Origin of the sequence: Enterobacter sp. JBIWA005 (assembly GCF_019968805.1) — a bacterium.
GTDB classification, from domain to species: Bacteria; Pseudomonadota; Gammaproteobacteria; order Enterobacterales; family Enterobacteriaceae; genus Enterobacter; species Enterobacter vonholyi.
The window spans coordinates 3,281,058-3,396,400 of sequence record NZ_CP074159.1 but is presented as its reverse complement, the minus strand read 5'-3'; the positions used below and the strand labels follow the sequence as shown (position 1 = coordinate 3,396,400).

The following is a 115,343-nucleotide window of genomic DNA, read 5'->3' as shown; positions in this document are numbered from 1 at the left end:
GCTGCGCGGGGGGGTAGAAGATGTTGAAACCATAGCCAGGCTGTACTCCTTTTTACACAACCAGTGGAATTGCACGCCTATATTATCCACTTACGGAGCAATGACCAGTTCGGAAATGTTCGAAAAACCAGCAAAAAGCACGATTTCCTTCATCTTTATGCTGTGAATGCTCTGCACACACTTGCACTTGACGTAAACGGCAAATACTCTTAGTGAGTAAATGTTTGCCGTGGTGGCAAGGTGTTAGAACAACAGAGAATATAATGATGCAGGATTTGCGTCTGATATTAATCATTGTTGGCGCGATCGCCATAATCGCTTTACTGGTACATGGTTTCTGGACCAGCCGTAAAGAGCGTTCATCGATGTTTCGCGATCGCCCACTGAAGCGCATGAAGTCCAGTCGTGACGACGATGACAGTGAAGATGACATCGACGGCAGCGATGACGACGGCGTGGGTGAAGTTCGTGTTCATCGGGTCAATACTGCGCCCGGCGCAGGCCATGGGGAGCATGAAGCGCCTCGTCCTTCGCAGCACCAGTATCAACCGCCGTATGCTTCTGCACAGCCGCGCCAGCCAGCGCCGCAGCCTGTGGAAGAGCCGGTGCGCCAGCCGCCGCAACAGCCTGTTTATCAGCAGCCTGCTGCGCCACAGCCGGTTCAACATCAACCGGTACAGCAACCGGTTCAGCAGCCCGTGCAGCAACAACCTGTTCAGCCGGTACAACAACCGCAGCAGCCTGTTCACGTACAGCCTGCGCCTCAGCCTGCTCCGGCCCCGCACGTTGAGCCTGAGCCCGTTGCAGAGCCAGAGCCGGTTGTTGAAAAACCGCAGCGTAAAGAAGCGGTGATCATCATGAACGTGGCCGCGCATCACGGTAGCCATCTCAATGGCGATGTGCTGCTTAACAGTATTCAACAGGCAGGCTTCAAGTTTGGCGATATGAATATTTTCCATCGCCACCTGAGCCCTGACGGTAGCGGTCCGGCGCTGTTCAGCCTGGCCAACATGGTTAACCCTGGCACCTTCGATCCGGAAATGACCGGTGATTTCGTGACCCCAGGCGTCACTATCTTTATGCAGGTGCCGTCATACGGTGATGAACTGCAAAACTTTAAGCTGATGCTGCAGTCCGCTCAGCACATCGCTGACGAAGTCGGTGGCGTGGTGCTCGACGATCAGCGTCGAATGATGACCCCGCAGAAATTGCGCGAGTATCAGGACCGCATCCGCGAAGTTAAGGAAGCTAACGCGTAATCGCCGCGTTGACTTCAACTCCTCCTCAACCCCCGCATGTCGGGGGTTTTTTCTCATTGATGGTGCGATATGGACTCAATCGAACAACAACTCACTGAACTGCGAACCACGCTTCGCCATCATGAATACCTCTATCATGTTATGGACGCGCCGGAAGTGCCGGATGCGGAGTATGACCGCCTTATGCGCGAGCTGCGCGAACTAGAGGCGCAGCATCCTGAACTCATCACGCCGGATTCCCCCACCCAGCGTGTCGGCGCTGAGCCGCTGGGCGCTTTCAGCCAGGTGCGTCATGAAGTGCCGATGCTGTCGCTGGATAACGTCTTCGATGAAGAGAGCTTCCTCGCGTTTAACAAGCGCGTGCAGGATCGCCTGAAAAGCAGCGACTCTCTCACCTGGTGCTGCGAGCTCAAGCTGGATGGCCTGGCGGTCAGTCTTCTCTATGAAAACGGCGTGCTGGTGCGTGCCGCGACGCGTGGCGACGGCACGACGGGCGAAGACATCACCACCAACGTGCGTACCATCCGCGCGATCCCTCTGAGGCTGCAGGGTGACAACATTCCTGCTCGTCTGGAAGTGCGCGGCGAAGTGTTCCTGCCGCAGGCGGGCTTCGAGAAAATTAACGAAGAGGCTCGTCGCACCGGCGGGAAAGTGTTTGCTAACCCGCGTAATGCGGCGGCGGGCTCGCTGCGCCAGCTTGACCCACGTATTACCGCGAAGCGACCGCTTACTTTCTTCTGCTACGGTGTGGGTATTCTGGAGGGCGGCGAGTTGCCGGATACGCACCTCGGACGCCTGCTGCAGTTTAAAGCGTGGGGCCTGCCGGTAAGCAATCGCGTCCAGCTCTGCGACTCGCCGGAAGCGGTACTGGCGTTCTACCACAAGGTGGAAGAGGACCGTCCGACGCTCGGTTTTGATATTGATGGCGTCGTCATCAAGGTGAATTCACTGGCGCTGCAGGAGCAGCTGGGCTTTGTGGCGCGCGCGCCGCGCTGGGCGGTGGCGTTTAAGTTCCCTGCCCAGGAGCAGATGACCTTCGTTCGCGACGTGGAGTTCCAGGTCGGTCGAACGGGGGCTATTACACCGGTCGCCCGTCTGGAGCCGGTGCAGGTGGCGGGCGTGCTGGTGAGTAACGCCACGCTGCACAACGCCGATGAAATCGAACGCCTGGGCCTGCGCATTGGTGACAAAGTGGTGATTCGCCGCGCAGGGGACGTGATCCCGCAGGTGGTTAACGTTGTGGAGTCAGAACGTCCTGATGATACGCGCGAGGTTGTCTTCCCAACCCATTGCCCGGTGTGTGGTTCGGACGTTGAGCGTGTGGAAGGTGAAGCGGTGGCTCGCTGTACGGGTGGCTTAATCTGTGGCGCGCAGCGTAAAGAGTCACTGAAGCACTTCGTTTCCCGTCGCGCAATGGACGTTGACGGAATGGGCGATAAGATTATCGATCAGCTGGTTGAGAAAGAGTATGTCCACACGCCAGCGGATCTCTTCAGGTTGACCGCTGGTAAACTGACCGGTCTGGACCGCATGGGACCAAAGTCTGCCCAGAATGTGGTTAACGCGCTGGAAGCCGCAAAAGAGACGACTTTCGCGCGTTTCCTCTACGCGCTGGGCATTCGTGAAGTGGGTGAAGCAACCGCAGCAGGTCTGGCAGCATACTTTGGTACGCTGGAGGCGCTGGAAAAGGCGAGCATCGAGGAGCTGCAGAAAGTCCCGGACGTAGGTATTGTCGTCGCCACGCACGTCTTTAACTTCTTCGCCGAAGAGAGCAACCGTAACGTCATCGGCGAACTGCTGGAAGAGGGCATTAAATGGCCCGCGCCGGTGGTGGTTAATGCTGAAGAGATCGACAGCCCGTTCGCCGGTAAAACGGTGGTGCTGACCGGCAGCCTGAGCCAGCTTTCACGCGACGATGCCAAAGCACGTCTGGTGGCGCTGGGGGCAAAAGTTGCGGGCAGCGTGTCGAAGAAAACCGACCTGGTGATCGCCGGTGAAGCGGCGGGTTCGAAGCTGGCGAAAGCCCAGGAGCTCGGCATTGCGGTTATCGACGAAGCGGAAATGATGCGTCTGTTAGGAGAGTAACGTGGAGAAAGAGCAGCTCGTTGAGATCGCCAATACCGAGATGCCGTTTGGTAAATACAAGGGCCGCAGGCTGATTGATTTGCCGGAGGAGTATCTGCTGTGGTTTGCCCGTAAGGATGAATTTCCGGCAGGGCGACTGGGCGAGCTGATGGCTATCACGTTACTGATCAAAACCGAGGGGCTGACCCAGCTGGTGCAGCCCCTGAAACGTCCTTAAGCCTTGGCGGCGCGGGTCTCTTCCTGCGCCAGCTTTTCGGTCTGGCGCTTGTAGCGACGCGCCAGCACCGCGCAGACCATCAGCTGGATCTGGTGGAAAATCATCAGCGGCAGCACCATCATCCCAATCACCGAGGTCGGGAACAGAATGTTGGCCATCGGGATGCCGTTCGCCAGGCTCTTCTTCGAACCGCAGAACACAATCGTGATTTCATCCGCTTTGTTGAAGCCGCACTTGCGTGCCACAAAGACGTTTACCGCAATCACAATCGCCAGCAGGACGATGCTGACCACCACGATAAACAGCAGCGAGCCTGCCCCCACCTTGTGCCAGATCCCGTTCACGACCGCTTCGCTAAAGGCGGAGTAAACCACCAGCAGAATCGAGGTCTGGTCGGTTTTTGAAATCCATTTTTTATGCTTCGCCACAAACGCGCCGGTCCACGGTCGGGAGAGATGGCCCAGGACAAACGGCAGCAGCAGCTGCAGACAGATTTTGCCCACCTGCTCAAGGTTACCTTCCGCACCGTGCATGTTCATCAGCAGGCCTACCAGCAGCGGGGAGACGAAAATCCCCAGCAGGCTGGATGCCGATGCCGAGCAGACCGCGGCCGCCACGTTCCCTCCCGCGAGAGAGGTAAAGGCAATGGCGGACTGCACCGTGGCCGGAAGAATACAGAGATACAGGAAACCGGTGTAAAGCGCCGGGTCGACGTTAACCGGCGCCCACCAGGCAAACAGCACCCCGAGGATCGGGAACAGAATGAACGTGCTGCACATCACCCACAGGTGTAGTCGCCAGTGGCTACCGCCCGCGATAATGGCTTCGCGGGAGAGCTTTGCGCCGTGCATAAAGAACAGTAGCGCGATGGCGGCCGTCGTCAGCCCTTCAAAAAACGGGACGAAACCGCCGCGAGCGGGGAAGAAAGAGGCCAGTAAAACGGTAACTACCAGGGTGAGCGTAAACGGATCAACAATACGAAATAGTTTCATAATGACTCCTGAAAACAGATGTCGCTATTGTGCTTTTTTCCATTTGAGAAATAAAATTGATTTATTGCATCCATTCATGAATTAAAAAGATGAATTATTCACTACGTCAGCTTCGTGTTTTTGTCACCGTGGCGCAGGCTCGTAGCTTTAGCCGGGCAGGAGAGATGATTGGCCTGAGCCAGTCGGCGGTTAGCCACAGCGTGAAAGAACTGGAAAATCAGACTGGCGTCCGGTTACTTGACCGAACCACGCGCGAAGTGGTGCTGACCGAAGCGGGGCAGCAGCTCGCTCTGCGCCTTGAACGGTTGCTGGATGAGCTCAACAGCACGCTCAGAGACGTGGGGAGGCTGGGCCAGCAGCTTTCGGGTACCGTGCGGGTCGCGGCCAGCCAGACGATATCCGCACACCTTATACCTCAGTGTATTGCCGAGGGAAGCCATCGCTACCCGGACATTGATTTTGTGCTGCATGACAGGCCGCAACAGTGGGTGCTGGAGAGCATCCGCCAGGGGGATGTCGATTTTGGTATTGTTATCGATCCCGGTCAGGCAAGCGATCTGGCGTGCGAAAGCGTACTCTCTGAGCCTTTTTTGCTGCTCTGCCGTGACGACGATCCGCTGGCCTCGTTGCCGGAGGTCAGCTGGCAGTCCCTGCAGGGCGCGAATTTGGTATTACAGGATTATGCCTCGGGCAGCCGTCCGTTGATTGATTCCGCGCTGATGAATCAGGGCGTAAAGGCAACAATCGTGCAGGAGATTGGTCACCCGGCAACGCTGTTTCCCATGGTGGAAGCCGGCATTGGCATCAGCGTATTGCCCGCCCTGGCGCTCCCCCTGCCGCAGGGAAGCAGACTGGCCGTCAGGCGATTAACGCCCGTTGTCGAGCGAAAGCTGATGCTGGTGCGGCGAAAAAATCGTTCACTCTCGGGGGCGGCGCAGGCTATCTGGGAAGTGGTGCGTATCCAGGCACAACGATTAACCGAAGCCCGCATACGCGACCCACTGTTTAACGCATCAGAAGATCAGATGTAGATATCAATCTGATTATTGTCTGACGGGCTATTCACGCCTTCCACTTTGCCCAGTTTTTGTTCCTGCTTCTTCTGGGCCTCTTCGGCCTGCTGGCGCTGCAGCGCCGCGAGCTGAGCCTGCAGCACTTTGAGCTGGGTCTGAATAAGTTCCTGCTGCTTTTTCTTCTCGTCGGTGCTGATGGGGCTGTTCGACAGCTCTTTTAACTGCTGGGTCAGTTTTTTGATCTTGTCGAGAATGCGGGTGATTTGCGCAGAGATATCGTTACTGCTCGAAGTTCCACTCGCGCCGCTGGTTTGAATCTGTTGGGTTGAAGCCTGAATGGTCGTCATACTTTTTCCTCGCGTTATAAAACAGAGGTATCGGCACCAATGGGATTAGCTTGAGCAAAACTGCCATATCTGGCAGGGAGTTGCATCGATACACAATCAGTATTGATTGCGACGTTGAAGGCAGGGAAGTAGACAAACTGCGGATAGCAAAAAGGCGCCTTTAGGGCGCCTTTTTACATTGGTGGGTCGTGCAGGATTCGAACCTGCGACCAATTGATTAAAAGTCAACTGCTCTACCAACTGAGCTAACGACCCGAAATGGTGGGCGATGACGGGCTCGAACCGCCGACCCCCTCCGTGTAAAGGAGATGCTCTACCAACTGAGCTAATCGCCCATTTCGGAACTGCTGCGATAAGGTGAGAATGGTGGGCGATGACGGGCTCGAACCGCCGACCCCCTCCGTGTAAAGGAGATGCTCTACCAACTGAGCTAATCGCCCAATCTCAATTCTTATCTACACTGCGGGTCTACCGAAGTAGATGGTGGGTGATGACGGGCTCGAACCGCCGACCCCCTCCGTGTAAAGGAGATGCTCTACCAACTGAGCTAATCACCCCCGCTGTGTGGAGTCGCATTATAGGGAGAGTTGAAAATGAGTCAACGCATTTTCTAAAGTTTTTATTCGTTCGTCGTAAAATTAAGCAAAACGATCGCGAAACGGGCTGTGGCGCATGATTTCTAAACAAAAATCGCAAACTCGGTCATGATAAAGGGATCAACATTGAGGAATCCCCCCACAGTGATAGAATATTGCCCATCGTTTTTTCCCCAGGATTTGCCGATTGCCGGCATCTTTATAACGTAAGGCCATTTCATGAAAATCAAAACTCGCTTCGCGCCGAGCCCGACAGGCTATCTGCACGTCGGTGGTGCACGTACCGCTCTCTATTCCTGGCTTTTCGCACGCCACAACAAAGGTGAGTTCGTGCTGCGTATTGAAGACACCGATCTTGAGCGCTCCACGCCGGAAGCAATTGAAGCCATTATGGATGGGATGAACTGGCTGAATCTGGAATGGGACGAAGGCCCTTATTTTCAGACCAAACGCTTTGACCGCTATAACGCGGTCATTGACGAAATGCTGGTCGCGGGCACGGCGTATAAGTGCTATTGCTCCAAAGAGCGTCTGGATGCGCTGCGCGAAGAGCAGATGGCGAATGGTGAAAAGCCGCGTTATGACGGCCGCTGCCGCCATGACCACAGCGAGCACGCTGCTGATGAGCCTTGCGTTGTGCGTTTTGCTAACCCGCAAGAGGGATCTGTGATCTTTGACGACCAGATCCGTGGCCCGATCGAATTCAGCAACCAGGAGCTGGACGATCTGATCATCCGCCGCACCGATGGTTCCCCAACTTACAACTTCTGCGTGGTGGTTGACGACTGGGATATGGAAATTACTCACGTTGTCCGTGGTGAAGACCACATCAACAACACGCCACGTCAGATCAACATCCTGAAGGCGCTGAACGCCCCTGTGCCTGTTTATGCGCACGTCTCCATGATCAACGGCGACGACGGGAAAAAGCTGTCTAAACGTCACGGCGCGGTCAGCGTCATGCAGTATCGCGACGACGGTTATCTGCCAGAAGCGCTGCTGAACTATCTGGTGCGTCTGGGCTGGGCTCACGGTGACCAGGAGATCTTCAGCCGTGAAGAGATGATCGAACTGTTCTCTCTGAGCTCTGTCAGCAAATCAGCGAGCGCGTTTAATACCGACAAGCTCCAGTGGCTGAACCATCACTACATCAATACCATGCCGCCAGAATATGTGGCGACGTACCTGCAGTGGCACATTGAGCAGGCAAATATTGATACCCGCACTGGCCCTGAGCTGGCGGATCTGGTGAAACTGCTCGGCGAGCGCTGCAAAACTCTGAAAGAGATTGCTGAAAGCTGCCGCTACTTCTATGAAGAGTTTGCTGAGTTCGACGCGGACGCCGCGAAGAAACATCTCCGTCCGGTTGCGCGTCAGCCGCTGGAAGTGGTGCGTGACAAGCTGGCTGCGCTCACCGAATGGACCGCTGAGAATGTGCATCACGCCATTCAGGCGACGGCAGACGAGCTGGAAATCGGCATGGGTAAAGTCGGTATGCCACTGCGCGTTGCGGTGACCGGTGCGGGTCAGTCTCCGGCGCTGGACGTAACGGTTCATGCCATCGGCAAATCACGCAGCGTGGCGCGCATTAACAAGGCGCTGGACTTTATCGCTGAACGAGAAAATCAGCAGTAATAGCGTCTCAGATAAAACAAACGGCAGGGGAACCTGCCGTTTTTTTATGCTTCTTCTTCTGCAATACCCAGACGCTTAAGAAATCCGTGTATGCCTTCGCGCTTCAATAACGCATCCAGACGCTTCTGCTCCGGCTTAGTCATACTCTCCAGCGTCTCAATAATGCCCGGATACAGGTTTGAAGAGGGGGTATTGTAGGAAGACGTGGCCTCCGCGAGATGGTAAACCTCGTGAGGGGTGCGAATTGCCGGAAGGCTCATAATATGTTCCTTCACGCGCGCATCGACATGAATGAGTCGCGCGCGACCGCCTTTCACGCCGTTGAGCCCTTCGGTTTTCCATCCCTGCTGGCGTATCCAACGATTAACCGTTTGCCTGGCAACGCCCAAACTCTTCGCGAGCTCTTCCGTGGTCATTTTGCTCCGTAATCTTTTCATATCAATCCCGATCGCGAATCCCTAAACGTTGCAACAATCCGGTGATCCCTTCCCGCAGTAATAGCGATGTCATCTGCTTCTGCTCTTCCGGCGTCATTTCATTGGCTAGCGTCAGGAGCAGGGTGTGAAGTGAACTATCATGACTGACGCCTTCTGGCAGTTCGGATGTTTCGCTTGCCCGACGTGCACTGCGGATAAATTCACGGACTTTTTCGTTCACATGTACCAGACGCGCTTTCCCGCCCTGGACGCCTGGCTTTGGTGACGTAATCCAACCCTCTTTGCGTACCCATTTATTGATGGTCTGTCGGCTATAGCCAGTGAGGAGGGCTAACTCTTCTGGCGTCATTCGTTCCTTGATCATGCAATTTCCTGAATATCTTTGGGGTTAATTAGCGGCTCATTTTATAGCACCGTTTAACGTGAAAACGTGACAGGCTTAACTCCTGACTGCGAGCAGGCTCGCAAAGTGATTCATTTGCATGATTTTTCGGCGATTGAATAGCTGGAATTGATTTTGCCGTTGACACTCCGCAGCGGAATTCATATTATGCCGCCCGTCAACATGACAGCTTTACGATGGGGCTATAGCTCAGCTGGGAGAGCGCTTGCATGGCATGCAAGAGGTCAGCGGTTCGATCCCGCTTAGCTCCACCAAACTCTGAACCCAACAGAGTGCGGTCAGTAAAGTCATATGTGGGGCTATAGCTCAGCTGGGAGAGCGCTTGCATGGCATGCAAGAGGTCAGCGGTTCGATCCCGCTTAGCTCCACCAAAATTGTAAACCCCCGTCGAATGACGGGGGTTTTTTTTATCTGTTTGTAACGCCCTTTACCGCATTTTGTTATCAAAAAGAAGGTATTTCTGTACCTCACCTCAATCGTAATCAATAAACCGGTCTATAAATAGACTTGAACTTGATTCGCGCAATTAATAAACCTATTATCCATCCGGTCAATGATTCTCCTGGAAAATAACGTCCCTGATTAATGAATAAAAAAACGTATTATAATGTAAAGATATTTATGATTGCCCTGGCACTTTGCCTGATTGCGGTACCTGTCTCCCGTTATCTTTCTCCACGCGCAATTGTTAATGGTCACGACGTTTATTTAGCATGGTTGCCACTCAGCGTTATGCTGGCGGTAATTCTGATATTTGGGCGCAGAGCAATTCTTCCCATTCTGTTAGGTTTTACTGTCACTAATTTATTCTATATTAATTTAGCGCCGCTACAATATCCAGTTTTACTGTTCTGTCAGACCTTTGCGTTATTCGCGGGGTGCGGCCTGCTACGCCTTATGCTGGGCAAGCGCTGGCGCTACAGTATCCCTAACAAACACATCGGGCTTCGTATATTCTGGCTCGGTTTTGTCGTGCCATTAGGTATTAAGCTGTCGATGTATATGGCAGGCTATTTCTTTGATTTTCCGGTGACAATTTCGACCTATTTCGGCGAAGGCACGGTAATTTATAACGTTGTGGATATTCAAAGCCTGATATGCGCGGCGCTGATTTTTACCATGATGTTCTATTACCCGCTAAGAATGATAATTAATCCTCGTTATGCCGTCACCTTCTGGCGGCGAAGCGTGAAGCCCGTGTTTTATCACAAGAATCCATTATATATTTTTGTCTGGTTAGCGCTTTTAAGCTTCATTCTTGTCATTTTATGTGGTCCTTTTGAGTCACCGGTCATTGCGGGCTATTTGATGCCGCTGATATTTATTCTTTTTACCTTAGCGATAAGCCGCCTGACCTATGCGTTGATTTCTCTGCTGTGGGCCACCTCAGCGCTCCTGCTGCTGACATACAACTATAATTTCCTTAACGGGGTGGAATCGGGACATTCGCTCTCCTTTATCCTCTCCGTGCTGATCTCTTTCGCCATCTGTTTGCTTTACATGTCTCGCATTTACCAGCGCAGCGAGTGGCTGAAGCGGGGCTGGCAGGACAGGGCGCTGACCGATCCTCTTACCGGTCTGCCTAATATTCGTGCGCTGGAGGATTACCTTGAAATTCATCCGGATGCCAAAGTGTGCATTTTGCGCATGGATAATCTGGAGTTTTTGAGCCGCCACTACGGGATTATCATGCGGGTCCATTGCAAACGAACGATCGCCACGTCGCTCCAGCCGCTCCTGCAAAAAGATGAGATGCTCTTCCAGCTGCCCGGAAGCGAGCTGGTGCTGGTATTGCTTGGGCCAGAAATTGCTGAACGACTCCAGCATATGGTCGATCGGCTCAACAGCAATAAGATTTTCTGGAACAGCACCGGGCTGGATATTGAGTTTGGTGCGTCATGGGGAATGGTCGAAGACGGCGAGAAACTGCATCACACGCTGGGGCAGCTAAGCTGGCTGGCAGAACAGGCCTGCGGAGAGCAAAACGTTCTCGCGCTGACGAATAGCCTTGAGGTGGCATCAGGGCAAACGACAGAGCGTGTCCTGATGCTGGCCCGGATTAAGCATGCGCTTGAGGCGGGGCAGTTCCATTTATATGCGCAGCCGATCCAGAAGGCGGACGGGAGCGGGTACTATGAAATCCTGACGCGAATGGAAAGTGAGGGGGAGATTATTACTCCTGACCGCTTTATTCCGCTGATTGCGCAGTTCAACCTCAGCCATCGGTTTGATATGTGCGTCATGGAAAAATTACTGGTATGGCTGCGAGATAACCCTGCAACGCACGCTGGCACCCGTTTTTCCATCAACCTGATGCCGCTGACGCTGATGCAAAAAGAGGTGGCGACCGAGATTTGCGCGCTGTTTGAACGGTACGGCGTTGCGCCTCAGGCCGTCGTGATTGAGATTACTGAAGAGCAGGCTTTCTCAAATTCAGGCACGAGTATCAATAATATTCAGCAATTGCGGGAGTATGGTTTCCGGATCGCCATCGATGATTTTGGTACTGGCTACGCTAACTATGAGCGTCTCAGACGCCTGCAGGCGGACATCATTAAAATCGACGGCTGCTTTGTGAAAGACATTTGTACAGACGACATGGATGCAATGATTGTGCAGTCGATGTGTAATCTGGCAAAGACAAAATCGCTCTGCGTCGTCGCGGAATATGTGGAAACACCGGCGCAGCGGGAGATGCTGCTCCGCTTCGGTGTGGATTACCTGCAGGGCTACCTGATAGGCAAACCCAAACCGCTGGAAGAATTACGGACATAAAAAAACCGGGAGCCAGGCTCCCGGTTTTTGTTTCACGATAAACGTTACAGGACCAGTGCCGCAATGGACGCTGACAGGACGCTCACCAGCGTAGAGCCATAAACCAGCTTCAGGCCGAAGCGAGATACCACGTTACCCTGCTCTTCGTTCAGGCCTTTAATCGCACCCGCGATAATCCCGATGGACGAGAAGTTCGCGAAGGAGACCAGGAACACGGAGAGAATGCCTTCCGCACGCGGAGAAAGCGTACTGGCAATTTTCTGCAGATCCATCATTGCAACGAATTCGTTAGAAACCAGCTTGGTTGCCATGATACTGCCCACCTGCAGCGCTTCGTGAGCCGGAACACCCATCACCCATGCAACCGGATAGAAGATGTAGCCCAGAATCCCCTGGAAGGAGATACCCAGCACCGCAGCGAACAGGGCATTCAGCGCAGAAATCAGCGCAATGAAGCCGATCAGCATGGCGGCAACGATAATCGCGACTTTGAAACCGGCCAGAATATACTCACCCAGCATTTCGAAGAAGCTCTGGCCTTCGTGCAGGTTTGACATCTGAATGTTCTCTTCGCTTGCGTCAACGCGGTACGGGTTGATCAGCGACAGAACGATAAAGGTGCTGAACATGTTCAGAACCAGCGCAGCAACCACGTATTTTGGTTCCAGCATGGTCATATACGCGCCCACGATAGACATGGAAACGGTAGACATTGCGGTTGCCGCCATGGTGTACATGCGGTTGCGGGACATCTTGCCGAGAATATCTTTATACGCGATGAAGTTCTCAGACTGACCGAGGATCAGGGAACTAACGGCGTTGAAGGATTCCAGCTTGCCCATACCGTTCACTTTGGATAACAGGAAGCCAATTCCACGAATCACGAACGGCAGAACACGGATGTGCTGCAGAATACCGATCAGCGCGGAGATGAAGACGATAGGGCAGAGAACCTTCAGGAAGAAGAACGCCAGACCTTCGTCGTTCATTTTACCGAAGACAAAGTTGGTCCCTTCGTTGGCGAATCCGAGCAGTTTTTCGAACATTTCGGAGAAGCCTTTCACGAAGCCGAGGCCTACGTTGGAGTTCAGGAAGAACCACGCAAGTAAAACTTCAATGACCAGCAGTTGAACAACATAACGGATACGAATTTTTTTGCGGTCTGTGCTGACCAGCAATGCAAGTGCAGTAACGACAACAAGTGCCAGGACAAAATGAAGGACGCGGTCCATATTTGCTCCAAATATGAGGCAGGTTTAATTTTCGTGCATATTCTATGTAACAAGAGAAAAGAAAACGAGATCGAGGACACACTATAGTTACATCCTGTGACGAGTCTCAAAAATAGTGATCCACAATACATTTTTGTTATGTTAGGTAAATGAGTGAAAAGTTAAGTTTGTGTGCTAGTCTTCACAAAAGCATGCGCGATTTCAGTTTCGGTTAGATCGCCCCACCTACCCGCCCGTCTATCGTTCAAAGCTATCAGAGAAATCACTGCAAACTTCATAAATGATCTTGATAATCATTCTCATTTTGATAGCATTAAACATAGCAAAGGCTATATTTCAGAGGCAGACATGACAAACAGTCGCGTAGAGGGTAGCAGTGGCAGAGCCGCGCGCAAGTTGCGGTTCGCATTAATGGGACCTGCGTTCATCGCTGCCATTGGCTATATCGATCCAGGAAACTTTGCGACCAATATTCAGGCCGGGGCCAGCTTCGGCTATAAGCTGCTGTGGGTGGTCGTCTGGGCTAACCTGATGGCGATGCTGATTCAGATGCTCTCCGCAAAGCTGGGGATTGCGACGGGTAAAAACCTGGCGGAGCAAATTCGCGACCATTACCCGCGTCCCGCAGTCTGGCTCTACTGGGTTCAGGCTGAAATCATCGCCATGGCCACTGACCTCGCTGAGTTTATCGGTGCAGCGATCGGCTTTAAGCTGATTCTGGGCGTGTCGCTGTTGCAAGGGGCGGTGCTGACCGGGATTGCCACTTTCCTCATCCTTATGCTGCAGCGTCGGGGCCAAAAGCCGCTGGAAAAGGTCATTGGTGGTCTGCTGCTGTTTGTGGCGGCGGCCTACATTGTCGAGCTGATTTTCTCACAGCCGAATCTGGCACAGCTCGGTAAAGGGATGGCGATCCCAAGCCTGCCAACCTCGGAAGCGGTGTTCCTGGCCGCCGGGGTGCTAGGGGCGACCATCATGCCGCACGTGATTTATTTGCACTCCTCGCTGACGCAGCATCTCCACGGTGGGACGCGTAAAGAACGTTACTCCGCCACCAAGTGGGACGTCGCGATCGCTATGACTATCGCGGGGTTTGTAAACCTGGCGATGATGGCGACTGCAGCCGCGGCTTTCCACTTTAACGGTCATACCGGTATTGCCGATCTCGACCAGGCGTATCTCACGCTGGAGCCGTTGCTGAGCCATGCTGCCGCCACGATATTTGGTCTCAGCCTGGTAGCTGCCGGCCTCTCTTCTACGGTGGTGGGCACGCTGGCAGGCCAGGTTGTGATGCAGGGGTTTGTCCGCTTCCACATTCCGCTGTGGGTTCGTCGCTCCGTCACCATGCTGCCGTCATTTGTGGTGATTCTGATGGGTCTCGACCCAACGCGAATTCTGGTCATGAGCCAGGTTCTGCTGAGTTTTGGTATCGCGCTGGCGCTGGTGCCGCTGCTGATCTTTACCAGCAACAAAACTCTGATGGGCGAGCTGGTTAACTCAACGCTGGTAAAACGAACAGGATGGGCCATCGTGGTGGTGGTCGTTGCGCTGAACCTGTGGTTGTTGGTGGGAACCGCACTGGGTCTTTAACAAAAAAAGGAGCCTCCATGGCTCCTTTTTTTGTTAGTGGTGATGGCCGTGACCATGACCTTTCCCGCGACCCCAGCCGCCGCGACGGTCGTCACGATCGTTCCAGCCTTCACGGTAGCCGCGCTCATACGCGTTGTCTTTATACCAGCCGCGGTGTCTGCCGTTATCATGTTTCCACCAGCGATCGCCGCGCCATTCATAATGACGGTGCCAGTAGTCACGGTCGCGCCAGTAGCCGCCGTCCCAGTATCTGCCGTAGTCGTCACGATCGCCAATTTGTAATTTTACTGATGGCAACAGGGTGATTTCGCCCGCAGTGGCGATCAGCGGCGCCGAAGCCAGTAATACCGCTGCAAGAATCAGTGACCTGAACATACTCTTTCTCCTTCACGATCGGGGCCTTTGGTGGGCCTGTTAACGCAATTTTACGAGTTGGTAAAGCTTCGTATCATCGCCTCAACTCCGAATTCCTGGGGGGAGAGCACTTTTTGCTAAAAACGGTTTTATATTGAACTGCTCAGGATCGCGTCTATACGGGCCAACTCATCCACAGAGAAATGGCGGTTTGCCAGCATCCCCACGGCGTCATCAATTTGAGCCGCTTTACTCGCCCCAATCAGCACTGAGGTCACATTCTCATGACGTAATACCCAGGCCTGCGCCATCTGGGACAGCTTCTGGCCGCGCTCTTCCGCCATGGCGTTCAGCTTTCTAATCTTCTCCAGCTTCTCTTCGGTGAGCTGGTCGGGGTTAAGGAACTGACTGCCGCTTGCCGCGCGTGAGTCTGCGGGAATGCCGTTCAGATAGCGGTTGGTCAGTTGCCCACCGGCCAGCGGCGAGAAGGGAATACAGCCGACTCCTTTTTCCTGCAGCACGTCCAGCAATCCCTCTTCCGGCGCACGCTCAAACAGGGAATATTTCGGCTGGTGGATCAGGCAGGGCGTACCGAGATCGTCAAGGATATCAATCGCCTTGCGGGCCAGTTCAGCGGGGTAGTTGGATAATCCAACATACAGAGCCTTCCCCTGACGCACCGCATGGTCAAGCGCTTTCATGGTTTCCAGCAGCGGCGTCTGCGGGTCAGGACGGTGATGATAGAAGATATCCACATACTCCAGCCCCATCCTCTTCAGGCTTTGATCGAGGCTTGCCAGCAGGTATTTGCGTGACCCCCAGTCGCCGTAAGGACCCTCCCACATGGTATAGCCCGCTTTGGTTGAGATGATTAGCTCGTCGCGCCAGGGCAGGAAGTCCTCCTGTAAAATACGGCCGAAATTACGTTCGGCCGATCCCGGTGGCGGGCCATAGTTGTTGGCAAGGTCGAAATGCGTAATGCCCAGATCGAACGCACGCTGTAAAAGTTGACGGCTGTTTTCGATAAGGGTGGTATCACCGAAGTTATGCCACAGCCCGAGCGAGATGGCGGGCAACCTGAGCCCACTTTGCCCACAGCGGCGATACTCCATTGTCCCGTAACGATTTTTGTCCGGCTGATAACCCATTTTCGTAACCTCTGGCGCTGAAGTGTAAAATCAGTGTATGCGTTTACATTTTTAGGAAATAAAGCAGCATAGCGCAGCCTTTTTTGTAAAGCATTCTTTCCATGCCCTTCTTATCGCCAATTCTGGACAGCCATCACGCTTATTTAATACTCAAGGTGAGGTCAACATTAGAAGGATACCTGTTCATGCGTACCCCATACTGCGTCGCCGATTACCTGCTGGACCGTCTTACAGATTGTGGAGCCGATCATCTGTTTGGCGTGCCGGGCGACTATAACCTGCAGTTTCTCGACCACGTGATAGACAGCCCCGATATCTGCTGGGTGGGCTGTGCCAACGAGTTAAACGCCTCTTATGCCGCGGACGGATATGCCCGATGTAAGGGCTTCGCCGCGCTGCTGACGACATTTGGCGTAGGAGAGTTAAGCGCCATGAACGGCATTGCGGGCAGCTATGCCGAACATGTTCCGGTACTGCATATTGTGGGAGCGCCGGGGATGGCATCACAGCAAAGAGGTGAGCTGCTGCACCACACGCTGGGCGACGGTGAGTTTCGTCATTTTTATCATATGAGCGAGCCGATTACTGCTGCACAGGCGATCCTGACCGAACAAAACGCCTGCTATGAAATCGACCGGGTGTTAACCACTATGCTCCGGGAGCGCCGCCCCGGCTATCTGATGCTGCCTGCCGACGTGGCAAAAAAGGCCGCCACGCCTCCTGTAAGCGCTCTCACGCTCCGCCATGCGCATGCCGATAGCGCCTGCCTGAAAGCGTTCCGGGAAGCCGCTGAGAACAAGCTTGCCAGAAGCAAGCGTACTGCGCTGCTGGCCGATTTCCTTGTCCTGCGCCATGGCCTGAAGCATGCGCTACAGAAATGGGTCAAAGACGTGCCGATGGCACACGCCACCATGCTGATGGGTAAAGGAATATTTGACGAACGTCACGCTGGTTTTTACGGCACCTACAGCGGTTCGGCGAGCGCCGGCGCGGTAAAAGAGGCGATTGAAGGGGCGGATACCGTGCTGTGCATCGGGACGCGATTTACCGATACCCTTACCGCCGGCTTCACGCATCAGCTCACCCCGGCACAAACGATAGAAGTTCAGCCTCATGCTTCACGCGTTGGTGATATCTGGTTTACCGGCATCCCCATGCTTCAGGCAATCGAAACGCTGGTGGAGCTGTGTAAACAGCACGTGCACGGTACGCCGGTACCGTCCTCTCAAAGCTCGATGGCCTACCCGCAGCCGGATGGCTCGCTGACGCAGGCGAATTTCTGGCAAACGTTGCAAACGTTTATTCGTCCGGGAGACATCATTCTTGCGGATCAGGGCACATCGGCCTTCGGTGCGATCGACCTTCGTCTGCCGGCGGACGTGAATTTTATCGTCCAGCCGCTGTGGGGATCGATCGGTTACACGCTGGCGGCGGCATTTGGCGCACAGACGGCCTGCCCGAACCGGCGCGTGATTGTTCTGACGGGGGATGGCGCGGCGCAGCTCACCATCCAGGAGCTCGGCTCGATGCTGCGGGATAAACAACACCCTATCATTCTGGTTCTTAACAACGAAGGATATACGGTGGAAAGAGCGATCCATGGGCCTGAGCAGCGGTATAACGACATTGCGCTATGGAACTGGACGCAAATCCCGCAGGCTCTGAGCCTTGATCCTCAGGCCCAGTGCTGGCGGGTCAGTGAAGCGGAGCAGCTGGCGGACGTCCTTGAAAAAGTAGCGCACCACGAGCGGCTCTCGCTGATTGAGGTGATGCTGCCGAAAGCGGATATCCCGCCGCTGCTAGGGGCGATTACCAAAGCGCTGGAGGCGCGCAATAGCGCCTGATTATTTGTCGTTTCGCCAGGCCATCATCATCGGTTTGCCCGCCAGCAGGAGCCAGGCGGGCAACATCACGATACAAAGCAGAGGGAAAAGCGTCGAATCCGGTACGACTACCGCCGCCATAAACAGGCTTAGCCAGGCGTCGCGCGTGACCACCAGAACCAGCCCCAGAATAGAACAAGAGACGGTAATCGCCGCAGGGACCGCATCGACATGCTCGTGCAGCATCAGCCCCAGCGCGACGCCGACAAAGACCGCCGGGAAGATGCGTCCACCGCGGAAACCGCAGGCGGCCGCCACCACCAGCGCTGCCAGCTTGATTACGGCAAACAGCAGATAGTCGGAGACGCTAAATACCTGGCTGAAGGCCAGCTGCTGCATCTCGTCCAGACCTTTGAACAGCGTCACCGGCCCACCGATTGCCCCTAAGATACCGAGGATCAAACCGCCGGATCCCAGAATCAACACCGGGTGTTTGAGTCTGTGCATTAGCCGGTGCAGACGTGGAAGACACCATACCGCCACCATGCCCAGCGCAATGGCGATGGCGACGACGATGGCGCCGCTGAAAATATCAGCGATTTGCATCTGGCCGTAGTGGGGCAGGGAGAGTGAAAAATGGGGATGGAAAAACAGGCTGGTGGTCAACGCCCCGGCTGCTGCGGCCATCAGCGGCGCAAACAGCTTATCCCACAGCGGGACGTCGTTATTGCTACTGAGCGTCTGCGAAAAGATCAGTGCTGCCGCAACGGGGGTGCCGAAAAGCGCCCCGATGGTGCCTGCGGAGGCGAGAATGGTCCAGTCCAGCGCGCCGACGCGAGGCAAAATGCGTGAACCGAGAAAAACCGCCAGGCCAATATTCACGGCCATAATCGGGTGCTCAGGACCCAGACTGACGCCGCCGGCAAGGCCCAGAATCAACGCAATGATTAGCCCTGGCAACGCCGAGGGCGCAACCGGGGCACCAATCAACGGTTCCTGTGCCGGATCGGGGCCGGCATGGCCGGGACTGAAACGGATCACCAGACCCACCGCTATACCGGTTAACGTCAGCATTCCAACGATCCAGGCAGGAGAATCAGCGGGGACGCCCAGTCCTGCAGGAAGCGCGTTCCATAATAGTGTTTGCAGCACCGACGCGACTTTCATCACGACAATGAGCACCAGACTTGAAACCACGCCAATGATGAGCGCCGGAATGGCCAGCAATAGCATGGTTCTGGCTCGCGGGTGGAGCATGATGATTTCCTTGTACAAAACGGTATTACTTTACTTTGCACATTAAGCCTTATGGCAATAGTGCAAAAGGTGCTGAAACGGTAAAGTTATTCTGTGACGAAGATCGATAATCCACGGGCATTCACCTTCCGGTCGTTGTTGTTATCACGCCTTGAATTTACAGTGTCCCAAAGATTTATTTTGACTTTAGCGGAGCAGTTGAAGAATGACAAAGTATGCGTTGGTAGGTGATGTGGGCGGCACGAACGCGCGCCTCGCATTATGCGATGTAAGTAGTGGTGAAATTTCCCGGGCGAAAACCTATTCCGGGCTGGATTATCCAAGCCTTGAGGCCGTTGTCCGCGTCTATCTGGAAGAACATCAGGTGAGCGTTGAAGATGGCTGCATCGCAATTGCCTGCCCGATAACCGGCGACTGGGTCGCCATGACCAACCATACCTGGGCATTCTCCATCGCCGAAATGAGAAAAAACCTCGGCTTTGCGCATCTTGAAATCATCAATGACTTCACCGCGGTGTCCATGGCGATCCCGATGCTGAAGCCGGAGCATCTGATCCAGTTTGGCGGCGCTGAACCGGTCGAGGGTAAGCCGATTGCGGTCTACGGGGCCGGTACCGGCCTGGGCGTTTCACATCTGGTGCATGTCGCTCAGCGCTGGGTGAGCCTGCCGGGTGAAGGTGGTCACGTGGACTTTGCGCCTAACAGCGAAGAAGAGGGCATTATCCTCGAAGAATTGCGCGCTGAGATCGGCCACGTCTCCGCCGAGCGTGTCCTTTCAGGTCCGGGACTGGTGAACCTGTACCGGGCGATTGTGAAATCAGACGGTCGTCTGCCGGAAAATCTGCAGCCAAAAGACGTTACCGAACGCGCGCTGGCGGACAGCTGCATTGACTGCCGTCGTGCCCTGTCGCTGTTCTGCGTGATTATGGGACGCTTCGGCGGCAACCTGGCGCTGACGCTGGGCACCTTCGGGGGCGTTTATATCGCGGGCGGCATTGTGCCGCGCTTCCTGGAGTTCTTCAAAGCCTCCGGCTTCCGCGGCGGGTTCGAGGATAAAGGGCGCTTCAGAAGCTACGTGCAGGACATTCCGGTTTATCTGATCGTGCATGATAACCCAGGCCTGCTGGGGTCGGGTGCCCACCTGCGTCAGGTTCTCGGTCAGATTCTCTGATGCTTGGCCCTCTCCCGCGGGAGAGGGCTTTTTCGTTACAGGTGCATGAGCTGGCGGAACTCTTTCACCTTGCTGCGGCTCACCGGCACCTGAAAATCCAGATCCTTCAGGCGCAAGATATAGGTGTTGTTAAACCACGGTTCGATCTCGCGGATCTTGTTTAAATTCACGCAGAACGAGCGGTGGCAGCGGAAAAAGTGGGCAGCCGGCAGCTTGCTGCAAAACTCGGTGATGTTCATCGCCATCACGTAAGATTCCCGCCGCGTATAGACAAAGGTCATCTTTTCATGGGCTTCGGCATAGTAGATATCATTGACCGGCGTCACGATGATGCGCTCATCTTTGACCAGATTGATGGTGTCGTTGTCCCTTACCGTTGGGCTGGCGTTAGCAGGGGCTGTCTGCTGCTGCCATGCGGCCTCCAGCTTTTGCAGCATGCTGACAATCCGCGATTCCTGGTAAGGCTTAAGGATATAGTCAAACGCCTCCAGCTCGAAGGCCTCTACGGCGTGCTCTTTCCAGGCTGTAACGAAAACAATAAACGGCTTATGGGCAAACTGATTGATGTTTTGCGCCAGCAATACGCCATCCAGCGACGGAATATTGATATCCAGAAAAATGGCGTCGACCCGGTTATGCTGCAAAAACTTCAACACGTCCAGGCCGTCATCAAACGTACCCACAATGTCCATCTGGCTGTGGGTGTTGATAAGCCAGGTTAGCTCCTGTTGAGCCAGAATTTCATCTTCGACAATAATAACTTTCATGGGTTACTCCACCTGGGGCAACAGTGATGTTGTCGAATGGACCGGAGAGCGCTCATTCGGGACGTAAAAAGCAATTTCGGTGCCCGGTTCAAGACGCTGAATGTGCAGTCCATCGCCGTAAAGCAGCTTGACCCGGTGGTGCACGTTCAGCAGGCCGATTTTATTTCCGGGCATCTCGTTAGACTCGACGCGCTCAATGACTTTAGGATCAATTCCGTGGCCGGTATCGCGCACGGCAATCCTCACCCGGTTTCCGCTTTCGGTGATGCTGATAGTGACCACCCCTTTGCCTTTACAGGGTTGAATGCCGTGAACAATCGCGTTTTCGACCAGCGGCTGGATAAGCAGGCTCGGGATCACGCAGTTGACCTCTTCATCAATATCGTAAATGACCGTGAGCTTGTCGCCAAAGCGCGCCTGCTCAATCGCGATGTAGTCTTTTATCTGATACAGCTCTTTTTTGATGTCGATCTGCTCGTCATCTTTCAGCTCGATGTTGTAGCGCAGATAGCGCGACAGATTAAAAATCAGCTGGCGCGCGGTGTCCGGATTAAGACGAATGGACGAGGAGATCGCGTTCAGCGCGTTAAACAGGAAATGGGGATTGATTTTGCTCTGCAGCGCGCGAAGCTCTGCCTTATTTGCCATCTCACGCAGCTGTTCTGCCCGCGAAACCTCCAGCTGAGTCGAGATAATCTGCGACAGGCCGATGGCCATCTCCTGCAGCGTGGAGGTGATCTGATGCGCGTGGCAGTAATAAATTTTCAGCGTACCCGTCACGACGCCTTTCTCCCACAGCGGGATCACCAGCATGGAGTGGATTTCCGGCGTTCGGTGGGCTTCATCATTGTTTTTGATAATGATTTTACCGTAGTTAATCGCCTGTCTGGTGGTCGGGCTAATGGTGTCATCGTTGTCGCGATAGTTGTGTTCCCCCACGCCGACGTAGGCCAGCACGTGGTCAATATTGGTGATGGCGACAGCGTCAGCATGAATGTCGTGGCGAATGATCTCGCAGACCTGACGCAATGATTCCGCGTTAACGTGACGGAAGAGCGGTAGCGTTTTGTTGGCGATATCCAGCGCCAGCTTGGCCTGACGTGCGGCGCTTGCTTCTTTTTCGCCTTCAACGCTTTGCACCAGCAGCACGATAAAGCCGATGCACACGCTGCCCAGAATCATCGGAATACCGATTTTCGAGACGATATCCAGCCCCAGCGCGGTGGTGGGGGCCCAGATAACGACCAGGATCATGGTCAGCGTTTCGCACACCATGCCCGCCACGATCCCGGCGCGCCAGCGCTGTTTTTTCGGGATTTTGCGGCTGATCCAGCCGGATAGCACCCCGGCGATAATGCTGGTGATAAAGCAGGGCACCGCCGTCACGCCGCCGATATCAATCAGATAGCGATGGGTTCCGGCAATCACGCCGGTGATGACGCCCACCCACGGGCCAAACAAAATTCCGCCGGACATCACGGCGATAATACGCACGTTAACCAGCGAACCCTCTACCGGCACGCCTGACCAGGTGCTGAACAGGGCGAACAGGGAAAAGATAGCGGTAACGGCCAGCAGCTCTTTTGGCGAGTGTGCGGATTTGTGCAACAGCTCGCGAAACAGGCGAATGCGAATGAGGAAGAACAGGCAAATCAGCATTAATGCCGCACGGTCAAAAACCGCCAGCAGCATAGTAAATATTTCGTGCACGAGTAGACCTGGGAAAACGGGAAAGAGCCATGATAAAAAACCTGACGCGTATTGACCAGCTATCCGACAGGTTTATCAAATGAGGAAAAACCATAATTTCTAAAGGGGATTGTCTGTCGGTAACGGACACGTCCTGATTTTTTATAGCCTGCGTATCGTCAGGTAACTGTTTTGATATCATCCGGTTAAATAACGGCTATCAAAAAGCCAACCCTGAAACAGGGGCTTCCGCTTTTCGGCACAGCAGGGTTCCGGTTTTCAGGCGTTCGCTTTTTTTTCACTTCCCTCTCGACAGCATGATTTTTTTCAGGTTATTTTCTAAACATGCCACATCGGTGGCAGCGTCGCTCGGACGGTCCGGGCGCTAACGTTAATCTGAGGAATCTATGGCTGAATTCAGTCCTGAACGCCGTTTTACGCGTATCGATCGTCTCCCCCCTTATGTTTTCAATATCACAGCTGAACTGAAAATGGCTGCGCGTCGGCGCGGCGAAGATATTATTGATTTCAGCATGGGTAACCCTGACGGCCCAACGCCACCGCATATCGTTGAGAAGCTCTGCACGGTTGCCCAGCGTCCGGATACGCACGGCTACTCAACCTCTCGCGGTATTCCCAGGTTACGTCGCGCGATCTCGCGCTGGTATCAGGATCGCTATCAGGTTGATATCGATCCGGAAAGTGAAGCGATTGTCACCATCGGCTCGAAAGAGGGGCTGGCACATCTGATGCTGGCTACGCTGGATCATGGCGATACGGTACTGGTGCCTAATCCAAGCTATCCGATCCATATCTACGGCGCGGTGATTGCCGGCGCCCAGGTCCGCTCTGTGCCGCTGGTGGAAGGTGTCGATTTCTTTAACGAACTGGAACGTGCGATTCGCGAAAGTTATCCAAAACCGAAGATGATGATCCTCGGCTTCCCGTCGAACCCAACGGCGCAGTGCGTGGAGCTTGATTTCTTCGAGAAAGTTGTTGCGCTGGCTAAGCGTTATGACGTGCTGGTGGTTCACGATTTAGCCTATGCTGACATCGTCTATGACGGCTGGAAAGCCCCGTCGATTATGCAGGTCCCGGGCGCGCGTGACGTGGCGGTAGAGTTCTTTACCCTGTCGAAAAGCTACAACATGGCGGGCTGGCGTATTGGCTTTATGGTGGGTAACAAAACGCTGGTGAGCGCACTGGCGCGCATTAAGAGTTACCACGATTACGGCACCTTCACGCCGCTGCAGGTCGCGGCTATCGCTGCCCTGGAGGGCGACCAGCAGTGCGTTCACGAGATTGCCGCCCAGTATAAGCGCCGCCGTGACGTGCTGGTAAAAGGCTTGCATGAAGCGGGCTGGATGGTGGAAATGCCGAAGGCGTCTATGTACGTCTGGGCAAAAATTCCGGAACCGTACGCGGCGATGGGATCGCTGGAGTTTGCCAAAAAACTGCTCCAGGATGCAAAAGTGTGTGTCTCGCCTGGCATTGGATTCGGTGATTATGGCGACACCCATGTGCGATTTGCCCTGATTGAAAACAGCGACCGTATTCGTCAGGCGGTGAGGGGCATCAAGAGTATGTTCCGTGCCGATGGTCTTCTCACCTCAAAGAGCGTCGCAGAACATCCCGCATCGTCATGACATAAAAAAACAGGAGCCGATGGCTCCTGTTTTTTTGACTGCATGTTCTTCACTAAATCATCAGGGCAAAGGTTCCGGCCCAGACTAAAACAATCACCGAAATGCCCATAAAGAAATATTTCACGTTTCATCGCTCCGCGTATCTTGTGGTACGCATTTAAAAACAGAGTCCACCTGATTATAGAGAGCTGAAATCCGGTCAAAACGAAAATGAGAATTTTCCCGTTACGCCGCCGACTCCAGCTCAGAATTCTGTGCTTTCCTGTTGCCAGACGGCGCTAATGTACGCCTAAAAATGAAGGGTGACAAGAGGGATTTTTTTAAATAATTTCCGCTACTTACGAGTGTCGTGGAACGGCGACAGTTTGATTTCACAACGCAATAAATTCACTTTGAGCGACGCAATGAGTGACGGGTTTTCAGCGGGAAGACAGGTGATTGAAAAGGTTAGTTTCTTAGCGAAACTAACCTTCATGAAGAGCTTAAATATAGAGCGAGGCTTCGCCAAGAGGGCGTGTTTTGAAACGACGATGCATCCACAGATACTGCTCTGGAGCACGCATGATTTCAGTTTCGATGACTTTATTGATAAACGCTGCGGCTTCGCACTCGTTTTCCGGATAGTTAGCCATTTCAGGGGAGATGTGCAGACGGTAGCCTGATTTATCTGCTTTTCTCACCATCGTCACGGTCAGCATGGAGGCGCCCGATAATCGAGAAATGACAAAGGTACCGTTAGTCGTCGCAACGTCTTTCACCGCAAAGAAGGGGGCAAAGCTGCTGCCTTTACGTCCATAATCCTGATCGGGTGCAAACCAGACGGCCTCTCCTTTCTTGAGAGCGCCGACCATACCGCGCAGGTTATTACGACTGATCATCGCCTTATTGGAACGCATGCGGCCACGCGTTTGCACCCACTCCATCAGAGCGCTGTTGTGCGGTCTGTAAGTTGCCATCATTGGCTGACAAAGCCCCATCACGCGGCCACCCAACTCCAGCGACATAAAGTGAACGCCGACGACCATCACGCCGCGTTTTTGCATCTGCGCGCGTTTCAGATTATCCAGTCCTTCCACGTCAAACCACTTGCGGACACGCTCATCCGGCCAGAACCAGGCCATGCCCGTTTCAAGCAGCGCCATGCCGATAGACTTGAAGTTTTCAGCAATGAGTTTCTCGCGCTCTTCGGCATTGTACTGCGGAAAACAAAGCTCAATATTTTTACGCGCGATGGATTCGCGTCGTTTCAGGAAAACGCGGGAAGCGCTGCCCAGTTTCGACCCCAGCAAGCGCAGGACAGGGTATGGAAGTTGAACCAGCAGCCAGAGTACGCCAAGACCAAACCATGTAAACCAGTAACGCGGGTGTAAAAACGCGCGTTGAAATTTGGATTGAGACAAAATAGTAGAACCTATGTGAAGCCTGTAAAGGTAGCGCAGAGTTTGCGATACGACGTGCCGATAAGACCGTTCTTCAAGGTGATGGTTGCAGGCTTTACCGAACTTTACGGCGTTGCCTGGCCACTGCTGATTTGGGCGGGCGGCGTAATGTAGCACCGTTATACGATATGTACTATTACTCGTTTTTGATTAAAAAAGCGGCAGCTCAGGAGGTGCTTGATTTTACAGATTTTATCGACTTTCACATAGAAAGCGCCTTTCCTCCCCCAGCGGAACGCAGTAGCGTTAGCGTTCAGAAAGAAAGCGTAACGAAAAAAATGCGTCGTTGATTTTCGCCTAATTAAATATTTACGCGCTTATTTATCCCTTCATATAATACTTAAGAATTTTCTTTATGAAAATTCTTAAGTATTATTCATGCTGTCAATGGAGTGGTCGCCTTCTTTCCTCGTTTACGTTCCCCTTTTAATCGTGCCGCAATAAGATATTGCAGTTCTTTAGCGTTTTTTTTGCGTGGTGCTGTGATGCAAATCAAAACAAGATGTTTTTATTAACATCTCTCTGGCTGCAATCCCTTCTGCGATACAAATATTCGATTTGTGCGAAAAGAGCAGTTTCTTTTTCTAAGTTAATTAGGCAATTTGCGATAATGTATTAGAGGAAAATTCTTAAGAAAATTCTTGTTGTGGATAAATGATCTGTGTATTTGATTTTGTTTCGATCATTATTCTATTATTGCGCATCAAGAACGATACCGTGAAGTTGGCATAGCTAAACAAAGAGGGATGATTAAATGGCTGACAGTTTTCAGAATGAGGTGCCTAAGGCACGTATTAACCTGAAGCTTGACCTGCATACTGGCGGAGCAAGCAAGAAAATGGAATTACCCTTGAAATTGCTTGTTACAGGTGATTTCAGTAATGGACAGGAATCTGCACCAATATCAGAGCGTGAAAAAGTTAATATCAACAAAAATAATTTTGATAGCGTTCTTTCCGAATATTCCCCAAAAGTTAATCTGGCCGTTAAAAATACGCTGTCTGAAGATGGCGGTGAGGACAACATTCAGCTGACTTTCCAGAGCATGAAAGATTTCACGCCAGAGCAGGTGGCGGCCCAAATTCCACAGCTGAAGGCGATGCTGGCAATGCGCAACTTGCTCCGCGATCTGAAGGCCAACCTGCTGGATAACCAGACTTTCCGAAAAGAGCTGGAGAAAATCGTTCTTGACCAGACGCTTAGTGCTGAGTTGCGAAATGAGTTATCCGCGCTGGCTTCAAAAAAACCTTAATCATCATGCTGTTTTAACGGATTAATCAAGGAATGCTCATGTCTGTACAAAATAATACTGCTGGCGGGGAAAGCGTGGTGCTGGAACGCCCTGCTGTGGGTGGGGTATACGCTTCACTGTTTGAGAAAATCAATCTGAATCCAGTCTCCGAACTGAGTGCGCTGGATATCTGGCAAGATGCGCAGGCGATGTCGGATGCGACCGCTGACGAGCGTCTCACCGCAGGTATGCAGGTCTTTCTGGAATGCCTGACCAAGGCAGGCTCGAAGGTCGAAAAACTGGATAAAAGCCTGATCGATCACCATATCGCTGAGCTCGACTACCAGATAAGCCGCCAGCTGGACGCCGTTATGCACCATGAAGAGTTTCAGTCGGTTGAGAGCCTATGGCGCGGAGTGAAGTCGCTGATTGATAAAACAGATTTTCGCCAGAACGTAAAAATCGAGCTTCTGAGCATGTCTAAAGAAGAGCTGCGCCAGGACTTTGAAGACAGCCCGGAAGTCATCCAGAGTGGTTTGTATAAACACACCTACATTGATGAATATGATACCCCAGGCGGTGAGCCGATTGCGGCGTTGATTTCCGCTTATGAGTTCGATGCTTCAGCGCAGGATGTCGCTCTGCTGCGCAACATCTCAAAAGTATCTGCGGCTGCACATATGCCATTTATCGGCTCGGCAGGCCCGAAATTCTTCCTCAAGGAGTCAATGGAAGACGTCGCGGCGATTAAAGATATAGGTAACTATTTTGACCGCGCCGAGTATATCAAGTGGAAATCGTTCCGCGATACGGACGACGCTCGCTACATCGGTCTGGTGATGCCGCGCGTACTGGGACGTTTACCGTATGGCCCGGATACCGTTCCGGTTCGCAGTTTCAACTATGTAGAAGAAGTCAAAGGTCCGGATCACGACAAATACCTGTGGACGAATGCGTCGTTTGCCTTCGCTTCCAACATGGTGCGTAGCTTCATCAATAATGGCTGGTGTGTTCAAATTCGTGGCCCGCAGGCTGGCGGTGCGGTTCAGGATCTGCCTATCCATCTGTATGACTTGGGTACCGGCAATCAGGTAAAAATACCGAGCGAAGTGATGATCCCTGAAACGCGTGAATTCGAATTCGCGAATCTGGGCTTTATTCCGTTGTCCTACTACAAAAACCGCGACTACGCCTGCTTCTTCTCAGCAAACTCCACTCAGAAACCGGCGCTGTATGACACCGCTGATGCAACGGCCAACAGCCGTATCAATGCGCGTCTGCCGTACATCTTCCTGCTGTCGCGTATTGCCCACTACCTGAAGCTAATTCAGCGCGAGAACATCGGTACCACCAAGGATCGTCGACTACTGGAGCTGGAACTGAACACCTGGGTCCGCAGTCTGGTGACCGAAATGACCGACCCGGGCGACGAACTCCAGGCGTCTCATCCACTGCGTGATGCAAAAGTGGTGGTGGAAGATATTGAAGATAACCCAGGCTTCTTCCGCGTGAAATTGTATGCGATTCCACACTTCTAGGTGGAAGGGATGGACGTCAACCTGTCGCTGGTTTCCCAGATGCCGAAAGCGAAATCGTAATAACAGGCAGGAAGCCGATGAAAACGGAACAACCGTTATGGGGTAGGGGCATTATGGTCGCTCCCCAGCATTTTCAGCAACAGGTCGCTTATGCGGCCTGGTCTGCCGAGTGTATTGCCCGGCTGGGCCTCTCCTGCCCGTGGGGGGTTATAAATGCTACCTTCGAGCCGGAAGCTCTCAGGCTTGGACGTCTGCAGGCCCGTCATCTGCATGTCCGTTTTCAGGACGGTACGCTGATTGATACAAACAATGCTGATTCGCTGCCTCCGGTACTGTCGCTTGAAAGCGAATCGCAGGAGGTGACGGTGGTGCTGGCGCTCCCGCTACTGCGGGCGAACGGCGGCAACTGCCTGAAACCCGATGAGGTGGCCGAGCGTCCGGTGCGATATCGTCAGCGCTGGCGGGATGTACGCAATACCTTTGGGGAAGACACTCGTCAGATTGCCGTGATGCAGCCGGAACTGACGCTGCGTTTTGCGCATCAGAACAACAGCGATTATCTGACTTGTCCGGTCGCCCGCCTGCAGCAGGACTCACAGGGGATGTGGTTACTGGATGAGACGTTTCTCCCTCCGTTGTTGACCCTCCAGGGCAGCCGTTGGCTGGTAACTCAGCTGGAACAGCTGATGACCCAACTGCGGGCCCGACTGTGCCGTCTGATGGCAATGCGGCGTGAAAGCAATGAGCGTATGGCAGACTTCGCCGTGGCTGATGTATCACTGTTCTGGCTGCTAAATGCGCTGAACAGCGCCGAGCCCGTGCTCGGACAGTTTCAGCGATACCCGCAAAGCCCACCGGAGCGTCTATATCCGGAACTTTCTCGCCTGGCGGGGAGCCTGCTGACCTTCTCCCTGGAGCATCAGGTGAGCGCCATTCCGGCCTGGCATCATGAGCAACTCAATGCAGTGTTTCCACCGCTGTTTGACTTGCTTGGCGATCTGCTTGAAGCCAGCCTGCCGTCACGGGTGGTGGCCCTGGCACTCGACTATGACCCACGGCTGCACTTCTGGCAGGCTCGCCTGCATGACCCGCGTCTGCGCGAAGGGGCGGATTATTACCTCTCAGTGCGTTCACCGATGCCGGTGGCACAGCTGCAGGAACAGTTCCCACGTCAGTGTAAGGTCGGCAGCCCTGACCATGTCAGGAGTATCGTCAATTCATCACGGGTGGGGGTGCCCCTGGTGCCACTGCGCCATGTGCCGGCTGCCATTCCGCTTCGCCTGGAAAATCAGTATTTCAGTCTCGATCTCTCCCATCCTCTGGCGACTGAAATGCTCCAGAGTGGGACATGTATGTTTTACGTCCCGGGCATGCTCGGCGAGCCTGAACTTGAACTCTTTGCGGTATTGAGAACATGAGTGAACGTAAACACGGCGCGGTCGTGTCTGTTGATATTGACGCACTGCTGCAGGATACCTGGCTTCAGGTCATCAGCCTTCGCTATGGCCCGCAGTTTCAGGAAGGCGAAGGTCGGGTCTTGTGGGAACGCTGTATCGCTGATGTGGAACGCGTTCAGCGTGAACTGAAAGCGAGTGAACTCGATGAAGCCAGCTGTAAGCATATCCTCACTGCACAATGTGCATTGCTTGATGAGGCGGTCAAAGGGCGCGGTGTAGAGGATGATGCCTGTGTGCAGTGGTATGACATTCCTCTGCAGGGACACTTCCTCGGCACAATGGACGCGGGTGACACTTTGTGTGACAGGATGCGCGATATGCTTCGTGAACCTGCACCAGACAATGCCGTACTGACCTGTTTCCAGCGTGTAATGATGCTCGGATTTCTGGGAAACTTTCGCTCGCTGAACGATCCAGAACGCCAGAAGCTGGTCAGCGCCCTCAATGAACGTGTTATGCCGTTCAGCTATCCGCAGACTCACCCTGTTCTGGCAGAAAGCCGCACGGGGCGCGGGGCGGGTGGCTGGCTGGCGTCATGGCCCGCGCGCATAGGCCTGAGCGTGATTGTTCTTGCTGCACTCTGGTGGGGACTGGATCGCTGGCTCGATCAGATGCTGCTGACCCTGTTGCCGGGAGTCGCAAAATGAGTCCTGTACAACAGCGCGTTCTTGCGCTGTGGGCCGCCCTGCTGAGTGCCGTGGTCTGTCTGGCTTTTCTGCCTGTATCCCGGCTGGCTTCAGTGCTCGTTTTGCTGGCGATGTTCGGGGTTATCGTCGCGTTCTGGTATATCGCCAGATTTCGTAGGGAGCATGACGTCACCCTGCATCTGGATGACCTTCCTGAAACCACTTACCGTCAACCCGTGGTGCTGGTTTGTGGCGATATGCCTCTGACCTGGCCGCAACAGTCACCGGTACTGATGGTCACGCAGGGATGCTGGATCCGCGTTGAGGACCATCAGGATCTGGAACATGTAGCCCGTCAGATTCTGTGGCAGCGTCCGGACTGGGGGCGTCAGCTGTCGGTGATGGTCAGTGTCTGCCCGCAGAAACACGTCGACAGCGAAGCCCTGACAAGTCGTCTGCTGGCTCTGCGCTGGCAAATCAGCCAGTTGCGTAAAGAAACGGGACATTCTGTGCCATTGATTCTGAATGGTCAGATCGGCAGTGGGATGACGGATGACATGCTCTGGCAGGCCGCTATTCCGGATGAAGGGTGCACTGTCTGGCGTGAGTCGAATGCGCCTTGTTCGATCGCCGCGTGGGTCACCACTGGTGGTGCGCCTGTGATGCAGCAGCAGGTGCTGATGAATAGTCTGATGAGTTGGTTCCATCAGCATGTCCAGGCGGTATTCATCGATGAGAATCCTGATGTTCCGGCCATTGCACCTGCAGCGTTGCTGTGGGGAATGGGGCCGATTCTTGCCGGAAGCCTTGCGTCCTCTGCCTGGACGGCGTGGTTATCGCGTCATACTGCCATGCAGCAGGTAGCCGGCTGGCAACCGGTAGGGACGGACAGTACGGTGATATCACCCTTCCCGGATTTCATCCTCCCGCTGTTACCGGAAGGAAGTGGACTTACTCCCCGGACCCGCATCTGGCGCTGCGCCCTTGGTCTTTTCACCCTGGCGGCCATCGCCGCGCTGCTCAGCAGTGGCTGGAACAATCGCCAGCTACTGCATCGCGTGAGCTTCGATATAGCCCGTTACGATAGCCTCTCCATCGATGATTATGGCCCGAAGGCTACCGCCGTTGCGGTCCTTCGCGAGAATGCGGCGCTGCTGGACGACTATGCACGTAACGGTGTAACGGCCCGGTTGGGTCTGGGGCTTTATCAGGGAGAACGTTTACGGATGCCCCTTCTGGACGCGATCCGCTCGTATGTGCCGCCGCCTCCTAAACCGCAGCCAGCACCAAAACCGGTTCCGAAAATAGTAAGGCTGGACAGTATGTCGCTGTTCGATACCGGCAAGTTCGTGCTGAAAGCCGGCTCTACCAAAATGCTGGTGAATTCACTGGTTGGCATTAAAGCGAAGCCGGGCTGGCTGATTGTCGTGTCAGGGCATACCGATAACACCGGCAATCCGCAACTGAACCAGGCGCTGTCTCTGAAGCGTGCCGAAGCGGTGCGCGGCTGGATGCGTGACACCGGCGACGTACCCGAAAGCTGTTTTGCGGTGCAGGGCTATGGCGAAAGTCGCCCTGTCGCAACCAACGACACCCCGGAAGGGCGTGCGCTTAACCGCCGTGTCGAAATAAGTCTGGTACCGCAGGCGAACGCCTGTCAGATACCCGGCAAACACCCGGCGTCATCGCAGGATGATGGCGCTTCACTACACAATGGAGAGTAATTCCATGGCAATTCCTGTTTATCTTTGGCTGAAGGACGACGGCGGCGCGGACATCAAAGGGTCTGTTGACGTTCAGGATCGTGAAGGCAGCATCGAAGTGGTCGCTCAGGAACATAATCTGTACATCCCGACCGACAACAACACCGGCAAGCTGACCGGCACCCGCATCCACACGCCGTTCCTGTTCACGAAGGAAATCGATTCCTCCAGCCCGTACCTGTACAAGGCGGTGACCACCGGTCAGACCCTGAAATCCGCTGAATTCAAGTGGTACAAAATCAACGACGCGGGTCAGGAAGTGGAGTACTTCAACACCAAACTGGAAAACGTGAAGGTAGTGAAAGTGAATCCTGAAATGTATGACATCAAGGATCCTTCTAAAGAGAAGCACAACCACCTTGAGCGCGTTGAACTGCGTTACGAAAAAATCACCTGGACCTACAAAGACGGCAACATCATTCATTCCGATTCCTGGAACGAACGCGCCACGGCGTAATCCTGATGCGGGCAGGTTTTCCTGTCCGCAGTTTTTTGCTGAGTGCCTGAGATGCGGGCACTCAGCAAAGAAAAAAATCTGCCTGCCTGACCTTATGCGCTTTGGTGAACAGCGAGGGGCGGTAGCGTGTCCAGGAACCGACAAAGAGAGAATCTCATGGAAAATCCAGCCATCCTGTTACGTCGTCTGAACCCTTACTGTGCCCGAGCGATGGAAGGCGCAGCTTCGCTCTGTCAGACCCGTGCACATGCTGAAATTCTGCCGGAGCACTGGCTGCTTAAGCTGCTGGAGCAGGGGGAAGGTGACCTGACGGTGCTGGCGCGTCGCTATGAATGGGATATGGATGGCATCTGGCAGGATCTGCTCGGCTGGCTCGACAGACAACCTCGCTCCGTGCGCCATCGGCCCCAGCTCTCAGAGGACATCCAGACTCTGATGCAGCAAGCTTGGCTACTGGCCTCACTCCATGGCGAAGAGCACATTCGCAGCGTCCATCTGCTGATGGCCCTGGTGGAAAAACCGAAACTGGCACGTTGTGACGGCCTTTGGCCGTTGTTAACGCTTGGTCAGAGCCAATTGGAGCGCCTGCGACCTTTGCTGGATGCGCAATCGGATGAACGTCCGGAAATGCAGCGCGAAGCCGAGCTGGCACAGAACCACGGTGGTGAGGTGGAGTTTGTCGGGCGTCCGGCTGGCGTGGAAATGAAAGAGGGGGAGCTGAGCCCTGCGCTGCAGAACACGCTTGATAAATTCACCCTCGATGTCACCGCCAAAGCGAAGGAAGGGAAGATCGATCCGGTGTTTGGCCGCGACACAGAAATCCGTCAGATGGTGGATATCCTCTCTCGTCGCCGCAAAAACAACCCGATTCTGGTCGGCGAGCCGGGCGTGGGGAAAACCGCACTGGTTGAAGGTCTGGCATTGCGTATTGCCGAGGGTAATGTGCCTGAATCCCTGAAAGCGGTCACTCTGCGTACCCTTGACCTGGGCCTGCTGCAGGCCGGTGCAGGCGTGAAAGGCGAGTTCGAACAGCGGCTGAAAAACGTCATTGATGCGGTGCAGCAATCCCCGTCCCCGGTCCTGCTATTTATTGATGAAGCGCATACCATCATCGGCGCGGGCAACCAGGCGGGGGGCGCCGATGCAGCGAACCTGCTGAAACCGGCGCTGGCGCGTGGCGAACTACGCACCATTGCGGCCACCACCTGGTCTGAATACAAACAATACTTCGAGCGCGACGCGGCCCTGGAGCGTCGTTTCCAGATGGTAAAAGTCGATGAGCCTGACGATGACACCGCCTGCCTGATGCTCCGTGGTCTGAAATCCCGTTACGCCGAGCACCATAACGTGCACATTACCGACGATGCGGTGCGCGCTGCTGTTACGCTTTCCCGTCGCTACCTCACGGGCCGCCAGTTGCCGGATAAGGCGGTTGATCTGCTCGACACCGCCGCAGCGCGCGTCCGCATGAGCCTCGACACGGTACCGGAACAGCTGACCTGCATTCGCTCGCAGATTACTTCTCTTGAAATGGAGAAGCAGGCGCTGCTGGAAGATATTGCTGTCGGCAATCAGAGCCATGGTGAACGCCTGACCGTCATTGAGCAGGAAGAGAACGCTCTTATCGTTGCTCTCGACGAGCTTGAAACGCAGTACGGGCAGGAACTGAAACTCACCGAACAACTGCTGGAAAGCCGCCAGGATATCTCCCGTCAGAGCGAGACGCACATGCTGCAGCAGGAACTGAACGGCATGCAGCACAGCAACCCACTGCTCTCTCTGGATGTGGATGTACGCACCGTTGCCAACGTGATTGCTGACTGGACAGGCGTTCCGCTGTCATCGCTGATGAAAGATGAGCAGACCGAACTGCTGCTCCTGGAAAATGAAATGGGTAAACGTGTGGTCGGGCAGGATGTAGCGCTTGAGGCCATCGCCCAGCGTCTGCGTGCGGCAAAAACGGGTCTCACCTCCGAGAATGGCCCGCAGGGCGTATTCCTGCTGGTGGGACCGAGCGGGGTGGGGAAAACCGAAACCGCGCTTGCGCTGGCCGATGTCATGTACGGCGGTGAGAAGTCACTCATTACGATTAACCTCTCCGAATACCAGGAGCCGCATACGGTTTCCCAACTGAAGGGCTCACCTCCGGGTTACGTCGGTTATGGCCAGGGAGGGATCCTGACCGAAGCCGTGCGCAAGCGCCCGTATAGTGTGGTTTTGCTCGATGAAGTCGAAAAAGCCCACCGCGACGTGATGAACCTGTTCTATCAGGTCTTTGATCGCGGCTTTATGCGCGACGGCGAAGGACGTGAAATCGACTTCCGCAACACCGTTATTCTGATGACCTCGAATCTCGGCAGCGACCACCTGATGCAGCTGCTTGACGAACAGCCGGAGGCCACAGAAGGCGATCTTCACGAGCTGCTGCGTCCGATACTGCGCGATCACTTCCAGCCGGCGCTGCTGGCCCGCTTCCAGACGGTGATTTATCGCCCGCTGGCGGAAGCGGCGATGCGAACCATCGTGGAGATGAAGCTGTCACAGGTCAGCAAGCGCCTGCATCGACACTACGGCCTGAGCACGCACATTGATGAAAGTCTTTATGACGCGCTGACTTCAGCCTGCCTGCTGCCGGACACCGGTGCGCGTAACGTCGACAGCCTGCTCAATCAGCAAATTCTGCCGGTGCTCAGTCAGCAACTGTTGACCCATATGGCCGCAAAACTGAAACCACAGTCATTACGTTTTAGCTGGAGTGAGGAAGAGGGGATCGGGCTGGAATTTGATGTGAAACAGGGAGTGGACGCATGAGTAATAATCCTCCGTTAAGATTCAGCCATAACCACCACCTGCTGGCGGTGAAAGGATGTGAGTCCGCGCTCGACGTGCTGGCGTTTGAAGGCGATGAAGCCCTGAGCACGCCGTTCCGCTACCGTATTGAATTCACCAGCAGTGACCACGCCATCAGCAAAGAGATGATGCTGATGAAGCCCGGTACGCTGACGCTGCAGGCCCCGGTAGACCAGGGTTACGGCATTAAAGTGCAGCAGGCCGTGCGCACCCTTCAGGGCGTGGTGACCGGTTTTGAACGCCTCAGCACGTCAACAGATGAAACCCGCTACGCCCTGACGCTCCGGCCACGTCTGGCGCTGCTCGACCGCTCGCACCAGAACGCCATTTACCAGGACATGTCGGTTCCGCAAATCGTGGAAAAAATCCTGCGCGAGCGCCACGGTATGCGCGGCCAGGATTTTCTGTTCTCGCTGTCAAAAGAATACCCGCGTCGTGAGCAGGTGATGCAGTACGGTGAGGATGACCTGCACTTTATTACTCGTCTGCTGGGTGAGGTCGGTATCTGGTTTCGCTTCACCACCGACACGCGCCTCAACATTGACGTGGTGGAGTTTTACGACAGCCAGCAGGGGTATGAAAAAGGTCTGACGCTGCCGTCGGTACCGCCATCGGGCCAGCATTCAAAAGGCGTGGATTCAGTCTGGGGGATGGAGAGCCATCACAACGTGGTGCAGAAGCAGGTCAGCACCCGGGACTACAACTACCGTCAGGCCGCGCAGGACATGAACACCCTGGTGGATGCGACCCGCGGGGATGTCACCACGTACGGTGATGCCTATCACTGGGCGGATAACTACCTGACGCCGGGCAGCCCGCATGACCGCAATCCGGCCCCGGAGTCCGGGGCGTTTTATGCCCGCCTTCGTCACGAACGCTACCTGAATGGTCAGACCCGGACGCAGGGCGTCACCAGCTGTCCGACCCTCTCGCCGGGTATGCGGCTGAAAGTCACCGGCGGGTATGAAGTGGCCGATGTGTTTGCGCAGGGCGTGGTCATCACGATGATGCACACGTATGCCCGCCGTGATAAGGACTTTGCGGTTGATTTTGACGGCATTCCGGACAGCACCGATTTTGGTTTCCGCCCGGAACCTGGGGCACGCCCGGTGATGGCCGGTACGCTCCCGGCCCGCGTCACCAGCACCACCGAGAACGACACCTACGGGCATATCGATAAGGACGGTCGTTACCGCGTCAGCATGCTGTTTGACCGTGACAGCCGGGAAACCGGGTTCGAGAGCCTGTGGGTGCGCCAGTCCCGCCCATACGCAGGGGACACCTACGGTCTGCACCTGCCGCTGCTGGCGGGCACCGAAGTGGCGATTGGTTTTGAGGACGGTAACCCGGACCGGCCGTACATTGCCGGCGTGCTGCACGACTCGGCACACGGCGACCACGTCACCATCCGCAACTACAAACGCAACGTCCTGCGTACCCCTGCGAACAACAAAATCCGCCTCGATGACGAGCGCGGGAAAGAGCACATCAAGGTGTCGACGGAGTACGGCGGGAAGAGTCAGCTGAACCTGGGGCACCTGGTTGATAGTAAGAAGCAGAAGCGGGGCGAGGGGTTTGAGCTTCGCACGGATAGCTGGGGGGCGATACGTGCGCAGAAGGGGATGTTTATCAGCGCTGACGGTCAGGCGAAGGCGCAGGGGCAGGTGCTGGATATGGCACCTGCAATCAGCCTCCTGAAAGGGGCGCTGAATCAGATAACAGAATGGGGCAGTATTACCCAGACCCACCATAACTTTTCACCGGACGCAGATTCACTGAGAGAGTTTGTTAACGGTGCCAGTAACCTGAAAGAAGCGGCTTTATTGATGTCTGCCCCGAATGGTATAGCAGCCGTTACGCCTGAAACCACGCTCATGCACAGCGGGAAAGGTCTTTACCTGCAGAGCCTGGGCGAGGTCAATATTGCAACTGCGCAGCGCCACTCTGTAAATGCCAGTAAAGCGATTTCTCTACTTTCACAGCAGGAAGGGATTCGGGTGGTCTCGGCGAAGGGACCACTTGAAGTAGAATCACACGCAGACACACTCTCCCTTACGTCACTGAAAGACGTTACGGTTCAGTCAACCCAGGGCCACCTGCAGCTTACTGCAAAGAACGGGATCACTATTGCATGTGGTGGTGCTTACATCCAGTTGACACCTCAGGGAGAGATTAGGGTTCATGGCCCAGGCCTGTTAAGCCTTAAAGGGCAGCACAACATGGAAGGGCCTGCGAGTCAGGATTTCCCTTTGCCTGAATTACCCTCTTCGGTCTGCAAAGATTGTCTGAAACGAGCGCAAGAAATTGCTCAAGGTTTTGTTCCAAGGGAGATGTAAAAGTGGATTTCGTTTCTCCGTGGATGGACAAAATTAGAACAACCTGCCAGCGTGCCGAGATAGACCATGTTGATGTGATTATCGATCAGTGTGCTGTTAATTTCTCTGTCCTGCCCGCACTTACTACTTTCAGTAACCCTGTGATGTGGCAGTCGCTATATCAAGGGCTACCTGAGGATATTTATCCTGAGGATGCGCCTGTACTGGTTCGGGTGGATCTATCGGACGCCGAACATGTTCAGTGGCTACATAACCTTGCAGCAGAAATGATGGAATCGGCTCCCCTGCTGATATGCGGTTCTTGCTGGTCGTTTGAACAGCTTGCTGATTGGCTCAGGGATTGTGTTGATGCGCAACATGAAGGCCGGGAGGGGATTTTCCGTTTCTGGGATACCCGTATTTTTCCTTTCTTGTTCAGCCACATTCTTGATGTCGAGCAGCAAAAGCAACTTCTGAAACCGATTTTATTCTGGACCTGGCTGGATGGTGATAATCAGCCCTCCATTCAATTGGGGAGTGGTGAAATTCCTGATTCTGATGAACCGGTGATACAAATCGAATTTACCGATAGCCAGTTTGAAAAACTAATGTGTGTCAGTGATACGAGTCAGTTTCTGAGCTACGAAAGTGTGCCAGAAGGGATGTTCACTAGTCGGCAAGCCGAATTTACAGCCTGTTATGAGGCGATGCTGACCGCAACAGAGCAGAGAATTGTTTTTGATGATAAGCGCAATGACTGGGTTATGGCGCAGGTTATTTCAAATAACTCTGTTACCTGATTAATCCCTCACAAGGAGTGTCAAATGAAATCTCCCTTTCTCTTGTTAGTCGCAGCGGTATTGCTGTTAACGGGCTGTAACCAGCCTGCTGAATCTGAATCAGTCAGCGGGGGGGGCGGAACCATCGAGGCGATCAACCATACCCACTGGGCCATCAACCACTTTAGTGTCAACGGGCAGTCCGGTGTCGATATTATCGGCCCGTGGCAGGGAGGAGGCGGTGCTGGTTACTTTGGTGTGCCTCCAAAATGGGAACCGGGAATGACGGTAAAAATTGAGTGGGAAACAGGCGTTGGGTATTCAATGGATTTTCCTGGTTTCGGGGATGATAAAAAAGTCCTTGAATGGGAAAAAAAAATAAAATCTCAGAAGCGAGAGCATAGCGAAATTGTTCCCGTTCCTGATTATAACGGCCAGAAAACCTGTGGCATCAAAATACACTTCCTTCCGTGCGATAAGGTAAAAGTGACAACCAGTTGTTACGATTACGGCAATCCGAATTACCCGATTAAGGATCCGATAAAGATGGAAGAACCCAAAGTATGTCCAAAATAAATTCAGGACTGTCACGGCATGCTTAGCCTCTGGTGACAAAGGGCTGGGATCGGAACCTGTATTCTCTCATTATCCCCTAAACAAAGGAGTGTTAAATGAAATCTCCCTTTCTCTCTTTAGTTGCAGCGGTATTGCTGTTAACGGGCTGTAATCAGCCTGCGGAAACTGACTCGGTCAGCGGTGGGGGTGGAACCATTGAGGCCATCAACCATACCCACTGGGCTATCAACCACTTTAGTGTCAACGGGCAGTCCGGTGTCGATATTATTGGCCCATGGCAGGGAGGAGGCGGTGCGGGTTATTTTGGTGTCCCTTCAAAATGGGAACCGGGAATGACGGTAAAAATTGAGTGGGAGACAGGCGAAGCATCTACAGATGACTTCCCTGGTTTTGGAGATGATAAAAAAGTTCTTGAGTGGGAAAAAAAATAAAAGCAAGTCATAAAGAACACAACGCAATAGTACCTGTTCCTGATTATAACGGCCAAAAAACCTGTGGAATAAAAATACATTTCCTTCCGTGCGATAAAGTAAAAGTCACAACCAGTTGTTACGATTACGGCAATCCGAATTACCCGATTAAGGATCCGATTAAGATGGAGGAGCCTGAAGTATGTCCAAAATAAATCCAGACTTAACATGGTATCCACCTCACTTTCCAAAACAAGGGCGTTTACCAACAGATGCAGTAACAACGAAGCGAAACTGTAAACAGCAGGATAGCCATGAGCTGACATACCGGAATAAGCTTTGCCAGGCCGCAGGTAAACTCGTTGAGCCGCCTTGCTGTAAAACGCTGCATATCAGCTTATTTTTTGATGGTACAGGGAATAACCTTAATAACGATCTGTATATTTCCAGCCCTAAGCATCCAACAAATATTGCCCGTTTGTTTCGCGCAACGATCGGTCAGGGTTATGCCGGTGGCGTTCAGGGGCATACTGAAGAGCTGGTTGATTTAGCAGGAACTTCAAACAACAAATATTATAAATATTATATCCCGGGTGTCGGAACGCCTTTTCCTGAAGTTAATGACCTTGATTACAGTATGCCAGGTCTGGCTTTAGCGACTTACGGCGAAGAGCGAGTAAACTGGGGTCTATTGCGAATTATTGATGCTCTCAGGAGAACATCGGGTTTAACTGAGATTTCTGATGCCGAGTGTTATGCTGCCGTCAACAGAATGACATCAAATCTGGGATCGGACGGGCCAGACAGGCGTTATACCGTTTTTAATGAACTTTTAAAGGCAGCAAATCTTGCACCTAAACTGAAACAGGCAGTCATACAACCAGAACCCGGGAAACCTAAGCTATTAGGCATTAAGCTATATGTCTATGGTTTCTCCCGCGGTGCAGCAAGTGCGCGAGCGTTTGTGAACTGGCTATCTGAGTTGCTGCCAGGGGGCAGGAGAAAGGGAAGTAAACCTGAGCTTTGTCTGAAGTCGGGTGACGTAAAAATCCCCTTAAGTATTGAATTTCTTGGCCTGCTCGACACTGTGGCATCCGTCGGCATTGCAAATATTGCACCCTTCGCAGAAGGGCATATGGGCTGGGCTGATGACACCATGGAATTACCGGATAATGGGCTGATCAAAAAATGCACTCACCTCGTTTCATCCCACGAACAAAGACTTTGTTTCCCGCTGGATTCAATTTGCCGCAGCGACGGAACTTACCCAAGTTATGCTACGGAAGTGGTTTATCCTGGAATGCACTCCGATATTGGTGGGGGATATCCCCCGGGAGATCAAGGAAAAGCAGTAGGTCATAATGATAGTAATTTACTTTCGCAAATAGCTTTACATGATATGTATGCATCAGCTTTTGAAGCTGGAGCACCATTAAAAGTATCGCCCCAATCGTTACCTAAAGAGCTTTTACCTCAATTATGGCGAGCAATGCCACCAGAATTGCAATTGGAGTTTTTCGTTTCTGAAGTGTTAGTGGAAAGATTCAATGCTTGGCGCGAGCTTACTCTTAATTTATCTTCAGATGGTGCTGAAAGTTCTACTGATGCGCTCCAATTCAACCCCATACGTGCAAGCTCGAATATAATTAACTCCCTTGAAGATCAACTCGGCTGGATTACGGCCTGGCGTATCGGGCGATATGCAAATGGTGCTTATAAATCTCAGGGGTTTTACAAATCGTCAGGTGCCGAGTGGCAAAATAAAGACTCAGACCCGGCCACTCTGGCTGCATCTAAGGCTGAGCAAGAACGGAAACAAAAAGAGGTGGAGGATGCGCGCCTGAGAGCAATCGTGGATAATAGGTTTCAAAATAAAAAGTTCATTCCATTACCTCCTGGCCCAAAAGATTTTGACCCGGCTATCGCTCAGGTTCAGCTAAGACAGGCGGCAGAAGAATTCAATGCCGATTACCAGTCTAAGCCACGCCCCGTTACGGGGAACTGGAAATATACGGTTTCTCAGCAATTATCTAATGTGATGTATGCCTTCAGTGAGAATGATTTCTCTGTTGAGTATGATCGCATCAAAAGCTCAGGTGACAGTAAATTTAACACACTGTTTCCTAAACAATCTGCTGGAGAACCCGCTCAATCGCCAGACAGTCTGGTCAGATCGTTATTTGACGATCAGGTTCATGACTCACGCGCCTGGTTCATGCAGGCAACCTTTGGTGACAGAGAACCCTGGGGAAGTTATTTCCTTTATCGGATGATTTATTTTGGTGAGTTGATGAGTAAAAATGTCTCATTGATCGCTAAATATGGTAGGTTTGTTGAAGGTCAACTTAAATCAGCGATAAAAGGGGCCAGTCTTACATTTAACAACACGACTATCACCAATAATATATCGGATGAAATCACATCGGGTATTAAACAAATGATTTCTATCACCCCTGCTTCGGCAATTACTCCTGAAATCATTAAGGCAGAATCTACTATTCAACCTGCAATGACAAATGGAATTGCGCCATTGGGCAGTCAGACACGTAAAGCTTTAGAGGCCGCGAAACTGGCCGAAACCAAAGCTGATATTCTCAAAATGTGGTGATGGTTCATTGTTTTATCCTGGTTAATTCAAGTAAGGAATGTTGATGAAACATATTATCAGGCAGGGTGACACGCTTAAGGAGTATGGTGGTTCAGTTATTGGCGGCCACTATCTTTATTTTGGTAAAGGTATTGCAGTGAAAGGTGATGCTGTGAAATGTAATAAGCATGGGATGACAACCATTGCTGAAGGCAGTTCTCTGACAAAAGTTGACGGGCAGCCCGCGGCATTACATGGTCATCGCTGCGCCTGTGGTTGTACGCTGGTGAGTTCCAACCCCGATTGTCGGATTGCGCAGTGAGGGCGATTCCAACATTTCCTCGCTATCGGCTTGCGAAACCGCCGGTTGCAAAACGCTGGCTAGGGGTAATAGCTGCTCTGGTTTTGCTCTCTGGCCTCATCGCGGCCATGGTAAGACAATCCGCCGATGCCAATGCCAGTATCATTCTGATTAGCATGGTTGGAATGGTATTACTCGGTGGTATTTTCTGGTTTGTACGTACGATATTCTTTCGTCTTTCAGTTCATCATTCACATACCTGGGATCGCGAAGCAGAAAATGTGCGCAGGCATTGGTGGGAAATCCATCGGCGTCAGTTTGCTCTGAAAGATATTGTCCTGATTGGCCCGGCAGGCGCTGAACTTTATGACTGGCTGCGTGTGATTAAGCGAGAGCATCAGGCTCCATCATTCAGGCAGGAATCCATGGGGAAATCGTTGCGTATTGCCAGAAGTTTCTCTTCTGATCCCATTGAACGCGAGAAACAACTGGCTCAAATGCTGGTATTGCAATGGAAAAGGCAACGAGGGAAGGAATTTTTAGTTTCTCCTGAGAAATATTTCTGGCTGGGGAGCCCGGAAGCCTGGCAAGCCTTTGTGGCTCAGCTCATTGAGAGTTTTCCTGGAATTACCCCCCCTGAATTACCTGAGTTATGGCAAGGGGAGAAAACATTATCCTTACTGGCTAATGTTCTTGCGGACAATAAACAGCAGGCTAATTTTTTGATTGCCGGGTGCCAGTCTTTGTCTCCGACTTCTGACTCCACTCGTCCTGCTGGTGAATGCGCAGTACTGTGGCTGGCTGGAAGCCAGGGGGACGTCACATTATCCCGCGGTGAATTTTTTGACCCTTCTGATAGTGAATCTCTGCAGCACGTTGCCTTGCGAGCTGAAAAACAAAGTGAACTTCATGAGTCGCCTGAACGGTGCATTCTCTTCTCACACCCGGAGCAACCTCAACTCGCCGCTTGTGGCTGGAATGTGACCCACAATATCCAGGATGATTACTGGGGTGATCCTGGAAAGCTTGATGCGCTGGTTGTGATATCGCTCGCTGCAATTACCGCTAAGAGTGAAACAAAACCCTGCGGCTGGATAGCGTCAGACCCCTTTCATACCTTAGCACTTGGGATCGTAAAACCACATGGAAACAGATAAGGACAAAAACCAGACCCAGGAAATTTCTGCCGGGATCACTGTACTGCTTATTGTTGTGGCAGTAACGCTGGTGATCATGCTGGGGGGATTTGCATACTGGTTTATTGCCGGAGAGCGTTCGACGGAATGGTCAGTTATTTCCCCAATCCTGCTTGTGTGCAGCCTCCTCTGGGTCACACTTGCCTGTGTGATCGCACTGGCGTTCCTTGCCGTTCATTTTTGGATCATCAGCCGGGTTAAACGAACAACAGCAATCACGCAGCAAAAAGAAGACAAAAAGAAGAATAAGGAAAGGTGCCTGACGCTCGCCAGCGACATTGGCACTGTGCTGCGTAAACGTTATCACCTCTTCTGGCGCCGTAACGTCCGCCTGCTGCTGATTACCGGTGATGAAACGGCAATCGAACAGCTGGTTCCTGGTCTGCAGGAAAACCAGTGGCTTGAAGGCAATCGTACCGTACTGATTTATGGCGGCAGTCTGGCTTCTGAGCCCGATCGCGAAAAATACACCGCGCTGCGTAAACTTCGCCGGGGACGTCCACTGGACGGGGTTATCCGGGTCATACCTCCAGCATTTAACCTGACACCGCAGATAAGTGACAACGATTTACGCGGGCTGGAAAAAATCAGCGAACTGCTGCGTTATTCCGCACCGGTATGGTTATGGCAACTGCGCGACAGTAAATGGTCGCAGGCTAAGCGTATTGAGCAGGTGGTGGGGGCTCATTTCCCGCTGCGCGCTAAAGAAAGCGACATTATCGGTCAGCTTGAACTGATGCTGCCGGCATTGCGGACGCAGGGGGTGAACCAGGTCGCTGAGAACAACCGTCACGATTTCCTGCTACGTCTGGGCCAGCATCTCAAAGACGGCGGCATTGCCCGTTGGGCTCAGCAACTGACGCCATGGCTCTTTGTCTCTCAGCAGCGTGTTCCGCTGCGTGGCCTGATATTTAGCTGCCTGCCGGACAAAAAATCTACTGACGCAGAGTGCTCTATCGCGTCTGTACAGCGCCATGCCCTTGCCCTGCCCGCAACATGGCAGGGTATCGTTGATGACTGCATCCGTGTGCGTGGCCGCCGTGTCGGTATGGCCTGGGAACAGACGCTGGCCAGGACGCTGATGACCATCATCGGTATCTGGGGAGCGGGTACACTGCTGTCGTTCGCGGTCAACCGCATGCAGATAGTCTCTGTTGCCGGGCAGGCGCATGCGCTGGTGGAGCATCCTTCCGTATCGGATTACCAGCTCACGGCTCTGCATACCCTGCGTAATGACGCTGGCCGCCTGCAGCAACGTATTAAGGATGGAGCGCCCTGGTACCAGCGCTTCGGTCTGGACCATAACCAGCAGCTGCTCGATGCGTTGCTGCCCTGGTACGGCGTGGCAAACAACCGCCTGATACGCGACCCGGCGAATCAGGCGCTGACACAAAAACTCAGCGCATTGGCAAACTCTGCTCCCAACAGCGACCAGCGTGCACAGCTGGCGAAGCCGGGTTATGACCAGCTTAAAGCCTGGCTGATGATGGCCCGCCCGGATAAGGTTGATGGGGCATTCTACGTACAGACCCTGAAAACCGTGCAGCCAACGCGGTTGGGCATTTCAACCGGCCTGTGGCAAAGCCTGACGCCGGATTTGTGGGCCTTTTACATCAACGAACTGCCTGAGCAGCCACAGTGGAAAATCACACCGGATGCGCAGCTGGTCAGCCAGAGTCGACAGGTGCTGCTGCAGCAAATCGGGCGTCGTAATGCTGAAAGCACACTGTATGAAAATATGCTCAAGTCAGTGCGTCGTAACTTCGCCGATGTCTCCCTGGAGGATATGACCAGCGGTACCGATGCGCGTCGTCTGTTCACTACCGACGAAGTGGTGCCGGGCATGTTTACCCGCCAGGCCTGGGAAGGGGGCATTCAGCAGGCCATTGAGAAGGCGGCAACGTCGCGCCGCGATGAAATTGACTGGGTGCTGAGTGACAGCCGGAAAGCCGTTTCCTCTGACCTGTCGCCGGAAGCACTGAAAGCGCGTTTGACGCAACGCTACTTCACCGACTTTGCCGGCAGCTGGCTGAGCTTCCTTAACAGCCTGCGACTTAATCCGGCAAACAACATTGCGGACGTTACCGATCAGCTGACGCTGATGAGCGATGTCCGCCAGTCGCCACTGATTGCCCTGATGAATACCCTCGCCTGGCAGGGTCAGACAGGCCAGCAAAGCGAAGGTCTTTCGGACTCCCTCATCAAATCGGCCAAAGAGCTGGTTGGTGGAAAAGACAAACCCGCAATTGACCAGTCAGCGACAGGTCCCCAGGGACCACTGGATGAAACTTTCGGTCCGCTGCTTCAGCTTTTGGGTAAAAACACGGGCAGCAACGTCATGTCGGCGGATAACTCCCTGAGTCTGCAGACGTATCTGACCCGCATCACCCGCGTGCGTCTGCGGCTGCAGCAGGTGGCCAGCGCTTCTGACCCGCAGGCAATGATGCAGACCCTGGCGCAGACCGTATTCCAGGGCAAAAGCGTGGACCTCACCGACACTCAGCAATACGGCAGCCTGATTTCGGCAAGTCTTGGCGAGGAGTGGAGCGGATTTGGCAGCACAATGTTTGTGCAGCCGCTGACCCAGGCCTGGGAGACCGTGCTTCAGCCGTCGGCAGCCAGTCTGAATGACAAATGGAGCCGTTCGGTTGTCGCGAACTGGCAAACTGCCTTTGACGGTCGTTTCCCGTTTGCTGCCAGCAAAAGTGATGCCTCTTTACCGATGCTGGCTGAATTTGTGCGTAAGGACAGCGGACGGATAGAGCGCTTCCTGTCGACAGAGCTCAACGGCGTGCTGCACAAAGAGGGCAGCCAGTGGGTACCGGATAAGGTCAACAGCCAGGGACTCAACTTTAACCCGGCCTTCCTGCGGGCCATAAACCAGCTGAGCCAGCTGTCAGACATTCTGTTCACCGATGGCAGCCAGGGCATCAGCTTTGAGCTGCAGGCGCGGCCTGTGCCGCAGGTGGTGGAGACACAGCTAACCATTGATGGACAAAAGCTGCATTACTTCAACCAGATGGCCGACTGGCAAAGCTTCCGCTGGCCGGGAGAGACTTACAAGCCGGGAACGATGCTGACATGGACCACGGTCAACGCCGGTGCGCGCCTGTTCGGGGATTACAGCGGGACCTGGGGCTTTATCCGCTGGCTGGACTTGAGCAAGCGTCAGCAACTGGACCGCAGCCAGTGGATGATGAGTTTTACCGCACCGGACGGTCGCACCCTGCAGTGGGTGCTGCGCTCACAACTTGGAAAAGGCCCGCTGGCGCTGTTGGATCTGCGTGGTTTCACTCTGCCGGATCACATATTCAGTGTCGACAGCGCGGCCACCGCTCAGGCGCTGATGGCTAATACGGAAAACAATGACATGGAGGGCGTCGAATAATGAGCACATTGCAGAATTTGGTTACCGCCTGTCAGGCTGACGATGCTCAACTGCGTGAACAGGCGCAGGCGCGCACGAATAACTGGCAGCCCTGGCTTGCTCCGGTAAGCGTAGCCAGTCCGACAGGGGAAGACCCGGGATATGACGATGATTTTCAGCGTATCCGCGAAGAGGTTAATAAGCTCTCCGGGATTGATACCGAACTGATATGCACACTTGCTGAAAAATTACTGACCACCACAGCCAAAGACATCCGTATTGCGACCTATTACTGCTGGGCGCGTCTTCACCAGGATGGCGAAGCCGGCTTTGCCGAAGGGCTTGAATTGCTGGCGGGATTACTGCAGCGCTACGGCATGCAGCTTCACCCGCAGCGGGACCGAAGCCGCAAGGCTGCACTGGAATGGCTCGCCGGTAGCCGTGTCCTGGACAGTCTGTCACTGTTCCCGGAGGTCATCCGCGAGGATGCACAGCGTACAGCCGGGGCCTTGCTGCTCATCAGTACCCGTCTGGAGACCGAGCCGGAAGCATCGCGGCCAGAGCTGAATGCCCTGTACAGCGGGCTGGAGTCTCGCCTGATGAAGGCCGGTGGTGTGGATGCCGTGGTACCGCAGAACGCAGGGAGTAAGGCGCAGTCACAGCCCTTTACGCATGCGACCGAGTCAGATGCGCCGGTTCTGAACCGCATCACCTCCGGTCAGGATTTGCTGGCCCAGGCCCGTATCCTGACGGGATATCTGCGCGAGCAGCCCGATGGCTGGTTAGCCGCACACCGGCTGATGAAAAGCCTGCGCCATGACACGCTGAGAGCGATCCCTGCACCGGATGCCGAAGGGAAAACGCGTATCGAACCACCGCGGGCTGACCAGCGGGCCATGCTTAAACGGTTGTACCTGCAGCAGAGCTGGCTGGAGATACTGGAGCAGGCGGACAGCACCTTCTCGCGTGGCGCTAATCACCTCTGGCTGGATTTGCAGTGGTATATCCACCAGGCTCTGGTGAAATTGGGGCACGATGTGCTGGCCGATATCATCATCGCTGACCTGAAAGGGCTGTTGCGGCGCCTTACCGGACTTGAAACGCTGGCCTTTAACGACGGTACGCCGTTTGCCGATGAGGTCACGCTCAACTGGATAAATCAGAGCGTGCTCGACGATATGCCCGGCTGGCGGGATGAGCCGGGCAGTGCTGTTGGTGAGACAGATAACGATATCCTGCTCCTCGAACCGGAAGCGCTGGATAAAGCGGACACTGACGGTCTGGATGCCACACTTCACTGGCTCCAGACACGTCCGGGTAACGACTCTACAAAAGACAAATGGCTGCTGCGCCTGCTGATGGCCCGCATAGCCGAGCAAAAGGGTAAAAATGAGCTGGCCCTGCATCTGCTGGGTGAACTCGATAGCGCCGCACGGTCAATCACCCTCACGCAGTGGACACCGGCGCTGTTATTTGAAGTGAAATCCCGTCGCCTCAGACTGCTACGCATGAAAGCTACACGCAGTGAAACCGATAAGTCACGCCTTCAGCCTGAGATGGACCAGCTTCTGGCCGGTCTGATTGCGCTCGACCCGGCAAGCAGTGCGGTGCTTTGCGGATGAAAACGCCTGGCTACCTTTAACATTCCTATATTCAGGTTTTTTATGGACGACTTAACCCTGCGTTATTACGACGCTGAAATGCGATACCTGCTGGAAGCCGGCGAAGAGTTTGCCCGTGCTCACCCCGAGCAGGCAGCAATGCTCAACCTCGATAAAGCCGGTGCGCGCGACCCGTATGTTGAACGCCTGTTCGAGGGCTTTGCCTTCCTGATGGGGCGCTTGCGTGAAAAGCTCGATGACGACCTGCCTGAACTGACCGAAGGGCTGGTCAGCCTACTGTGGCCGCATTACCTGCGTACCATTCCGTCAATGTCGGTGGTGGAATTCACCCCTGACTGGCGCGAGATGAAAGAGCCGATGCGCATCGTCAAAGGCTTTGAGGTGAACTCAAGGCCGATCGGTGAGAAGGGCACGCGTTGTCGGTACACCACCACCAAAGAGATCACCCTTCAGCCATTGTCGCTTGAGAGTGCCCGGCTGGCGACCGATCCGGATGGCCGTTCGGTCATCACGCTGCGCTTTAACTGCAGCTATCTCGCCGACTGGAGTCGTATCGATCTCAGCCAGATCCCGCTCTACTTCAACGCTGATGCACCGCTGGCCTGCGCCATGCATGAAGCCTTTACCATGAACGCAGCGCGCCTCTGGCTGCGGATACCGGGCGACATGGACAGAAGACCGCTCGACGGGTATTTCACCGCGCTGGGCTTTGGCGATGATGACGTCCTGTGGCCGAAAGGCAGCAGCAGCTTTAGCGGCTATCAGCTGCTGCTCGAGTATTTCACCTTCCGTGAGAAATTCATGTTTACCGGCCTGCGTGGGCTGGAGACCGTACTCTTTCCGGCTGAGCTCCCATGGTTTGAAATCGACGTGGTGCTGGCAGAGCGTTGGGAGCATGATTTCAGCTTTACCGAAAAGCATCTGCGCCTGAACTGTGTGCCGGTGATTAACCTGTTCCCGCTGGAATCCGATCCGCTGACGCTCAATTCCCTGCAGACCGAATACATGCTGCGCCCGATGCGCGTGCAGGATGGCCATACCGAGATATACGCTGTCGATTCTGTGATGTCATCGAGCCAGCATACCTACGTGCCGTTCTCCAGCTTCCGTCACAAAGGCGGAATGATGCGCCACGAAGCCCCGGAATATTACTACCACACCCGCGTGCGCCGTGGCCCGTCGGGGTTGCATAACACCTGGCTTATCCTCGGCGGGGAAGCGTTTGATAACCACACGGTGCCGGAGGATGAAAGCCTGTCGCTGACGCTAACCGGCACCAATGGTCAACTACCTCGCAGAGCGTTGCAAAGTACCGTGCTCGATACGGTGATGAAAACCACTTCAGCCAGTATCGCCGTGCGTAACCTGTGTGCGCCGACGCTGCCTTGTTATCCCCCGGCACAGGATCGCTTTCACTGGCGTGTGCTGAGCCATCTCGGCAGCGGCTTCCTGTCGATGATGGACAATGCCGACATGCTGCGCGGCACGCTGGCGCTGTACGAGTGGACCGACAGCGAGATGAACCGCCGTCGTCTGGAGGCGATTATCGATGTGAAGCACAGTGAAACGGAACGCTTTGAGCAGGGATATCTGGTGCGCGGGGTGCTGATTGAGGTGACGCTTGAGAGCAACGGCTTTGCCGGGCGGGGTGATATTTGCCTGTTTGGCGAGATGCTGAGCCGCTTCTTCGCGCTCTACACCGATATCTATCTGTTTAACCGCCTGATTATTATTCTGCAACCGACCGGAGAGCGCCTGGAATGGGAAGAGAAGCACAACCGCCGTATTCCCGGCTGACCCCGCGGCTGGAGGCCGATCTTCACCGCATCAACTTTTATCGTTTATGCCAGCTGCTGGAGAAGCGCCATCCGGACCGGCCGCTGATGGGCTCTACCAGCCATCCGGCGGATGACCCGGTACGCTTTGCACCGCACTCTGGAATGGGGTTCCCTGTAAGTGAATTGAAGGCTGTCGAGTATGACGAGGATGATGACAGCAAGCCACCGATCATCCGTACAACTTTTATGGGGATGTATGGCGTTGATTCACCGCTGCCGACCGCCTATCTCGATGACATCACCCAGCGCCGGGAAGGGCATGAGGCGCTGCAGGGCTTTCTGGATATTTTCAGTCATCGCATCCTGACGCAGTTTTATCGCGTCTGGCGTAAATACTCGTACCCGGCCACGTTTGAGCCTGGAGGCACCGACAGCATTTCGCAGTCGCTACTGGGTCTGGTTGGTCTGGGGATACCAGGCACGGCAAATCATATTGCCACGCCGGTGTCGCGCTTTCTGGCTCTGCTGGGGGTTTTGCAGCAGCCGGGCAAAACTCAGGAAGGGATGCAGGCACTGGTGAGCCTGCTGGCCCCCGAGACGACGGTGCAGGTGAGTCCGTATTGTCTCCGGCCTGTAGTAACAGACAGGCCGCTGGGTTTTTACGGTGACGAAGATTTTCTGCTTGATGGCAATACTCCGCTGGGTGACGAAGCGATGGATGCCGGCAGCCAACTGCTGGTTGCTCTCGCGACGGACAACGAACAGGAAGCGCAGGGCTGGAAACCGGATGGTCAGTTGTACCTGGATTTCCTGGTAATGCTACGGGTGTATCTGGGCTGGCGGTTTAAGGCCAGAATTACCCTGACCACTTCCGTTCGTCTGCTGGGCGTTCCACCGCTTGGAGAAAATCCTTTCTGGCTGGGGTTGAACGGCGTGCTGGGCGCTGACGGTGATAGCCTACCGGATGATATTCCTGAGACCTTTACCACAGAGCTGGGTTATTACAGCGGTCTGGAGCCTGCAAAATCACAACAAGGAAACCGACGTGTTACGTACAAGTTTAATTAAGACTACGCGCTGGCTGATGCCGCTGATAGCACTCTCTCTAACTGGCTGTGGGGTAACGCAGAGCGTCACCGACGGAACCAAATCGGCGTTCAATTCTGTGTTCTATAAAAAAATTAAAATCCTGCATCTGGATTTCACCGCGCGTGAGGCGCTGAACACCGACTCCCGTGAAAGTAACTCGTTGTCTCAGCCGGTGGTGGTAAGGGTTTACCAGCTCAAAGATCGCAAAACCTTTGATAAGACGGTATATCAGCAGTTGCTTCAGGATGATAGCACCATTCTGAAAGACGACATGCTGGCCAGTCGTGATGTCGTGGTGAAACCGGGTGGTGATGCAAACCTTGATATGCCAATGGAAGAAGAGGCGCAGTTTGTCGCGGTGGTAGGGCTGTTCCGTCATCCGGACATGACCAACGACACCTGGAAGCAGGTTATCAAACGCAGTGACCTGGATCCGGATAAACCGCGTATCCTGGAAGCAGGTGATAACTCTCTGACGCTGCAACCGCTTAAGGACGACTGATGCCCTACGGACATAACACGCCTTCGCTGTATGAAATGCTGACCGGAAATTTTACAGGCGGCCTCAACCTCAACCAGGTCAGTGAGGAAAATCAGGTCATCCTCTCGGTACTTGATAACATGCAGCGCGTCCTCAACTGTCGCGCCGGCACGCTGGCGCATCTGCCTGACTACGGCCTTCCGGACATGACCAAAATCCTGCAGGGCATGCCGGGAACGGCCCATGAGCTGATGGGCACATTGTCTGCCGTTCTGCTCAAATATGAACCGCGCCTGAAAAGCATCAATGTCATTCTGCTCGACCAGAAAATCCCTGGTGAGTTGCGCTATGCCATTGATGCTGAACTTAAAGGGATTGGCCTTGTGCGCTACGGGACTGAATTTATGCCCGAAGGACGGGTCCTGTTAAGGCATCTCAGGCAACAGCAGTATCTCGACACCACTCTCCGTATATAAGGTCCGATAACATCATGTCCGTAAAATCACAGTTCCTGAAGAAGTTGCAGGCAAGACAACCTGCACCTGTTCCTGCAATCAGCAGGAGTCAGGCTGATATTGCAGAGTTTCGCCAGCGAATGGCTGAGCTTCAGGATGAGATGAACGCGTGGCTGACAGATACGGGACTGAATGTGGAGCCACTGACGGTATCCGTTCCGGATCTGCTGGTGGAGGGCGGGGCTTTTGAGATTTCCGGTATCGTTCTGCGTTATGGCAGCCGAGCGGTCAGATTTATGCCGATCTTTCTGTATGGACAGGGCGTAGCAGGTTGTGTCGAGGTGACTTTCTGTTCCGGGGATAAGGTGATTTCTCAGGGACGCCTGTTCATGCGTGTGGGGAGCGTAAATGGCTGGATTTTTACTCCCCCTGCGACCTCATCCCGTTCAGGACAACTATTTGATGAAGGCATTTTTTACGGTCTGATTTTAGCGCTGCTGCCATAGCGATAACATTCATTCCTTTTATTAGTCACTGCATTTTTAATCGCAAAATAGCCTTACATCTCAACTGACGAAATTAACTACACGGATATGCAGGCCCTTCAGGATGACCACACATATAACGTTAAAAACCGGCGGCGACCCGCGTACGCTGCCAGATTACGCCGCCCTTCGCGATGAACTCGGTAAGCTTACGCATCCTGCTCGCCCGGATGTGAACTGGCAATATGTCGAAAAACTCTGTCTCTCTCTGTTTGAACAAAACGGTGTGGAGTTGCAGACTGCGGCCTGGTACACCCTTGCCCGTACTCACCTGTCTGGATTAGCTGGCCTGAACGAAGGGTTGGCAATTCTGGAGGCCCTGATTAGCCGCCAGTGGGACGTTTTCTGGCCGAAGACGCTACACGCTCGTCTGGAAATCCTTAGTGGCCTGAGCCAGCGCCTGCAGCAGCGCATGCGCATGCTTGCATTGAACAACAGCCATCTACGTGAGCTTTATAGTGCTGAAGCGTTGCTTACCAGCCTGGGCGCAGTCCTCCAGCGCCTCGAACTCAAACACCTTAGCCAGTTCGATATGTTACGAACGTTGATACGTTCAAGTGCTGAACGGCTGGAAAGCGGTAATGACACATCAGATTTGAATGCGATCATAATGTCTGGTCGCGAGTTACCTCAGGAAAGGGCAGAACCGATTGGCGAAGTGAAATGGGTCTACGTTGTGCAGCAGGAAAATCAGCCGGATACAAAGGATCGTCCGACTGCGCAAGGGTCTGTCAGACCATGGAAACCCTTTCTCGCCGGGATGTGTTCTGTGCTGGTGGTTAGCCTCGCCGTGGCGTGGGGAGGGGGCTTTCTGTCGAGACCGGATCCCTTAACGACTCAGGCCATTGCCTCGCTGGCGCCGTTACCGGAAGTGCTTACTCCTGTTCAGCAAGACGCGTTAGTGCAGCGAGGCACCATTCCGTCCACGTTTATCACCGAAACGCAGCAGCAGCTTGCCCGACTGGATAAGCTGCCACCAGACTGGAATATTTCCTACAGCCTTCAGTTGTTAGCGCAACTCCAGACTTTGCAGCCGGAGGAAGCGAAGTCGCTCACCGTGCAGTGGAAGCAAAAATTTAACTCGGCAGCGTTGCCTGTCGATTCCATGAACAGCTGGTATCAGGGAATGATGAAGCTTCAGCAACTGAGCCATAGGCTGAGTAGTCTGGATGAGCAAAAAGGAAAATATATCACGGTAAGTGAGCTTAAATCGGTGGTTTTTTCAGCTATACAGTCCTTTAACCAAACCATACCGGCTGAAGAACAACTCCGACGCCTGTCAGAGCATAGTGCTGAAAGCGCGCTGCCTGAAGCCGAAAAGACCCAGCTGGAGTTGCGTCTAAGACAGCTGGCAACGCGTTATGCTCAAATCAAACAGGATTTTTCTGCTCAGTGAATGCGGGTGTGAAGAAACGATGTGCAGAAATAAGCGGGAGGGTAAAGTGTCCCCTGCAGGAATCGAACCTGCAACTAGCCCTTAGGAGGGGCTCGTTATATCCATTTAACTAAGGGGACGAGGCGGCACGAGTATAGCCTTATTTACACTTTGCGTTAAGCGCATCGCCGCCTGACTGCTCAAAGAGTCACCATTCAGGTCGATTTTTTTGTCGATTTATCATCATTTTCCCGTGCCTTAAGCTCAGCTTTGCGTTTGTTCGACATGTCGTTACGGATTTGGGCATGGCTTAACAGCGCGAAGATAAACGTCCCGCCGCAGATGTTTCCCGCCAGCGTCGGAAGGGCAAACGGCCAGAAGAAATCGCTCCAGTGAAGCGTACCGTTGAAGACCAGATAGAGGATTTCAACGGTACCGACCACAATATGCGTAGTGTCCGCCAGCGCAATCAGCCAGGTCATCAGTACGATCACGACAATTTTGGCGCTGCCTGCTGAAGGGAACATCCACACCATCGTGGCGATAATCCAGCCGGAGATGATGGCATTCGAGAACATCTCGACCGGCGTGTTTTTCATTACATCCATGCCGATTTTTACAAACGCATCCCGTGTGGGTTCATCAAATATCGGCATATATTCAAACGCCCAGGCCGCGATGCCCGTGCCAATGATATTTCCCAGCAGGACCACGCTCCAGAGCCGCATCAATAAACCGAAATTTCCGAGTGTGGGGTTTTGCATCACCGGCAGCACAGCGGTCACCGTGTTTTCAGTAAATAGCTGCTGGCGGGCCATGATGACGATAATAAAGCCGAAGGTATAACCGAGGTTCTCGAGTAAAAAACCGCCGGGTACGCCTTCCAGCTGCACATGAAATATCCCTTTCGCAAGCAGAGATGCGCCCATTGAGAGCCCTGCCGCGATGGCTGACCAGAAGAGAGCCATCGCGTCGCGCTCCATCTCTTTTTCACCGTCCTGGCGGATATGCTCGTGGATGGCCATCGCGCGGGAAGGGAGGCGATCTTCATCAATTTCTATTTTCTCGCCGCGCGCTTTCTCCTCGCTTTCAATTTCAAGTTCCTCATTGCTCTCGCCAATTTTTTCTTCGCCCACTTCTTTCATATATGCTCCCGGAGATTGATCTTTCTGTTAAGCGTAGCGGCTTTTGTCGGGATGCCTGTGGGGATGCTCTTAAATTGGCAGCAATGACAACAAAGGTGATACATCTCTTTCAAAGACATTATAAAATTGCCAGCGAAACGAATTCTAAAAGCCAGGCTATGCTGAGATCAGAGTCACGGTGGTTACTGCCCGTAATTGTGCTCATAGACATCGGTAAACGTGCTGTTACAATCGCTTGCACGTTTACAGACGGAGCATCAGGCTCCGTTACGGATGGCAATCAACGATAGCCATACTGAACAGGGAGATATTTATGAAACTTCGGCTGTCGGCGCTTGCGCTGGGCGCGACGATGCTTGTGGGCTGCGCCAGCTCTGGGGAGCAAACGGGCCGCTCCGATCCTCTCGAAGGATTTAACCGCTCCATGTATAGCTTCAACTACAACGTGCTGGACCCTTATGTGGTTCGCCCGGTGGCAGTGGCATGGCGCGATTATGTTCCACAGCCCGCGCGTAACGGGTTAAGTAACTTTACCAGCAACCTCGAAGAGCCGGCGGTAATGGTGAACTACTTCCTGCAGGGCGACCCTTATCAGGGGATGGTCCACTTTACCCGCTTCTTCCTGAACTCCATTCTGGGGATGGGCGGCTTTATTGACGTCGCAGGCATGGCGAACCCGAAACTGCAGCGTGAACAGCCGCACCGTTTTGGTAGTACGCTGGGGCATTATGGTGTCGGTTACGGCCCTTACGTTCATCTGCCGTTCTATGGCAGCTTCACCGTGCGTGATGACGGCGGTGATATGGTCGATACGCTGTATCCGGTTCTGTCATGGCTGACCTGGCCGCTTTCGGTGGGTAAATGGACGGTAGAAGGGATTGAAACCCGCGCGCAATTGCTCGACTCTGATGGCCTGCTGCGCCAGTCTTCCGACCCGTACATTATGGTACGTGAAGCGTACTTCCAGAATCATGACTTTATTGCCAACGGCGGTAAGCTGAAGCCGGAAGAGAATCCAAACGCGAAGGCGATCGAAAACGAACTAAAAGATATCGATTCTGAGTAAATAAAAAAGGTGAGCAATGCTCACCTTTTTTGATTCTGTCGCGGTTAGAACGCGTAGTTGAAGTTCGTACCGAACAGCCAGGCTTTACCTTCAGAGGTAAACTCGTAAGGGCCTTCCTGGAACGTCACTTTCTGACCGTGCATATAAGATACGCCCGCATCGATGGATGCATTCTCGTTGAACGCATACGTCGCGCCCGCGCTTAACCAGAAACGGTCCTGATCCGGAATGGAAATGGAACGTTTGTCTGCCGGAACCGGGCTGTCGTCAAATGCGATACCGGAGCGGAAAGTCCAGTTTTTATCGTAGTAGTAGGTGGTACCCAACGCAATACGATAGGCGTCGTGGAAGCTTTCGTCCTTATAGAACAGCGTCTGGCCATTGGTTCCGGTCGCTTTCAGCTCCTGGAACTGGCTCCAGCTGGTATAGGCCAGGCTATAGTGGATAGCCCATTGCGGTGCTACACGGTTGTAACCGGACACTTCCCACATTTCTGGTAAATGCAGTGACAGTGAACCTGGAACGGTCTGGTTGGACGTTCCCCAAGGAATGGTTGTACCCGCACCAGGAACCAGGTTGTTCACAGGCTTCAGGATGCCGCTCTTGTAATCGCCGTCGAAGTCAATTTTCACTTCGGAACGATAGGTCAGGCCCCAACGGTTGTTTTTGTCCAGCTCGTACAGGATACCGGCGTTCCAGCCATAGCCCCACTCATCACCTTCAAGACTGGCAATTTTATTGCTGTTTTTAGGCAGGCGTGCAGTCTGTTCCCCGGAATAACGTTCGATTTTGGCATCGGCGTAGACGGCATCAAAGCCCAGACCAAAGCTCCAGTTATCGTTCAGGCGATACGCACCGCTCAGGTTGAGGTTCAGCGTAGTAAGGTCTGTTTTACCGCCGTATTCACCAGCCGGGTAGTTGTTATTGAACTCGGTAGCCAGGCCGTAGTTAGACGTTACGGATGCACCCCAGCCAAACTGTTCGTTAATAGGCGCAACGAAGTGCAGGTTGGGGATCCATGCTGTTGGGGCAATGTTGTCCGCTTTAAGGCTCGCACCCGTATAAGGCGACTTACCAGAAACGTTGACATCAGGGTCGATATAAACCGCACCGGCAGAGAAAGTCGGACGATCGAACATCATGATCAACGCGGGGTTACGACTCGCGTTACCCGCATCATCAGCAATAGCGCCTTCCCCGGAATACGCACGGCCAAGGCCAGAGGAAGAAAATTCGTTTAACTGAAAGCCCGCTGACCAGGCGGAAGTGGAGACGAGTGCCACTGCGACTGCCAGCGCAGTCTTGTTGAACAGGGTTTTCTGGCTCATGACCATAACCTCATTGAGTTATTTTTATTCAATAATTGTTACATACCGTAACAGGAGCGCGAAGTGTAGGGTCTGAGGTATGACAGACAAATCAGACCAGTGGCCAGAGTATAGGTCTGACCAGCCAGAATGTTGCAAGTTTGTTTATTAATATTTTCAAACATGTTTCGCGAAACGAGATCTGGTTGGCAAAATTGTGACCATCGCGACTCACCCAAAAGGGTGGTTTTTGTTCTGGATCATTTTTTAGTGTGATATTGGTCACTTATCCGTTTTTGCGCCATTAACGGCTGGAGAGAGCCCGCGCCGGGGCGTAAAATATCAGCATCGTGTTTATCTCGCGCGCTGCGCGAATACAGAGGAAATTGAGCTATGAGTAAATGCAGTGCTGATGAAACCCCGGTTTGCTGCTGTATGGATGTTGGGACCATCATGGACAACTCCGATTGCACCGCGTCTTACAGCCGTGTGTTCACTAACCGTGCCGAAGCGGAAGAGACCCTGGCCGCGCTGAGCAAGCGTGCGCGTGATGTTGAATCCGATCCGTGTGAAATCAAGTCGACCTTTACCGAAGTGGAAGGCGGCGTGAAGCTGGACATCGACTTTGTTTTCTCCTGCGAAGCAGAAACGCTGATTTTCCAGCTGGGTCTGCGTTAATTTCTGCGGCCTGATGCCCTCACCCCGACCCTCTCCCACGGGAGAGGGCGCAAACATTAAAAACGGTAACCGACGGGTTACCGTTTTGCTTTTACCTTTCGCACCCGGCAACAAACCGCACAAATGCCTCTGTCATACAGGGGCATTTTCTTTTTCTTCTCTGTGTTTTAGCTCGCACTTTTTCGTTTCCCCGATTGGCTGAATGTAAAAAAATGGTTAAGACTATTATCAGGTCAGACCACTTTATGTTTGCGAAAAATTTTTTACAGGGGAGTGTTATGAGTCAGGCATTACCGCTAATTACCCGTCAGGGCGATCGCATTGCCATAGTCAGTGGATTGCGAACGCCATTTGCGCGTCAGGCAACGGCGTTTCATGGCATACCGGCCGTTGACCTGGGGAAAATGGTAGTGGGGGAGATGCTGGCTCGCAGCGAAATTTCGCCTGAGGTCATCGAGCAGCTGGTGTTCGGTCAGGTCGTGCAGATGCCTGAAGCTCCCAATATTGCGCGGGAAATCGTACTCGGTACCGGGATGAACGTGCATACCGATGCCTACAGCGTCAGTCGCGCCTGCGCAACCAGTTTCCAGGCCGTGGCTAACGTCGCTGAAAGCCTGATGGCGGGCACTATTCGCGCCGGAATTGCAGGTGGGGCAGACTCCTCTTCGGTGCTGCCGATTGGGGTCAGTAAAAAGCTGGCGCGTATCCTGGTCGATGCCAACAAAGCCCGTACGACGGGTCAGAAACTCAAACTCTTCTCGCGTTTACGTCTGCGCGATCTGATGCCCGTGCCACCTGCCGTAGCGGAATACTCCACTGGCCTGCGCATGGGCGATACCGCCGAGCAGATGGCTAAAACCTACGGCATTACCCGTGAGCAGCAGGATGCGCTGGCGCATCGTTCACATCAGCTTGCGGCAAAAGCCTGGTCGGAAGGCAAGCTGACCGATGAGGTCATGACCGCCTATGTTCCCCCCTACCGTGAACCGCTTGTGGAAGATAACAATATTCGCGGCACCTCGACGCTGGCGGATTACACAAAGCTGCGCCCGGCGTTTGACCGCAAGCACGGCACGGTGACGGCGGCGAACAGTACGCCGCTGACGGACGGGGCCGCCGCCGTGATCCTTATGACCGAATCCCGCGCGAAAGAGCTGGGCATCACTCCCCTGGGCTATTTACGCAGCTATGCCTTCACCGCCATTGATGTCTGGCAGGACATGTTGTTAGGTCCGGCATGGTCCACGCCGCTGGCGCTGGAGCGCGCGGGGCTGACGATGGCTGATTTGACCCTGATTGATATGCATGAAGCGTTTGCCGCGCAGACTCTGGCAAACGTTCAGCTACTGGCAAGCGAGCGTTTCGCGCGCGATGTGCTGGGCCGCGCCCATGCCACAGGCGAAGTGGATCAGAGTAAGTTCAACGTGCTGGGTGGTTCTATCGCCTACGGTCATCCGTTTGCCGCCACCGGTGCGCGAATGATCACGCAAACATTACATGAACTCCGTCGCCGCGGCGGCGGGTTTGGCCTCGTTACCGCCTGTGCGGCGGGTGGCCTTGGCGCAGCAATGGTTCTGGAGGCTGAATAATGGATATGCCATCTGCATTTAATCTGACGGTTCGCCTCGATAACGTGGCCGTTATCACTATTGATGTGCCTGATGAAAAGATGAATACCCTGAAGGCCGAATTTGGTGTTCAGGTGCGCGCGATGCTAAAGCAGATCCGCGAAAACAAAGCCATTCGCGGCCTGGTGTTTATCTCAGCCAAACCCGACAACTTTATAGCCGGGGCGGATATCAACATGATCGACCGGGCGCAAAACGCACTGGAAGCCGAAGAGCTGGCGCGTCAGGGCCAGCAGGTAATGTCGGAGATCAACAGCCTGCCGATCCCGGTTATCGCAGCGATCCACGGCGCCTGTCTGGGCGGCGGGCTTGAGCTGGCGCTGGCATGTCACAGCCGGATTTGTACTGACGATGCAAAAACCATCCTGGGCCTGCCGGAAGTGCAGCTGGGCCTGCTGCCTGGCTCCGGCGGAACGCAACGACTGCCGCGCCTCGTGGGCGTCAGCACGGCGCTGGAGATGATCTTAACCGGTAAACAGCTGCGCGCCCGTCAGGCGCTAAAAGCCGGTCTGGTCGATGACGTCGTGCCGCAGTCTATTTTACTGGAAGCCGCCGTCGAGCTTGCGCTGAAAGGGCGTCAGGCAAAACGTCCTCTGCCGGTCCGTGAGCGCGTGCTGGCTGGTCCGCTGGGAAGAACGCTTCTGTTCAACATGGTGGGTAAAAAGACGGAACAAAAAACCAAAGGCAACTACCCGGCGGCAAAGCGGATCCTGGAAGTGATCGAAACCGGGCTGTCGCAGGGAAGCAGCAGCGGCTATGCCGCGGAGGCCAAAGCCTTCGGCGAACTGGCGATGACGCCGCAGTCACAGGCGCTGCGCAGCATCTTCTTCGCCAGCACAGACGTGAAAAAAGATCCCGGCAGCGAGGCTGAGCCTGCACCGCTGCGTGCCATTGGCGTACTGGGTGGGGGGCTCATGGGCGGCGGTATCTCTTTTGTTACCGCCAGCAAAGGCAAATTACCTGTACGTATCAAAGACATTAACCCTAAGGGGATCAACCACGCGCTGCAGTACAGCTGGCAGAACCTTGATCAAAAGGTCAAACGCCGCCATATCAAAGCAAGCGAGCGTGATAAAACCCTGGCGATGATCTCCGGTACGACGGATTACAGCGGTTTTGCGCACCGCGATCTGGTGATTGAAGCCGTGTTTGAAGATCTGGCGCTTAAGCAGCAGATGGTGGCAGACGTTGAGCAACATTGTGCTCCGCATACCATTTTTGCCTCCAATACGTCGTCATTACCGATTGGCGATATCGCGGCGAAAGCCGCGCGTCCGGAGCAGGTGATTGGGCTGCACTTCTTTAGCCCGGTCGAAAAAATGCCGCTGGTGGAAGTCATTCCACACGCGACGACCAGTCCGCAAACCATCGCCACGGTAGTCAAACTTGCGAAGAAGCAGGGGAAAACGCCGATCGTAGTAGCAGATAAGGCCGGCTTCTACGTCAACCGCATTCTGGCTCCCTATATTAATGAAGCCATGCGGTTGCTGACGGAAGGCGAGAAGATCGAGTACGTCGACGAGGCGCTGGTAAAGTTTGGTTTCCCCGTAGGCCCAATCCAACTTTTGGATGAGGTGGGAATAGACACCGGCACTAAAATTATACCAGTGCTGGAAGCCGCATACGGCGATCGTTTCAGCCCACCTGCAAATATTGTTTCTGCGATTTTGAAGGACGATCGCAAAGGCAGAAAAAATGAACGCGGTTTCTATCTTTACGGCGCGAAAGGGCGTAAAAGCAGAAAACAGGTCGACCCTTCTGTTTATGGACTTATTACGACTTCTGGTCAGGGAAAACTCTCTGCCGTTCAGTGCGCTGAGCGCTGCGTGATGATGATGCTCAATGAAGCGTCGCGCTGCTTTGGTGAGCAGGTGATCAAGAGCGCGCGCGATGGCGACATTGGTGCGGTATTTGGCATTGGTTTCCCGCCGTTCCTTGGCGGCCCGTTCCGTTACATGGATACGCTCGGCGCGGGTGAAGTGGTTGCAATCCTGCAACGTCTGGCTTCGCAGTATGGTCCACGGTTTACACCGTGTGACCAATTATTGCAGATGGCGGAACGGGGCCAGACATTTTGGCCAGCAAGGGAAACTGTCCTCGTAAGCTGAGGTCAAAGAAGGGTAAATCCTGAAGTGAAGGAACCTGTTCTGGCGATTTTGTAAACAGAGATTGACTATACTTACGCCATTGAGGTAAAAAACAGCGTTTCATTCACCGAATGGATCAGGCACAATGCCCGGCCATCGGGTTTTCTACCTCACAGCATTTATCGCGGGTAGTTAACGCCGGTGATTCTGGTTAACAAAAGCGGTGCAATATGCAAGTTTTTATCATGCGTCACGGCGACGCGGCACTCGATGCCGCCAGTGACTCAGTACGTCCTTTGACCGTCTGTGGCTGCGACGAATCTCGTCTGATGGCGACCTGGCTTAACGGTCAAAAAGTGGACATCGAACGCGTTCTGGTGAGTCCGTTCCTGCGTGCAGAACAGACGCTTGACGTGGTAGGGGAGTGTATGAACCTACCATCCAGCGTGGATGTTCTCCCTGAACTCACCCCGTGTGGCGATGTAGGCCTTGTCAGCGCTTATCTTCAGGCGCTGTGCAATGAAGGTGTCGCTTCCGCGCTGGTCATTTCCCACCTGCCACTGGTTGGCTATCTGGTATCTGAGCTTTGCCCTGGCGAAACCCCGCCTATGTTCACGACATCCGCTATTGCCAATGTTTCTCTCGACGAAACGGGCAAAGGTGTCTTCAACTGGCAAATGAGTCCGTGCAACCTGAAGATGGCAAAAGCGATCTGACGTGACGTGCGATATGGCGGGGTGCAATGTGCTTCCCGCCATTCTGTCAGGGCAACTCTGGCGGTTGCCACTCTTCCACTTCAATCAACACCAGCAACGCGGCATCTCCGCCGTACTCTTTCGGTGCCTGATGAAAAGCCATCACGTGCGGGTGCTGCGCCAGCCAGAGGGGCGTCTGTTGCTTGAGAATATGTTTACCGTGGCCATGCATTACGCAGGCGCAAAAAACATGTTCGCGACGGCAGGCGGCAATCAATGCCCCCAACTCCTGTTTCGCCTGCATCTGCGTTAAGCCGTGGAGATCGAGAAACAGCTCCGGCGAATAATCCCCGCGGCGTAATTTTTTCAGCTCAAAATGGCTGACGTCTTCGCGTACATACTTAACAGCCCCTTGCGTATTAAGCAGCGGCTGAAATTCATCTGAAAAATAGTGGCTGTTATCGGCCTGCTCCTGCAGCAGGCGTTTGACCGGTATTTCGCTGATTTTTTTACGCTGCGGGCGATGAACGATGGTGTCCTGCGCGATCTTACGCGTCCCGGTCATCAGCTGTCGGAAGAGCGCCTGATCCTCCTCACTGAGCGATGTTTTCTTTTTCATTCGTCATTCTCATCTCGTATTTCCGATAGTGTACCCGACTAAACGCATTTTTTAACCTCAAGCGGTACGCGTCATTGCTGATTTATCGCCGTCTTCATGGCAAACTAGCCGCCGAAAATTATGCGAGCATGCCCTGGAGGAAAGAGTGGATAAAATATTTGTCGATGAAGCAGTAAACGAGCTGCATACCATACAGGACATGTTGCGCTGGTCGGTTAGCCGCTTCAGCGCCGCCAATATCTGGTACGGTCACGGTACCGATAACCCTTGGGATGAAGCCGTGCAGCTGGTGCTGCCGTCCCTCTACCTGCCGCTGGATATCCCGGAAGACATGCGCACCGCGCGCCTGACCTCCAGCGAAAAACACCGCATCGTTGAGCGCGTGATCCGCCGCGTGAACGAGCGTATTCCGGTCGCCTATCTGACCAACAAAGCCTGGTTCTGCGGCCACGAGTTCTATGTCGATGAACGCGTGCTGGTGCCGCGTTCCCCGATTGGCGAGCTGATTAACAATCACTTTGAAGGCCTGATCGGCCATCAGCCGCAGCACATTCTCGATATGTGTACCGGGAGCGGCTGTATCGCGATTGCCTGCGCTTACGCCTTCCCGGAAGCGGAAGTGGACGCGGTTGATATCTCCACCGACGCGCTGGCCGTGACCGAGCACAACATCGAAGAGCACGGCCTGATCCATCACGTTACGCCAATTCGCTCCGATCTGTTCCGCGACCTGCCCACGCTGCAGTACGATCTGATCGTCACCAACCCGCCGTACGTCGATGCGGAAGACATGTCCGATCTGCCGAACGAATACCGCCACGAGCCGGAGCTGGGTCTGGCGTCTGGCTCTGACGGCCTGAAGCTGACCCGCCGCATTCTGGCCTGCGCGCCGGATTATCTGACCGACGACGGCGTTCTGATTTGTGAAGTGGGCAACAGCATGGTACATCTGATAGAGCAGTACCCGGATGTGCCGTTCACCTGGCTTGAGTTCGACAACGGCGGTGACGGCGTCTTTATGCTGACCAAAGCGCAGCTGCTCGACGCGCGCGAACACTTCAGCATCTATAAAGATTAATCCAGCGGGCTTCGGCCCGTTTCACAACGCTCAAACACAAACAACAACATCGGAGCCGTGATGGCAGGAAACACTATTGGACAGTTATTCCGCGTGACCACCTTTGGCGAGTCACACGGGCTGGCGCTGGGCTGTATCGTTGATGGCGTACCGCCAGGCATCGAACTGACCGAAGCCGATTTACAGCACGACCTCGACCGTCGTCGTCCGGGCACCTCTCGCTACACCACGCAGCGCCGCGAGCCGGACCAGGTCAAAATTCTCTCCGGCGTCTTTGAAGGCCGCACCACCGGCACCAGCATTGGTCTGCTGATTGAAAACACCGATCAGCGCTCCCAGGACTACGGCGCCATCAAAGACGTGTTCCGTCCGGGCCATGCCGACTATACCTACGAACAAAAGTACGGGTTCCGCGACTATCGCGGCGGCGGACGCTCTTCCGCCCGTGAAACCGCAATGCGCGTGGCGGCTGGCGCCATTGCCAAAAAATACCTGCAGCAGAAATTTGGCATCGTTATCCGCGGCTGTCTGACCCAGATGGGCGAGATTCCGCTGGCGATCAAAGACTGGGATCTGGTCGAGCAAAACCCGTTCTTCTGTGCCGATGCCGACAAGCTGGACGCGCTGGACGAACTGATGCGCGGCCTGAAAAAAGAGGGCGACTCCATCGGGGCGAAAGTGACCGTGGTGGCCGACGGCGTTCCGCCAGGCTGGGGCGAACCGGTATTTGACCGTCTCGACGCCGACATCGCCCACGCGCTGATGAGCATCAACGCGGTAAAGGGCGTAGAGATTGGCGACGGTTTTGACGTGGTATCCCTGCGCGGCAGCCAGAACCGCGACGAAATCACGAAAGCGGGCTTCCAGAGCAACCACGCGGGCGGCATCCTGGGCGGGATCAGCAGCGGGCAGCAGATTGTTGCCAACATCGCGCTGAAGCCAACCTCCAGCATTACCGTGCCGGGCCACACGATTAACCGCGATGGCGAAGAAGTTGAGATGATCACCAAAGGACGTCACGATCCGTGCGTGGGGATCCGCGCGGTGCCGATCGCAGAGGCGATGCTGGCGATCGTGCTGATGGATCACTTCCTGCGCCAGCGCGCGCAGAATGCGGATGTGACGACCACCATTCCACGCTGGTAAACATGAAAAAAACCGCAATTGCTCTGCTGGCGCTGCTTGCCAGTGGAGCCAGTCTGGCCGCCACACCGTGGCAAAAAATCACCCATCCGGTGGCGGGGAGCGCGCAGTCGATCGGCGCCTTTTCCAACGGCTGTATCGTGGGCGCGCAGGAACTTCCGCTGCAATCGGATACCTATCAGGTGATGCGTACCGACCAGCGTCGTTACTTCGGCCACCCGGATCTGGTGCTGTTCATTCAGCGACTGGGAAACCAGGTTCATAACCTGGGGCTGGGCACGATGCTGATCGGCGATATGGGGATGCCTGCCGGCGGTCGTTTTAACGGTGGACACGCCAGTCACCAGACCGGACTGGATGTTGATATCTTCCTGCAGTTGCCTAAAGCCCGCTGGACCGCCGCCCAACTGCTGAAACCGCAGGCGCTGGATCTGGTGGCGAGCGACGGCAAGCGCGTTGTGCCGTCCCTGTGGACGCGGGACGTATCCAGCATGATCAAGCTGGCGGCAGAAGATAACGACGTCACGCGGATTTTCGTTAACCCGGCCATCAAGCAGCAGCTCTGCCTGGATGCCGGAACCGATCGTGACTGGCTGCGCAAAGTGCGGCCGTGGTTCCAGCATCGTGCGCACATGCACGTTCGTCTGCGCTGCCCGGCGAATAGCCTGGAATGTGAAGATCAGCCGCTACCTCCGCCGGGCGATGGCTGCGGTGCGGAACTGCAAAGCTGGTTTGAACCGGCAAAACCTGGAACCTCTAAGCCTGAGAAGAAGACACCGCCTCCGCTGCCGCCTTCCTGCCAGGCGCTACTGGATGAGCATGTACTTTAATGGATAATTTCGTCGATCTGTTTATGGTGTCACCGCTGTTGCTGGTGGTGCTGTTCTTTGTGGCCATGCTGGCCGGCTTTATCGATGCCCTTGCGGGCGGCGGCGGGTTGTTAACCGTTCCCGCGCTGCTGGCGGCGGGCATGAGCCCGGCGCAGGCGCTTGCCACCAATAAGCTGCAGGCCTGCGGCGGCTCGCTCTCGGCGTCGCTCTATTTTATTCGCCGCAAGGTGGTGAGCCTGGCCGATCAGAAGCTCAATATCCTGATGACCTTTATCGGCTCAACGTCGGGCGCGCTGCTGGTGCAGCACGTGCAGTCGGATATTTTGCGCCAGATCCTGCCGGTTCTGGTTATCTGCATCGGTCTCTACTTCCTGCTGATGCCGAAGCTCGGCGAGGAAGACCGCCAGCGTCGTCTGCACGGCCTGCCGTTTGCCCTGATTGCCGGGGGCTGCGTCGGCTTTTACGACGGTTTCTTCGGCCCGGGGGCAGGCTCGTTTTACGCGTTGGCGTTCGTGACGCTAGCCGGGTTTAACCTCGCCAAGTCGACCGCCCATGCCAAAGTGCTCAACGCCACCTCGAACCTCGGCGGCCTGCTGCTGTTTATCATTGGCGGCAAGGTCATCTGGGCAACCGGGTTTGTGATGATGGCAGGGCAGTTCCTGGGCGCGCGCGCGGGCTCGCGCCTGGTATTAAGCAAAGGGCAAAAACTGATTCGCCCGATGATCGTCATCGTCTCGGCCGTGATGAGCGCCAAACTACTTTATGACAGCCATGGACAGGAGATCCTCACCTGGTTGGGGATGCACTAATGAACAGTACGCATAAATACGAACAGCTGATTGAGATTTTCGACGGCTGTTTTGCTGACGATTTTAATACCCGTCTGATTAAAGGCGACGACGAACCGATCTATCTTCCTGCAGATGACGAGGTTCCGTATAACCGCATCGTCTTTGCCCACGGCTTTTACGCCAGCGGCTTGCACGAGATTTCGCACTGGTGCATCGCCGGAAAAGCGCGGCGCGAGCTGGTAGACTTTGGTTACTGGTACTGCCCGGACGGACGTGACGCCGCGACGCAGGGGCAGTTTGAAGATGTGGAAGTCAAACCGCAGGCGCTGGAATGGCTGTTCTGCGTCGCGGCGGGTTTCCCGTTCAACGTCAGCTGCGATAACCTCGAAGGCGACTTCGAGCCAGACCGTATCGTCTTCCAGCGCCGCGTGCATGCGCAGGTGATGGAATATCTTGAGAAAGGCATCCCGGAACGTCCGGCGCGCCTGATCGAGGCCTTACAGAATTATTACCACACGCCGGCGATCGCGGCGGAATGCTTCCCTTGGCCGGAAGATCTTTAAAAGAGGAAAGAAGATGATCGCAGAATTTGAATCACGCATTCTGGCGTTAATTGATGACATGGTGGAACACGCCAGCGATGATGAGCTGTTCGCCAGCGGTTATCTGCGTGGTCACCTGACGCTCGCTGTAGCCGAGCTTGAAGCGGGGGACGATCACTCTGCCGACGCCGTTCACGAAGAAGTGACCCGCAGCCTGGAGAAAGCCATTCAGGCCGGGGAACTCTCTCCGCGCGACCAGTCTCTGGTGCTGGGCATGTGGGACAACCTGTTCCAGCAGGCAAAAGCGAAGTAAGTGTTTCACCACCCTCTCCCTGTGGGAGAGGGGCGGGGTGAGGGCCCCGGAACGCACCCTACTTAATCTTCTTCCCCTTCAGCAGTTTCCGCACCCACAATCGATTCGGATTCAGGCCCGCAAGCGTAATTCTGTCCAGCGGAATCGGCTCTCCGCTCATTTGCGCGGCTAAGACTTCGGCCAGAAGCGGCGCAGAACACAGCCCGCGAGAACCCAGCCCGCCGAGTATATACAGTTCCGGATAAACCGGAGCGCTCACCGCTTTATCCCGGTTATCAGCAAGGTTCTGATAAACCTCAAGCGTTGCCTCATAGTCCGGCACATTGCCCGCCATCGGCAGATGATCGCGGGTGGCGCAGCGCACGCCGCAGCGCGCGTCTCCGGCGCTGACGTCGACTTCTTTCGCCCACGCCGCATCCGGGAAGCAGTCAATCAGACGCTGGCGGTTCTGCGCCTGATCCACTTCGCTGTAGCGCATATCCGTTTTGCCACGATGATAGCTGGCCCCGATGCAGTGATGGCCGTTAGACGGATTTTGCGGCGTCAGATAGCCGTCATAGCACAGCACCTGGCGCAGTTTGCCGAGCTCAGGCGCGGTGGGAATATGGCTTACCTGGCCGCCAACAGGATAAACCGGCAACGACTCCGTCTGGGTAAACTGGCTGATGTGATGTCCGTTTGCCAGCACAACGCTGGCATGGCGTGCCTCTTTGCCATTAGCAAAACGCAGATCCCAGCATTCTGTCCGGCTCAGCGATTCAACCTTGTAGGCATACTGCACCGTCAGCCCGCGCGACTGCGCCAGGGCAATGACCGCCGCGGTCAGTTCAGCCGGGCACAGCCAGCCGCCGAGCGGATACTGAATGCCCCCACACCCGGTTTCCACGCCACAGGTGTCTTCCACCTCTTGCGCACTTACCGCGCGGGCAATCTCTTCGGGCAGGCCCAGAGACAGCATCTGCGCGATCTTCTGCTGGCTCTTCTCATCCCAGCCGAGCTGCGTGACGCCGCACCAGTCATGGTCGAAGGCCACCGGAAGCGCGTCATAAAGGCGACGAGCGAAGGTAAACGCTGCCGGGAAAAACTGGAACAGAGCCGGGTCGTGCGCGCTTAAAAGCGGATAGAGCGCCCCCTGACGGTTGCCGGACGCGCCGCTGGCGGGCGCGTCGTCAGCACAGTAGAGCGTGACCTGCCAGCCGCGCTGGAGAAGGGCGAGCGAGAGCAGGGCGCTGGCGATCCCGCCGCCAACGATCGCTACGTCGCGCGATGCGCTGGCGCGGCGCGCAAACCAGGGCGTCTGAGCGGGTATGTCCAGCGTCTGCTCCATCCTACCGACCAGCATGTCGCGCTTGCGGCCAAAGCCTTTGGTCTTCTGCATGGTAAAGCCCGCCTCCTGCAGTCCGCGGCGGACAAAGCCTGCCGAGGTGAAGGTGGCAAGCGTCGCGTCAGGACGCGCCAGCCGCGCCATCGCGTTAAACAGATGCTGGCTCCACATGTCCGGGTTTTTGGCGGGGGCAAAACCGTCCAGGAACCACGCGTCGACCTTCTGATTCATCGAATCATCGAGCCTGTCGGTCAGGTCGTTGATGTCGCCGAGCCATAAGTCCAGCGTGACGCGTCCACCGTCCAGAATCAGACGGTGACAGCCGCCGATGTGGGGCGGCCACTGCGCCTGAAGCTGTTCTGCCCAAGGCGCAAGCTCCGGCCAGCGCTGGTGGGCAAGCCGCAGATCGTGCGCGGTGAGCGGGAATTTTTCGAAACTGATGAAATGTAATCTTTGTAGCGTAGCCTCGGGGTAAGCAGCGTGGAACTGGTTAAACGCCTGCCAGAGGGTTAAAAAATTCAGCCCGGTGCCGAATCCACTTTCCGCGACCACAAACAGGCTCCGCGGGTGCGCCGGGAAGCGGGTGCTGAGCTGGTTTCCATCGAGGAAAACATAGCGAGTTTCTTCGAGTCCGTTATCATTAGAAAAATAGACGTCATCAAAATCTCGGGAAACAGGTGTACCCTCAGCGTTGAATTCGAGGTTGGCGGGTTGTATAGCGTTTTGTTTCACGTAAGTTACTCGTCTGACAGGCAGTGGCACGATCTTAACGATGTGAGTCCATCGGTGCAAATTTCCGCAGAAAATGTCTGATCGGACTTGTTCGGCGTACAAGTGTACGCTATTGTGCGACTCGAAACTTACTATAGTGCGACTTACAGAGGTATTGAATGAAACGTGCAGTGATTACTGGCCTGGGCATTGTTTCCAGCATCGGTAATAACCAGCAGGAAGTCCTGGCATCTCTGCGTGAAGGACGCTCCGGGATCACTTTCTCTGAAGAGTTTAAAGATTCAGGTATGCGTAGCCACGTATGGGGTAACGTCAAACTGGACACCACCGGTTTGATCGACCGCAAAGTGGTTCGTTTCATGAACGATGCCTCTATTTACGCTTATCTCTCCATGCAGGAAGCGATCAAAGATTCCGGCCTGAGCGAAGAGGTTTATCAGAACAACCCGCGCGTGGGTCTGATTGCCGGTTCCGGCGGCTCATCTAAAGCGCAGGTATTCGGTGCTGACGCAATGCGTAGCCCGCGTGGTCTGAAAGCGGTAGGTCCGTACGTGGTTACTAAAGCCATGGGTTCTGCGGTTTCCGCGTGCCTGGCGACCCCGTTCAAAATCCACGGTGTGAACTACTCCATCAGCTCCGCGTGTGCGACTTCCGCGCACTGCATTGGTAATGCTGTTGAGCAGATCCAACTGGGTAAACAGGACATCGTATTTGCTGGCGGCGGTGAAGAGCTGGGCTGGGAAATGGCCTGTGAATTCGACGCGATGGGCGCATTGTCCACCAAGTACAATGAAACCCCGGACAAAGCCTCTCGTACCTACGATGCGCACCGTGACGGTTTCGTTATCGCGGGCGGCGGCGGTATGGTTGTGGTTGAAGAACTGGAGCACGCCCTGGCACGTGGTGCGCACATCTACGCTGAAATCGTTGGCTACGGTGCGACGTCTGACGGTGCCGACATGGTTGCGCCATCCGGCGAAGGCGCGGTGCGCTGCATGAAGATGGCGATGCACGGCGTTGACACCCCAATCGACTACCTGAACTCCCACGGTACCTCTACTCCTGTAGGCGACGTGAAAGAGCTGGGTGCGATCCGTGAAGTCTTCGGCGACAACAGCCCGGCGATCTCCGCGACTAAAGCCATGACCGGTCACTCTCTGGGTGCGGCTGGCGTGCAGGAAGCGATCTACTCTCTGCTGATGCTGGAAAACGGCTTTATCGCGCCAAGCATCAACATTGAAGAGATGGACGAGCAGGCTGCCGGCCTGAACATCGTGACCAAACCAACGGAAGCGACGCTGACTACCGTCATGTCAAACAGCTTCGGCTTCGGTGGCACCAACGCCACGCTGGTTATGCGTAAGCTGAAAGCATAAGTTTTAAGTTTGATTCCGAAAGGGAGCCATAAGGCTCCCTTTTTTATGCATTGACAAGCGGCTGATCTCACAGGCAAACTTTACCCCTCAACATTATCCTCACGATAATGCGTAAGCGTTTAACGTCAACCAACGCACCTTAATCCTGATAATCAGGTAGAGGGGGCGTGGCATTTTCCCGCCTTACTCTTCATTTCGGAGTAAAGCATGACTGCAGTAACTCAAACAGAAACAACCCCTTCAGCGAACGTCTCGCTGTTCCGTATCGCCTTTGCGGTATTCCTGACCTATATGACCGTTGGCCTGCCGCTGCCGGTGATCCCGCTTTTCGTTCATCAGGAACTGGGCTATGGCAACACCATGGTCGGCATTGCCGTGGGCATTCAGTTTTTAGCCACGGTATTAACCCGCGGTTACGCCGGACGTCTGGCGGATCAGCACGGTGCCAAGCGCTCGGCGCTGCAGGGCATGTTTGCCTGCGGGCTAGCGGGCGGCGCCTGGCTGCTGGCGGCTCTACTGCCGGTCGATGCCGCGTATAAATTTGCGCTGCTGGTGCTGGGCCGTTTAATTCTTGGCTTCGGTGAAAGCCAGCTGCTGACCGGCACCCTGACCTGGGGAATGGGGCTGGTGGGGCCTGCTCGTTCCGGTAAGGTGATGTCCTGGAACGGTATGGCCATCTATGGCGCGTTGGCTGCCGGTGCGCCGCTTGGGCTGCTTATCAATAGCCAGTTTGGATTTGCGGCATTGGCCGCAACCACCATGGTTTTACCTCTGCTGGCGTGGGCGTTTAACGGCTCGGTGCGTAAGGTGCCCGCGCACAAAGGCGAGCGACCTTCCCTGTGGAGCGTGGTAGGCCAAATCTGGCAGCCGGGTCTTGGCCTGGCGCTGCAGGGCGTGGGTTTTGCGGTGATTGGGACGTTCGTTTCGCTCTATTTTATGAGCCGTGGCTGGGCGATGGCCGGTTTTACGCTCACCGCTTTTGGCGGCGCGTTTGTGCTAATGCGCGTCTTCTTCGGCTGGATGCCGGATCGCTTTGGCGGCGTGAAGGTGGCGGTGGCGTCGCTGGTGATTGAGACCATCGGTCTGCTGCTGCTGTGGAATGCTCCCGTGGCTTCCGTTGCGTTGCTTGGTGCGGCGCTGACCGGCTGCGGCTGTTCACTGATCTTCCCGGCGCTGGGTGTTGAAGTGGTGAAGCGCGTGGCCCCGCAGGTGCGCGGTACGGCGCTGGGCGGCTATGCGGCGTTTCAGGATATCTCATACGGGGTAACCGGACCGCTGGCAGGGGTGTTAGCCACCTCGTTTGGCTATCCGTCCGTCTTCCTGGCAGGTGCGGTTTCCGCGGTGGTTGGGATTGTGGTCACGCTGGTGGCGTTTCGCAGGACTTGAGCCGTTGTAGGCCCGGTAAGCGCAGCGCCACCGGGCCAAACCTCAGACAACCAGCCAGAAAATCGCCAGTGCAATCAGTAGCGCAATAAACATCAATCCCGGACGCGCGGAGAGCGTTCTGAAGGTTTCCACGACCGGCGCAAACAGCGGGCTGTAGATCGGCTGAATGTTTCTCACCTCCGGCACGCCGCCTTCACGCTCTGCGCGGCGAACGAAGATCTGGTTGAGCAGATCCTGCACCTGCGCGGTGGTCAGTACCGTCTGCGGCGTGGCCTGCCAGTTTTGCTGGGCGTATTCCCGAATCACCTCGAACTCGTGCGGCTCAAGCGGCTGTTTCAGCGCGGCCTGGACGGTATGCAGGGTAGGGGCGCTCTGGGTGCTGAGCGTCTGGCGCGCCTGAAGCCAGGTCACCAGATGAGTAAACTGTTTGGCCGGGATTAACTCACCCGCCTTCACGCCGGACAGCTCCAGCATGGATTGCCAGATAAGCTTCGTTGGTTCACCGGTGGCCGCGGCCAGCTTCGTCACCATCTGCTTGAGCGTATTGTGCTCGGCGGGCAGCAGAGGACGCTCGGTCGCCGGGCGCACCTGTGGCTGCGGAATAGACAGCTCGTTATTCTGCAGCAGGGTCAGCACGGTTTTGAGCTGGTCGGGCGTCAGCTGGCCCAGCGCGGTCTGACCATACTGCTGGCGAATAAAATCACTTACCGCCTGGCGGTTATTTCCCTGGCCCAGCAGCTCCGTCAGCTGAGAAACAATCTGGCGGGTGGTGTGGTTCTGCTGCGCGGTCGTAATACGCTGGTTCAGATTTTGTTCGGCCGCCGGGAAATGGCGCGACTGCAGCGGTGCGTCGTTCCTCACGCCTAAATCATGCTTTACCCCGGCCCAGACTTCCGCGTTTTGCTGCGAAGTCAGCGCAATCAGGCGCGTGATCAGTCGCTCCAGCACGGTGCGCTGTTGCGTGGATAGCGGTTGTTCACCGGCAACGTTTGGCGTGACCGGGCCTTCACCCGGAGGGCGTGGCGGCGTACCTGAAATGGGCTGCATCGTCAAAAATCCTTAAAGTCAAAACTCAGCGTAAACCTGGCAGACGTATATGCCTGGCGGCCAGATTATGGCACACTTGGCAGGTTTTCTTCCTCTCAAACAGGTACTCAGACGTGAAAATCCTCGTTGATGAAAATATGCCTTACGCCCGTGAGCTGTTTAGCCGCCTGGGTAACGTTAAGGCTGTTCCTGGTCGCCCGATCCCGGTCAACGAACTGGACGATGCCGACGCCCTGATGGTGCGCTCGGTGACCAAGGTAAATGAGGCGTTGCTCGCCGGTAAGGCGATTAAGTTCGTTGGGACCGCAACGGCAGGGACCGATCATGTGGATGATAAATGGCTGAAGCAGGCCGGAATCGGTTTTTCCGCCGCACCGGGCTGCAACGCCATTGCCGTCGTGGAATACGTTTTCTCCTCGCTGCTGATGCTGGCCGAGCGCGACGGTTTTGCGCTGAAAGACCGCACCGTGGGGATTGTCGGCGTGGGTAACGTCGGCGGGCGCCTGCAAAAGCGCCTGGAAGCGTTAGGGATCCGCACGCTGCTGTGCGATCCGCCGCGCAAAGACAACGGCGAGGACGGGGATTTCCGCTCGCTGGACGAGCTGGTTGAACAGTGTGACGTGCTGACGTTCCACACGCCGCTGTTTAAAGAGGGTCCGTATAAGTCGCTGCATCTTGCCGATGAGGCGCTCATTCGCCGTCTGAAGGCTGGCACTATTCTGATAAATGCCTGTCGTGGTCCGGTAGTCGATAACGCCGCGTTGCTGACGTGTCTGAACGAAGGACAAGATCTCAGCGTGGTGCTGGACGTCTGGGAGCCGGAGCCGGACCTCAACGTTGAGCTGCTTAACAAGGTGGACGTGGGCACCGCGCATATCGCCGGTTATACCCTCGAAGGGAAAGCCCGCGGCACGACGCAGGTCTTCGAGGCCTATAGCGCCTTTATCGGCCATCCGCAGCAGGTGGCGCTGGATACCTTACTTCCCGCGCCTGAATTTGGCCGCATTACTCTCCACGGCCCGCTCGATCAGGCAACGCTGAAAAGGCTGGTACATTTGGTGTATGATGTGCGCCGCGATGATGCGCTGCTGCGTAAAGTGGCAGGGATCCCGGGCGAGTTTGATAAGCTGCGCAAGAACTACGTTGAGCGCCGCGAGTGGTCTTCCCTGTATGTGATGTGCGACGACGCCCCGGCGGCGATGCTGCTGCACAAGCTGGGGTTTAACGCCGTTCATCACCCGGCGCATTAATGTCTTCTTAATGCTCCCTGTCGGATACTCCGACAGGGACGCTTTTTTATTTCTGGAGTAAACCACCATGTCTGAAGGCTGGAACATTGCCATTTTAGGTGCCACGGGTGCCGTGGGCGAAGCCCTGCTCGAAACGCTTGCTGAGCGTCAGTTCCCGGTGGGCGATATCTATGCGCTGGCGCGTACCGATAGCGCGGGTGAGCATCTGCGTTTTAACAGTAAATCCGTCATGGTTCAGGATGCGGCGGCGTTCGACTGGACGCAGGCGCAGCTGGCGTTTTTCGCTGCAGGTGCTGAAGCCACTGCGGCGTACGTTGAAGAGGCGACCAACGCAGGCTGCCTGGTGATTGACCTGAGCGGCCTGTTCTCCATGGAGCCGGATGTGCCGCTGGTGGTGCCGGACGTGAACCCGTTTGTGCTGGCTGACTACCGCAACCGTAACATCATTGCGGTGCCGAACAGCCTGACCAGCCAGCTGCTGACTGCACTGAAACCGCTGATCGACGACGGCGGCCTGTCGCGCATTACCGTCACCAGCCTGCTGTCGGCGTCCGCAAACGGCAAAAAGGCCGTTGACGCGCTGGCCGGGCAGAGCGCGAAGCTGCTGAACGGCATTCCGATTGATGAAGATGATTTCTTTGGCCGCCAGCTGGCGTTCAACATGCTGCCGCTATTGCCGGATCGCGAGGGCTCCGTGCGCGAAGAGCGCCGTATCGTCGATGAGGTGCGTAAAATTCTGCAGGACGATGGCCTGATGATCTCCGCAAGCGTCGTGCAGTCCCCGGTCTTCTACGGTCACGCGCAGATGGTCGGCTTTGAAGCGCTGCGTCCCCTGGCGGCAGAAGAGGCGCGCGATGCGTTTGGCCGCGGGGAAGACATCGTCCTCTCTGAAGAGAGCGAGTTCCCGACCCAGGTGGGCGATGCTACCGGTAGCGCGCATCTTTCCGTTGGCTGCGTGCGTAACGACTACGGTATGCCGGAGCAGGTCCAGTTCTGGTCCGTTGCCGACAACGTTCGTTTCGGCGGCGCGCTGATGGCGGTCAAGATCGCTGAAAAACTGGTGCAGGAGTACCTGTACTGATGTCAGACGTGGAACAAACGCCGGTTCATAAAATTGCCCTCGGTATTGAATACGACGGCAGTAAATATTATGGCTGGCAGCGTCAGAATGAGGTGCGCAGCGTTCAGGAGAAGCTGGAGAAAGCGCTCTCTCAGGTGGCAAACGAGCCGATTAATGTCCTGTGCGCAGGCCGTACGGATGCCGGCGTTCACGGCACGGGGCAGGTGGTTCACTTTGAAACCACCGCCGTGCGTAAGGATGCCGCCTGGACGCTGGGCGTAAATGCGAATTTACCTGGTGACATTGCGGTGCGCTGGGTGAAAGCTGTGCCGGATGATTTTCACGCGCGCTTCAGCGCCACGGCGCGCCGTTACCGCTACGTCATCTACAATCAGCGCCTGCGTCCGGCTGTGTTAAGCCAGGGCGTGACGCATTTTTATGAACCGCTCGACGCAGAACGTATGCATCGCGCGGCGCAGTGTCTGATTGGTGAAAATGACTTTACGTCGTTTCGTGCGGTGCAGTGTCAATCCCGTACGCCGTGGCGCAACGTCATGCACATCAACGTCAGCCGTTTTGGCGCGTATGTGGTGGTGGATATCAAAGCCAATGCCTTTGTACATCATATGGTTCGGAATATTGTGGGCAGCCTGATGGAAGTAGGTGCCGGACACCAGCCGGAGAGCTGGATTGCAGACCTGCTGGCAGCGAAGGACAGAACGCTTGCGGCAGCCACGGCGAAAGCGGAAGGATTGTATCTGGTCTCAGTAGACTATCCGGAACGATTTGACATGCCGAAACCGCCAATGGGCCCGCTGTTTTTAGCGGACTAAACAAAGGTGCAATAAGGGCTTAGACAATATGGACGTAATACGTTTTCTGATTGATTTCATTTTGCATATTGATGTTCACCTGGCGGAGCTGGTCGCGCAGTACGGCGTCTGGGTTTACGCCATTCTGTTCCTCATTCTGTTTTGTGAAACCGGTCTGGTCGTTACCCCATTCCTGCCAGGGGATTCACTGCTGTTCGTTGCCGGGGCGTTATCGGCGTTACCCACCAATGACCTGAACGTGCATCTTATGGTTGTGCTGATGGTAATTGCCGCCATTGTCGGTGATGCGGTCAACTATACGATTGGTCGCGTATTCGGTGAGCGGCTTTTCAGCAATCCGGATTCGAAAATTTTCCGTCGCAGTTATTTAGATAAAACCCATGCGTTTTATGAACGCCATGGCGGTAAAACCATTATCCTTGCGCGTTTTGTGCCTATTGTGCGCACATTTGCACCGTTTGTGGCGGGAATGGGACATATGTCCTATCGTCATTTTGCCATGTATAACGTCGTGGGGGCGCTGCTGTGGGTACTGCTGTTTACCTATGCGGGTTACCTGTTTGGCGATCTTCCGGTTGTCCAGGAAAACCTTAAGTTACTGATTGTAGCGATTATTGTGCTTTCCGTACTGCCTGGCGTTATCGAAATTATTCGTCACAAACGTGCGGCGGCAAAACAAGCGAAGTAAATGCACGCTGGCGGTTCGACCACTTTTTTATCCAAAGTTTCGGGCTGTTATGTTTTAATGTGCAACATTCATGGTCTGTTGGAGGCAAAAATGGCATTATTCGCCTCTTATAGCAAAACTGGCATACGACCAGGTTCAGGCAGAAAGGTTATCAATGAGCTGGATTGAACGAATTAAAAGCAACATTACCCCAACGCGCAAAGCGAGCATTCCTGAAGGGGTATGGACGAAGTGTGATAGCTGCGGTCAGGTTCTGTATCGCGCAGAGCTGGAACGCAACCTTGAGGTGTGTCCGAAGTGTGACCACCATATGCGTATGTCGGCGCGCAACCGCCTGCATAGCCTGCTGGACGAAGGTTCTCTGGTAGAACTGGGCAGCGAGCTTGAGCCAAAAGACGTGCTGAAGTTCCGCGATTCCAAGAAATATAAAGATCGTCTGGCCTCCGCACAGAAAGAGACCGGCGAGAAAGACGCGCTGGTCGTCATGAAAGGCACCCTGCATGGGATGCTGGTTGTTGCCGCTGCGTTTGAGTTCTCCTTTATGGGCGGCTCAATGGGCTCCGTGGTCGGTGCGCGCTTCGTGCGTGCCGTTGAGCAGGCGCTGGAAGACAACTGTCCGCTGATCTGTTTCTCTGCCTCCGGCGGAGCACGTATGCAGGAAGCGCTGATGTCCCTGATGCAGATGGCTAAAACCTCTGCAGCGCTGGCGAAGATGCAGGAGCGCGGTCTGCCGTACATCTCCGTGCTGACCGACCCAACCATGGGCGGCGTCTCCGCGAGCTTCGCGATGCTGGGCGACCTGAACGTCGCTGAGCCAAAAGCGCTGATCGGCTTTGCGGGTCCTCGCGTTATCGAGCAGACCGTTCGTGAAAAACTGCCGCCGGGCTTCCAGCGCAGTGAGTTCCTCATCGAGAAAGGCGCCATCGACATGATCGTCCGCCGTCCGGAAATGCGCCTGAAGCTGGCGAGCATCCTGGCGAAGCTGATGAATCTGCCAGCGCCAAACCCGGATGAGCCGCGCGAAGGCGTGGTGGTACCGGATCAGGAACCCGAGGCCTGATAACTGAAAAGGGCAGGGCCGGTTGGCGCTGCCCTTTTGCTTTCTAATCTGTTAATGACAACCGGGCATTATGGAAAATAAAAGCATTCCCCAAGCCACGTCGCCCCTGGCCGCGTGGCTTTCTTATCTGGAAAACCTGCACAGTAAAACCATCGATATGGGGCTTGAACGGGTGAGCCAGGTTGCCGCGCGTCTTGATGTGCTCAAACCGGCACTTTTCGTGTTCACCGTCGCAGGGACCAACGGTAAAGGCACGACCTGCCGCACGCTGGAGTCCGTCCTGATGGCGGCTGGTTACAGGGTAGGCGTTTATAGCTCTCCACACCTGGTCCGCTACACCGAGCGGGTTCGCGTGCAAAATCGCGAACTGCCGGAATCCGCGCATACGGCGTCGTTCGCGGAAATTGAAGCCGCGCGCGGTGAGATCTCATTAACCTATTTTGAATACGGCACCCTGTCGGCCCTGTGGCTGTTTAAACAGGCGCAGCTGGATGTGGTGATCCTTGAGGTTGGCCTCGGCGGACGTCTTGATGCAACCAATATCGTGGATGCAGATGTGGCGGTGGTCACCAGCATCGCGCTGGATCATATCGACTGGCTGGGTCCGGATCGTGAAAGCATTGGCCGCGAGAAGGCCGGTATTTTCCGGGCAAATAAGCCCGCCGTGGTCGGCGAGCCGGATATGCCGCACACTATTGCTGACGTAGCAAATGAGAAGGGCGCGCGTCTGCTGCGCCGCGGCGTTGACTGGCAGTATGAAGTGCGTGACAACGCCTGGTGCTTTAGCGATGCACAGGGCGCGCTGGACAACCTGCCGCTGCCGCAGGTACCACAGCCTAACGCGGCGACGGCCCTGGCGGCACTTCGTGCGAGCGGCCTCGTGGTCAGCGAGCAGGCGATCCGCGACGGCATACAGAGCGCGATTCTGCCAGGGCGTTTCCAGATTGTCAGCGAGTCACCGCGCCTGATTCTGGACGTGGCGCATAACCCGCATGCGGCGGCGTATCTCGCGGGACGTCTCAAATCGTTACCAAAAACCGGGCGCGTGCTGGCGGTTATCGGTATGCTTCATGATAAAGATATCGGCGGGACGCTGGCCTGCATGGAGAGTGTGGTCGATAGCTGGTATTGTGCTCCTCTGGAGGGGCCGCGCGGCGCGACGGCCGAGCAGCTGAAGGAACATCTCGGCAAAGGCGCAATCTACAGTAGCGTGGCTCAGGCCTGGCATGCCGCGATGGCGGATGCTAAACCAGAAGATACCGTGCTGGTGTGTGGTTCATTCCACACGGTGGCACATGTCATGGAAGTGATGGACGCGGGGAGAACCGGTGGCGAGTAAGTTTCAGAACCGTTTAACAGGAACCATTGTGCTGGTCGCGCTCGGGGTGATTATTCTTCCCGGGCTGCTCGACGGGCAGAAAAAGCATTATCAGGATGAGTTTGCCGCTATTCCGCTGGTGCCTAAACCGGGTGACCGCGATGAGCCGGATATGCTGCCCGCGGCGACGCAGGCGCTCCCTGCTCAGCCACCGGAAGGGGCGGCGGAAGAGGTGCGCGCGGGCGATGCCGCAGCACCGTCGCTCGATCCGTCTCGCCTGGCGGCAGCGAGCAGCAGCGATATCGATCCGGTGCCGGTAGAGCAGCCTAAACCGGTTGAAAAACCGAAGCCGGTTGAGAAGCCGCAGCCGAAACCGCAGCGGGATAAAACGGCAGAACAGCTCGCCGCGGCGTCAGAAACCCCACCGCCAGCAAAACCAGTGCAGCAGGACGCTGCAGCCCCAACGGGTAAAGCCTACGTGGTGCAGCTCGGTGCGCTGAAAAATGCCGATAAAGTCAACGAGGTCGTAAGCAAACTGCGCAGTGCGGGATATCGTGTTTACACTTCACCTTCCACGCCGGTGCAGGGTAAAATTACCCGTATCCTCGTGGGGCCAGAAGCGTCTAAAGACAAGCTTAAAGGGTCGCTGGGTGAGCTGAAGCAGATCTCCGGCCTGAGCGGTGTGGTGATGGGCTACAGCGCAAACTAAGTACGACCTGCTCCTTTAAGAGAGAGGCGATAGGCCACGGCGATGAACATTTTTTCAGCGCCTTTTTTATTTACGCGCGGGAAGGAAATCCCTACGCAAACGTTTTCTTTTTCTGTTAGAATTCGCCCCGAACTTGATGACAGGGCGTTAAATCGTGGGACACATATGGTCTGGATTGATTACGCCATCATTGCGGTGATTGGTTTTTCCTGTCTGGTTAGCCTGATCCGTGGCTTTGTTCGTGAAGCGTTATCGCTGGTGACTTGGGGTTGTGCTTTCTTTGTCGCCAGTCATTACTACACTTACCTGTCTGTCTGGTTCACGGGCTTTGAAGATGAACTGGTCCGAAACGGAATTGCCATCGCGGTGCTGTTTATCGCAACGCTGATTGTCGGCGCTATCGTGAATTACGTGATAGGTCAGCTGGTCGAGAAAACCGGTCTGTCAGGAACGGACAGGGTGCTCGGGATCTGTTTCGGAGCGTTGCGAGGCGTGCTGATTGTGGCCGCGATCCTGTTCTTCCTGGATACCTTCACCGGGTTCTCCAAAAGCGAAGACTGGCAGAAATCGCAGCTCATTCCAGAGTTCAGCTTCATCATCAGATGGTTCTTTGACTATCTGCAAAGCTCGTCGAGTTTTTTGCCCAGGGCATAAACCCTGAGATGTGGCTTAACGAGGAAAAGACGAATGTGCGGTATTGTCGGTATCGCCGGTTTCATGCCGGTAAACCAGTCGATTTATGACGCGTTAACGGTGCTTCAGCACCGTGGGCAGGATGCTGCGGGTATCATCACCATTGATGCAAACAACTGCTTCCGTTTACGCAAGGCGAATGGCCTGGTAAACGATGTGTTTGAAGCCCGCCATATGCAGCGTCTGCAAGGTAATATGGGGATCGGTCACGTTCGTTATCCTACTGCTGGCAGTTCCAGCGCCTCCGAGGCACAGCCTTTCTACGTCAACTCACCGTACGGCATCACCCTTGCCCATAACGGCAACCTGACGAACGCACATGAGCTGCGTAAAAAGCTGTTCGAAGAGAAACGTCGCCACATTAACACCACCTCTGATTCTGAAATCCTGCTCAATGTGTTCGCCAGCGAGCTGGATAACTTCCGTCACTATCCGCTGGAAGCAGACAACATCTTTGCCGCGATTGCCGCGACAAACCGTCAGATCCGCGGCGCGTACGCCTGCGTTGCGATGATCATCGGTCACGGTATGGTCGCCTTCCGCGATCCAAACGGCATTCGTCCGCTGGTGCTCGGTAAGCGCGACCTTGGCGATGGCCGTACTGAATATATGGTTGCCTCTGAAAGCGTGGCGCTGGATACCCTGGGCTTCGAATTCCTGCGCGACGTTGCGCCGGGCGAAGCGGTCTACATCACCGAGAAGGGACAGCTGTTTACCCGCCAGTGTGCCGATAACCCGGTCAGTAACCCGTGCCTGTTTGAATACGTTTACTTTGCCCGTCCGGATTCCTTCATCGACAAGATTTCCGTCTACAGCGCGCGCGTCAACATGGGCACCAAGCTGGGCGAGAAGATTGCCCGCGAGTGGGACGATCTCGACATCGACGTGGTTATTCCTATCCCGGAAACCTCCTGCGATATCGCGCTGGAGATCGCCCGCATTCTGGATAAGCCATACCGTCAGGGCTTCGTGAAGAACCGCTACGTTGGCCGCACGTTTATCATGCCGGGGCAGCATCTGCGCCGTAAGTCCGTGCGCCGCAAGCTGAATGCCAACCGCGCGGAGTTCCGCGACAAGAACGTTCTGCTGGTGGATGACTCCATCGTTCGCGGCACCACCTCTGAGCAGATTATCGAGATGGCGCGCGAAGCGGGTGCGAAGAAAGTCTACCTGGCCTCTGCTGCGCCGGAGATTCGCTTCCCGAACGTGTACGGTATTGATATGCCAACCGCCAACGAGCTGATCGCTCACGGTCGTGAAGTGGATGAAATTCGTCAGATCATCGGTGCCGACGGCCTGATTTTCCAGGATCTGAACGATCTTATCGACGCGGTGCGTGCCGAGAATCCGGAAATTCAGCAGTTTGAATGCTCCGTGTTTAACGGTATTTACGTGACCAAAGACGTTGACCAGCAGTACCTCGACTATCTTGATTCACTGCGCAACGACGACGCCAAAGCCGTCCAGCTGCAGAACGATCTCGAAAGCTTAGAGATGCACAACGAAGGTTGATGCTCCGGCAGGTGAGGGCGAATGCCCTCACTTGCAACTCCCCGCAAAATCCTGCACAGTCTGCCCTGAAATCAGTAAGGGCGAAAATCATGAAACGACTCATTGTTGGGCTCAGCGGCGCCAGCGGCGCGATTTACGGCGTACGTTTGTTACAGGTTCTGCGTAGCGTGACGGACGTCGAAACCCATCTGGTGATGAGCCAGGCGGCGCGGCAGACCCTCTCTCTGGAAACCGATCTCTCCCTGCGCGATGTTCAGGCACTGGCGGACGTGGTTCACGATGCCCGTGATATCGCCGCCAGCATCTCTTCAGGCTCGTTTAAAACGACCGGCATGGTTATCCTGCCCTGTTCGATTAAAACGCTCTCCGGCATTGTGAACAGCTATACCGACACCCTGGTGACGCGCGCGGCGGATGTGGTGCTGAAGGAGCGTCGCCCTCTTGTGCTCTGCGTGCGGGAAACGCCGCTGCACCTGGGCCATCTGCGCTTAATGACGCAGGCTGCGGAGCTGGGCGCTGTCATCATGCCGCCAGTACCCGCGTTCTATCATCGCCCGACCTCGCTGGATGACGTGATTAATCAGACCGTTAATCGCGTGCTGGATCAGTTTGACATCGACCTGCCCGAAGATCTCTTCAGCCGCTGGCAGGGTGCCTGAATCTGTGCACAAACCAGGTGCATGAAAAGACAAGTTGCCCTGTTTCAGGGCAATTATGCAACGGCGATCATATCCTCGACATTTAATTCGTTTTTTCCCTTTTTCTCTTTCCGGTTCGTTCGGCAGACCTGCTATCTTTCACCAGTAAGGCAATATCGCAACGTTTTATTAACATATTTAACGTCGAAGTTTTGACCAGACGGCAATGTGGCATAAGACCTGCAAGATGAAGCCTGCAACACAACACACAACACAATACATAATAAAATCACGGTACTTGAGGGTAAATGTATGAAGAAGACGGTTCTGGCTCTGTCTTTGCTCGTGGGGTTAAGTGCGGCAGCAGGTAGCTACGCAGCGCTTCCACAGACGGTTCGTATCGGTACAGACGCAACCTACGCGCCATTCTCTTCCAAGGATGCGAAAGGCGATTTCGTGGGGTTTGATATCGATCTGGGTAATGAAATGTGCAAGCGCATTGCGGTGAAATGCACATGGGTGGGCAGCGACTTCGACGCGTTAATCCCGTCGCTGAAAGCCAAGAAAATTGACGCCATTATCTCTTCTCTCTCCATCACCGAAAAACGTCAGCAGGAGATTGCCTTCTCTGACAAGCTCTACGCCGCGGATTCTCGCCTGATTGCGCCGAAAGGCTCCCCGATTAAGCCCACCATAGACTCGCTGAAGGGCAAACACGTCGGCGTGCTTCAGGGCTCGACGCAGGAAGGTTATGCCAATGCTAACTGGCGTGAGAAGGGCGTAGACGTGGTGGCTTACCAGAACCAGGATCTGATTTACTCTGACCTGTCGGCAGGCCGTCTGGATGCGGCATTCCAGGATGAAGTCGCCGCGAGCGAAGGCTTCCTGAAACAGCCTGCGGGCAAAGAATTCGCGTTTGCTGGCCCGTCTGTAAAAGACAAAAAGTACTTTGGTGACGGCACCGGTATTGGCCTGCGTAAGGATGATACCGAGCTGAAAGCCGCCTTCGACAAAGCCTTTGCAGAGCTGCGTAAAGACGGTACTTACGACAAACTGGCGAAGAAATACTTCGACTTCAACGTATACGGTGAATAACACCTGGCGCTAACGCACCGAAAAAGTGCGTTGCGGGAGAGGTTGACCCAATGCGGTGCATTTGTTGCACCGTATTGGATCGCTTTGTGCATACTTAAGCATTTATAATGCAAAAATTCCCGCCTGAAGGGCATTAGTCTTTGCCTGGCAGAGGGGATTAATGGCACATTAGCACCACCCCGTCGTCGTAAAAATCCCGTATGAAGACAGTTTGTTGAGGATAAATATGAAAAAACTCGTGTTGTCACTATCTCTGGTACTGGCCTTTTCCAGCGCCACCGCGGCATTCGCAGCCATTCCGCAGAAAATCCGAATTGGTACCGATCCAACCTATGCGCCGTTCGAATCGAAGAATTCAAAGGGTGAACTGGTCGGTTTTGACATCGATCTGGCCAACGAGCTGTGCAAACGCATCAAAGCACAGTGTACCTACGTTGAGAACCCGCTGGATGCGCTGATCCCGTCTCTGAAAGCGAAAAAAATCGACGTAATCATGTCCTCGCTCTCCATCACCGAAAAACGCCAGCAGGAGATTGCCTTCACCGACAAACTCTATGCGGCCGATTCACGTCTGGTGGTAGCTAAAGCTTCTGACATTCAGCCAACGCTGGAGTCGCTAAAAGGCAAACGCGTCGGCGTGCTGCAGGGCACCACGCAGGAAACCTACGGCAACGAACACTGGGCGCCGAAGGGGATTGAAATCGTCTCCTATCAGGGCCAGGAAAATATCTACGCTGACCTGACGGCAGGCCGAATTGATGCGGCATTCCAGGATGAAGTCGCGGCAAGCGAAGGCTTCCTGAAAACGCCGGTGGGTAAAGATTACAAGTTTGGCGGCCCGTCCATTAAGGACGTGAAGTTGTTTGGTGTGGGCACCGGTATGGGCCTGCGCAAAGAAGACAACGAGCTGCGTGAGGCGCTGAACAAAGCGTTCGCTGAAATGCGTGCTGACGGTACCTACGACAAGCTGGCGAAAAAGTACTTTGATTTTAATGTTTACGGCGGCTAATCGCCCCGTCAAATAACGTGCGGCCCCTCCCGCTGCGGGAGGGGAAAAGACACGGTTCCACCACTCACGATACGACAGGGCTCGCGGTATGCTGTACGGATTTTCTGGCGTTATTTTACAGGGCGCGCTTGTCACCCTTGAGCTGGCTATCAGCTCCGTGGTGCTGGCGGTGCTGATAGGTCTGGCAGGCGCAGGGGCGAAGCTTTCGGCGAACAAACCGCTGGCGCTGATCTTTGAAGGCTATACCACGCTTATTCGCGGCGTTCCCGATCTGGTGCTGATGCTGCTTATCTTTTACGGTCTGCAGATTGCGCTGAACAGCGTGACGGACGCGATGGGCATGGGACAAATTGATATCGACCCAATGGTGGCCGGTATTATTACCCTCGGTTTTATCTACGGCGCCTACTTCACTGAAACCTTCCGCGGTGCTTACATGGCCGTGCCGAAAGGCCACATTGAAGCGGCAACCGCATTTGGTTTTACCTCTTCACAAACGTTTCGTCGGATTATGTTCCCGGCCATGATGCGCTATGCGCTTCCGGGCATCGGCAACAACTGGCAGGTTATCCTCAAAGCCACGGCGCTGGTCTCACTGCTCGGTCTGGAAGACGTCGTGAAAGCGACTCAGCTGGCGGGCAAGAGCACCTGGGAGCCGTTCTACTTTGCGGTGGTCTGCGGCGTGATTTATCTGGTCTTTACGACCGTCTCCAATGGTGTGCTGCTTCTTCTCGAGCGTCGCTACTCCGTGGGTGTGAAGAGGGCTGACCTGTGATTGAGATTATTCAGGAATATTGGAAATCGCTGCTGTGGACAGATGGCTACCGCTTTACCGGCGTGGCGATTACCCTCTGGCTGCTGATCTCCTCCGTGGTGATGGGCGGTATTCTGGCGGTGTTTCTCGCCATTGGCCGCGTGTCGAACAATAAATTCATCCAGTTCCCGATCTGGCTGTTCACCTACGTATTTCGCGGTACGCCGCTGTACGTGCAGCTGCTGGTGTTCTATTCGGGGATGTATACGCTTGAGATCGTAAAAGGCACTGAGATGCTGAATGCGTTCTTCCGCAGCGGTCTGAACTGTACGGTGCTGGCGTTGACGCTCAACACCTGCGCCTACACCACCGAGATTTTCGCGGGGGCGATTCGTTCTGTCCCTTACGGTGAGATTGAAGCGGCGCGCGCGTACGGCTTTTCCTCGGTGAAACTTTATCGCTGCATCATTCTGCCGTCGGCCCTGCGTATCGCGTTACCGGCGTACAGTAACGAAGTGATTTTGATGCTGCACTCCACCGCGCTTGCCTTTACCGCGACGGTGCCGGATCTGCTCAAAATCGCGCGCGATATTAACTCCGCGACCTATCAGCCGTTTACCGCGTTTGGCATTGCGGCGGTGCTCTATTTAATTATCTCTTATGTTCTGATTAGCCTGTTCCGTAAGGCTGAAAAACGCTGGTTGCAGCATATAAAACCTTCTTCGACGCACTGAGAAAGATGATGGCTGAGAACAAATTAAACGTTATTGATTTGCACAAACGCTACGGCGAACATGAAGTGCTGAAAGGGGTGTCGCTGCAGGCAAATGCTGGCGACGTGATCAGTATCATCGGCTCATCCGGCTCGGGGAAAAGTACCTTCCTGCGCTGCATTAACTTCCTCGAAAAACCGAGCGAAGGCTCGATTGTGGTGAGCGGGCAGAATATTAACCTGGTGCGTGACAAAGACGGACAGCTGAAGGTCGCGGATAAAAATCAGCTACGCCTGCTGCGTACCCGCCTGACGATGGTGTTCCAGCACTTCAACCTCTGGAGCCACATGACGGTGCTGGAGAACGTGATGGAAGCGCCGGTTCAGGTGCTGGGCCTGAGCAAGCATGAAGCTCGCGAGCGCGCGGTGAAATACCTGGCGAAAGTGGGCATCGACGAGCGCCAGCAGATAAAATACCCGGTGCATCTCTCCGGTGGTCAGCAGCAGCGTGTCTCCATCGCACGCGCGCTGGCGATGGAGCCCGAAGTGCTGCTGTTCGACGAACCGACCTCCGCGCTGGACCCCGAACTCGTTGGCGAAGTGCTGCGCATCATGCAGAAGCTAGCCGAAGAGGGTAAAACGATGGTGGTGGTGACGCACGAGATGGGCTTCGCCCGTAACGTCTCGAACCACGTTATCTTCCTGCATCAGGGGAAAATTGAAGAGCAGGGGCACCCGGACGAAGTGCTGGCGAACCCGCAAAGCCCGCGTTTGCAACAGTTCCTGAAGGGGTCGTTGAAGTAGATTTTGTCTTTCCCCCTCTCCCTATGGGAGAGGGGCGAGGTGAGGGCATCAGGCCGCACCGCACTCCAACCTGTACACCCAGTCGTCATAGCGCACGCCGTCAATCTCATACGCCTTTTCCAGCACCTGCGTACGCACGAACCCGACTTTCTCCAGCACCCGCACCGACCCGCCGTTGTCCGCCAGGACATACGCGTTAATCGCTTTCACGCCGGTCTGGTTGAACGCATAATCACACACCGCGCGCAGCGCTTCGCTGGCGATACCTTTGCCCTGCGCGGCAGGCACAACCGTATAGCCAATATCTGCCTCTTCACGATTCTCAGGGCTGATTTGCAGGCCGATATCGCCCAGCGGCGTATCATCATCCCGGGCGCGAATAACAAACACATGAGCAGCAGCGAGTCGCGCGGCAAACACGCGTCGGGTCTCTTTTTCCGGGGCGATGGCGGCCATGTAGCGCATGATACTGCGATCTTCTCGTAGCGAGCGGAAGAAGGCCCAGTCAGTGGGTTCGAAGGGGGTGAGGTAAAGCCGGGGTGTGGTGATGGTTGCCATTGTTACGCCATATCTTCAGAACATGGCCTGTCACTGTACCATATTCACCGCACCACATCCCCCAGCGCCTCTTCTAATTCATACCAGCGGAACGCAAAGCCGGCCGCTTCCAGCCGTTTGGGCAGTGCCCGCTGCCCGCCTAATACCAGAACAGACGCTTCACCCATCATCAGGCGAATAACCGTCGCAGGCACGCGCAAAATTGCCGGACGGTGCAGGGCATGCCCCAGCGCGTGGGCAAACTGTTCATTGCGCACCGGATACGGCGCAACCATATTGAACGGCCCGCGCAGTTCGTTATCCAGCAGCCAGAGAATCCCGTTGACCATATCGTCGATATGGATCCAGGCCAGGTACTGACGACCATTACCGATGGGGCCACCGAGTCCGAGCCGGAAAGGGGGAAGCATCTTAGCCAGAATGCCGCCTTTCGGCGCGAGAACGACACCGGTCCGCAGCAGGCAGACGCGGGTCCGATCGCTCTGCGCCGCGCAGGCGATACGCTCCCACTGGGCGCAGAGCTTATGGGTAAACTCGTTATGGGGCGGCTCTTCCTCGGTTACAACCACCTCGCCAAGATCGCCGTAATAGCCCACCGCTGAACCCGAAATCAGCACCGAAGGCGGGGTGTGGCTATTGCGGATCAGCTCGACCAGCTTTTCGGTGATGTTCCACCGGCTGCTGCATAACAGCTGTTTTTGCTCTTCCGTCCAGCGCTTATCGGCGATGGGTTCACCCGCGAGGTTAATGACGGCGTCGAAGCCGTCCAGATTTTGCTGCTCGGCCAGATTTTTCCAGATATCAACACCTGCCCCCAGCACCTGGCGCGCTTTCTCCGGGCTGCGCGTGACCACGGTAATGTCGTGATGCAAGGCCTGCAGACGCGCAATGAGGTGACGGCCAATAAGGCCTGTACCGCCGGTCAGCAAAATCTTCATACAACCTCCAGGTTTACGCCTGGCGCCGCCAGCTTAACGTCATGGAGACGGAATCGGCGTAGCGCAGGGCGTGAAGTTTATCGATCTCAACTTCAGCATAAGTGACCCAGTGATGTTCGCGTGCGATATCGAGCACATCCTGAGTTAATTTTTCCAGCAGAGAGAAGCGGTTATTCTCAACGTACTGGATGATGTTTTTGGTTATTGTGCGGTAGTTCAGCGCGTCGTTGATGTCTTCGCTGGCCCGCGCTTTGTCTGCGGGGTAGTGAATTACCACGTTAATGACAATATCCTGACGGTTGGCGATCTCTTCCTCTTTGATGCCGATGAAGGTACGCAGGCGTAAATTTTTTATGCGAATAATAGCGTCTGGCTGTGACATTGCAGGTCTTCTCCGTGTCAGTATTTCCTGCCCATAATACATGAGAGCTTCACAGGCACCCAGCCTCATACCGGGTTAAATTTGCTGGATTTTTTGCATCGCCCGCTCGGTCGCCGGGCGGGTCCGGATGCGCTCAAACCAGTTGTTCACCGCCGGGTAAGCGGCCAGGTCAATGCGGTGTTTTTCATGCGTATTCACCCACGGCCAGCAGGCGATATCGGCAATACTGTAATGATCGCCCCCGAGCCACGGCGTTTTCTTCAGCCGACGGTTCAGAACGTCATAGAGCCGTTGAGTCTCAACCTGATAGCGTTCTATCGCGTAAGGAATAGGCTGCGGGGCGTAAGCGGTAAAATGATGATTTTGTCCCAGCATGGGGCCCAGCCCGCTTGCCTGCCAGAAAAGCCACTGCAGGGTATGGTGACGCTCGCGCAGTTCGCCGCTCAGCAGCTTGCCGGTTTTCTCCGCCAGATAGAGCAAAATTTCACCGGATTCAAACAGGCTCAATGGTCTGCCCCCGTCCGCCGGCTGGTTATCAATAATGGCCGGGATTTTATTATTCGGCGAGATAGCCAGAAAGAGAGGGCTGAACTGTTCGCCTTTGCTGATATCCACGCGAATGATCCTGTAATCCAGCTCGGCTTCTTCAAGAAAGAGGGTGATCTTATGGCCGTTTGGGGTAGGGGCGTAATAAAGGTCGATCATTCTCAACTCCTGTCCATGCGAATAGTGGTGCCATGACAAATGAGTATAGGTGGTTGTTGTAAATCGTGAGTTTTCATCAAGTGACAGCGACGCAAAGAGATTATATGTTGAGTAAAAACCCGATCAGCCGATGAGGATGTTATGAACCAGCCCGTAATCACGTTGTGGTCCGATGCGAATTTCTTTTCTCCCTATGTTATGAGCGTATACGTTGCGCTGGCCGAAAAAGGACTCACCTTTACGCTGAAGACCGTTGATCTCGACGGCGGTGAACATCTCAATCCACAGTGGCAGGGTTACGACCTGACCCGACGCGTGCCGGTGCTGGAGATTGACGGTTTTGCCCTGAGCGAATCGTCGGCGATCGATGAGTATCTGGAAGATCGGTTCGCCCCCCCGGAGTGGGAGCGCATCTATCCTCACGACCTGCAGAAACGCGCGCGGGCGCGGCAGATCCAGGCGTGGCTGCGTAGCGATCTGGTGCCGATTCGCGTCGAACGCTCGACGGACGTTGTGTTTGCCGGGGTGAAAAAGCCGGCGCTGAGCGCAGAAGGTGTAGAAAGCGCGAAGAAACTGATTGAAACCGCCACCTCGCTGCTTGCCCATGGCAACCCGAACCTTTTTGGCGAGTGGTGCATTGCCGACGCCGATCTGGCGTTGATGCTAAACCGCCTGATCCTCAACGGTGATGAGGTGCCGCAGCTGCTGGTGGATTATGCTGCGTTTCAGTGGCAGCGTGCCTCCGTGCAGCGCTATGTGGCACTCTCGGCTAAGCGCGCGGGCTGATAAGCCCAGACGCTTAAGGTATGATGGGGGCAGTCTGTTTTCCCGAGGAGTGACTGATGAAACTGATGTTTGCGTCGGATATCCATGGATCGCTGCCCGCAACCGAGCGTGTCCTTTCCCTGTTTGCACAAAGCGGTGCGCAGTGGCTGATTATTTTGGGCGACGTGCTGAATCACGGCCCGCGCAACGCCCTGCCGGAGGGCTATGACCCTGCGCAGGTCGCGGAAAAACTCAACCCGTATGCCTCGCGCATCATCGCCGTTCGCGGCAACTGCGACAGCGAAGTGGACCAGATGCTGCTGCATTTTCCCATTACCGCGCCGTGGCAGCAGGTGCTGCTCGAACAACACCGCCTGTTCCTGACCCACGGACATCTTTTCAGCCCGGATAATCTCCCGGCTCTCGCAGCTGGCGATGTCCTGGTTTACGGTCATACTCATATTCCGGTTGCGGAAAAACGCGGTGAGATTTATCACTTTAATCCGGGCTCGGTTAGCATCCCAAAAGGCGGATATCCTGCGAGCTACGGCATGCTGGAAGGAAATACCCTGAGCGTTATCGCACTTAATGATCAGCAAGTTATTGCGCAGGTAGCGATTAATCCGTAAGTTACACCTCAACTGCAAACGCGCCGAAAGAGCGCTTAGAAGAGAAGGTTTCCCGATGGTGGAGCAGAGTCATTTGGCAAGTACAGAGTGGGTTGACATTGTCAGCGAAGAGAATGAAGTGATCGCGCAGGCCAGTCGCGAACAAATGCGTGCGGAGCGTCTGCGTCACCGTGCAACGTACATCGTTGTGCATGACGGTATGGGCAAAATTCTGGTCCAGCGCCGTACGGACACCAAAGATTTTCTCCCAGGGATGCTGGATGCCACTGCAGGCGGGGTTGTCCAGGCAGATGAAGTGCTGCTGGATTCCGCGCGTCGAGAAGCAGAAGAAGAGCTAGGTATCGCCGGTGTGCCGTTTGCCGAGCACGGTCAGTTCTATTTCGAAGACGAAAACTGTCGCGTCTGGGGCGGGCTGTTTAGCTGCGTTTCTCACGGCCCGTTTGCCCTGCAGGAAGAAGAGGTGAGTGAAGTCTGCTGGATGACGCCAGAAGAAATTACCGCGCGTTGTGACGAGTTTACGCCGGATTCGTTAAAAGCGCTGGCGCTGTGGATGACCCGCAACGCCAAAAACGAATCGACCAAATCAGAGAAAGAGGAAGAGGCTGAGTAAGCTTCAGCAACTCTCTCTCAGACACAGACTGGACGCGATGGGCTTTTGATCGCGCCAGTCACCGTCATTCAGACGCTCCAGCAACGCTTTCCCGGCTTCAATTCCAATCTTACGATGCGGCACCGCCATCGTCGTCAGCGGCGGCTGACAGACGCGGCTCACGTCGCTATCGCCAAAGCCTACCACTGCCAGATCGTCCGGCACCTTGATTCGCCTGCGCTGGCACTCATATAGCGCGCCGCAGGCCAGCTCGTCAGAGACGCATACCAGCGCATCCAGCTCCGGCCAGGCCAGCAGGAACTCGGGCAGCTGCGCCGCGCCGGTCGAGAAGCTAGGCGGCATCGCCGCGTTAATGACCCGGTTCGGCGACATATGGTGGCGAAGCATGGCTTTGTACCAGCCCTGAAGGTGCTGCTGGAAAATCCACTGCTCCTGGTTGGCGCACAGCAGGCCAATATTTTGATAGCCGCGCTTAATCACCATTTCCGTGAGTTCATACATGGCCGCCACGTTATCAATCCCGATATTCATATCAATCGGATCGGCGCGCATGGCGCCCATCTCCATCACCGGAATAGAGGCATTTTTCAGCCAGTGGCGAACAGTATCGGTATGTTCAACGCTGAGCAGGATAGCGGCGGCAATGTTCGACGCCAGCAGCGTCTCCAGCAGTTTCTCCTCCTGCTCAAGGCGATGCTGGGATTCTGCCAGCATGATCTGATATCCGGCAGGCTGCAGCACCTGCTGTAGCCCGGCGAACATCTCCGAGCAGCCGGCTTCGGAGAGGTTGGGCACCACCATGGCTATCGTCCATGACGACGCCGAGGCAAGGGCACTGGCGGCAAGATTAGGCATATAACCCAGCTCCTGCACGGCAGCTTCAATTTTTTCTCGTAGTTTATCGGAAACCTGTTCGGGCGTGCGAAGCGCACGGGACACGGTCATCGTGCCCACACCGGCAAGCTGTGCGACATCGGCAAGTGTCACTTTACCAGTACTGCGCCGTTTTCGGGTTAGAGACATACACCTTCCTGCTGACCAGACGCGTTCTTATTTTCCTTCGTTTCACGTGACAGGCAGTATACGCCTTAAATCCCTTTTTTTGCTGTGATTTAGCACCGTGATTGCAATTTGATAGCGCTATCACATTTTTGCATGTTAACTATTGGTAGCGCTATCTTTGTGATCGCGATCGCAGTCATCCAGCGATCTGTTGAATAAAGTTTGCTCATCTTTAGCGTGTAGCGGGAGTGAAAAGTGCTCAAAAAATGGATATATGATACAACCATCACGCTGCAGGATAGCGTGGAAAACTGGCCGCAGGCGCTGGAGCTGTGCGCGAAGCCGCTTCTGGATTTGCAGGTGATTGAGCCCGAATACGTCACGGCCATCATCCAGCAACACCACACGTTAGGACCCTATTATGTGCTGGCACCAGGGCTGGCGATGCCGCATGCGCGGCCGGAGGAAGGTGCCAAAGGACTGGGGTTGTCTTTATTAAAACTAAAACAGGGCGTCTCGTTTGGTGCCGGTGAGTTTGACCCTGTCGATGTGATTATCATGCTCGCGGCACCGGACAAACATAGCCATATTGAAATGATATCCGCACTCGCGGAATTATTTTCCAGCGACGAGGATATGGAGAAACTGCATCAGGCGAATACGCGGGAGGAAATTAAAACAATTATTAACCGCTTCTGATTTAATTCTGTAATCCGGTTTTTCACAACATTACGCGTCAGCGTGATGGGGCGTACTCTACTCAAAATAAGGGGATAACAATGAAAATCATGGCTATTTGCGGTTCTGGCCTGGGCAGCAGTTTTATGGTCGAAATGAATATAAAAAAGGTGCTCAAAAAGCTGGAGATTGAGGCTGAGGTTGAACATTCCGATCTCTCCTCGGCCACGCCAGGCGCGGCCGACCTGTTCGTGATGGCAAAAGACATTGCGGCCAGCGCCAGCGTGCCGGAAAGCCAGCTGGTGGTGATCAACAACATCATCGACATCAACGAACTTGAAGCGCAGCTGCGCGCCTGGTTCGAAAGACAATAACCCTGATAAGGCGAGGTGGATATGTTTATCCTTGAAACGCTGAATTTCGTTGTTGATATTTTAAAAGTCCCTTCGGTGCTGGTCGGTTTAATTGCGCTTATTGGTCTGGTTGCGCAGAAAAAAGCGTTTTCGGACGTGGTGAAAGGAACCATTAAAACTATTCTGGGCTTTATTGTGCTGGGCGGCGGCGCCACGGTGCTGGTCGGGTCATTAAATCCGTTAGGCGGTATGTTCGAACACGCCTTTACGATTCAGGGCATTATTCCAAACAATGAAGCGATTGTGTCCATTGCGTTGGAAAAATACGGTGCAGCGACCGCGCTGATTATGGCCTTCGGCATGGTGGCGAATATTATCGTCGCGCGCTTTACTCGCCTGAAGTACATCTTCCTGACCGGGCACCACACGTTTTACATGGCGTGCATGATTGGCGTGATCCTGACGGTGGCGGGCTTTGAAGGCGTAGGACTGGTCTTTACAGGCTCGCTGATCCTCGGCCTGATCATGGCTTTCTTCCCGGCGATTGCGCAGCGCTACATGAAGCGCATTACCGGCAACGATGAGATTGCCTTCGGCCACTTCGGCACGCTGGGCTACGTGCTTTCAGGCTGGATTGGCAGCAAGGTCGGCAAAGGCTCCCGCTCAACCGAAGAGATGAACCTGCCTAAGAATCTGAGCTTCCTGCGCGACAGCTCGATCTCCATTTCCCTGACCATGATGATTATCTACCTGATCATGGCGGTGAGCGCCGGGCGCGAGTACGTCGAGGCTACCTTCAGCGCCGGCCAGAACTACCTCGTCTACGCCATCATCATGGCAATCACCTTTGCGGCGGGGGTGTTCATCATCCTGCAGGGCGTACGCCTGATTCTGGCAGAAATTGTCCCGGCCTTTGCCGGCTTCTCGGAGAAACTGGTGCCGAACGCGCGTCCTGCGCTGGACTGCCCGGTGGTGTACCCCTATGCGCCAAACGCGGTGCTGATTGGTTTCCTGTTTAGCTTCCTCGGCGGGATTGTGGGGTTGTTCATCTGCGGTCAGTTCAGCTGGGTGCTAATCCTCCCGGGTGTGGTGCCGCACTTCTTCACCGGCGCAACCGCTGGCGTGTTCGGTAATGCCACCGGCGGACGTCGCGGGGCGATGATTGGTGCGTTTGCCAACGGTCTGCTGATTACCTTCCTGCCGGTCCTCTTGCTGCCGGTACTGGGCGCCATTGGTTTTGCCAACACCACCTTCTCGGACGCCGACTTCGGCGCGGTCGGGATTGTCCTCGGCAACCTGGCACGCTTCCTGTCGCCGCTGGCCATCACCGGGCTGGTCGTGGCGCTGTTCGCGCTGCTGGTGGCGTACAACGTCTTCGCGAAAAACAAACCTGCGGGCGGTAACGCGCAGGAAAACACCGGAGCCAAATCATGAATGAGAAAGAGATAACCGAACTCGCGCGTCAGATCCGTCTTGAGACGCTGAAGTCGCTGACGCAGCTGGGCTTTGGACACTATGGCGGCAGCATGTCGGTGGTTGAAACGCTGGCCGTGCTCTACGGCGCGGTGATGAAAATCGACCCGGCGGATCCGGACTGGCCGGAGCGAGACTATTTTGTCCTGTCGAAAGGCCATGCGGGCCCGGCGCTCTACAGCACGCTGGCAATCAAGGGCTACTTCCCGGTGGAAGAGCTAAGCACGCTGAACCAGAACGGCACGCGCCTGCCGAGCCACCCGGACCGCCTGAAAACGCGCGGCGTAGATGCTACCACCGGTTCGCTGGGACAGGGGATTTCCATCGCCGGCGGTATGGCGCTGTCGCACAGGCTGGCCGGGCGACCGAATCGGGTCTTCTGCATCGTCGGCGACGGCGAGCTGAACGAGGGGCAGTGCTGGGAAGCATTCCAGTTTATTGCCCACCATCGCCTGAACAACCTGACGGTATTTGTCGACTGGAACAAACAGCAGCTCGACGGCGAGCTGGACGAGATCATCAGCGCGTTCGACCTGGAGGGGAAATTCCGCGCCTTTGGCTTTGACGTGGCGACGGTGAAGGGGGACGACATTCCGGGTCTGCTGGCAGTGACGTCGCGGATCCGGGCAGCCGATGCGCGTCCGTTAGTCGTCATCCTCGACAGCATCAAAGGCCAGGGGGTGCCGTATCTGGAGCAGCTCAGCAACTCGCACCACCTGCGATTGACCGCGGAGAGCAAAGCGGCCCTCAACGAGACGATTCGCCAACTGGAGGCTTCACATGATTAAGGTTGCACCGGCAGGACAGAAAGACGCCGTTGAGATGCGTAAGGTCTACGCTGGCTTCGTGGCAAAACAGATTGAGGCCGGAAGTGACATCATTGCGCTCGAAGCAGATCTGATGAGCTCGATGGCGATGGACGGCGTGGCGCGCGATTATCCGCAGCACGTGATTAACTGCGGCATTATGGAGGCCAACGTCATCGGCACGGCGGCGGGGCTGTCGCTTACCGGACGCAAGCCGTTCGTTCACACCTTCACCGCCTTTGCCAGCCGCCGCTGTTTTGACCAGCTGTTTATGTCTCTGGACTATCAGCGAAACAACGTGAAGGTGATTGCTTCAGACGCGGGCGTGACGGCCTGCCACAACGGCGGAACGCATATGTCGTTTGAGGATATGGGCATCGTGCGCGGTCTGGCGCATTCGGTGGTGCTGGAGGTGACCGACGCGGTGATGTTCGAGGACGTGCTGCGCCAGCTTATCGATCTCGACGGCTTCTACTGGGTACGGACCATCCGTAAGCAGGCTCCGAGCGTGTATGCGCCTGGCTCAACCTTCACAATCGGCAAAGGCAACGTTCTGCGCGAAGGAACCGATATTACCCTGATTGCCAACGGCATCATGGTGTCGGAAGCGCTGGAAGCCGCGCGCCAGCTTGAGCAGGAGGGCGTCAGCGCGGCGGTCATCGACATGTTTACCCTGAAGCCTATCGACCGGATGCTGGTGAAAAACTACGCCGAGAAGACCGGGCGCATCGTCACCTGTGAAAACCACAGCATTCACAACGGGCTTGGGTCGGCGGTGGCGGAAGTGCTGGTGGAAACCTGCCCGGTACCGATGCGGCGGGTGGGCGTTAAGGAGCGTTACGGCCAGGTGGGGACGCAGGATTTTCTGCAGAAAGAGTATGGCCTGACGGCACATGACATTGTATCGGCGGCGCGCGAGCTGCTGTAAATAAAAAAGGCGACCGGTTAAGTGGTCGCCTTTCTTGCCCGGTAAGCGCTAGCGCCACCGGGCTTTTTAACATTACTGCTGCTGCGAAGACTGGATAGCCGTCAGCGCGATGGTGTAAACGATATCGTCTACCAGTGCGCCACGAGACAGGTCGTTCACAGGTTTGCGCATGCCCTGCAGCATCGGCCCGATGGAGATCAGGTCGGCAGAACGCTGCACCGCTTTGTAGGTGGTGTTACCGGTGTTCAGATCCGGGAAGATGAACACGGTAGCGCGGCCTGCAACCGGCGAGTTCGGCGCTTTAGATTTCGCAACGTCAGCCATTACGGCGGCGTCGTACTGCAGCGGGCCGTCGATCATCAGGTCAGGACGTTTTTCCTGTGCCAGACGGGTCGCTTCACGCACTTTCTCTACGTCGCTACCTGCACCAGAGGTACCGGTGGAGTAGGAGAGCATCGCCACGCGCGGTTCGATACCGAAGGCAATCGCGGAGTCCGCGGACTGGATAGCGATTTCTGCCAGCTGTTCTGCGGTTGGATCCGGATTGATCGCGCAGTCGCCGTAAACGTAAACCTGTTCAGGCAGCAGCATGAAGAACACGGAAGAAACCAGAGAGCTGCCTGGCGCGGTTTTGATCAGCTGCAGCGGTGGACGGATGGTGTTCGCTGTGGTGTGAACCGCACCGGAAACCAGACCGTCAACTTCGTCCTGCTCCAGCATCAGCGTGCCCAGCACAACGTTGTCTTCCAGCTGCTCGCGCGCAACGGCTTCGGTCATGCCTTTGCTCTTACGCAGCTCTACCAGACGGGCAACGTAGCTTTCGCGAACCACTTCCGGGTCAACGATTTCAATGCCTGCGCCCAGCTCAACGCCCTGAGAGGCCGCCACGCGGTTGATCTCATCCGGGTTACCCAGCAGCACACAGGTCGCGATGCCGCGCTCTGCACAGATAGCCGCTGCTTTAACGGTACGTGGTTCATCGCCTTCTGGCAGAACAACGCGTTTGCCCGCTTTGCGCGCCAGCTCGGTCAGCTGGTAACGGAATGCTGGAGGAGACAGACGACGGCTGCGCTCGGAGGTCGCAGTCAGGGATTCGATCCAGTCTGCGTTGATGTAGCCCGCAACGTATTCCTGAACTTTCTCGATACGCTCGTGGTCATCAACCGGCACTTCCAGGTTGAAGCTCTGCAGGCTCAGGGAGGTCTGCCAGGTGTTGGTGTTCACCATGAAGACCGGCAGGCCGGTAGCGAACGCGCGTTCGCACAGCTTGCTGACGCGCGGGTCCATCTCGTAGGCACCGGTCAGCAGGATCGCACCGATTTCCACACCGTTCATCGCAGCCAGGCAGGCTGCAACCAGCACGTCAGGACGGTCTGCGGAGGTCACCAGCAGGGAACCTGCGCGGAAGTGTTCCAGCATGTGCGGAATGCTACGCGCACAGAAGGTCACGGACTTCACGCGGCGGGTGTTGATGTCGCCTTCGTTAACGATGGTGGCGTTCAGGTGACGCGCCATGTCGATTGCACGGGTGGCAATCAGATCGAAGCTCCATGGCACCGCGCCCAGAACTGGAAGCGGGCTGGATTCCTGCAGCTTAGCCGGGTCAACTTTGATGACTTTCGCTTTGGAAGAGTCGTCGAAGATCTCGGACAGGTCAGGGCGAGTACGGCCCTGCTCATCCACTGGCGCGTTCAGCTTGTTGACGATCACGCCGGTGATGTTGGTGTTTTTCGCGCCGCCGAAGCTGCTGCGCGTCAGCTCGATACGCTCGTTCAGCTGCTCTGGGGTGTCGGTGCCCTGAGACATCACGAAAACGATCTCTGCGTTCAGGGTTTTCGCAATTTCAAAGTTCAGAGACTGAGCAAACTGATGTTTGCGGGTTGGAACCAGACCTTCTACCAGCACCACTTCCGCGTCTTGCGCGTTAGCATGGTAGTTGGCGATGATCTCTTCCATCAGCACATCTTTCTGGTTGCTGGAGAGGAGAGATTCAACGTGGCTCATCTTCAGCGGTTCGGCCGCTGGCAGATTGGAATTTTTGCGCACGATGGTGGTGGTCTGGTCTGGCGCATCGCCACCGGCACGTGGCTGGGCGATTGGCTTAAAGACGCTCAGACGAACGCCTTTGCGTTCCATAGCACGGATAACGCCAAGGCTGACGCTGGTCAGGCCGACGCTGGTTCCGGTAGGGATCAGCATAATAGTACGGGACACGGTTTATCCTCTTTCGTTACCGCCGCAATTGGGCGGGTTACAAAACAGCACCGCCAGCATTGCTGGCGGTGTGGAATCAGGCAGTCAGGCGGTGCGCGTCTTGCGCGATGACCAGCTCTTCGTTAGTTGGGATTACGAGAGCAGGGCGGGTGCCTTCTTTGTTGATGAAGCCAGACTTGCCGAAGCGGGCAGCCAGGTTACGCTCGTGATCAACCTCAAAGCCCAGAACGCCCAGTTTGCCCAGGGACAGTTCACGAACCATTGCCGCGTTCTCACCGATACCACCAGTGAAGATAACCGCGTCCAGACGGCCTTCCATCAGCGCAGTGTAAGAGCCGATGTACTTCGCCAGACGGTGGCAGTAAACGTCCATTGCACGTTTAGCGTCTTCTTTCTCTGCGTAGTTGTCTTCAACGTAACGGCAGTCGCTGGTGACTTCGGTCAGACCCAGCAGGCCAGACTCTTTGGTCAGCATTTTGTTGATCTGGTCAACGCTCATGCCCAGGGTGTCATGCAGGTGGAAGATGATTGCCGGGTCGATGTCACCGGAACGGGTACCCATCACCAGACCTTCCAGCGGGGTCAGACCCATGGAAGTATCAACACATTTACCGTTGCGGATAGCCGAAACAGAACCACCGTTGCCCAGGTGGCAGGTGATGATGTTCAGTTCTTCAACCGGCTTGTTCAGGACTTTTGCGGCTTCCTGAGTCACATAGAAGTGGCTGGTGCCGTGCGCGCCGTAACGACGTACGCCGTGTTCTTTGTAGAGGCTGTATGGCAGGGCATAGAGGTAAGACTCTTCCGGCATGGTCTGATGGAACGCGGTGTCGAACACGGCCACGTTTTTGTCTTTCAGATTCGGGAAGGATTTCAGTGCTTCAGCGATACCGATCAGGTGAGCCGGGTTGTGCAGCGGTGCGAAGGACGCAGAGTCCTTGATGCCCTGGATCACAGATTCGTCGATCACCACGGAGCTGGTGTATTTTTCGCCGCCGTGGACGATACGGTGACCAATCGCAGTCAGCTGAGCAGACAGTTCTGGTTTTTGTGCCAGAATAGTGTTAACGATAAAGTTCAGCGCTTCACTGTGAGCGGCGCCTGCACCTAAAGCCGCTTCTTGTTTGCTGCCGTCCATCTTCCACTTGATACGTGCTTCAGGCAGATGGAAACATTCGGCCAAACCAGAGAGGTATTCGTCACCGTTGAGCGCATCGATGATGGCGAATTTCAGTGAGGAGCTACCGCAGTTCAGAACCAGTACTAACTTACTCGACATGGAAGTACCTATTATTGATACGTGGCTAAAAAAACGTCAGTGAGTCTAACAGCGTAACGCATGATGACTCGGACATTTATGATTAACATCATGCCAAACGAACATTGTGGCATGATGGAAGAAATAACTATGATTTTATGCCATTTTGCACAATTTTCAGCCAATGGCATAATATGCAATAATTTGACGAGCTAATGATTCTCGTCTATGGCCCTATCAGGCTGGCACAGGATACCCGATACGGGGTAGAGATGACAAAATATTTTGAACGTTGTCATAGCTTGTTGTGGTTTTGCACGAAAATTTTAATTTTTATATGTGAAGTTGAGGTACAGCCATGTCGACACCAGAGAACCCGTCCGTAAATTTCTTCAGTCTGTTTCGTCGGGGACAGCATTACGCAAAGACGTGGCCAATGGAAAAGCGCCTTGCGCCGATGTTTATTGAGAATCGCACCATCCGCGCCACGCGTTATGCGATTCGCTTTATGCCGCCTGTCGCTGTCTTTACGCTGTGCTGGCAGATTGCGCTGGGTGGGCAGCTTGGACCTGCCGTCGCCACGGCGCTCTTCGCATTAAGCCTGCCGATGCAAGGCCTGTGGTGGTTAGGTAAACGGTCCATCACGCCACTTCCACCTTCTATTTTACACTGGTTTTATGAAGTGCGCGGTAAGCTGGAAGAGGCCGGTCAGGCGCTCGCCCCGGTTGAAGGCAAGCCGGATTACCAGGCGCTGGCGGACACGTTAAAGCGTGCTTTTAAGCAACTGGATAAAACATTCCTCGATGATTTGTGATTGATCATCGAAACGACGACGAAAAGAAGGCACAGTAACAATCAGTTACCGTGTCTTTTTTTTAAGTGCAATGCGCTACAGGAGTCGAAAGATGGAAATGACCCATGCTCAACGTCTGATTTTGTCTAACCAGTACAAGATGATGACTATGCTTGATCCCGATAACGCTGCGCGCTACAGCCGCCTGCAAACCATCGTCGAACGCGGCTTTGGTTTGCAAATGCGTGAACTGGACCGCGAGTTTGGCGAGCTGAAAGAAGAAACCTGCCGCATCGTGATCGACATTATGGAGATGTATCACGCTCTGCACGTGTCATGGACGAATCTCAAAGATCGGCAGTCGATTGACGAGCGCCGCGTGACCTTTTTAGGCTTTGATGCCGCAACGGAAGCGCGTTATCTGAGCTATGTTCGTTTTATGGTGAATACGGAAGGGCGTTATACCCACTTTGACGCGGGCACCCACGGCTTCAACGCGCAGACCCCGATGTGGGATAAGTATCAGCGCATGCTGAGCGCGTGGCATGCCTGTCCGCGTCAGTACCATTTAAGCAGCAACGAAATTCAACAAATCATTAATGCCTGACGGAGGTGCGTGTGCAGTGTAGAGGTTTTCTGTTTGATCTGGACGGTACGCTGGTGGACTCGCTGCCGGTTGTGGAGCGTTCATGGTGCCATTGGGCTGACAGACATGGCATCGACCATCAGGACGTGCTGAATTTTATCCATGGCAAACAGGCCATTACCTCGCTACGGCACTTCCTGGCCGGACGTACTGAGGACGAAATTCAGGCGGAGTTCAAATACCTGGAGCATATTGAAGCCACCGATACTGACGGCATCACCGCATTACCGGGCGCGCGCGAACTGCTTGAGCATTTGAACGAGGCGCAGATCCCGTGGGCTATCGTCACCTCCGGTTCCGTACCGGTTGCCCACGCCCGACACAAGGCGGCAGGGTTGCCGACGCCTGACGTGTTTATTACGGCGGAGCGCGTGAAGCGGGGTAAACCGGAACCTGATGCATTTTTACTGGGCGCTGAACTGCTGGGCCTCGACCCGGCAGAGTGCGTGGTGGTGGAAGATGCGGCGGCTGGCGTACTGGCCGGGCTGAACGCAGGGAGCCACGTCATCGCCGTTAACGTTCCGGCGGGATCTCCCCGCCTGGAGGAGGCAGATTTGGTGCTCGATTCACTAACGGCACTGGCTGTTTCGAAAGCCTCTGATGGTGTTGTAACCGTCTCGCTAAAAATGTAAACCCATGATATAGCCCCACGCTGATGGGGCTTTTTTATGGCAAAATTTCTCATCTCCCACTGACAAGGACATGTTGTGAACGGTGAACTGATTTGGGTCCTGAGCCTGCTTTTAATCGCCATCCTTCTTTTTGCAACGGGCAAGGTACGCATGGACGCCGTCGCCTTGTTTGTCATCGTCGCGTTTGTGCTGAGCGGTACGCTCACGCTGCCGGAAGCCTTCTCCGGGTTTAGCGATCCCAACGTTATCCTGATTGCAGCCCTGTTTATTATTGGTGATGGGCTGGTGCGCACCGGCGTGGCGACCATTGTGGGGTCGTGGCTAGTGAAAGTGGCGGGCAGCAGCGAAACCAAAATGCTGATCTACCTGATGGTGACCGTCGCCGGACTGGGGGCGTTTATGAGCTCCACGGGCGTGGTCGCCATCTTTATCCCGGTGGTGCTGAGCGTTTCCATGCGGATGCAGAGCTCGCCGTCGCGCCTGATGATGCCCCTGAGTTTCGCCGGTTTGATCAGCGGAATGATGACGCTGGTGGCAACGCCGCCGAACCTGGTCGTCAACAGCGAGCTGATCCGGGAAGGATTTGAGGGCTTCAGTTTTTTCAGCGTCACCCCGCTTGGGCTGGTTATTCTTGTAATGGGCGTGGTCTACATGCTGCTGACCCGTTTTGCCCTTAACGGTGAAAAACAGGACAAAAATAAAGAAGGATGGAAGCGACGCACCTTCCGCGATTTGATTAAAGAGTACCGCCTTACCGGGCGCGCGCGCCGTCTGGCTATTCGCCCCGGCTCGCCGATGGTTGGGCAGCGGCTTGATGATCTGAAACTGCGTGAGCGCTATGGCGCGAATGTGATTGGCGTAGAGCGCTGGCGACGTTTTCGTCGAGTGATCGTTAACGTCAACGGGGTGTCGGAATTCCGCGCGCGTGACGTCCTGCTGATTGATATGTCCACCGCGGACGTGGACCTGCGCGATTTTTGCAGCGAACAGCTGCTGGAACCTATGGTGCTTCGCGGGGAGTATTTCTCCGATCAGGCGCTGGATGTCGGCATGGCCGAGGTGTCGCTAATCCCGGAGTCGGAACTGTTAGGTAAAACCGTGCGGGAAATGGGATTCCGTACCCGTTATGGCCTTAACGTCGTGGGGCTGAAGCGCGATGGCGTGGCGATGGAAGGGGCGGTAGTCGATGAGCCGATCCTGCTGGGCGACATCTTCCTGGTTGTCGGTAACTGGAAGCTGATTAGCCAGCTAGGGCAAAAAGGACGCGATTTTGTGGTGCTCAACATGCCTGTTGAGGAGAGCGACGCGTCGCCTGCGCACAGCCAGGCGCCTCACGCTATTTTTTGTCTGGTGCTGATGGTGGCGCTGATGCTGACCGATGAGATCCCCAATCCGGTCGCCGCAATTATCGCCTGCCTGTTGATGGGCAAATTCCGCTGCATTGACGCCGAAAGCGCTTATAAAGCCATTCACTGGCCGAGCATAATTCTCATTGTCGGAATGATGCCCTTCGCCCTGGCGCTGCAAAAAACCGGCGGGGTGGATCTGATCGTTAAAGGCTTAATGGACGTTGGCGGCGGGTATGGGCCGTACATGATGATGGTCTGTTTATTTATCATGTGCGCCACCATCGGTCTGTTTATCTCGAATACCGCGACGGCGGTTCTGATGGCGCCTATCGCGCTGGCGATGGCAAAGTCCATGGGCGTTTCGCCGTACCCGTTTGCGATGATGGTGGCGATGGCCGCTTCCGCGGCATTTATGACGCCGGTCTCTTCTCCGGTAAACACGCTGGTGCTGGGGCCGGGGAACTATCGATTCAGCGATTTCGTAAAGCTGGGCGTGCCGTTCACCGTGCTGGTGATGGTGGTGTGCGTGGTATTGATACCGGTCCTGTTTCCGTTTTAAGCGTGAGCATAGAAACGTAGGCCGGGTAAGGCGAAGCCGCCACCCGGCGAAAAATTACAACGGCGAATCCTGGCTAATCTCATCCAGCGATAAATGGAAGCTCGGTACAAACACCTGCATAAAGTAATCCATCTCTTCGCTGCGGCGGGATTCCAGCGTTTTTTCCAGGCGCGTTTTTGCCAGCAAAAATTCGTTATTCCCTGCGGACAGCTCTTCGAGACACTTCAGATAGGCACAAAGCGCGTCCGCCTGCTTGACGAGCGACTTTTCATCTTCCGTGTACTGATGCTCATCGATGAGCGGCTCAAAGATGTCGCGCAGCTCTTCCGGCACCATCTCAATCAGCTTCTGCTGGGCAATTTTCTCGATGGCCTTATATTCCTGCGCAATCTGCGAGTTGAAATATTTCACCGGCGTAGGCAGATCGCCGGTCAGCACTTCTGACGCATCATGGTACATCGCCAGCAGTGCAATGCGCTCTGCATTGACCTGACCGTTGAATTTGCGGTTTTTAATGGCGGCCAGCGCGTGAGCAACCATCGCAACCTGCAGGCTGTGCTCTGACACATTTTCCGTGCGGACATTGCGCATCAGCGGCCAGCGGTTGATGAGTTTCAGGCGGGATAGGTGGGCAAAGAAATGACTCTGACTCATAGGTTACCTTTTGTCTTCACTGCGACAGGCGTTCATTGTGCGGGGAGGGGAGGGAAGATGCAAATCAGGCTACCGAAGTAGCCTGATTTTAAGATTACTGATGGTATCCAGAGAGGAAGCGACCAAAGCGGCTGATGGCCATTTCGAGGTCATCTTCGCGCGGCAGCGTCACGATGCGCACATGATCCGGCCACGGCCAGTTAAACGCCGTGCCCTGGACCAGCAGCACTTTTTCCTGCAGCAGGAAATCAAGCACCATTTTCTGATCATCGTGAATATTGAAGCGCTTCGCGTCAATTTTCGGGAACATATAGAGCGCCCCATTCGGCTTCACGCAGGAAACCCCCGGAATATCGTTGATCAGCTCCCACGCGCGGTTACGCTGTTCGTACAGGCGACCACCGGGCACGATAAACTCGCTAATGCTCTGATAGCCGCCGAGTGCGGTCTGGATCGCGTGCTGTGCCGGAACGTTGGCGCATAAACGCATGGAAGCCAGCATCTCCAGCCCTTCAATATAGCCTTTGGCGTGCTTTTTCGGACCGTTCAGTACCATCCAGCCCTGACGGAAACCGGCCACGCGGTAGGTTTTGGACAGGCCGTTAAAGGTGACGGTGAGCAGGTCCGGGGCCAGCGCGGCGATTGAGTGGTGCTGCGCCGCGTCGTACAGAATCTTGTCGTAAATTTCGTCGGCGAAGATGATCAGGTTGTGCTGGCGGGCGAGCTCGACTATCTCCATCAGCAGCTCTTTTGAGTAGACCGCGCCCGTCGGGTTGTTCGGGTTAATAATGACGATACCGCGCGTGCGGGGCGTAATTTTTGCACGAATATCATCGAGGTCAGGGAACCAGTCGGAGGACTCGTCGCAAAGATAGTGCACGGCCTTACCGCTGGACAGGGATACTGCAGCCGTCCACAGCGGATAGTCCGGTGCGGGAACCAGCATTTCGTCCCCGCTGTTCAGCAGTGCCTGCATCGCCTGCACGATCAGTTCGGAGACGCCGTTGCCAATATAAATATCTTCAACGGTAACATCACGCATGCCGCGTGCCTGGTAATGCTGCATGATGGCTTTACGTGCGGAGTAAAGTCCTTTTGAATCGCAATAGCCTTGTGCAGTAGGAAGGTTGCGGATCACATCAACCAGAATTTCATCCGGCGCTTCAAAACCAAATGGCGCAGGGTTACCAATGTTGAGTTTCAGAACCTTGTTGCCCTCTTCTTCAAGGCGTTTTGCCTCTTTCAGAACCGGGCCGCGGATGTCATAACAGACGTTATCTAGCTTGCTGGATTTTTCGATAGGGGACATGAACCTTTAACCTTTTCGCTATTATTGCCGCTCCCTGCCGTGGAAGTCAGCACGGAATAATGTACTCCCCCCTCGCTTCGTTTTGAAGGGTGTGCAGTAGAAGATTTTGTGCCGGCAGCAAAAAATTGATAAATCTTTTTCGCTGCACATTCGCTTTTATACTGGCTTAAAGTTGCACTTACGGTACCAAGATGGGGCGAATGTGCTATTAATTTGTCAAAATCCTGTATATTGTGCTGAATAAAATAAGTGGTGAGCCGGACGACGGTAGCAATCACCCTGAGTGACTTTTCGTAAATCCTGAATGCTTGAGGAATGTTCCTGTAAAAGCATAATGTGGCTAAAAGTTACTCATGTGAAATTAATGTTAAGTGGCATTAATGAATGGTCTTAATCTAAATTAAAATTTATTTATTATTAACCTATAAAATGCAACTTTAGTTAATTTTAATAAAATTAGTTTAGAAGCTTAACATTCTTCTTTAATCCTCAATATTGCAATAAGACTTATAAATAAAGTGGATTTGGGTTAAGATGTCTTACAGGAAAGCAGGGGGCAGATACACGGCTTTTGTATATCTGTAACTGATTTTCCGAATTAATTGATTGTTATTGTTGGAGTTATCTCTGGCTGGAATGTGTCGAACATCTCCTGCTACGTTGACAGCGCTGCGATAAAGATGGCAGAAAAGGTGTTATACCTTTAATGTAATTTACATAAACCTGCGAACATCTAAATATCCTGAACGTTTAAGAGAATAAAAATAACGTCATGAAACGTGCTTTCTGACTGTTGATATAAAGCAGCACAATAACTATCTGTCAGGCAGTCTGCCGGGCCGGGATGCGAGGGAAAACCTTCAGAGGGAATTGCTTAACTGTTACACACAGCTTCAACCCGGGCAGCTCCGCACGAGCAACCTGAAAGTGAATAGATATGATAAATGCAAATCGTCCGATAATGAATCTCGACCTCGATCTGCTGAGAACGTTTGTTGCGGTCGCCGATCTCAACACTTTTGCAGCAGCTGCTGCCGCCGTTTGCCGAACTCAGTCCGCCGTCAGCCAGCAAATGCAGCGGCTGGAGCAACTGGTTGGTAAAGAGCTTTTTGCGCGTCATGGGCGTAATAAGCTCTTAACGGAACACGGTATTCAGCTTCTGGGTTATGCCAGGAAAATTCTTCGCTTTAATGATGAAGCATGTATGTCATTAATGTTTAGCAACCTACAAGGGGTGCTAACGTTAGGCGCATCTGATGAGTCAGCGGATACAATATTGCCGTTTCTTCTCAATCGTATCAGTTCGGTTTATCCGAAGCTTGCACTGGACGTTAGCGTAAAGCGTAATGCTTTTATGGTTGAGATGTTAAATGAGAATAAAGTCGACCTGGTGGTGACTACGCATCGTCCCGGGCAGTTTGATTGCCTGACGCTGCGTACATCGCCTACGCACTGGTATTGTGCAGCCGAATACGTGCTGCAAAAAGGGGAACCGGTGCCACTGGTCTTACTGGATGACCCGAGCCCGTTTCGCGATATGGTGCTCACGGCGCTGAATGAGGCCAACATTCCGTGGCGTCTGGCGTATGTGGCTTCCACGTTGCCAGCGGTCCGTGCAGCCGTGAAGGCCGGTCTGGGTGTAACGGCGCGTCCGGTAGAGATGATGAGCCCCGATCTGCGCGTTCTGGGAAAATCCGATGGCCTGCCTGCGCTGCCGGATACGGAATATCTGCTCTGCCACAATTCGTCCAGCCATAACGAGCTGGCAAAGGTGGTGTTCGACGCGATGGAAAACTACCATAACCCGTGGCAGTTCGAGCGCGTTACCTCCGAAGGGGGGGATGATTCCCTGATCGTTGAAGGGGATTTTGAGTGATCGCCAGCTCAAAATTCTGGTAACAAAATGTAAGTGTAAAAAAAGGCCACTCGTGTGATTTTCGCATGCAGTGGCTTTTTTTTAGCAATAATATCCGCTTATAGCATATGGATTTTCAGGATACTCTCTATTTATCAATCAGCTAAATGATTTTGCTTACATATTGTCCGTTTTCCGTTCTAACTTCATCCATATCCCTCTCATGTTAAAAAAACAGGAAATATGTTGCCGTTTTCCTGGTTGAATTAACAAAAGCGTGTCACAGATCAAGAAAATACTCCTATTTGGGGGGAGGAATCGTTGGCAAATCCTGTCAAAATAGGAGGGTTATTTTTTTTACTTCCGAAACGGACACGATTCAACAACATACATTTGACGGAAAGTCATGCACCCACCAGGGTTAAAGGGCACCAAATGTTAATGAGAATCGCTCGATGTAATTTAATGTGAAGAAACCTTTGTTAAAGTTGACAATAGGTTATAGAAAGGAGTAAAAAACCCCATCATTTTGCTGTCTACGTCTCATTTCTGACAGTTAGTGTAAGGTTATTTGTTCCTCCCCATGAATCGATGTGATGCCCATCTGCCAGCAAGAGCAGTGTCGTTGGTATCACTTTTGATGAGTAAGCAATGAGTATGTCAACATCCACAGAAGTCATCGCTCATCACTGGGCATTCGCAATCTTTCTTATTGTAGCCATTGGCCTGTGCTGCCTGATGTTAGTCGGCGGCTGGTTCCTGGGCGGCCGCGCCCGTGCAAGGCACAAAAACACACCTTTCGAATCAGGTATTGATTCAGTAGGTTCCGCTCGCTTACGCCTGTCTGCCAAGTTCTATCTGGTAGCCATGTTCTTCGTCATCTTCGACGTGGAAGCGCTTTACCTTTTCGCATGGTCGACGTCCATCCGCGAAAGTGGTTGGGTGGGCTTTGTCGAGGCCGCAATTTTCATTTTAGTGCTACTGGCCGGTCTGGTTTATCTGGTGCGTATTGGCGCGCTTGACTGGACGCCTGCGCGTTCACGTCGTGAACACATCAACCCGGAAAACAGTATCTCTAATCGTCAGCAGTAACAGCGAGGCAATAAGATGGATTATACGCTCACCCGCATAGATCCTAACGGTGAGAATGACCGTTACCCCCTGCAAAAACAGGAGATCGTAACCGACCCCCTGGAGCAAGAAGTCAATAAAAGCGTGTACATGGGCAAACTCGAACATGCCATGCACGATATGGTCAACTGGGGTCGTAAGAACTCCATCTGGCCTTACAACTTTGGCCTTTCTTGCTGCTACGTTGAAATGGTGACGTCATTCACTGCGGTGCATGACGTTGCGCGTTTTGGGGCAGAGGTACTGCGTGCTTCCCCACGTCAGGCTGACCTGATGGTGATAGCCGGTACGTGCTTTACCAAAATGGCACCTGTTATTCAGCGTCTTTATGACCAGATGCTGGAGCCTAAATGGGTTATCTCCATGGGGGCATGTGCTAACTCTGGCGGTATGTACGACATCTATTCCGTCGTACAGGGCGTAGATAAATTTATCCCAGTGGATGTGTACATCCTGGGTTGCCCGCCACGTCCGGAAGCTTACATGCAGGCATTAATGCTGCTGCAGGAGTCTATCGGTAAAGAACGTCGCCCACTGTCGTGGGTTGTTGGCGATCAGGGTGTGTATCGCGCGAACATGCAGTCTGAGCGCGAGCGTAAACGTGGTGAACGTATTGCCGTCACCAATCTGCGTACGCCTGACGAAATTTAAATTGCGCCTGTAGGCCTGGAGAACACCTTCGCATATCACTACTCAAATAGCGCGAAGCCAGGCTCAACAGTCACCACGGACCATTTGCAATGGTGAACAATATGACCGACTTAACCGCGCAAGAAGCCGCCTGGCAGACCCGGGATCATCTGGATGACCCAGTCATTGGCGAACTGCGCAACCGTTTTGGGCCGGATGCCTTTACTGTTCAGGCTACCCGCACCGGGGTACCCGTTGTTTGGGTGAAGCGTGAGCAATTGCTGGAAGTTGTCGATTTCCTCAAGAAATTGCCAAAACCATACGTCATGCTGTTTGACTTACACGGCATGGATGAACGTCTGCGTACCCACCGCCAGGGGCTCCCTGCTGCGGACTTTTCCGTTTTCTACCACCTGATCTCAATAGACCGTAATACGGATATCATGCTCAAGGTGGCATTGTCTGAAAACGACATGCATCTGCCGACAATCACCAAACTTTTCCCGAACGCGAACTGGTATGAGCGTGAAACCTGGGAAATGTTCGGCATGACCTTCGACGGCCATCCGCACCTGACGCGCATCATGATGCCGCAGACCTGGACCGGCCACCCGCTGCGTAAAGACTACCCGGCACGTGCAACCGAATTCGATCCGTTTGAGCTGACTAAAGCCAAGCAGGATCTGGAAATGGAAGCGCTGACCTTCAAACCGGAAGACTGGGGCATGAAGCGCGGTACCGACAACGAGGACTTCATGTTCCTCAACCTCGGTCCAAACCACCCGTCTGCGCACGGTGCATTCCGTATTATTCTTCAGCTTGATGGCGAAGAGATTGTCGACTGCGTTCCGGACATCGGCTACCACCACCGTGGTGCTGAGAAGATGGGCGAGCGTCAGTCCTGGCACAGCTACATTCCGTATACCGACCGTATCGAGTACCTCGGCGGCTGCGTCAACGAGATGCCATACGTGCTGGCCGTTGAGAAACTGGCCGGTATTGTTACGCCGGATCGCGTCAACGTGATTCGCGTCATGCTGTCAGAACTGTTCCGTATCAACAGTCACCTGCTGTACATCTCCACGTTCATTCAGGACGTCGGCGCGATGACCCCGGTGTTCTTCGCCTTTACCGACCGTCAGAAAATCTACGATCTGGTAGAAGCCATTACCGGTTTCCGTATGCACCCGGCCTGGTTCCGCATCGGCGGTGTGGCACACGATCTGCCGCGCGGCTGGGACCGTTTGCTGCGTGAATTCCTCGACTGGATGCCAAAACGTCTGGCGTCTTACGAGAAAGCCGCGCTGCGTAACACCATCCTGAAAGGTCGTTCCCAGGGCGTTGCTGCCTACGGCGCGAAAGAAGCGCTGGAGTGGGGGACAACAGGTGCAGGTCTGCGTGCGACCGGTATTGATTTCGACGTGCGTAAAGCCCGTCCTTACTCTGGCTACGAGAACTTCGACTTTGAAGTCCCGGTGGGCGGCGGTGTTTCCGACTGCTACACCCGCGTGATGCTGAAAGTGGAAGAGCTGCGCCAGAGTCTGCGCATCCTTGAGCAGTGCCTCAACAACATGCCGGAAGGCCCGTTCAAGGCGGATCACCCGCTGACGACGCCGCCGCCGAAAGAGCGCACGCTGCAACATATCGAAACCCTGATCACCCACTTCCTGCAGGTTTCCTGGGGTCCGGTCATGCCGGCGCAAGAATCCTTCCAGATGATTGAAGCGACCAAGGGTATTAACAGTTACTACCTGACCAGTGACGGCAGCACCATGAGCTACCGTACCCGCGTGCGTACGCCGAGCTTTGCGCACCTGCAGCAGATCCCGTCCGCCATCCGCGGCAGTCTGGTCTCTGACCTGATTGTGTATCTGGGTAGTATCGATTTTGTTATGTCAGATGTGGACCGCTAATTATGCACGAGAATCAACAACCACAAACCGAGGCTTTTGAGCTGAGTGAAGCAGAACGTGCCGCCATTGAGCACGAGATGCACCACTACGAAGACCCGCGTGCGGCGTCCATTGAAGCGCTGAAAATCGTACAGAAACAGCGTGGTTGGGTGCCGGATGGGGCGATCTATGAGATCGCGAAAGTGCTGGGTATTCCGGCAAGTGACGTAGAAGGCGTAGCCACGTTCTACAGCCAGATCTTCCGTCAGCCGGTTGGCCGCCATGTGATCCGCTACTGTGACAGCGTTGTCTGCCACATCACCGGTTATCAGGGCATCCAGGCTGCGATTGAGAAGAAGCTCAATATCAAGCCGGGCCAGACCACGTTCGACGGCCGCTTTACGCTGCTGCCAACCTGCTGCCTGGGTAACTGCGACAAGGGGCCGACCATGATGATTGATGAGGACACTCACAGCCATCTGACGCCGGAAGCGATTCCTGACCTGCTGGAGCAGTACAAATGAAAACTGTAATTCGTACTGCTGAGACGCATCCGCTGACCTGGCGTCTGCGTGATGACAAACAGCCGGTATGGCTCGAAGAATATCAGAGCAAAAACGGCTATGCCGGCGCGCGTAAAGCCCTTGGCGGCATGGCGCCGGACGACATCGTTAACGCGGTAAAAGAGTCTGGCCTGAAAGGGCGCGGCGGTGCGGGCTTCTCCACCGGTCTGAAGTGGAGCCTGATGCCAAAAGACGAATCCATGAACATCCGTTACCTGCTGTGTAACGCCGATGAAATGGAGCCGGGTACCTATAAAGACCGTCTGCTGATGGAGCAGCTGCCGCACCTGCTGGTGGAAGGCATGCTGATTTCCGCGTTCGCGCTGAAAGCGTACCGTGGCTACATCTTCCTGCGCGGTGAGTACATCGAAGCGGCAGAAAACCTGCGTCGCGCGATTGCCGAAGCCACCGAAGCGGGCCTGTTGGGTAAAAACATCCTGGGCACCGGGTTTGACTTCGAACTGTTCGTGCACACCGGCGCCGGGCGTTATATCTGCGGTGAAGAAACCGCGCTGATTAACTCCCTGGAAGGCCGCCGCGCGAACCCGCGTTCCAAGCCACCGTTCCCGGCAAGCTCCGGCGTATGGGGTAAACCGACCTGCGTAAACAACGTCGAAACCCTGTGTAACGTTCCGGCTATCCTCGCCAACGGCGTGGAGTGGTATCAGGGCATCTCCTCAAGCAAAGATGCCGGTACCAAGCTGATGGGCTTCTCCGGTCGCGTTAAAAATCCTGGCGTCTGGGAGCTGCCGTTCGGTACCACCGCACGTGAAATTCTTGAAGACTACGCTGGCGGCATGCGTGATGGCCTGAAATTCAAAGCCTGGCAGCCGGGTGGGGCAGGGACAGACTTCCTGACCGAAGCCCACCTTGACCTGCCGATGGAATTCGAAAGTATTGGTAAAGCAGGCAGCCGTCTGGGTACGGCGCTGGCGATGGCCGTCGACCACGAGATCGGCATGGTCTCGCTGGTGCGTAACCTGGAAGAGTTCTTCGCTCGTGAGTCCTGCGGCTGGTGTACACCGTGCCGTGATGGTCTGCCGTGGAGCGTGAAGATCCTGCGTGCAATCGAACGTGGCGAAGGCCAGCCTGGCGATATCGAGACGCTTGAGCAACTGTGTCGATTCTTAGGCCCGGGTAAAACCTTCTGTGCCCACGCACCGGGTGCCGTCGAACCTCTGCAGAGCGCGATCAAATATTTCCGCGACGAGTTCGAAGCAGGCATCAAGCAGCCGTTCAGCAATACCCATGCCATCAATGGGATTCAGCCGAACCTGCTTAAAGCGCGCTGGTAACGACAAGAATTTTGATTAACGCTCGGTTTCGACCGAGCCAACTGGAAGCATGCTAATGGCTACGATTCATGTAGACGGCAAAGAATACGAAGTCAACGGGGCGGACAACCTGCTGGAAGCTTGTCTGTCTCTTGGCCTCGATAT

106 protein-coding genes, 7 tRNA genes and 1 pseudogene (2 of these 114 cut by a window edge) are annotated in these 115,343 nt (G+C 54.8%); 82 read left to right on the top strand and 32 right to left on the bottom strand.

The genetic code is table 11. The features are described 5' to 3' along the window. A protein-coding gene (gene cysZ / locus KGP22_RS16065; RefSeq protein WP_223580133.1) for a sulfate transporter CysZ crosses the window boundary here: on the bottom strand, window positions 1-33 show its beginning. Its footprint begins 729 nt before the window's first position; the window shows 33 of its 762 coding nt (coding positions 1-33); the start codon lies at window positions 31-33; its stop codon lies off the left edge, out of view. A gap of 230 nt (window positions 34-263) precedes the next feature. Here cysZ and zipA point away from each other — a divergent pair, with 230 nt between their 5' ends. The 3 genes from zipA to KGP22_RS16050 all read left to right on the top strand — a co-directional run bounded on the left by zipA (window position 264) and on the right by KGP22_RS16050 (window position 3,561). Further along, window positions 264-1,259, top strand: coding sequence for a cell division protein ZipA (gene zipA, locus KGP22_RS16060; RefSeq protein WP_223580132.1), 996 nt, complete (start codon window positions 264-266; stop codon window positions 1,257-1,259). Window positions 1,260-1,328: 69 nt separating this feature from the next. Continuing rightward, on the top strand, window positions 1,329-3,344 hold the full coding sequence (gene ligA, locus KGP22_RS16055; RefSeq protein ID WP_149366414.1) for an NAD-dependent DNA ligase LigA: 2,016 nt from the start codon (window positions 1,329-1,331) through the stop codon (window positions 3,342-3,344). 1 nt (window position 3,345) lies between these two features. Further along, a complete protein-coding gene (locus KGP22_RS16050; RefSeq protein WP_003861328.1) occupies window positions 3,346-3,561 on the top strand; it encodes a DUF3820 family protein in 216 nt (71 codons plus the stop codon). Here KGP22_RS16050 and KGP22_RS16045 read toward each other — a convergent pair. Further along, window positions 3,558-4,553: a bile acid:sodium symporter family protein gene (locus tag KGP22_RS16045; RefSeq protein ID WP_111965206.1), complete on the bottom strand. Its 996-nt coding sequence runs from the start codon at window positions 4,551-4,553 to the stop codon at window positions 3,558-3,560. The genes KGP22_RS16050 and KGP22_RS16045 overlap by 4 nt on opposite strands. 89 nt (window positions 4,554-4,642) lie before the next feature. Between KGP22_RS16045 and KGP22_RS16040 the strand changes: the two genes are divergently transcribed. Next, window positions 4,643-5,584, top strand: a complete 942-nt coding sequence (locus tag KGP22_RS16040) for a LysR family transcriptional regulator (RefSeq protein WP_111965207.1) — start codon at window positions 4,643-4,645, stop codon at window positions 5,582-5,584. Here the strand turns inward: KGP22_RS16040 and KGP22_RS16035 are convergent. From KGP22_RS16035 to KGP22_RS16015, 5 genes are all read right to left on the bottom strand, one after another. After that, window positions 5,575-5,913 (bottom strand): FlxA-like family protein, encoded by a 339-nt coding sequence (locus KGP22_RS16035; RefSeq protein ID WP_111965208.1) that lies wholly within the window; start codon window positions 5,911-5,913, stop codon window positions 5,575-5,577. The genes KGP22_RS16040 and KGP22_RS16035 overlap by 10 nt on opposite strands. A 179-nt stretch (window positions 5,914-6,092) precedes the next feature. Continuing rightward, window positions 6,093-6,168: transfer RNA gene (locus tag KGP22_RS16030), tRNA-Lys, on the bottom strand. 4 nt (window positions 6,169-6,172) lie between these two features. Beyond that, window positions 6,173-6,248 (bottom strand) — tRNA-Val (locus tag KGP22_RS16025). Window positions 6,249-6,277: 29 nt separating this feature from the next. Continuing rightward, a tRNA-Val gene (locus tag KGP22_RS16020) sits at window positions 6,278-6,353 on the bottom strand. A 41-nt stretch (window positions 6,354-6,394) separates the two neighbouring features. Further along, window positions 6,395-6,470: transfer RNA gene (locus KGP22_RS16015), tRNA-Val, on the bottom strand. Window positions 6,471-6,728: 258 nt separating this feature from the next. On the opposite strand from KGP22_RS16015, the gene gltX reads away from it, so the two are divergent. Further along, entirely contained in the window at window positions 6,729-8,144 is a 1,416-nt protein-coding gene (gene gltX / locus KGP22_RS16010; RefSeq protein ID WP_115875948.1) for a glutamate--tRNA ligase, read from the top strand. A 44-nt stretch (window positions 8,145-8,188) separates the two neighbouring features. Here the strand turns inward: gltX and KGP22_RS16005 are convergent, their stop codons facing one another. Both KGP22_RS16005 and KGP22_RS16000 read right to left on the bottom strand, forming a co-directional pair. Next, window positions 8,189-8,581: a YfeC-like transcriptional regulator gene (locus KGP22_RS16005; RefSeq protein WP_223580131.1), complete on the bottom strand. Its 393-nt coding sequence runs from the start codon at window positions 8,579-8,581 to the stop codon at window positions 8,189-8,191. Between the two features lies 1 nt (window position 8,582). After that, window positions 8,583-8,945, bottom strand: a complete 363-nt coding sequence (locus KGP22_RS16000; protein ID WP_115875947.1) for a YfeC-like transcriptional regulator — start codon at window positions 8,943-8,945, stop codon at window positions 8,583-8,585. Between the two features lie 217 nt (window positions 8,946-9,162). On the opposite strand from KGP22_RS16000, the gene KGP22_RS15995 reads away from it, so the two are divergent. The 3 genes from KGP22_RS15995 to KGP22_RS15985 all read left to right on the top strand — a co-directional run bounded on the left by KGP22_RS15995 (window position 9,163) and on the right by KGP22_RS15985 (window position 11,759). Beyond that, window positions 9,163-9,238: transfer RNA gene (locus KGP22_RS15995), tRNA-Ala, on the top strand. A 41-nt stretch (window positions 9,239-9,279) separates the two neighbouring features. Further along, window positions 9,280-9,355, top strand: a tRNA-Ala gene (locus KGP22_RS15990). Between the two features lie 214 nt (window positions 9,356-9,569). Further along, window positions 9,570-11,759, top strand: coding sequence for an EAL domain-containing protein (locus tag KGP22_RS15985; RefSeq protein WP_223580130.1), 2,190 nt, complete (start codon window positions 9,570-9,572; stop codon window positions 11,757-11,759). Window positions 11,760-11,803: 44 nt separating this feature from the next. Here the strand turns inward: KGP22_RS15985 and KGP22_RS15980 are convergent, their stop codons facing one another. Then, window positions 11,804-12,991, bottom strand: a complete 1,188-nt coding sequence (locus tag KGP22_RS15980) for a NupC/NupG family nucleoside CNT transporter (protein ID WP_008501591.1) — start codon at window positions 12,989-12,991, stop codon at window positions 11,804-11,806. 348 nt (window positions 12,992-13,339) lie between these two features. Here KGP22_RS15980 and KGP22_RS15975 point away from each other — a divergent pair, with 348 nt between their 5' ends. Further along, window positions 13,340-14,578, top strand: a complete 1,239-nt coding sequence (locus tag KGP22_RS15975) for an Nramp family divalent metal transporter (protein ID WP_008501590.1) — start codon at window positions 13,340-13,342, stop codon at window positions 14,576-14,578. Window positions 14,579-14,611: 33 nt separating this feature from the next. Here the strand turns inward: KGP22_RS15975 and KGP22_RS15970 are convergent, their stop codons facing one another. Both KGP22_RS15970 and mgrA read right to left on the bottom strand, forming a co-directional pair. Further along, window positions 14,612-14,953, bottom strand: a complete 342-nt coding sequence (locus KGP22_RS15970) for a DUF2502 domain-containing protein (RefSeq protein WP_111965213.1) — start codon at window positions 14,951-14,953, stop codon at window positions 14,612-14,614. A gap of 128 nt (window positions 14,954-15,081) precedes the next feature. Continuing rightward, window positions 15,082-16,080 carry an L-glyceraldehyde 3-phosphate reductase gene (gene mgrA, locus KGP22_RS15965; RefSeq protein ID WP_223580129.1) on the bottom strand — a complete coding sequence of 333 codons (999 nt, stop codon included), beginning with the start codon at window positions 16,078-16,080 and terminating at the stop codon, window positions 15,082-15,084. A gap of 185 nt (window positions 16,081-16,265) precedes the next feature. On the opposite strand from mgrA, the gene ipdC reads away from it, so the two are divergent. Then, complete coding sequence (ipdC, locus tag KGP22_RS15960) at window positions 16,266-17,924, top strand: indolepyruvate decarboxylase (protein ID WP_223580128.1); 1,659 nt, start codon at window positions 16,266-16,268, stop codon at window positions 17,922-17,924. Here ipdC and KGP22_RS15955 read toward each other — a convergent pair whose 3' ends face one another. Further along, a complete protein-coding gene (locus tag KGP22_RS15955; protein WP_223580127.1) occupies window positions 17,925-19,160 on the bottom strand; it encodes an ion channel protein in 1,236 nt (411 codons plus the stop codon). A gap of 205 nt (window positions 19,161-19,365) precedes the next feature. Between KGP22_RS15955 and glk the strand changes: the two genes are divergently transcribed. After that, the gene (glk, locus tag KGP22_RS15950; protein ID WP_115875942.1) at window positions 19,366-20,331 is read left to right on the top strand and encodes a glucokinase; all 966 of its coding nucleotides are present in this window, start codon (window positions 19,366-19,368) and stop codon (window positions 20,329-20,331) included. A 35-nt stretch (window positions 20,332-20,366) separates the two neighbouring features. Here the strand turns inward: glk and KGP22_RS15945 are convergent, their stop codons facing one another. Further along, on the bottom strand, window positions 20,367-21,098 hold the full coding sequence (locus KGP22_RS15945; protein ID WP_223580125.1) for a LytTR family DNA-binding domain-containing protein: 732 nt from the start codon (window positions 21,096-21,098) through the stop codon (window positions 20,367-20,369). A 3-nt stretch (window positions 21,099-21,101) separates the two neighbouring features. After that, on the bottom strand, window positions 21,102-22,808 hold the full coding sequence (locus KGP22_RS15940) for a sensor histidine kinase (RefSeq protein ID WP_115875940.1): 1,707 nt from the start codon (window positions 22,806-22,808) through the stop codon (window positions 21,102-21,104). 386 nt (window positions 22,809-23,194) lie between these two features. On the opposite strand from KGP22_RS15940, the gene alaC reads away from it, so the two are divergent. Further along, window positions 23,195-24,433, top strand: coding sequence for an alanine transaminase (gene alaC / locus KGP22_RS15935; protein WP_023308710.1), 1,239 nt, complete (start codon window positions 23,195-23,197; stop codon window positions 24,431-24,433). Window positions 24,434-24,485: 52 nt separating this feature from the next. Here alaC and ypdK read toward each other — a convergent pair whose 3' ends face one another. Beyond that, on the bottom strand, window positions 24,486-24,557 hold the full coding sequence (gene ypdK / locus KGP22_RS15930) for a membrane protein YpdK (protein ID WP_099458937.1): 72 nt from the start codon (window positions 24,555-24,557) through the stop codon (window positions 24,486-24,488). Window positions 24,558-24,915: 358 nt separating this feature from the next. Next, window positions 24,916-25,836, bottom strand: a complete 921-nt coding sequence (lpxP, locus tag KGP22_RS15925) for a kdo(2)-lipid IV(A) palmitoleoyltransferase (protein ID WP_024907634.1) — start codon at window positions 25,834-25,836, stop codon at window positions 24,916-24,918. Window positions 25,837-25,848: 12 nt separating this feature from the next. Between lpxP and KGP22_RS15920 the strand changes: the two genes are divergently transcribed. The 23 genes and pseudogenes from KGP22_RS15920 to KGP22_RS15810 all read left to right on the top strand — a co-directional run bounded on the left by KGP22_RS15920 (window position 25,849) and on the right by KGP22_RS15810 (window position 54,691). Then, window positions 25,849-25,986 carry a hypothetical protein gene (locus KGP22_RS15920; RefSeq protein WP_159427010.1) on the top strand — a complete coding sequence of 46 codons (138 nt, stop codon included), beginning with the start codon at window positions 25,849-25,851 and terminating at the stop codon, window positions 25,984-25,986. Window positions 25,987-26,626: 640 nt separating this feature from the next. Further along, window positions 26,627-27,124 (top strand): type VI secretion system contractile sheath small subunit, encoded by a 498-nt coding sequence (tssB, locus tag KGP22_RS15915; RefSeq protein WP_111965220.1) that lies wholly within the window; start codon window positions 26,627-26,629, stop codon window positions 27,122-27,124. Window positions 27,125-27,156: 32 nt separating this feature from the next. After that, entirely contained in the window at window positions 27,157-28,641 is a 1,485-nt protein-coding gene (tssC, locus tag KGP22_RS15910) for a type VI secretion system contractile sheath large subunit (RefSeq protein ID WP_223580123.1), read from the top strand. Window positions 28,642-28,718: 77 nt separating this feature from the next. After that, window positions 28,719-30,059 carry a type VI secretion system baseplate subunit TssK gene (gene tssK, locus KGP22_RS15905; protein WP_136195525.1) on the top strand — a complete coding sequence of 447 codons (1,341 nt, stop codon included), beginning with the start codon at window positions 28,719-28,721 and terminating at the stop codon, window positions 30,057-30,059. Beyond that, complete coding sequence (gene tssL, locus KGP22_RS15900) at window positions 30,056-30,745, top strand: type VI secretion system protein TssL, short form (protein WP_223580121.1); 690 nt, start codon at window positions 30,056-30,058, stop codon at window positions 30,743-30,745. The genes tssK and tssL overlap by 4 nt, the downstream gene beginning before the upstream one ends. Next, entirely contained in the window at window positions 30,742-32,448 is a 1,707-nt protein-coding gene (locus KGP22_RS15895) for an OmpA family protein (RefSeq protein ID WP_223580119.1), read from the top strand. Before tssL ends, KGP22_RS15895 begins: the two co-directional genes overlap by 4 nt. Before the next feature lie 4 nt (window positions 32,449-32,452). After that, window positions 32,453-32,944 (top strand): type VI secretion system effector Hcp, encoded by a 492-nt coding sequence (hcp, locus tag KGP22_RS15890; RefSeq protein ID WP_023325816.1) that lies wholly within the window; start codon window positions 32,453-32,455, stop codon window positions 32,942-32,944. A 156-nt stretch (window positions 32,945-33,100) separates the two neighbouring features. After that, window positions 33,101-35,755, top strand: a complete 2,655-nt coding sequence (tssH, locus tag KGP22_RS15885; RefSeq protein ID WP_223580117.1) for a type VI secretion system ATPase TssH — start codon at window positions 33,101-33,103, stop codon at window positions 35,753-35,755. Further along, window positions 35,752-38,130, top strand: a complete 2,379-nt coding sequence (vgrG, locus tag KGP22_RS15880; RefSeq protein ID WP_223580115.1) for a type VI secretion system Vgr family protein — start codon at window positions 35,752-35,754, stop codon at window positions 38,128-38,130. The genes tssH and vgrG overlap by 4 nt, the downstream gene beginning before the upstream one ends. A 2-nt stretch (window positions 38,131-38,132) precedes the next feature. Next, window positions 38,133-38,909, top strand: coding sequence for a DUF4123 domain-containing protein (locus KGP22_RS15875; RefSeq protein WP_223580113.1), 777 nt, complete (start codon window positions 38,133-38,135; stop codon window positions 38,907-38,909). Between the two features lie 24 nt (window positions 38,910-38,933). After that, entirely contained in the window at window positions 38,934-39,464 is a 531-nt protein-coding gene (locus KGP22_RS15870; protein ID WP_223580111.1) for a DUF3304 domain-containing protein, read from the top strand. A 95-nt stretch (window positions 39,465-39,559) separates the two neighbouring features. Next, a pseudogene (locus tag KGP22_RS15865) lies at window positions 39,560-40,089 on the top strand (DUF3304 domain-containing protein). Then, on the top strand, window positions 40,077-42,482 hold the full coding sequence (locus KGP22_RS15860; RefSeq protein WP_223580109.1) for a DUF2235 domain-containing protein: 2,406 nt from the start codon (window positions 40,077-40,079) through the stop codon (window positions 42,480-42,482). The pseudogene KGP22_RS15865 and the gene KGP22_RS15860 overlap by 13 nt, the downstream one beginning before the upstream one ends. Window positions 42,483-42,525: 43 nt before the next feature. After that, complete coding sequence (locus tag KGP22_RS15855) at window positions 42,526-42,783, top strand: PAAR domain-containing protein (protein WP_111965231.1); 258 nt, start codon at window positions 42,526-42,528, stop codon at window positions 42,781-42,783. After that, complete coding sequence (locus tag KGP22_RS15850) at window positions 42,780-43,919, top strand: hypothetical protein (RefSeq protein ID WP_223580107.1); 1,140 nt, start codon at window positions 42,780-42,782, stop codon at window positions 43,917-43,919. The genes KGP22_RS15855 and KGP22_RS15850 overlap by 4 nt, the downstream gene beginning before the upstream one ends. Continuing rightward, a complete protein-coding gene (locus KGP22_RS15845; RefSeq protein WP_223580105.1) occupies window positions 43,906-47,346 on the top strand; it encodes an ImcF-related family protein in 3,441 nt (1,146 codons plus the stop codon). Before KGP22_RS15850 ends, KGP22_RS15845 begins: the two co-directional genes overlap by 14 nt. Further along, complete coding sequence (gene tssA / locus KGP22_RS15840; RefSeq protein ID WP_223580103.1) at window positions 47,346-48,947, top strand: type VI secretion system protein TssA; 1,602 nt, start codon at window positions 47,346-47,348, stop codon at window positions 48,945-48,947. Before KGP22_RS15845 ends, tssA begins: the two co-directional genes overlap by 1 nt. Before the next feature lie 42 nt (window positions 48,948-48,989). Continuing rightward, window positions 48,990-50,744: a type VI secretion system baseplate subunit TssF gene (tssF, locus tag KGP22_RS15835; RefSeq protein WP_223580101.1), complete on the top strand. Its 1,755-nt coding sequence runs from the start codon at window positions 48,990-48,992 to the stop codon at window positions 50,742-50,744. Beyond that, window positions 50,708-51,793 (top strand): type VI secretion system baseplate subunit TssG, encoded by a 1,086-nt coding sequence (gene tssG, locus KGP22_RS15830; RefSeq protein WP_223580099.1) that lies wholly within the window; start codon window positions 50,708-50,710, stop codon window positions 51,791-51,793. The genes tssF and tssG overlap by 37 nt, the downstream gene beginning before the upstream one ends. Further along, complete coding sequence (tssJ, locus tag KGP22_RS15825) at window positions 51,771-52,316, top strand: type VI secretion system lipoprotein TssJ (protein ID WP_111965237.1); 546 nt, start codon at window positions 51,771-51,773, stop codon at window positions 52,314-52,316. The genes tssG and tssJ overlap by 23 nt, the downstream gene beginning before the upstream one ends. Then, window positions 52,316-52,771 carry a type VI secretion system baseplate subunit TssE gene (gene tssE / locus KGP22_RS15820; RefSeq protein WP_223580096.1) on the top strand — a complete coding sequence of 152 codons (456 nt, stop codon included), beginning with the start codon at window positions 52,316-52,318 and terminating at the stop codon, window positions 52,769-52,771. The genes tssJ and tssE overlap by 1 nt, the downstream gene beginning before the upstream one ends. A 14-nt stretch (window positions 52,772-52,785) precedes the next feature. Further along, a complete protein-coding gene (locus KGP22_RS15815) occupies window positions 52,786-53,256 on the top strand; it encodes a hypothetical protein (RefSeq protein WP_223580092.1) in 471 nt (156 codons plus the stop codon). A gap of 103 nt (window positions 53,257-53,359) precedes the next feature. Next, entirely contained in the window at window positions 53,360-54,691 is a 1,332-nt protein-coding gene (locus KGP22_RS15810; RefSeq protein WP_223580091.1) for a VasL domain-containing protein, read from the top strand. Window positions 54,692-54,738: 47 nt separating this feature from the next. Here the strand turns inward: KGP22_RS15810 and KGP22_RS15805 are convergent. Together KGP22_RS15805 and KGP22_RS15800 are read right to left on the bottom strand one after the other, a co-directional pair. Then, a tRNA-Arg gene (locus tag KGP22_RS15805) sits at window positions 54,739-54,810 on the bottom strand. A gap of 75 nt (window positions 54,811-54,885) precedes the next feature. After that, complete coding sequence (locus tag KGP22_RS15800; RefSeq protein WP_111965241.1) at window positions 54,886-55,815, bottom strand: formate/nitrite transporter family protein; 930 nt, start codon at window positions 55,813-55,815, stop codon at window positions 54,886-54,888. A 313-nt stretch (window positions 55,816-56,128) separates the two neighbouring features. On the opposite strand from KGP22_RS15800, the gene mlaA reads away from it, so the two are divergent. After that, the gene (gene mlaA / locus KGP22_RS15795; RefSeq protein WP_023336447.1) at window positions 56,129-56,881 is read left to right on the top strand and encodes a phospholipid-binding lipoprotein MlaA; all 753 of its coding nucleotides are present in this window, start codon (window positions 56,129-56,131) and stop codon (window positions 56,879-56,881) included. Between the two features lie 44 nt (window positions 56,882-56,925). On the opposite strand, the gene fadL is transcribed toward mlaA, so the two are convergent. Next, complete coding sequence (fadL, locus tag KGP22_RS15790; RefSeq protein WP_223580089.1) at window positions 56,926-58,209, bottom strand: long-chain fatty acid transporter FadL; 1,284 nt, start codon at window positions 58,207-58,209, stop codon at window positions 56,926-56,928. A 372-nt stretch (window positions 58,210-58,581) separates the two neighbouring features. Here fadL and KGP22_RS15785 point away from each other — a divergent pair, with 372 nt between their 5' ends. The 4 genes from KGP22_RS15785 (at window position 58,582) to sixA (ending at window position 63,297) form a co-directional block, all read left to right on the top strand. After that, window positions 58,582-58,866 (top strand): YfcZ/YiiS family protein, encoded by a 285-nt coding sequence (locus KGP22_RS15785; RefSeq protein WP_149366424.1) that lies wholly within the window; start codon window positions 58,582-58,584, stop codon window positions 58,864-58,866. Window positions 58,867-59,144: 278 nt separating this feature from the next. Further along, the gene (fadI, locus tag KGP22_RS15780) at window positions 59,145-60,455 is read left to right on the top strand and encodes an acetyl-CoA C-acyltransferase FadI (protein WP_111965243.1); all 1,311 of its coding nucleotides are present in this window, start codon (window positions 59,145-59,147) and stop codon (window positions 60,453-60,455) included. Then, the gene (gene fadJ, locus KGP22_RS15775; protein WP_223580087.1) at window positions 60,455-62,602 is read left to right on the top strand and encodes a fatty acid oxidation complex subunit alpha FadJ; all 2,148 of its coding nucleotides are present in this window, start codon (window positions 60,455-60,457) and stop codon (window positions 62,600-62,602) included. The genes fadI and fadJ overlap by 1 nt, the downstream gene beginning before the upstream one ends. Window positions 62,603-62,811: 209 nt before the next feature. Beyond that, complete coding sequence (gene sixA / locus KGP22_RS15770) at window positions 62,812-63,297, top strand: phosphohistidine phosphatase SixA (protein WP_045330962.1); 486 nt, start codon at window positions 62,812-62,814, stop codon at window positions 63,295-63,297. Window positions 63,298-63,343: 46 nt separating this feature from the next. On the opposite strand, the gene smrB is transcribed toward sixA, so the two are convergent. After that, window positions 63,344-63,895 carry an endonuclease SmrB gene (smrB, locus tag KGP22_RS15765; RefSeq protein WP_111965245.1) on the bottom strand — a complete coding sequence of 184 codons (552 nt, stop codon included), beginning with the start codon at window positions 63,893-63,895 and terminating at the stop codon, window positions 63,344-63,346. A 145-nt stretch (window positions 63,896-64,040) separates the two neighbouring features. Here smrB and prmB point away from each other — a divergent pair, with 145 nt between their 5' ends. The 6 genes from prmB to KGP22_RS15735 are packed head-to-tail and all read left to right on the top strand — an operon-like array spanning window position 64,041 to window position 68,592. After that, a complete protein-coding gene (gene prmB / locus KGP22_RS15760; RefSeq protein WP_008502612.1) occupies window positions 64,041-64,973 on the top strand; it encodes a 50S ribosomal protein L3 N(5)-glutamine methyltransferase in 933 nt (310 codons plus the stop codon). 60 nt (window positions 64,974-65,033) lie between these two features. Beyond that, window positions 65,034-66,119, top strand: a complete 1,086-nt coding sequence (gene aroC, locus KGP22_RS15755) for a chorismate synthase (RefSeq protein ID WP_149366428.1) — start codon at window positions 65,034-65,036, stop codon at window positions 66,117-66,119. A 2-nt stretch (window positions 66,120-66,121) separates the two neighbouring features. Further along, a complete protein-coding gene (mepA, locus tag KGP22_RS15750; protein WP_111965247.1) occupies window positions 66,122-66,946 on the top strand; it encodes a penicillin-insensitive murein endopeptidase in 825 nt (274 codons plus the stop codon). After that, window positions 66,946-67,755 carry a sulfite exporter TauE/SafE family protein gene (locus KGP22_RS15745; RefSeq protein WP_045908744.1) on the top strand — a complete coding sequence of 270 codons (810 nt, stop codon included), beginning with the start codon at window positions 66,946-66,948 and terminating at the stop codon, window positions 67,753-67,755. Before mepA ends, KGP22_RS15745 begins: the two co-directional genes overlap by 1 nt. Then, a complete protein-coding gene (locus tag KGP22_RS15740) occupies window positions 67,755-68,300 on the top strand; it encodes an elongation factor P hydroxylase (protein WP_111965248.1) in 546 nt (181 codons plus the stop codon). Before KGP22_RS15745 ends, KGP22_RS15740 begins: the two co-directional genes overlap by 1 nt. 13 nt (window positions 68,301-68,313) lie before the next feature. Beyond that, the gene (locus tag KGP22_RS15735) at window positions 68,314-68,592 is read left to right on the top strand and encodes a YfcL family protein (RefSeq protein WP_048029667.1); all 279 of its coding nucleotides are present in this window, start codon (window positions 68,314-68,316) and stop codon (window positions 68,590-68,592) included. Window positions 68,593-68,650: 58 nt separating this feature from the next. On the opposite strand, the gene mnmC is transcribed toward KGP22_RS15735, so the two are convergent. Further along, window positions 68,651-70,648 carry a bifunctional tRNA (5-methylaminomethyl-2-thiouridine)(34)-methyltransferase MnmD/FAD-dependent 5-carboxymethylaminomethyl-2-thiouridine(34) oxidoreductase MnmC gene (gene mnmC, locus KGP22_RS15730; RefSeq protein ID WP_223580085.1) on the bottom strand — a complete coding sequence of 666 codons (1,998 nt, stop codon included), beginning with the start codon at window positions 70,646-70,648 and terminating at the stop codon, window positions 68,651-68,653. A 158-nt stretch (window positions 70,649-70,806) separates the two neighbouring features. Between mnmC and fabB the strand changes: the two genes are divergently transcribed. Together fabB and KGP22_RS15720 are read left to right on the top strand one after the other, a co-directional pair. After that, window positions 70,807-72,024 (top strand): beta-ketoacyl-ACP synthase I, encoded by a 1,218-nt coding sequence (gene fabB, locus KGP22_RS15725; RefSeq protein ID WP_014832795.1) that lies wholly within the window; start codon window positions 70,807-70,809, stop codon window positions 72,022-72,024. A 207-nt stretch (window positions 72,025-72,231) separates the two neighbouring features. After that, window positions 72,232-73,410 carry an MFS transporter gene (locus tag KGP22_RS15720; RefSeq protein ID WP_032659215.1) on the top strand — a complete coding sequence of 393 codons (1,179 nt, stop codon included), beginning with the start codon at window positions 72,232-72,234 and terminating at the stop codon, window positions 73,408-73,410. A 42-nt stretch (window positions 73,411-73,452) separates the two neighbouring features. Here the strand turns inward: KGP22_RS15720 and flk are convergent, their stop codons facing one another. Further along, on the bottom strand, window positions 73,453-74,457 hold the full coding sequence (gene flk / locus KGP22_RS15715) for a flagella biosynthesis regulator Flk (RefSeq protein ID WP_111965252.1): 1,005 nt from the start codon (window positions 74,455-74,457) through the stop codon (window positions 73,453-73,455). Window positions 74,458-74,570: 113 nt separating this feature from the next. Between flk and pdxB the strand changes: the two genes are divergently transcribed. From pdxB to hisP, 15 genes are all read left to right on the top strand, one after another. After that, window positions 74,571-75,707: a 4-phosphoerythronate dehydrogenase PdxB gene (gene pdxB / locus KGP22_RS15710; protein WP_223580083.1), complete on the top strand. Its 1,137-nt coding sequence runs from the start codon at window positions 74,571-74,573 to the stop codon at window positions 75,705-75,707. 67 nt (window positions 75,708-75,774) lie between these two features. Then, entirely contained in the window at window positions 75,775-76,788 is a 1,014-nt protein-coding gene (locus KGP22_RS15705; protein ID WP_223580081.1) for an aspartate-semialdehyde dehydrogenase, read from the top strand. Next, a complete protein-coding gene (truA, locus tag KGP22_RS15700) occupies window positions 76,788-77,600 on the top strand; it encodes a tRNA pseudouridine(38-40) synthase TruA (RefSeq protein ID WP_223580079.1) in 813 nt (270 codons plus the stop codon). Before KGP22_RS15705 ends, truA begins: the two co-directional genes overlap by 1 nt. A gap of 28 nt (window positions 77,601-77,628) precedes the next feature. After that, window positions 77,629-78,288, top strand: a complete 660-nt coding sequence (locus tag KGP22_RS15695) for a DedA family protein (protein WP_008502599.1) — start codon at window positions 77,629-77,631, stop codon at window positions 78,286-78,288. Window positions 78,289-78,442: 154 nt separating this feature from the next. Then, on the top strand, window positions 78,443-79,348 hold the full coding sequence (gene accD / locus KGP22_RS15690; RefSeq protein WP_223580068.1) for an acetyl-CoA carboxylase, carboxyltransferase subunit beta: 906 nt from the start codon (window positions 78,443-78,445) through the stop codon (window positions 79,346-79,348). Window positions 79,349-79,418: 70 nt separating this feature from the next. After that, window positions 79,419-80,687 carry a bifunctional tetrahydrofolate synthase/dihydrofolate synthase gene (folC, locus tag KGP22_RS15685; RefSeq protein ID WP_223580066.1) on the top strand — a complete coding sequence of 423 codons (1,269 nt, stop codon included), beginning with the start codon at window positions 79,419-79,421 and terminating at the stop codon, window positions 80,685-80,687. Next, window positions 80,677-81,375 carry a cell division protein DedD gene (gene dedD, locus KGP22_RS15680; protein WP_223580064.1) on the top strand — a complete coding sequence of 233 codons (699 nt, stop codon included), beginning with the start codon at window positions 80,677-80,679 and terminating at the stop codon, window positions 81,373-81,375. Before folC ends, dedD begins: the two co-directional genes overlap by 11 nt. Window positions 81,376-81,540: 165 nt before the next feature. Then, entirely contained in the window at window positions 81,541-82,029 is a 489-nt protein-coding gene (cvpA, locus tag KGP22_RS15675) for a colicin V production protein (protein WP_000262116.1), read from the top strand. Window positions 82,030-82,062: 33 nt separating this feature from the next. Further along, window positions 82,063-83,580 carry an amidophosphoribosyltransferase gene (gene purF, locus KGP22_RS15670; RefSeq protein ID WP_021241570.1) on the top strand — a complete coding sequence of 506 codons (1,518 nt, stop codon included), beginning with the start codon at window positions 82,063-82,065 and terminating at the stop codon, window positions 83,578-83,580. Between the two features lie 89 nt (window positions 83,581-83,669). Continuing rightward, window positions 83,670-84,239 carry a UbiX family flavin prenyltransferase gene (locus tag KGP22_RS15665; RefSeq protein ID WP_223580062.1) on the top strand — a complete coding sequence of 190 codons (570 nt, stop codon included), beginning with the start codon at window positions 83,670-83,672 and terminating at the stop codon, window positions 84,237-84,239. A 291-nt stretch (window positions 84,240-84,530) separates the two neighbouring features. Beyond that, window positions 84,531-85,313, top strand: coding sequence for a lysine/arginine/ornithine ABC transporter substrate-binding protein ArgT (gene argT / locus KGP22_RS15660; protein WP_111965260.1), 783 nt, complete (start codon window positions 84,531-84,533; stop codon window positions 85,311-85,313). Between the two features lie 226 nt (window positions 85,314-85,539). Next, the gene (gene hisJ / locus KGP22_RS15655) at window positions 85,540-86,322 is read left to right on the top strand and encodes a histidine ABC transporter substrate-binding protein HisJ (protein WP_023336423.1); all 783 of its coding nucleotides are present in this window, start codon (window positions 85,540-85,542) and stop codon (window positions 86,320-86,322) included. 88 nt (window positions 86,323-86,410) lie between these two features. Then, window positions 86,411-87,097 (top strand): histidine ABC transporter permease HisQ, encoded by a 687-nt coding sequence (locus KGP22_RS15650; protein WP_014832782.1) that lies wholly within the window; start codon window positions 86,411-86,413, stop codon window positions 87,095-87,097. Further along, a complete protein-coding gene (locus KGP22_RS15645; RefSeq protein ID WP_008502590.1) occupies window positions 87,094-87,810 on the top strand; it encodes an ABC transporter permease in 717 nt (238 codons plus the stop codon). Before KGP22_RS15650 ends, KGP22_RS15645 begins: the two co-directional genes overlap by 4 nt. A gap of 8 nt (window positions 87,811-87,818) precedes the next feature. Further along, on the top strand, window positions 87,819-88,592 hold the full coding sequence (gene hisP, locus KGP22_RS15640; protein WP_149366520.1) for a histidine ABC transporter ATP-binding protein HisP: 774 nt from the start codon (window positions 87,819-87,821) through the stop codon (window positions 88,590-88,592). A 48-nt stretch (window positions 88,593-88,640) separates the two neighbouring features. Here the strand turns inward: hisP and KGP22_RS15635 are convergent, their stop codons facing one another. The 4 genes from KGP22_RS15635 to yfcG all read right to left on the bottom strand — a co-directional run bounded on the left by KGP22_RS15635 (window position 88,641) and on the right by yfcG (window position 91,175). Then, entirely contained in the window at window positions 88,641-89,150 is a 510-nt protein-coding gene (locus tag KGP22_RS15635; protein ID WP_223580061.1) for a GNAT family N-acetyltransferase, read from the bottom strand. 44 nt (window positions 89,151-89,194) lie between these two features. Continuing rightward, complete coding sequence (locus tag KGP22_RS15630; protein WP_223580060.1) at window positions 89,195-90,088, bottom strand: TIGR01777 family oxidoreductase; 894 nt, start codon at window positions 90,086-90,088, stop codon at window positions 89,195-89,197. Window positions 90,089-90,101: 13 nt separating this feature from the next. Beyond that, a complete protein-coding gene (gene folX / locus KGP22_RS15625) occupies window positions 90,102-90,470 on the bottom strand; it encodes a dihydroneopterin triphosphate 2'-epimerase (protein WP_023312555.1) in 369 nt (122 codons plus the stop codon). 75 nt (window positions 90,471-90,545) lie between these two features. Continuing rightward, window positions 90,546-91,175: a GSH-dependent disulfide bond oxidoreductase gene (gene yfcG, locus KGP22_RS15620; protein WP_023312554.1), complete on the bottom strand. Its 630-nt coding sequence runs from the start codon at window positions 91,173-91,175 to the stop codon at window positions 90,546-90,548. 141 nt (window positions 91,176-91,316) lie between these two features. Between yfcG and yfcF the strand changes: the two genes are divergently transcribed. The 3 genes from yfcF to yfcD are packed head-to-tail and all read left to right on the top strand — an operon-like array spanning window position 91,317 to window position 93,179. After that, the gene (yfcF, locus tag KGP22_RS15615) at window positions 91,317-91,961 is read left to right on the top strand and encodes a glutathione transferase (RefSeq protein ID WP_223580059.1); all 645 of its coding nucleotides are present in this window, start codon (window positions 91,317-91,319) and stop codon (window positions 91,959-91,961) included. Between the two features lie 56 nt (window positions 91,962-92,017). Continuing rightward, window positions 92,018-92,569 carry a phosphodiesterase gene (gene yfcE, locus KGP22_RS15610; protein ID WP_023616055.1) on the top strand — a complete coding sequence of 184 codons (552 nt, stop codon included), beginning with the start codon at window positions 92,018-92,020 and terminating at the stop codon, window positions 92,567-92,569. A 55-nt stretch (window positions 92,570-92,624) separates the two neighbouring features. Continuing rightward, window positions 92,625-93,179 carry an NUDIX hydrolase YfcD gene (gene yfcD / locus KGP22_RS15605; protein ID WP_032641987.1) on the top strand — a complete coding sequence of 185 codons (555 nt, stop codon included), beginning with the start codon at window positions 92,625-92,627 and terminating at the stop codon, window positions 93,177-93,179. A 3-nt stretch (window positions 93,180-93,182) separates the two neighbouring features. Here the strand turns inward: yfcD and KGP22_RS15600 are convergent, their stop codons facing one another. Continuing rightward, window positions 93,183-94,202, bottom strand: coding sequence for a LacI family DNA-binding transcriptional regulator (locus KGP22_RS15600; protein ID WP_029741925.1), 1,020 nt, complete (start codon window positions 94,200-94,202; stop codon window positions 93,183-93,185). A gap of 234 nt (window positions 94,203-94,436) precedes the next feature. Between KGP22_RS15600 and KGP22_RS15595 the strand changes: the two genes are divergently transcribed. The 5 genes from KGP22_RS15595 to KGP22_RS15575 all read left to right on the top strand — a co-directional run bounded on the left by KGP22_RS15595 (window position 94,437) and on the right by KGP22_RS15575 (window position 98,419). Continuing rightward, window positions 94,437-94,880 (top strand): PTS sugar transporter subunit IIA, encoded by a 444-nt coding sequence (locus KGP22_RS15595; RefSeq protein ID WP_111965265.1) that lies wholly within the window; start codon window positions 94,437-94,439, stop codon window positions 94,878-94,880. Between the two features lie 80 nt (window positions 94,881-94,960). Further along, window positions 94,961-95,233 carry a PTS sugar transporter subunit IIB gene (locus tag KGP22_RS15590; RefSeq protein WP_003861447.1) on the top strand — a complete coding sequence of 91 codons (273 nt, stop codon included), beginning with the start codon at window positions 94,961-94,963 and terminating at the stop codon, window positions 95,231-95,233. A gap of 21 nt (window positions 95,234-95,254) precedes the next feature. Next, the gene (locus KGP22_RS15585; protein WP_223580058.1) at window positions 95,255-96,646 is read left to right on the top strand and encodes a PTS ascorbate transporter subunit IIC; all 1,392 of its coding nucleotides are present in this window, start codon (window positions 95,255-95,257) and stop codon (window positions 96,644-96,646) included. Beyond that, window positions 96,643-97,473: a transketolase gene (locus KGP22_RS15580; RefSeq protein ID WP_115875899.1), complete on the top strand. Its 831-nt coding sequence runs from the start codon at window positions 96,643-96,645 to the stop codon at window positions 97,471-97,473. The genes KGP22_RS15585 and KGP22_RS15580 overlap by 4 nt, the downstream gene beginning before the upstream one ends. Next, window positions 97,466-98,419, top strand: coding sequence for a transketolase family protein (locus KGP22_RS15575; protein WP_047174244.1), 954 nt, complete (start codon window positions 97,466-97,468; stop codon window positions 98,417-98,419). The genes KGP22_RS15580 and KGP22_RS15575 overlap by 8 nt, the downstream gene beginning before the upstream one ends. 72 nt (window positions 98,420-98,491) lie before the next feature. Here KGP22_RS15575 and pta read toward each other — a convergent pair whose 3' ends face one another. Continuing rightward, window positions 98,492-100,633, bottom strand: a complete 2,142-nt coding sequence (pta, locus tag KGP22_RS15570; RefSeq protein WP_047174245.1) for a phosphate acetyltransferase — start codon at window positions 100,631-100,633, stop codon at window positions 98,492-98,494. A gap of 76 nt (window positions 100,634-100,709) precedes the next feature. Then, window positions 100,710-101,912, bottom strand: coding sequence for an acetate kinase (gene ackA / locus KGP22_RS15565; protein WP_063145415.1), 1,203 nt, complete (start codon window positions 101,910-101,912; stop codon window positions 100,710-100,712). Window positions 101,913-102,249: 337 nt separating this feature from the next. Here ackA and yfbV point away from each other — a divergent pair, with 337 nt between their 5' ends. From yfbV to KGP22_RS15545, 4 genes are all read left to right on the top strand, one after another. Next, window positions 102,250-102,705 carry a terminus macrodomain insulation protein YfbV gene (gene yfbV / locus KGP22_RS15560; RefSeq protein ID WP_023312543.1) on the top strand — a complete coding sequence of 152 codons (456 nt, stop codon included), beginning with the start codon at window positions 102,250-102,252 and terminating at the stop codon, window positions 102,703-102,705. Between the two features lie 91 nt (window positions 102,706-102,796). Continuing rightward, window positions 102,797-103,291: a YfbU family protein gene (locus KGP22_RS15555; protein ID WP_023617380.1), complete on the top strand. Its 495-nt coding sequence runs from the start codon at window positions 102,797-102,799 to the stop codon at window positions 103,289-103,291. Between the two features lie 11 nt (window positions 103,292-103,302). Further along, window positions 103,303-103,962: a sugar phosphatase gene (locus tag KGP22_RS15550; RefSeq protein ID WP_115875897.1), complete on the top strand. Its 660-nt coding sequence runs from the start codon at window positions 103,303-103,305 to the stop codon at window positions 103,960-103,962. Between the two features lie 75 nt (window positions 103,963-104,037). Continuing rightward, window positions 104,038-105,870, top strand: coding sequence for an SLC13 family permease (locus tag KGP22_RS15545; protein WP_223580057.1), 1,833 nt, complete (start codon window positions 104,038-104,040; stop codon window positions 105,868-105,870). Window positions 105,871-105,924: 54 nt separating this feature from the next. On the opposite strand, the gene yfbR is transcribed toward KGP22_RS15545, so the two are convergent. After that, on the bottom strand, window positions 105,925-106,524 hold the full coding sequence (gene yfbR / locus KGP22_RS15540; protein ID WP_028013935.1) for a 5'-deoxynucleotidase: 600 nt from the start codon (window positions 106,522-106,524) through the stop codon (window positions 105,925-105,927). A 94-nt stretch (window positions 106,525-106,618) separates the two neighbouring features. Next, window positions 106,619-107,833 carry an alanine transaminase AlaA gene (alaA, locus tag KGP22_RS15535; RefSeq protein WP_008500204.1) on the bottom strand — a complete coding sequence of 405 codons (1,215 nt, stop codon included), beginning with the start codon at window positions 107,831-107,833 and terminating at the stop codon, window positions 106,619-106,621. A gap of 937 nt (window positions 107,834-108,770) precedes the next feature. Here alaA and lrhA point away from each other — a divergent pair. The 7 genes from lrhA to nuoG form a co-directional block, all read left to right on the top strand. Further along, window positions 108,771-109,709, top strand: a complete 939-nt coding sequence (gene lrhA / locus KGP22_RS15530; RefSeq protein WP_111965271.1) for a transcriptional regulator LrhA — start codon at window positions 108,771-108,773, stop codon at window positions 109,707-109,709. A 630-nt stretch (window positions 109,710-110,339) separates the two neighbouring features. Further along, window positions 110,340-110,780, top strand: coding sequence for an NADH-quinone oxidoreductase subunit NuoA (gene nuoA, locus KGP22_RS15525; RefSeq protein ID WP_014171000.1), 441 nt, complete (start codon window positions 110,340-110,342; stop codon window positions 110,778-110,780). Between the two features lie 15 nt (window positions 110,781-110,795). Continuing rightward, window positions 110,796-111,470, top strand: coding sequence for an NADH-quinone oxidoreductase subunit NuoB (gene nuoB, locus KGP22_RS15520; RefSeq protein WP_223580056.1), 675 nt, complete (start codon window positions 110,796-110,798; stop codon window positions 111,468-111,470). A gap of 89 nt (window positions 111,471-111,559) precedes the next feature. Continuing rightward, window positions 111,560-113,362: an NADH-quinone oxidoreductase subunit C/D gene (nuoC, locus tag KGP22_RS15515; RefSeq protein WP_023312537.1), complete on the top strand. Its 1,803-nt coding sequence runs from the start codon at window positions 111,560-111,562 to the stop codon at window positions 113,360-113,362. Window positions 113,363-113,364: 2 nt separating this feature from the next. Further along, window positions 113,365-113,865: an NADH-quinone oxidoreductase subunit NuoE gene (gene nuoE / locus KGP22_RS15510; protein WP_006176513.1), complete on the top strand. Its 501-nt coding sequence runs from the start codon at window positions 113,365-113,367 to the stop codon at window positions 113,863-113,865. After that, window positions 113,862-115,199, top strand: coding sequence for an NADH-quinone oxidoreductase subunit NuoF (gene nuoF / locus KGP22_RS15505; RefSeq protein WP_111965272.1), 1,338 nt, complete (start codon window positions 113,862-113,864; stop codon window positions 115,197-115,199). Before nuoE ends, nuoF begins: the two co-directional genes overlap by 4 nt. Before the next feature lie 55 nt (window positions 115,200-115,254). Continuing rightward, on the top strand, window positions 115,255-115,343 hold the beginning of the coding sequence (gene nuoG, locus KGP22_RS15500; RefSeq protein WP_127731786.1) for an NADH-quinone oxidoreductase subunit NuoG. It continues 2,635 nt past the right edge of the window; 89 of the gene's 2,724 nt are visible here — the first part of the coding sequence; it begins with the start codon at window positions 115,255-115,257; its stop codon lies beyond the right edge, outside the window.

Excerpts from the sequence above, each read along its gene's own strand:
- zipA (WP_223580132.1), top strand. The coding sequence starts at position 264 with ATGATGCAGGATTTGCGTCTGATATTAATCATTGTTGGCGCGATCGCC.
- ligA (WP_149366414.1), top strand. The coding sequence starts at position 1,329 with ATGGACTCAATCGAACAACAACTCACTGAACTGCGAACCACGCTTCGC.
- KGP22_RS16045 (WP_111965206.1), bottom strand. The coding sequence starts at position 4,553 with ATGAAACTATTTCGTATTGTTGATCCGTTTACGCTCACCCTGGTAGTT.
- KGP22_RS16040 (WP_111965207.1), top strand. The coding sequence starts at position 4,643 with ATGAATTATTCACTACGTCAGCTTCGTGTTTTTGTCACCGTGGCGCAG.
- KGP22_RS16035 (WP_111965208.1), bottom strand. The coding sequence starts at position 5,913 with ATGACGACCATTCAGGCTTCAACCCAACAGATTCAAACCAGCGGCGCG.
- gltX (WP_115875948.1), top strand. The coding sequence starts at position 6,729 with ATGAAAATCAAAACTCGCTTCGCGCCGAGCCCGACAGGCTATCTGCAC.
- KGP22_RS16005 (WP_223580131.1), bottom strand. The coding sequence starts at position 8,581 with ATGAAAAGATTACGGAGCAAAATGACCACGGAAGAGCTCGCGAAGAGT.
- KGP22_RS16000 (WP_115875947.1), bottom strand. The coding sequence starts at position 8,945 with ATGATCAAGGAACGAATGACGCCAGAAGAGTTAGCCCTCCTCACTGGC.
- KGP22_RS15985 (WP_223580130.1), top strand. The coding sequence starts at position 9,570 with ATGAATAAAAAAACGTATTATAATGTAAAGATATTTATGATTGCCCTG.
- KGP22_RS15980 (WP_008501591.1), bottom strand. The coding sequence starts at position 12,991 with ATGGACCGCGTCCTTCATTTTGTCCTGGCACTTGTTGTCGTTACTGCA.
- KGP22_RS15975 (WP_008501590.1), top strand. The coding sequence starts at position 13,340 with ATGACAAACAGTCGCGTAGAGGGTAGCAGTGGCAGAGCCGCGCGCAAG.
- KGP22_RS15970 (WP_111965213.1), bottom strand. The coding sequence starts at position 14,953 with ATGTTCAGGTCACTGATTCTTGCAGCGGTATTACTGGCTTCGGCGCCG.
- mgrA (WP_223580129.1), bottom strand. The coding sequence starts at position 16,080 with ATGGGTTATCAGCCGGACAAAAATCGTTACGGGACAATGGAGTATCGC.
- ipdC (WP_223580128.1), top strand. The coding sequence starts at position 16,266 with ATGCGTACCCCATACTGCGTCGCCGATTACCTGCTGGACCGTCTTACA.
- KGP22_RS15955 (WP_223580127.1), bottom strand. The coding sequence starts at position 19,160 with ATGCTCCACCCGCGAGCCAGAACCATGCTATTGCTGGCCATTCCGGCG.
- glk (WP_115875942.1), top strand. The coding sequence starts at position 19,366 with ATGACAAAGTATGCGTTGGTAGGTGATGTGGGCGGCACGAACGCGCGC.
- KGP22_RS15945 (WP_223580125.1), bottom strand. The coding sequence starts at position 21,098 with ATGAAAGTTATTATTGTCGAAGATGAAATTCTGGCTCAACAGGAGCTA.
- alaC (WP_023308710.1), top strand. The coding sequence starts at position 23,195 with ATGGCTGAATTCAGTCCTGAACGCCGTTTTACGCGTATCGATCGTCTC.
- tssB (WP_111965220.1), top strand. The coding sequence starts at position 26,627 with ATGGCTGACAGTTTTCAGAATGAGGTGCCTAAGGCACGTATTAACCTG.
- tssC (WP_223580123.1), top strand. The coding sequence starts at position 27,157 with ATGCTCATGTCTGTACAAAATAATACTGCTGGCGGGGAAAGCGTGGTG.
- tssK (WP_136195525.1), top strand. The coding sequence starts at position 28,719 with ATGAAAACGGAACAACCGTTATGGGGTAGGGGCATTATGGTCGCTCCC.
- tssL (WP_223580121.1), top strand. The coding sequence starts at position 30,056 with ATGAGTGAACGTAAACACGGCGCGGTCGTGTCTGTTGATATTGACGCA.
- KGP22_RS15895 (WP_223580119.1), top strand. The coding sequence starts at position 30,742 with ATGAGTCCTGTACAACAGCGCGTTCTTGCGCTGTGGGCCGCCCTGCTG.
- hcp (WP_023325816.1), top strand. The coding sequence starts at position 32,453 with ATGGCAATTCCTGTTTATCTTTGGCTGAAGGACGACGGCGGCGCGGAC.
- tssH (WP_223580117.1), top strand. The coding sequence starts at position 33,101 with ATGGAAAATCCAGCCATCCTGTTACGTCGTCTGAACCCTTACTGTGCC.
- vgrG (WP_223580115.1), top strand. The coding sequence starts at position 35,752 with ATGAGTAATAATCCTCCGTTAAGATTCAGCCATAACCACCACCTGCTG.
- KGP22_RS15870 (WP_223580111.1), top strand. The coding sequence starts at position 38,934 with ATGAAATCTCCCTTTCTCTTGTTAGTCGCAGCGGTATTGCTGTTAACG.
- KGP22_RS15860 (WP_223580109.1), top strand. The coding sequence starts at position 40,077 with ATGTCCAAAATAAATCCAGACTTAACATGGTATCCACCTCACTTTCCA.
- KGP22_RS15855 (WP_111965231.1), top strand. The coding sequence starts at position 42,526 with ATGAAACATATTATCAGGCAGGGTGACACGCTTAAGGAGTATGGTGGT.
- KGP22_RS15845 (WP_223580105.1), top strand. The coding sequence starts at position 43,906 with ATGGAAACAGATAAGGACAAAAACCAGACCCAGGAAATTTCTGCCGGG.
- tssA (WP_223580103.1), top strand. The coding sequence starts at position 47,346 with ATGAGCACATTGCAGAATTTGGTTACCGCCTGTCAGGCTGACGATGCT.
- tssF (WP_223580101.1), top strand. The coding sequence starts at position 48,990 with ATGGACGACTTAACCCTGCGTTATTACGACGCTGAAATGCGATACCTG.
- tssG (WP_223580099.1), top strand. The coding sequence starts at position 50,708 with ATGGGAAGAGAAGCACAACCGCCGTATTCCCGGCTGACCCCGCGGCTG.
- tssE (WP_223580096.1), top strand. The coding sequence starts at position 52,316 with ATGCCCTACGGACATAACACGCCTTCGCTGTATGAAATGCTGACCGGA.
- KGP22_RS15815 (WP_223580092.1), top strand. The coding sequence starts at position 52,786 with ATGTCCGTAAAATCACAGTTCCTGAAGAAGTTGCAGGCAAGACAACCT.
- KGP22_RS15810 (WP_223580091.1), top strand. The coding sequence starts at position 53,360 with ATGACCACACATATAACGTTAAAAACCGGCGGCGACCCGCGTACGCTG.
- KGP22_RS15800 (WP_111965241.1), bottom strand. The coding sequence starts at position 55,815 with ATGAAAGAAGTGGGCGAAGAAAAAATTGGCGAGAGCAATGAGGAACTT.
- mlaA (WP_023336447.1), top strand. The coding sequence starts at position 56,129 with ATGAAACTTCGGCTGTCGGCGCTTGCGCTGGGCGCGACGATGCTTGTG.
- fadL (WP_223580089.1), bottom strand. The coding sequence starts at position 58,209 with ATGAGCCAGAAAACCCTGTTCAACAAGACTGCGCTGGCAGTCGCAGTG.
- KGP22_RS15785 (WP_149366424.1), top strand. The coding sequence starts at position 58,582 with ATGAGTAAATGCAGTGCTGATGAAACCCCGGTTTGCTGCTGTATGGAT.
- fadI (WP_111965243.1), top strand. The coding sequence starts at position 59,145 with ATGAGTCAGGCATTACCGCTAATTACCCGTCAGGGCGATCGCATTGCC.
- fadJ (WP_223580087.1), top strand. The coding sequence starts at position 60,455 with ATGGATATGCCATCTGCATTTAATCTGACGGTTCGCCTCGATAACGTG.
- sixA (WP_045330962.1), top strand. The coding sequence starts at position 62,812 with ATGCAAGTTTTTATCATGCGTCACGGCGACGCGGCACTCGATGCCGCC.
- smrB (WP_111965245.1), bottom strand. The coding sequence starts at position 63,895 with ATGAAAAAGAAAACATCGCTCAGTGAGGAGGATCAGGCGCTCTTCCGA.
- aroC (WP_149366428.1), top strand. The coding sequence starts at position 65,034 with ATGGCAGGAAACACTATTGGACAGTTATTCCGCGTGACCACCTTTGGC.
- mepA (WP_111965247.1), top strand. The coding sequence starts at position 66,122 with ATGAAAAAAACCGCAATTGCTCTGCTGGCGCTGCTTGCCAGTGGAGCC.
- KGP22_RS15745 (WP_045908744.1), top strand. The coding sequence starts at position 66,946 with ATGGATAATTTCGTCGATCTGTTTATGGTGTCACCGCTGTTGCTGGTG.
- KGP22_RS15740 (WP_111965248.1), top strand. The coding sequence starts at position 67,755 with ATGAACAGTACGCATAAATACGAACAGCTGATTGAGATTTTCGACGGC.
- KGP22_RS15735 (WP_048029667.1), top strand. The coding sequence starts at position 68,314 with ATGATCGCAGAATTTGAATCACGCATTCTGGCGTTAATTGATGACATG.
- fabB (WP_014832795.1), top strand. The coding sequence starts at position 70,807 with ATGAAACGTGCAGTGATTACTGGCCTGGGCATTGTTTCCAGCATCGGT.
- KGP22_RS15720 (WP_032659215.1), top strand. The coding sequence starts at position 72,232 with ATGACTGCAGTAACTCAAACAGAAACAACCCCTTCAGCGAACGTCTCG.
- flk (WP_111965252.1), bottom strand. The coding sequence starts at position 74,457 with ATGCAGCCCATTTCAGGTACGCCGCCACGCCCTCCGGGTGAAGGCCCG.
- KGP22_RS15705 (WP_223580081.1), top strand. The coding sequence starts at position 75,775 with ATGTCTGAAGGCTGGAACATTGCCATTTTAGGTGCCACGGGTGCCGTG.
- truA (WP_223580079.1), top strand. The coding sequence starts at position 76,788 with ATGTCAGACGTGGAACAAACGCCGGTTCATAAAATTGCCCTCGGTATT.
- KGP22_RS15695 (WP_008502599.1), top strand. The coding sequence starts at position 77,629 with ATGGACGTAATACGTTTTCTGATTGATTTCATTTTGCATATTGATGTT.
- accD (WP_223580068.1), top strand. The coding sequence starts at position 78,443 with ATGAGCTGGATTGAACGAATTAAAAGCAACATTACCCCAACGCGCAAA.
- folC (WP_223580066.1), top strand. The coding sequence starts at position 79,419 with ATGGAAAATAAAAGCATTCCCCAAGCCACGTCGCCCCTGGCCGCGTGG.
- cvpA (WP_000262116.1), top strand. The coding sequence starts at position 81,541 with ATGGTCTGGATTGATTACGCCATCATTGCGGTGATTGGTTTTTCCTGT.
- purF (WP_021241570.1), top strand. The coding sequence starts at position 82,063 with ATGTGCGGTATTGTCGGTATCGCCGGTTTCATGCCGGTAAACCAGTCG.
- KGP22_RS15665 (WP_223580062.1), top strand. The coding sequence starts at position 83,670 with ATGAAACGACTCATTGTTGGGCTCAGCGGCGCCAGCGGCGCGATTTAC.
- argT (WP_111965260.1), top strand. The coding sequence starts at position 84,531 with ATGAAGAAGACGGTTCTGGCTCTGTCTTTGCTCGTGGGGTTAAGTGCG.
- hisJ (WP_023336423.1), top strand. The coding sequence starts at position 85,540 with ATGAAAAAACTCGTGTTGTCACTATCTCTGGTACTGGCCTTTTCCAGC.
- KGP22_RS15650 (WP_014832782.1), top strand. The coding sequence starts at position 86,411 with ATGCTGTACGGATTTTCTGGCGTTATTTTACAGGGCGCGCTTGTCACC.
- hisP (WP_149366520.1), top strand. The coding sequence starts at position 87,819 with ATGGCTGAGAACAAATTAAACGTTATTGATTTGCACAAACGCTACGGC.
- KGP22_RS15635 (WP_223580061.1), bottom strand. The coding sequence starts at position 89,150 with ATGGCAACCATCACCACACCCCGGCTTTACCTCACCCCCTTCGAACCC.
- KGP22_RS15630 (WP_223580060.1), bottom strand. The coding sequence starts at position 90,088 with ATGAAGATTTTGCTGACCGGCGGTACAGGCCTTATTGGCCGTCACCTC.
- folX (WP_023312555.1), bottom strand. The coding sequence starts at position 90,470 with ATGTCACAGCCAGACGCTATTATTCGCATAAAAAATTTACGCCTGCGT.
- yfcG (WP_023312554.1), bottom strand. The coding sequence starts at position 91,175 with ATGATCGACCTTTATTACGCCCCTACCCCAAACGGCCATAAGATCACC.
- yfcF (WP_223580059.1), top strand. The coding sequence starts at position 91,317 with ATGAACCAGCCCGTAATCACGTTGTGGTCCGATGCGAATTTCTTTTCT.
- yfcE (WP_023616055.1), top strand. The coding sequence starts at position 92,018 with ATGAAACTGATGTTTGCGTCGGATATCCATGGATCGCTGCCCGCAACC.
- yfcD (WP_032641987.1), top strand. The coding sequence starts at position 92,625 with ATGGTGGAGCAGAGTCATTTGGCAAGTACAGAGTGGGTTGACATTGTC.
- KGP22_RS15600 (WP_029741925.1), bottom strand. The coding sequence starts at position 94,202 with ATGTCTCTAACCCGAAAACGGCGCAGTACTGGTAAAGTGACACTTGCC.
- KGP22_RS15590 (WP_003861447.1), top strand. The coding sequence starts at position 94,961 with ATGAAAATCATGGCTATTTGCGGTTCTGGCCTGGGCAGCAGTTTTATG.
- KGP22_RS15585 (WP_223580058.1), top strand. The coding sequence starts at position 95,255 with ATGTTTATCCTTGAAACGCTGAATTTCGTTGTTGATATTTTAAAAGTC.
- KGP22_RS15580 (WP_115875899.1), top strand. The coding sequence starts at position 96,643 with ATGAATGAGAAAGAGATAACCGAACTCGCGCGTCAGATCCGTCTTGAG.
- KGP22_RS15575 (WP_047174244.1), top strand. The coding sequence starts at position 97,466 with ATGATTAAGGTTGCACCGGCAGGACAGAAAGACGCCGTTGAGATGCGT.
- ackA (WP_063145415.1), bottom strand. The coding sequence starts at position 101,912 with ATGTCGAGTAAGTTAGTACTGGTTCTGAACTGCGGTAGCTCCTCACTG.
- yfbV (WP_023312543.1), top strand. The coding sequence starts at position 102,250 with ATGTCGACACCAGAGAACCCGTCCGTAAATTTCTTCAGTCTGTTTCGT.
- KGP22_RS15555 (WP_023617380.1), top strand. The coding sequence starts at position 102,797 with ATGGAAATGACCCATGCTCAACGTCTGATTTTGTCTAACCAGTACAAG.
- yfbR (WP_028013935.1), bottom strand. The coding sequence starts at position 106,524 with ATGAGTCAGAGTCATTTCTTTGCCCACCTATCCCGCCTGAAACTCATC.
- alaA (WP_008500204.1), bottom strand. The coding sequence starts at position 107,833 with ATGTCCCCTATCGAAAAATCCAGCAAGCTAGATAACGTCTGTTATGAC.
- lrhA (WP_111965271.1), top strand. The coding sequence starts at position 108,771 with ATGATAAATGCAAATCGTCCGATAATGAATCTCGACCTCGATCTGCTG.
- nuoA (WP_014171000.1), top strand. The coding sequence starts at position 110,340 with ATGAGTATGTCAACATCCACAGAAGTCATCGCTCATCACTGGGCATTC.
- nuoB (WP_223580056.1), top strand. The coding sequence starts at position 110,796 with ATGGATTATACGCTCACCCGCATAGATCCTAACGGTGAGAATGACCGT.
- nuoC (WP_023312537.1), top strand. The coding sequence starts at position 111,560 with ATGGTGAACAATATGACCGACTTAACCGCGCAAGAAGCCGCCTGGCAG.
- nuoE (WP_006176513.1), top strand. The coding sequence starts at position 113,365 with ATGCACGAGAATCAACAACCACAAACCGAGGCTTTTGAGCTGAGTGAA.
- nuoF (WP_111965272.1), top strand. The coding sequence starts at position 113,862 with ATGAAAACTGTAATTCGTACTGCTGAGACGCATCCGCTGACCTGGCGT.